Origin of the sequence: Streptomyces shaanxiensis (assembly GCF_039537145.1) — a bacterium.
Lineage (GTDB): Bacteria > Actinomycetota > Actinomycetes > Streptomycetales > Streptomycetaceae > Streptomyces > Streptomyces shaanxiensis.
The window spans coordinates 1-86,584 of sequence record NZ_BAAAZY010000004.1 but is presented as its reverse complement, the minus strand read 5'-3'; the positions used below and the strand labels follow the sequence as shown (position 1 = coordinate 86,584).

Genomic DNA, 86,584 nt, shown 5'->3' with positions numbered 1-86,584 from the left:
CCAGGTACAGAGCCGGGTGAACGCCTACCAGCGCTTCACACAGATCCTCGGCGTCTCCCCAGGCAGCAACCTCTACTGCTGATCTCCTCCCGGTGTCCGCGGCGTGTGCGACACTCCGCCGATGACCTCCGAAACGATCACCGCGGACGCCGCGGGCACCTGGAAACTCGGCGACCTGTCCGTGAGCCGCGTCGGCTTCGGCGCGATGCGGCTCACGGGCAGCGCCGCCTTCCACCACGGGACACCGAGCGACCGGAAGCGCTCGATCGCCGTACTGCGCAAGGCGGTCGAACTCGGCGTCAACCACATCGACACGGCCGCCTTCTACTTCTCGGCCCTCCGCTCGGCCAACGAACTCATCAACACCGCGCTGGCGCCGTACCCCGACAACCTGGTCATCGCCACGAAGGTCGGCCCCTTCCGCGACTACCACGGCGACTGGGGCACCTCGGCCCGCCCCGACCAACTGCGCGGCCACGTCGAGGAGAACCTGCGCCAGCTCGGGCGCGATCACCTGGACCTCGTCCACCTGCGCCGCATGCGCCAGGACTCCATCGCCGAGCACTTCGGCGCGCTGGCCGAACTGCGCGAGGCAGGCCTGATCCGGCACCTGGGCATCTCGGCCGTGCAGCCGCGCCACCTCGCCGAGGCCCAGGCCATCGCGCCCGTGGTGTCCGTGCAGAACCGGTACGCGCTCGACCGTCCCGACCCCGAGGCCGACGAACTCCTGCGCCTGTGCGGCGAGCAGGGCATCGCCTTCGTGCCGTTCTACGCCGTGGCCGGGGACGCGGGGGAGCAGGGCGCGACCACCGCCCACGACGACGAGGTGCTCGCCGTGGCACGGGCACACGGCGCGAGCCCGGCCCAGGTGCGCATCGCCTGGACCCTGCGCCAGGGACCGCACGTCCTGGCCATCCCCGGCACCGGCAACCCCGACCACCTGACCGAGAACGTGGCCGCGGGTGCCCTCCGCCTCACCGACGACGAACTGGCCCGGCTCAACTCGGCGCGTCAGCGAACCGGTTGAGCCGGACCGCCGGTATCGCTCAGCCCGCGTACCCGGTCACCGGATAGTGGTCGGACAGGTTCGTGTACGTGTAGTCCGTGCCCCAGCTCGTCACCGTCCAGGGCGCGCTCTGCTCCTTGACGACGTCGTTCTTCCACACCGTGGGCCGGGCGTGACCCGCGCGGTGCAGGACGTAGTCCAGGTCCTCGCGCGGGTCGTCCGGGTAGCGGTCGCGGGCTATGGAGTTCTCCAGCGTGTCGAAGGAGTACGGGTGCCCGGTGCGCGCGTCGGCCCCCACCAGCCCGCCGTCGGCGAGCATCGAGGCGTACTCGGACGTGCGCGAGTCGACGTTCAGGTCACCGGCGACCAGCACCTGCTCACCAGCCGGAATGTTCCTGGCGTCCAGGAACGCGTCGATCGCCTTGAACTGCCGGCTGCGCATCGCGGCCGCCTCACCGGCGGCACAGCCCGGGTCGGTCGACTGGGCGTGCGTGCCGACGACGTGCACCTTGGTCCCGTTCACGTCCAACACCACGTACGCGAAGCCCTTGTTGGACCACCAGTCCGCACCGCACGCGTCCTTGTAGACCCACTGCTCCTTGCGCACGATCGGCCACTTGCTGAGGATCGTGACCCCGCCGTCCTCGGGCGTGGTCGCCGAGTACGCGCCGCCGGTCGCGTCCCAGCCGCTCTTGGTACGCCCGACCACCGGGGTCTGGTACGGGTACTCGCCCGCCACCGAGGCCTTCAGCGCGTCCGACGACGCGTTGTCGAACGCCTCCTGGACCACCACTACGTCGTTCCCGCGGAAGAAGGACGCCTTGGCGATCTCGGCCGCCCGGTGGTCCTGGCCCCAGTTCGGGTACAGCGACTTGCTGAACAGGAACACGTTGTACGACAGGACCCGCAGCGGCGGTGCCTGCTCGGCGGCCGTGGCGGTCGGAGCGGCACCGGCGAGCCCGCTCGTGGCGAGCGCGAGGGCGAGTACGGCTGCGCCTGTTGTGCGGCGCGGGGCGTGGAGCGTCACTGGATCTCCCTGAGGGTGAGGAGGGCTGAGTGGCGCCGCACATCAAACCACCGGCGATTACTCCCAGGTAACTCCCGTGCATGGAAAGAATGTCGGGCAGCGATACGCCCGGATCAGACCATCCACACCCCGTCCCGCATGAGATGCCGACCGGGCATCTCGTGCTCCCCGTTCCGCGCCTGTATCGCGCGTGGGCGCACCCGGAACCAGACGTACGGCTTGCCGTCCGTCCGTGGATCCCAGCCCGTCTTCGCGAGGAACACCTCGGCGGCGGCCGACGGTGCCTCCTCGGCCGCGTACATCTGAACGTCGCCGTCGATGAGGACGACGTCCAGGGTGTCCCCGAGCGCCAGCCGGGTCCGTCCGCCGTCCCGCAGATTGCGGCCGGTCGGTGTGGTCGGCCGCGTCGCGAGCCACAGGGCTTCGCCGTCCCAGGCGAACCAGAGCGGGACCAGGCACGGCAGGCCGTCGGCGTCCGCCGTGGCCACCCAGATGTCCATCTCCGTCGCCAGCCGGGACAGGAGGTCGCGCTTGCGCCGCTCGGGGCTGCGGGGCGGCTCGGTGATCTTCATGGCCGGGACGGTACCGGGGGAGTCGGGCGGGGTGGATCGGGCCAGGGGCCCGCCTCTGTTCGGGCCTGAGTCCTAGGTCCACCGGGCCGAGGAGTGCTCGTCCCACGGGTGACTGGCGTCAGCGACGTTTTACGTATAACCTCTCCCGTCAATCGCACCTCCCGGGAAGGCCTCGATGAGACACATCGCCCTGGTCACCCTCGTCGTCGACGACTACGACGAGGCGATCCGCTTCTACATCGAAGCCCTCGGCTTCCGGCTCGTCGAGGACGCTCCTCGCCCGGACGGCTCCCGCTGGGTCGTCGTGGCGGCCGACGACCAGGGCAGTGCTCTGCTGCTGGCCCGGGCCAAGGGTGACGAGCAGAGCGCCCGGGTCGGTGACCAGACCGGTGGGCGCGTCGGGTTCTTCCTGCACACCGACGACTTCGCCCGCGACCACGCCCGCATGCTCGCCGCGGGAGTGACCTTCCTGGAGGAGCCCCGGCATGAGCCGTACGGCTCGGTCGCCGTCTTCCAGGACCTGTACGGCAACCGCTGGGACCTGCTCCAGCCCGCCGGCTGACCGGCCTTCCGAACCGCCCCGCCGCCTCCCGCCGCTTCCGAACCGCCCCGATCGAGGAAAGACCGCACACCATGACCGCTACGCGCGTAGACGCTGATGTGATCCGCCGCCTCCCCAAGGCCGTCCTGCACGACCACCTCGACGGCGGCCTGCGCCCCGCCACCGTGGTGGAGCTCGCGGAGGCGGTCGGCCACACCCTGCCCACCACCGACCCCGACGAGCTGGCCGCCTGGTACTTCGAGGCCGCGAACTCCGGCGACCTGGTCCGCTACATAGCCACCTTCGAGCACACCCTCGCCGTGATGCAGACCCGCGAGGGGCTGCTGCGCACCGCCGAGGAGTACGTCCTCGACCTTGCCGCGGACGGTGTCGTGTACGGCGAGGTGCGCTACGCCCCCGAGCTGAACACCAACGGCGGGCTGACCCTCGCCGAGGTCGTCGAGACCGTCCAGGAGGGCCTCGCCGCCGGTATGGCGAAGGCCGCGGCCGCCGGTACTCCGGTGCGTGTGGGCACCCTGCTGTGCGGGATGCGGATGTTCGACCGGGTGCGCGAGGCCGCCGACCTCGCCGTGGCGTTCCGGGACGCGGGCGTCGTGGGCTTCGACATCGCCGGTGCCGAGGACGGCTTCCCGCCCGCCGACCACCTCGACGCCTTCGAGCACCTGCGGCGCGAGAGCGTCCCGTTCACCATCCACGCCGGTGAGGCGCACGGCCTGCCCAGCATCCACCAGGCCCTGCAGGTCTGCGGCGCCCAGCGCATCGGGCACGGTGTGCGCATCACCGACGACATCGTGGACGGCAAGCTCGGCCGCCTCGCCGGCTGGGTGCGCGACCGCCGTGTCGCCCTGGAGATGTGCCCGACGTCCAACCTCCAGACCGGCGCCGCCACCTCGATCGCCGAGCACCCGATCACCGCGCTGAAGGACCTCGGCTTCCGCGTCACCCTCAACACCGACAACCGACTGGTGTCCGGTACGACGATGACGCGCGAGATGTCCCTGCTGGTCGAGGAGGCCGGCTGGACGGTCGAGGACCTGCGCACGGTCACGGTGAACGCCGTGAAGAGCGCGTTCATCCCGTTCGACGAGCGCAAGGCCCTCATCGAGGAGGTCGTGCTCCCGGGCTACGCGCTCTGAAGCAGCCCCGCGGGCCTATGAGCCGGCGAGCAGCCCGCGTACATAGGCGGCCTGTCCGACGTGCTGCAGATCGTCGGACAGAACGCTGACCAGCCGTACGCCCAGGCTGACCGGCGGATCCCAGCGCTCGTCCACGATGCGCTCCAGATCCTTGGCGGCCACCTCGCGCAGGGCCCCGAGGGTCTGGGCGTGCACGGCGTCGTAGTAGCCGGTCAGCAGGTCACCGGAGTCGACCCGCACCTTGGCGACCTTCGCCGGGGTGTGCCCGTAGCCGGTGTCGTGGCGCGGCAGGTCCAGCCCGAACGTCTTCTGGAAGTCCAGCGTCAGCCACACCTGGTCGAGGTCGAAGGCGTCGGCGATGTGGTCGTCCTGGACCCGGGTGAGATGCCAGACCAGCCAGGCGATGGAGTTGGTGTCGGCGGAGGGCCGGGCGTGCAGGGCGTCGAGGTCGAGGCCCTCGACGGTGGCGTGGACTTCTTCCTGGATGCGGTTGTAACCGTCGATGAGGATGTCCTTGGCATGCATGGCTCCACCATCGCGCACCCGTCCGTCACGCGCCTTCCGTCTCCAGCAGGGCCATCAGCGCCCGGGCCGCCGGGCTCGTGGCCTGGGCGGGCGGCAGCAGGGCGACCGTCTCGTAGACCGTGTCGCCGGTGCCCTTCACCGGCAGGGCGGTCAGGGACGGCCGCTTGTGCCGGAAGTGGCGCGGCACGACGGCGATGCCGAGGTCCTCGTCCACCAGATCCAGGAGGCTGTGCACGTCGTTGACCTCCAGGGAGACGGTGCGCCGTATGCCCGCGGCGGCGAACACGGCGTCGGTGGCGCGGCGCGGCCCCCAGTCCGGATGGAAGTCGACGAACACCTCCCCGCCCAGTTCCTCCGGAGCCACCGCGGCCCCGGCGGTCGCGAGCCGGTGGCTCGGATGGCACAGGACGGTCATCGGCTCGCTGGTCAGCGGTACGACCCGCAGCTGGTCGGTGTCCTCCTGCGCGGTCCGCACGGCGAAGGCCAGATCGAGGCGCCCGGCCGCGACCTCCTCCGCGAGCGCGCCCGAACCGGCCTGACGCAGACAGATCTCCACGTCCGGATGCTCCCGCCGGAAGGCCGCGAGCAGCCCCGCCACATGCACCCCGGCGATGCACTGCTCCGACCCGAGCGCCAGCATCCCGCGCAGCACGCCCTGCACCGCGGCCACCGCCTCATGGGCGGCCCGCACCTGCGCCAGGATCCGCTCCGCCTCGCACAGCAGGGCACGGCCGGCCGGGGTGAGCGTCACCCGGCGGGTGGTGCGCACGAACAGCGGGGTCTGCAACTCCCGTTCCAGCGCCCGGATCGACGCCGACAGGCCCGACTGGGACACCATCAGGCGCTCGGCCGCCCGGGTGAAGTGCTGGTCCTCGGCGACCGCCACGAAGTGCTGGAGATGGCGCAGTTCCATGATTGAGCAGAGTAGTCGCTCAATCCCATCTGATTTACCTGTTGGACCACTGCCCGCAGGTCACGACAGAGTGGAGGACGACTGGAGGACGGTTCTGCGGAGCCGTCCCTCGTGTGCCAACCCCTCTGGAGTCGCGTTGTACACCGCACACCCCGACCGCTACGCGGACATGCCCTACCGCCGCACCGGACGCAGCGGCCTCAAGCTCCCGGCGCTGTCCCTCGGACTGTGGCACAACTTCGGCCCGGCGGACCGCTCGGTCGAGCACCAGCGGGCCATCCTGCGCCGCGCCTTCGACCTCGGCGTCACCCACTTCGACCTGGCCAACAACTACGGTCCGCCGCCCGGGGCGGCCGAGTCGGCGTTCGGCGAGGCGCTGAAGACGGACTTCGCGCCGTACCGCGACGAGCTGATCATCTCCACCAAGGCCGGCTATCTGATGTGGCCCGGCCCGTACGGCGAGTGGGGGTCGCGCAAGTACCTGCTGTCCTCGCTCGACCAGAGCCTGAAGCGGATGGGCCTGGACTACGTCGACATCTTCTACTCGCACCGCCCCGACCCGGACACTCCGCTGGAGGAGACGATGGGCGCCCTGCACTCGGCCGTGCAGCAGGGCAAGGCGCTGTACGTCGGCGTCTCCAACTACTCGGCCGAGCAGACCCGCGAGGCTGCCCGTGTCCTCGCCGACCTGGGCACGCCGCTGCTCATCCACCAGCCGGCGTACTCGATGCTGAACCGCCGCCCCGAGGAGGAGGGCCTCCTCGACGCCCTGGACGAGCTGCAGGTCGGTTCGATCGTGTTCTCCCCGCTGGCACAGGGCCAGCTGACCTCCCGCTACCTCGACGGCATTCCGAAGGACTCGCGGGCCGCGAGCGGCAGCCCGTTCCTGAACGCCGACGCGATCACCGAGGAACTGCTGGGCAAGCTGCGCGCCCTAGACGAGATCGCCAAGTCCCGCGGCCAGACCCTGGCCCAGCTGGCCCTGGCCTGGGTGCTGCGCGGCGGCCGGGTGACCTCCGCGCTCGTCGGCGCGAGCAGCGCGCAGCAGATCGAGGACAGCGTCGCCGCGACCGGCAACCTGGACTTCGACACGGAGGAACTGGACCGGATCGAGGCGGTGCTCAAGGGCTGAGCCGCTCCGTCAGGTGAACGGTGACGGAGTCGCCCTCCTGCTTCCCGATGGCCTTGCGCACATCGGCCTTGACGGGGAGCTTGTGGGTGCCGTCTCCGAGGGCCATGAACGAACTCTGGAACGGATGTCCGTCCACGGTCCCGCGGATCCTGACCAGTCCGCGGGTACTGAAGAAGTCGACGGACTCCAGCCAGACGACATAGGTCCAGCCGCCCTTGCTCGGGCTCTTGCGCAGGACCGCGGTGAATTCCGCGTCCAGTAGGTGTCCGCTGGTGGTCATGGGGTGCTCCGTTCGCGGCGGTCTCTCGGCCTTCACAGGTCAAGACCGCCGCGCGTCCCGGAACTCATCGCTCCAGCGGTGACTCCTCCCTCACGCCTCGGCGGGCACCCGGTCCAGGAATCCCAGGACGGACTCGATCCGCCCGTCCGCGTCCAGCGTGATCACATCCGACCCGGCCACCGGCGCCGAACCGTCGGCCTCGCTCACCAGTTCCCAGGAGAAGCGCGCCGTGTCGTGGTGGCCGTCGACGGGACCGGTGAGGCGGAAGACGAAGCCGGGGAACCGTGCCTGCGCCGCCGCGACGACGGCGACGATCCCCTCGTGTCCGCGGACGTCGGCCAAGGGGTCGGTGTAGCCGCCGAGCGGGGTCCACGCGGTGGTGACCGCACAGGCCAGATTCTCGGGCTCGCGGGCGTTCCAGGCCTCGAAGTATCGGGCGACGGCGATCTCGTAGCGGTCGGTGGTCGCGGGCATGGTCGATCAGCCTCCAACGAGGTCGTCACTGCTGGTCGGAAGCCGGGTGCCGGTCGGGGCGACCCGGTACCGCCACGATGCCCGCACGCGTCGGGAAGCTCGATTACCCCGGGGGTAATGAAGGCGGCTGGCATGTACTCGACGTATTTCGGCCAACACCGACTGTGAATATGCCAGGAGACTGGCCGGAAAGTCGTGGTGACAGTGTTTCAGTAGTGAACATACTCACTACTGGGGTGCCTCACATGGGGCGACGGCACCCTTACACACCGCTCACGAGCCGCACGGAAAGCGAGGCCGCCGACAGGCGAACACGCAACACGGGGGAGGCTACGTGCACGACGAGTTCCTGTGCCATGTCACCGCATACGGAGTCTGCGGAGGTCGGCGCATCGGTGTACCCCTGGGCACCTACCGGGCACCCACCCTGGCCCTGGCCCTGTGGTGGTTACGCGACCGGGCGTCCTGGATCGCCGAGCGATTAGACCCGCGACCCGAGGCCGAGCACTTCCCGCCGAGCGCGCTCGTCCCGGTCGCCGACACCGTGCTCGACGTTCCGGCCGTGTTGCGCACCTGGTGCGGTGACGTAGCTCAACAGGAGCTGGTCGCCGAGGAGTTGGCGGCCGGACGGCTGGTGCGGATCGCCGTGAACGATGACACCACCGAGTACGAACTCCTCGCCGAGTCGGTGGACGCCCTGCGGATGCAGCGGACCATCCCGGCGCTGGTCGTGCCCGTCGCCTGAGTGCCGCTCCGGAGCGATTCCCACAGGGAACAGAAGCGGCGCACAACGGCATAGATCGATAGAATCCAGGCATGGTGGAGCGGCCGGTCGCACCGACGGCGCCTGTACTGGTCCTGGACACCGGCGAGGGGCCCGGCCGACGACGGCCGCACCGCCGTCGTCATCACCCGGAAGCCGGCGCGCGTCCATGACCTCCCCCGCCTTCCGGCCCACCCACGTCGTCCCCCGCAACGGCATGCCCGCCTGGGAGTCCCCGGACCCCGCCCGGCCCACCGTGCCGCTCGACGCGTTCTTGCCGGTCCAGCTCGTCGAACGGCGCGGCGACTGGGGGCACATCCTGTGCGCCAACGGCTGGTCGGCCTGGGTCGACGGCCGCTTCCTGGTCGCCGTGCCCCAGGACCCGCCCACCGGCGAGGCCGGCCCGCTCACCGCCACCGATCCGCGCCCGCTGCTGGGCCGTGCCGAGCGGGCGCTGGCCGACTACCGGTCGGCGGTGGAGGAGCTGGCGGCCGGCGCACTGGACGGCGAGACCTTCCGCGCCCGTACGTCGGGGCTGCGGATCGGCGTGGTCGTCGACGGGGAGTCCATGTGGCTGTACGACGCCGGGGACGCTCGGTGGGCGTACGCGGACGGCGCACGGCTGAGCACCTACGCCGCGGACGACGGACCCCGCGCCCCCGAGGACCCCGGCCGTGGCCCGACCCAGGTCGTGAGCCCCGATGGACCGTGACACGAGCCTCTTCTCGGGCCGGCCCTCCGAGCTGATCGGCCGGCAGGTCGCGGGATACCGCATCGAGCAGGAGATCGGCCGGGGCGGCATGGCCGTGGTCTACCGCGCGAGGGATGTGCGTCTGGACCGCACCGTGGCGCTGAAGCTCCTCGCCCCCGAGCTCGCCCGCAACGACACCTTCCGCCGCCGCTTCACCCACGAGTCCCGGACAGCGGCCGCCATCGACCACCCGCACATCGTGCCGGTCTACGAGGCGGACGAGACCGACGGCGTCCTGTACATCGCCATGCGCTACGTCTCCGGCAGCGACCTGCGCCATCTTCTCGATCTCCAGGGCCCGCTGCCGCCCCCGACGGCCCTGCGGATCGCCGTCCAGGTCGCCTCCGCCCTCGACGCGGCGCACGAGCACGGGCTGGTCCACCGGGACGTGAAACCGGGCAACATCCTCGTCGCGCGCGGCACCGACAGCGACCACCCCGAGCACGTCTACCTCACCGATTTCGGCCTGACGAAGAAGTCGCTGTCGCTGACCGGCTTCACGACCGTCGGCCAGTTCGTCGGCACGCTCGACTACGTGGCCCCCGAGCAGATCTCGGGCAAGCCGGTCGACGCGCGCTGCGACGTCTACGGGTTCGCCTGCGTGGTCTACGAGTGCCTGGCGGGCCACCCGCCGTTCCAGCGGGACGAGGACATGGCCCTGCTGTGGGCCCACCAGTACGACGAGCCGCCGCCCCTGACGGAGGAGCGCACTGACCTCGCCCCGACCGTGGACGCCGTCTTCGCCATGGCGCTGGCCAAGAGTCCCGACGACCGCCACGACTCCTGCCTCGGCTTCGTCGCCGACCTGCGCGCCGCCGTGGCCGGTGAAGCGGCGACCCGGCGCACGCCGACTCAGGCGGGCCTCAGAGCCGCAGGAGTCCCTAAGGAGCCCGCCAAGGGCGCGCCGAAACCGCCGCCCCGCTGGGCCGAGCCGGTCTTCCGACGGTGACCGCCGGACCGGTCATCCCTGCGCGCGCGCCGCGACCTCGCCCCGGCGGGGCACCCATCGGGCCAGCAGGCTGCCGAGGAACCCGGCGACCAGCCCCCACAGCAGCGCCAGGCCGACGGCGGTCCACACCTCGGGCCGCAGGAACAGCTCGCCGCCCAGATCCCCGCCAAGGTCGCCGATGCCGAGGACCGACAAGCCGTAGTGCGCCGAGACGCGACCGACGAGGCAGATCATCAGCACCGTGAGCGCGAGCGCGACCGCAAGGCGCACCGCGTGCTGCCAGGCGCGCATCCGGGCCGGCGACCGCCTTGCCATCACGAACGCGGCGGCCAGCAGAAGAAGCGCGTCGACGGCGACCAGCCACCACACCCTGCCGTCGTGCTCGGCGAGCGTGCCCAGATTGAGCTCGGCGACCTCCTGGCCGCGCAGCACCTCGTCGAGCACATGCGGCATGGGCAGCCCGAAAGACCCCTCCACCCGGCCGTTCCAGGTCGCGCCCAGCCCGAGCGTCAGGGCGAGCCACACCAGGTTCGGCATGCCGAGCAGGATCACCGCGAAGGTCTCGGCCGCCTGCCCTCGGGTCGCCGCGACGACCAGGCCGATGACGACCCCCAGGCCGACCGACGTCAGCAGCAGCGCCACCATGGCGTACGCGGCCGGCCGCACCGACTCCTGGAAGCGCAGCAGCGGGGCAGGCAGTGGAGTCCCGCCGGTGACCAGCAGGGCCAGTACGAGCACGCCCGCCAGCCACAGCAGGCCGAAGAACATCGTCGCGGGGACGTCCGTGGTGAAGCCGACCTCGGGGGAGATGCCGAACAGGTCACCGAGGTCACCGAGCACGTCGTCCCCGAGGTCGCCGAGCGAGAGGGAGAAGGTCTGGCGGGCGGTGAGGGACAGCCCCAGGAGGGCCGCCGGCCACACCACGGCGATGCGCGCGGCCCACCCGGCCAGTTCCCGGGTACTGGTGACCGCCCGGTGCCGCAGCGGCCGCAGGAAACCGGCGGCCAGGACCAGGGCGCCGGTGAGCGTGACCGACAGCGGGATCACGGTCAGCCCGGCGTCGGACTCGGCCAGTCCTCCGGCGTTGCCCGAGAGCTCGACCGTGCCGCCGACCGCCGCGACCACGGTCGCCGCGACGACCCGCGGGAAGGCGCCGTCCGGAAGGTCGGCGGCCCCGGCCGCCCACAGCCCCAGCGCGGCGACCACCCCCATCGCCACCAGCCCGGCCAGCACCACGGCGACGGCCCGCACCCAGCCCTGAAGGGCCACGGCCGCACGAGAGGGGGTCGGCGCACTCACCCTGCCCACGCTAAGCAGCACCCCCGGGGCACGCCTGTCGGGAGGCTCGTCCCGCGTCGGCTTGCGTGCGACGCGGGAGGCGCGCACAGAATGGAAACACCAAGGAAAGCCGCTAAAACGTCAAAAGACGCAAAAGGCGCCACGAAGCACTGACTGTCGCAGGAGTCCAGCGTCGGGAAGAAGGACTCGTGAGTGTCGAACCTCCGTCGTCCGGCCGCCCCACAGGGCCGCCCTCGGGCCCCCTGTCGGGCCCCTCCCAGCCGCCCGCCGGCCCGCCCTCGCAGCCCCCGTCCGACACCGGAGGGGGAGCACCCGGCCCCGAGCCCCACCACCCCTGGTGGAGGTCCGTCCCCCGCATCGCCGCGCTCACCGCGGTCGTGGTGGCCGCGGTGCTCGTCGCCGTCGTCCTGTCGCGCGGCGGCGGTGGCAACGGCACCGCCCAGAGCGGCGAGGTCTTCCTCCAGGCCGCGGGCAGCACGGGCCCCGACCCGTTCACCGAGTCCACCGCGAAGGACAGCACCGCCCCGCCCGTCAGCCCGTCCCCGGCCGCCGAGGCCCCGTCGAACGCGGTACGAGGTGTCGACGGCGGTGCACCCGGTCTGTACAGCGGCAGCCGCAACGTCGGCGCCTGCGACGTGGAGAAGCAGATCACGTACCTCCAGCAGGCCCCGGCCGAGAACAGGGCGTTCGCGTCGGTCTCCCGCATCGGCACGTCCGACGTCGCCTCCTACCTGCGCTCGCTCACCCCGGTTCAGCTGCGCATGGACACCCGCGTCACCAACCACGGCTACCGTGACGGTGCCGTCACCAGTTACCAGGCCGTCCTCCAGGCCGGCACGGCGGTCTTCGTCGACGACCGCGGGGTGCCCCGGCTGCGCTGCGCCTGCGGCAACCCGCTGACCACGCCGGTCGCCCAGCAGGGCACGCCCAAGCGGACCGGTGACTCCTGGCCGTCGTACCGCCCCTCCAACGTCGTGGTGGTCTCGGCCTCGACGATCGTCGTCAAGACCTTCGTGATCTACGACCCCGACCGCAAGGAGTGGCTCGCCCGTCCGCGCGGCGACGACGGCCGCAAGGACAAGAAGACCGAACCGCCGGCGCGGCCCTCCCCCTCGGTGAGCGTGTCGACGCCGACGTCGCCCACCTCCCCGTCCACCTCGATCTCCCCCACCTCGCCGTCGCCGAGCGACGAGACGACGAAGAAGGAGCCGACGACTAAGCCCCCCACGACTACGCCCCCCACAACGACGCCTCCCACGACGCCCCCCACGACGACGCCCCCCACGACGACGGCCCCCACGACCACGGAGCCGACGACGAAGTCGCCCTCCGAGTCGCCGCCCACCACGGGCACGACGACCACACAGTCGGCGTCACAATCGGAGTCGCAGTCGGCGTCCACCACGGGTGCGTCCCGGTCGCCGTCGCTGTGACGTACAGCGCCACCTGCGCGGTGACTGCGCGGCTCCGCTCTGGGTACGAGGACTGGTGCAGTAGTGTCCGGCCAGTTCCGGCTTCCGAGAGAGATACGCATGATCGAGCACGTGGACGGGGCAGTGATTCCGACTGGTTTCGACGTGCCCGTGGAACCGCTTCGGCGGGCGGCGCACTACAGCGGTGAACCCGGATGCATCGCCGAGGCGCGGTCCTTCGCCGCGCTGTTCCTCGGCCGGCTCAGGACCGAGTGGTGCGCCACGATCGCCGAGCCCGCCGAGGACAAGGTGCTCCTGGTGGTCAGCGAGCTGGTCACCAACGCCGACCGGCACAGCAACGGCCCGTACATCCTGGACCTGGAGGGCACGGACGACGCGATCACGGTCTCCGTGTACGACAGCAGCTCCGCCCTGCCGCGCCGCTTCCCCAAGGACCCGGAGCGGATCGGCCGGCACGGCCTGGAGATAGTGCACGCGCTGGCGGCGGAGGTCGGCGTCGAACGGGTCCCGGTCGGCAAGCGGGTGCGTGCGGTGCTGCGCCTGAGCGACGAGTGACTCGCGCGCCCGGCAGGCGGCAGGCGGTAGTTGCGATTTCCCCCAGGGCGGAATGCTGATCCCTTCCCCCGGCGGCCGGCGCTTCTAGGCTGGGCGGGTGAGCAAACAAGCGCCGAACGAAGCCCGCGTCATTCCCCTGCGCCCGCCGGCCGCACACCGGACCGCCGCACGCCCGGGAACGACCCGCCCCGCGTCCGAACGCCCTGCCACCGCGGCCCCCGCGAGCGCGCCCGCCGCCCGGCCCTCCGCCGCGCCGCCCGCCCCGGCGCCCTCCGTCCCCGCGCCCAAAGAGCCCCTGTGGCGCGACCTGGTCGGTGACGTCCTGCGCCGAGAGCGGCTCGCCCAGGAGCGCACGCTCAAGGACGTGGCCGACGCGGCCCGGATCTCCATGCCGTACCTGTCGGAGGTGGAGCGCGGCCGCAAGGAGGCCTCCTCGGAGGTCCTCGCGGCCGCCGCCCACGCCCTGGGACTCGGCCTCGGCGACCTGCTGTCGCTGGCGCAGGGCGAGCTGGTCCGGCTCACCAGTCGCCGCATGCCGGGCGGCAGCCGCGCCAGGGCCGGTTCGTCGTACGACGGGATGTGCCTGGCGGCGTGAGGCCGCGCCGGCGTCTCAGACCCGCACGAGGCGCCGGCTCACCACCTCGTCGGCCAGGCCGTACGCCACGGCCTCCTCGGCGGTGAACACCTTGTCCCGGTCCATGTCCGCGCGCAGGGTCGCGATGTCGTGGTGCGTGTGCCGGGCCAGGACCTCCTCGACCTGCGAGCGGATCCGGATCATCTCCTTGGCCTGGAGGGCGAGATCGGACACCATGCCCCGGCTGCCGCCGGTGGCGGGCTGGCCGAGCAGCACGCGCGCGTGCTCCAGCACGAACCGCCGCCCCGGATCCCCACCGGCCAGCAGCACGGCGGCCGTCGACGCCGCCTGACCCACGCAGAACGTGGAGATCGGTGCCTGCACGTACGTCATGGTGTCGTAGATCGCCATGAGCGAAGTGTTCGAGCCGCCGGGGGAGTTGATGTAGATCGCGATCTCGTTCTCCGGTGCCGCCGACTCCAGGTGCAGGAGTTGCGCGATGACGACGTTGGCCACACCGTCGTCGATCTCCGTGCCGAGGAAGATGATCCGCTCCGACAGCAGCCGGCTGAACACGTCGGAGGAGCGCTCGCCGTGCGCGGTCCGTTCGACGACGTACGGAATCGTGTAGTTCCCCATGTCACAGCCCCATCCGTCGCTTGGAGGAGGCAGGGCGGACGTCCGTGAGGGACTCCACGACCCGGTCCACCATGCCGTACTCCTTGGCCTCCTCGGCCGTGAACCAGCGGTCGCGGTCACCGTCCCGGGAGATGGTCTCCGGGGACTGGCCGGTGTGCTCGGCGGTGATCCGCTCGACGGTCTTCTTCGTGAACTCCAGGTTCTCCGCCTGGATCTCGATGTCCGCGGCGGTGCCGCCGATCCCGGCCGACGGCTGGTGCATCATGATCCGCGCGTTCGGCAGCGAGAACCGCTTGCCCGCGGTGCCGACGCTGAGCAGGAACTGGCCCATGCTGGCGGCGAAGCCCATCGCCAGCGTCGCGACGTCGTTCGGGATCAGCCGCATCGTGTCGTAGATCGCCAGCCCCGCGTGCACCGAACCGCCCGGGCTGTTGATGTACAGGCTGATGTCGGTGCGCGGATCCTCCGCCGACAGCAGCAGAAGCTGGGCGCAGACCCGGTTGGCGGAGGCCTCGGTGACCTCGGTGCCGAGCAACACGATGCGCTGGGCGAGCAGTTGGGCGGCGAGATGGTCGTCGAACCGCGTCGGCGGTGCGTCGCCCTCCTCGGCCCGGGGAGCGAGCGTGGTGAGTGGAGTCATCGGTTCTCCTCGTGCTGGCGGGATGCCGTCGACTCCACTGTTGACCTCGGACGGGGCCGGAATGCGGAATCTCTGCCCGCGGCAGATTCGCTGCGGGCAGAGCGGGTCGCTCAGCTCTTCTCGCGCAGCTGCCGGAAGAAGGCGCGTACGTCGTCCACGAGCAGATCGGGCTCCTCCATCGCCGCGAAGTGCCCGCCCCGGTCCAGCTCCGTCCAGCGGACGATGTTCTCCGTGCGCTCCGCCTTGTGCCGCAGCGGGATCTGCGGGTCCCCGGGGAAGCACGCCACCGCGGTCGGGGCGGTCGAGGGCTCGCGCGGGGCGGCGACCCCCTCCCCCTTGGCGTGGGCGCGCTCGTAGTAGATCCGGGCGGACGAACCCGCCGTGCCCGTCAGCCAGTACAGCATCACGTTCGTGAGCATCAGGTCCCGGTCGACGGCCTCCTCGGGCAGCCGCTCGGAGTCCGTCCACTCCTGGAACTTCTCGACGATCCAGGCGAGTTGGCCGACCGGCGAGTCCGTGAGCGCGTACGAGAGGGTCTGCGGCCGGGTGGACTGCAGGTGGAAGTAGCCGGTCCCGTCCCGGAACCACCTGGCCCACCGGCGCCATGAGGTGAGCGTCCGCTCACGCTCCTCGGGGCTCAGCGCCTGAAGTTCCTCCGGGGTCGGCTCGGTGGCCGCCTGCGCGCCGGGCAGCAGATTGAGGTGGATGCCGATCACCCGGTCGGGGTGGGCGCGGCCCAGCTCGCGGGAGATGGCCGCACCCCAGTCACCGCCCTGGGCGCCGAACCGCTCGTAGCCCAGGCGCGTCATCAGCTCGACCCACGCGTCGGCGATCCGGAGTGCCTCCCAGCCGGTCTCGCGGGTGGGCCCCGAGAACCCGAAGCCGGGAATGGTCGGCAGGACCACGTGGAAGGCGTCGGCGGGGTCGCCGCCGTGCGCGGCCGGGTCCGTCAACGGGCCGACGACGTCCAGGAATTCGACGATCGAGCCCGGCCAGCCGTGCGTGATGACCAACGGGGTGGCGTCGGGCTCGGGGGAGCGGATGTGCGCGAAATGCACATGCGCGCCGTCGATCTCGGTCGTGAACTGCGGCCACTCGTTCAGCCGCGCCTCCGCCGCCCGCCAGTCGTACGCGTGCCGCCAGTGGCTCACCAGCTCGCGCAGGTACTCCGAGGGCACGCCGTACGCCCATCCCACGCCGGGCAGCTCATCGGGCCACCGGGTCCGGTCGAGGCGGTCGTGCAGGTCGTCGAGGTCGCTCTGCGGAATGTCGATGCGGAACGGGTGCACGCTGTTGCCGTTGCCGGCGGGCGAAGACGTCATGGCCGCGATGCTAGTTCCGAACGGTGTAGCGGCCACCTGGATTAGTGGCCATGCGGCCGATGAGTTCCGGGCGGAGGATCGGTCGACACAGATGACAGCGGATCCACGCCCCAGGAGGTACCCATGGCAACCGACGGATTCACCACCTGTCTCTGGTACGACGGCCAGGCCGAGGAGGCCGCCCACTTCTACGTCTCGATCTTCAAGAACTCCAGCATCGGCGAGATCGCCCGCTACCCCGAGGGAGCGCTCCAGCCCGCCGGCAGCGTGATGACCGTCGAATTCACGGCCAACGGCCACAAGTTCCTCGGCCTCAACGGCGGCCCCGAGTTCAAGTTCACCGAGGCGACCTCCTTCATGATCTTCTGCGAGAACCAGGAGGAGATCGACTACTACTGGGCCAAGCTCACCGAGAACGGCGGCGAGCCCGGCCCCTGCGGCTGGCTCAAGGACAGGTTCGGCGTGTCCTGGCAGGTCGTCCCGGACCGGCTCCAGGGCATGATCACCGACCCGGACCCGGCGAAGGCGGCCCGCGTGACCGCCGCTTTCATGGCGATGAGCAAGTTCGACATCGCCGCCCTGGACAAGGCCTACGCGGGCGAGTGAGCCCCGCCCTAGCGGTTCTCGCGGATCACCCGTGTGATCTCCAGGGCGATCCGCAGGATCCCGGGGGAGCGGACCGGGCAGGGCTTCGGCGTCGAGGTCGTGGGCGCCAGACAGAAGTGCAGATAGTCGTCGTCGCGGTGCAGGGCGGTGCGGTCGCGGCCCGGCTGGGTGCAGTACTCGGCGTGCTCGCGCTCGTACGCCGTGCACGGCAGGTACTGGACCCAGGAGTAGCGGGCGCCGGCCGCACTCAACGCCTGGCCCGCGTCCGCGACCAGGTCGCCCGAGGCGGCGGCCTGCTTCTCGTAGAGGGCGTTGACGCGCCGGACCCGGTCGGGAGTGATCGGGTCCGGGCCCTGCAGCACCCAGACGATCCGTGCCTCCCCGGCCGCCGCGATCTGATCGACGAGCCGCTTCAGGTCGGCCTCGTACCGCTTGAAGTACTTCTCCGGCGAGGCGTCATGGGTGATGCCGTCCATGCACGGTGTGTAACCCCACGCGTTGCCCCAGAACTGCAGCACCACGAAGTCGGGACGCAGCTTGCGCACCAGGGCGGCCGCCTTGTCCGCGACCGGCACGAGGGACCGTTTGCCGGTGCCCTCCAGGTAGTCGCACAGGGTGGTCCCCGAGTAGGGGGCGCTCGTGTACGTCGCCCTCAGGTCCCGGCGCAGCTCCCGCCCCACCACCTCCTGGGCCTCCATCGCGAGCGAATCGCCCAGATACAGCACGTCCGGTGCCTCCGCGGTGGCGCTCGGAGCCGTTCCCGCGGCGCTCGGCGAGGCGGGCGCCCGCTGCTGCGTGGTGGCCGACGCCTCCGGCACGTCCGGAGGCGCGGCGTCCTCCGGCCCGGACGCCGGATCCCCGCACGCGCCGAGCAGCACGGCGGCCAGCAGCATTCCCACGACCCACGGCTTCCGCATACGGCAACTCCCGCCCCGGACACCGAAAACGGTTCCCCAGGCAAGCACAGCCGGGCCTCAGGGGGAAGACCCGGGTCGGCCACGGAACGCCCGCGGCCGACCCGGGCCCGACCTTCGCTCAGACGCGGTCCGCGGCGATCAGCAGGTACTGGAAACTGCCGTTGCGGTACGCGCTCAGGAACGTGTCCTCGATGCCCGTCACCAGGTGATCGGCCTCGCGGCGCAGCTCCCAGTAGGGGATGGTCGCCGCGGTCAGATCCTGCACATGGACCGGGACGAGCCGGTTGCGGGCCATCGCGCGGAAGTACGCCGAGCGCGGGTGGATGTCGCAGATGTAGTGGGCGTTGATGAGGGACACCTCGCGCGAGGCGCGCCCGTAGGTGTCGTTGTAGCAGCCGGTGATGGTCACGTAACGGCCGCCGCGGCGCAGCAGCCGGGCGTGCTCGGCGAACAGCAGGTCGAGCTCGACGTACATGGTCGACTCGTTGTTCCACGAGGCCGCGAACGCCCCGGACGGCAGTCCGGTGTCGAGCATGTTCCGGCAGTGGTAGCGCACCTGGTCGTCGATGCCCCGCTTGCGGGCCTGCTCGTTGGCGAACTCGGCCTGCTTCGCGGAGAGGGTGACGCCGTCGGCCTCGCAGCCGTGGCGCAGATGTGCCACGACACTGCCGCCCCCGCGTCCGCAGCCGGCGTCGAAGACCCGGTCGTCGGGCGTCAACGGGCCGAGCCGATCGGCGAGCAGCTCGGCCTGGGCGTGCTCCAGCCGGTGCAGTTCGGCGGTGATGCGCTCCCGGCGCCGGACGGGGTCGGGTTCGTCGAGCACGGAGCGGTCGGCGTCACCGATGCCGTAGTGATGGTGGTACAGGTCGTCGATCTTTCCGAGTTCGAGGTTGACCGGGTTCTCCTCGGCGTTCCAGTAGTCCGCGACGCGGGTCTGGTACGTGGACTGGGACGGCACCGGGACGGCGGTGGTGGTGCCGGCTTCGGGGGCGATGGTCAACGGTTACTCCTCGTGCTGGTTTTCTGTGACGCTCTGTCATTCGATGGCGCATTACCAGTAGTTGGGCAGGTGGTAGCGGTGGGTGTTGGTCGCGTGCCACTCGTGGTTGCCGGCCACCCAGTCGGACAGGCTCCGGGCGTAGCGCTCCACGAGGGGTGAGGTGGCGGACAGCAGGGCCGACTCCTCCTCGAAGGACTCCATGATCCGGTTGTGGATCTCGACGGCCTTCAGATAGGCGGCCTTCAGCCCGCACCGCTCGTTCGCGGCGATGACCTGCGGCAGATTGAGGTGCGTCGGGTCGCTGGCCAGCTCCTTGGTGAACGAGTACAGGTCGTTGACGATCGTGGTGGCGTTGCAGGCGAGCGCGGTGATCCGCTGGATCTCGGGCCGGGCGTAGACGGCCTCGGGCAGTTCGTAGCCGTCCACGGCGTCCACGATCGACAGACAGGGCCGGAAGTTGTTGAACTGGCGCATCACCAGGTACTCCCAGACCCGCGGCACGTACCGGGTCTCCGCCCACGCGGCCTCGGCCAGATAACCCAGGTGCAGCCGGGCGATGTCGTGCACGAAGCGGGCGGTCTGGCTGGGCGTGGCGAACGCGGCGTAGTCCTGCAGCGCGAAGTGGTAGGAGCGCAGCGGACCATCGGCCCGCACCCCCTCGCGCCACTCCTCCTCCAGCTCGGGAATCCCGTGGTAGGGGTCGATCGCCGACTGGGCCATGATCAGCCGGCCCCCGAGGCCCCGGCGCGCACCGCCCCGGCCCTCGTCCTCCTCGCAGTAGCAGGAGTCGACGACGTTCTCGGCGAGCAGCAGCTCGCCGGCCGCGGTCAGCCGTTCCAGATCGGCCGCCTCCGGGTGCTGGAGCACCACCGCCCGGCCGAACTGGAACCCCGAGAAGTCCCCCGACCATGCCGCGGGGAACAGATCGAGGCGTCGCGCCCAGGCCTCCAGCCTGTGGTCGACCTCCGCGGCCTTCTCGGGGTCGGCGGGTGCGACCTGCCGGTACCGCAGCCCCGGGATCGCCCCGCCGCGCCGGGCGCGCAGGCTGCTCGCCAGGTTCGGCGGGCCCGGCAGCGAGGTGGGGGACGACGTGCTCATGACGTGCTCCACGAGGTCACTCGGCCGTCCGGCCGACCTGGGCGTTCTCGAGGATCCCGACCGCGTCGGGGACGAGGATCGCCAGCGAGTAGTAGGCGGTGACGAGATAGCGGATGATCGAGTTGGCGTCGATGCCCATGAACCGAACGTTCAGACCGGGCTGGTGCTCCTCCGGGATCCCGGTCTGGTAGAGCCCGATGGCGCCCTGGTCGCCCTCACCGGTGCGCAGCGCGATGATGCTGCTGGTGTGCTGCGGGCTGATCGGGATCTTGTTGCACGGGAAGATCGGCACACCGCGCCAGGCGGGGATCTCGTGCCCCTCCACGCTCGCCGTGCCCGGCACCAGCCCGCGCCGGTTGCACTGCCGGAAGAACGCCGCGATCGCCTTCGGATGGGCGATGAACAGCTTCGTCTTACGGCGCATCGACAGCAGCTCGTCCATGTCGTCCGGGGTCGGCGGCCCGGTGAAGGTGCTGATGCGCTGCCCGTAGTCGACGTTGTGCAGCAGCCCGAACTCCCGGTTGTTGACCAGCTCCCACTCCTGACGTTCGCGGATCTCCTCGATCGTCAGCCTCAGTTGCTGCTCGGTCTGGTTCATCGGGTTGTTGTAGAGATCGGCGACCCTGGTGTGGACGCGCAGCACGGTCTGGGTGAGCGACAGCTCGTACTCGCGAGGGGCGAGGTCGTAGTCGACGTAGCCGCCGTCGATGGTCGGCTCGCCGACGTGGCCGGCCTGCACCGGTACGTCGGCCTCGCCCTTGCGGTTCATGGGCAGGTTCTGCTGGGCGGCGTAGGCCTCCAGGTGCGCCGCGAGGGACGGCACCCGGTCGGTGAACTCCTGGACGACGCTCCAGGGCAGCGTGAGCAGGACGCCGGCCGTCTCCGCCCGCACCGAGCTCAGCCACAGCGGGTCGGGCTGGCCGATGGCCTCGTCGCCGATCTGATCGCCGTCGGTGACGACGCCGACGATCTCCTCCTCGCCGTACTTGCCTTCCGTGAAGCGGGTGAACCGGCCGTGCACGACAAGGTAGGTCTCCGTGACGGGCTGCCCGGCCTCGATGAGCACCTGGCCGGCGCGCACCTCCCGGACCCGGAACCGGGTGGAGATCTCCCGGAGGACGTCGGTGTCGGTGTAGCCGCGCAGGACCGGCAGTTCGGTGAGGGTCTCGGGGATGACCTTGATGTCGTAGGCGCCGTTCTGGTCGAACTGCACCCGGCCGCGGCCCACGCGCAGTTGCAGACGCCGGTTGACCCGGTAGGTGCCGCCCTTGACGTCCACCCACGGCAGCATCCGCAGCAGCCAGCGCGAGCTGATGGCCTGCATCTGGGGTTCGGACTTGGTGGTGGTGGCGAGCTGCCGGGCCGCCTGGGTGCTGAGACTGGTGAGTGAGGCTTCGGAATTCGGTGCGGGATCGGGTTCGTCGATGGCGGGACCGGTGGCGCTGTCCGGTGTGGACAATTTCCCTCCCGGGAGGTGAGCGGGGCTGGCCGAGCGCGGGCACCAGCCAAACAGCCGTGGTGGCTTCGTGATCAGGGCGTGAAAGGGGCGGTTTCAGGCGCCGGAGGTGCAAACCTGCCGTATGAGGCAGAAGACGCACCGTGGGTGATCCCGCCCCCCTCCCGTGCCTCCGCACGCCGTGTGACAGCGCTCAGGACAGGTCGTTGACCAGCACCGCAGCCCCGTCGAACCGGCCCGCCTTCAGGTCCCGCAGCGCCTCGTCGGCCCGCGACAGGGGATAGGGGTGCGTGGTGGCGTGTACGGCGTGCGCGGCGGCGAGCGCCAGGAACTCGCGGCCGTCCTCGCGCGTGTTGGAGGTGACGCTGCGCAGCTGCTTCTCGTAGAAGAGGTCGGTCTCGTAGCGCAGCGCCGGGACGTCGCTGAGGTGGATCCCCGCGATCGCCAGCGTTCCGCCCCGGTCGAGGGCCCGCAGTGCCACCGGGACCAGATCGCCGACCGGTGCGAACAGGATCGCGCTGTCCAACGGCTCCGGCGGCAGCTCGGCGGCGTCACGTGCCGAGGCGGCCCCCAGCTCCAGCGCCAGCTTCCGCGCGGCCGCGCCCCGCGTCAGCACGTGCACCACGGCACCCTCCGCCATCGCCACCTGCGCGCACAGATGGGCGCTGCCCCCGAAGCCGTACAGCCCGAGCCGCCCGCCCGCCGGGAGTGCCGCCCGCCGCAGCGCGCGATAGCCGATGATCCCGGCGCACAGCAGCGGCGCGAGCGTCACGTCGTCGAGGTCGCCCGGCAACCGGTACGCGAACGCGGCCGGTACGGTCGTGTACGGCGCGTAACCGCCGTCGGCGTCCCAGCCCGTGTACCGCGAGGCAGGGCACAGGTTCTCGGCGCCGCGCGCGCAGTAGGCGCAGGTGCCGTCGGTGCGCCGCAGCCAGGCCACCCCCACCCGCTCCCCGACGTCGAATCCGCGCACCGCGGCCCCGAACCCGGCCACCACGCCGACGACCTCGTGCCCGGGCGTGACCCCCGGCCGGTGAACCGGCAGATCCCCCTCGGCGACATGCAGATCCGTTCGGCACACCCCGCAGGCCCGCACCCGCACCAGCAGCTCGTCGGCGTCCGGCACCGGCACCGGCTTCTCGACCAGGCGCAGGGACCCCGACTCGACGGGCCCCGGCTCGACCACCGACCACGCGTGCATCGTTCCGTCCGCCATACCGAGCCCCGTCCGTCGACCGCTCGCCGTCTGCCCCCAGTCTGGGACGGGAGCAGGCATTCGGCGCGCGGCCGGACTGCCGGATGACTAGCGTGAGAATCCGGACAACTCACCGATCCGGGAGAGGGCCGCAGTCATGGCCGTGAAACCTGAAGGAACCCCTGTCTGGGCCGACGCGATGTTCACCGACATCGAGGGAGCGAAGAGCTTCTACGGCGACGTCCTCGGCTGGACGTTCGGCGAGCAGTCGTCTGAGTACGGCAACTACACCCAGGCCTACGCGGACGGCAAGGCGGCCGCCGCGGTGGTCCCGCCCATGCCGGGCCAGGAGGGCATGTCGCAGTGGTGCCTCTACTTCGCCTCGCCCGACGTGGCCGCCACCGCGGCGAAGATCCGTGAGAACGGCGGCGAGATCCTGATGGAGCCCATGGCGGTCGGCGACTTCGGCAGCATGTGCCTGGCCCGCGACCCCGGTGGCGTCGTCTTCGGTGTGTGGCAGGCCGGCACCCACGAGGGCTTCGAGGCGGAGATGAGTGAGCCCGGGGCCTTCTGCTGGGCGGAGATCTTCACCCGCGAGCCGGAGAAGTCCGACACCTTCTTCCCCGCTGTCTTCGGCTACGGGCAGCAGCAGATGGAGGACGGGGAGATGGACTTCCGGCTCTACACCCTCGGCGGGGACACCATGGCCCTGGGCCGGATGAAGATGACGGACGACTTCCCCGACGACATCCCGCCGTGGATCAACGTCTACTTCAACGTCCCCGACTGCGACGACGCCGTCGCCAAGGCCACCAAGCTCGGCGGCGTGCTGCGCTTCGGCCCGATGAGCAGCCCGTTCGGCCGGTTCGCCGCGCTCAGCGACCCACAGGGCGCGAACTTCTCGGTGATCGACACCAGCACCACCGAGGGCGAGATGCCCAAGCTCAGCGACGTCTCCTGACCGACTCCGCGACCGGGCACCCGGCCCGCCCATGGCATGATCGGGCACATGCGTGAACGAGTTGTGGCCGCGTGCGACGGGGCTTCGAAGGGAAACCCCGGGCCGGCGGGCTGGGCCTGGGTCGTCGCCGACGAGAAGGAGACGCCGACCCGCTGGGAGGCGGGGCCGCTCGGCAGAGCCACGAACAACGTCGCGGAACTCACCGCGCTGGAACGCCTGCTCACGGCGACCGACCCCGGCGTACCGCTGGAGATCCGCATGGACTCGCAGTACGCCATGAAGGCCGTCACCACCTGGCTGCCGAACTGGAAGCGCAACGGCTGGAAGACGGCCGCCGGCAAGCCGGTCGCCAACCAGGACCTGGTCGTGCGCATCGACGAACTGCTCGACGGCCGCACGGTCGAGTTCCGCTACGTCCCCGCCCACCAGGTCGACGGCGACCCGCTGAACGACTTCGCCGACCGCGCCGCCAGCCAGGCGGCCAGCGTCCAGGAGCCCGCGGGCAGCGGCCTCGGCTCACCGGAGCCGCCGCCTTCCCCGGACACCCCGCCGGCCAAGTCCCCGCGCCGCAAGGCCGCGGCGCCCCGGAAGAACGGCAGTTCCTCGCGCACCATCAAGGCCAAGTTCCCCGGCCGCTGCATCTGCGGACGCGGCTACGCGGCGGGCGAGCCCATCGCCAAGAACGCCCAGGGCTGGGGCCACCCGGACTGCCGTACCGTCGAAGCCTGACGGATCGGCCTGCGGGGCTCAGGCCGCGTCGAAGGTGTAGTGCGCGGTGTGGTCCAGCAGATCGGCCGGGCGCACATCGTTCCACGGCTTCATCGTGTCGTTGAGATCGACCACGTTCGGTGTCCCGGCGGTCGGCACATAGCCGGAGCCGGGGTGCCGCCGCTGCCAGTCCGCCCACAGCTTGTCGATGTAGGCGTGGTGCAGCCAGAACACCGGGTCGTTGGGTGACATACCGGTGGCCATCTGCCCGCCGACCCAGACATGGACCCGGTTGTGCAGATTGACGCCGCGCCACCCTTCGAGGTGGTTGCGGAAGCCGTCCGAGGCGCTGTTCCAGGGCGCCATGTCGTACGTCGGCATCGCGAGCACGGACTCCACCTCGGCCCGGGTCGGCAGCTCCCGTACGGCCGTGCCCAGCGATCGGCGCAGGAACGTACGGCCGTCGACCCGCACGTTGACCGTCCAGTTGCCGCTCGACGCGGCGAACGGCCCGTCCATCACCCGCCCGTCGCGGCTGCGCCCTGTGCCGCCGAGGAAGTCCGGCGCCCACAGCGAGGACCGTATGGAGCGGTCGGTGGTCCAGTCCCAGTACGGCAGCGCGACCGAGGCGTCCACCTTCTGCAGCGCCTGCTCGAAATCGAGCAGGAATCTGCGGTGCCAGGGCAGGAAGGACGGTGAACGGTGGCCGGTGCGCTCCCCGTTGTCGGTGTCGCCGATGATGAACGCGTTGTGCGTCGTGACGAACTCGTCGTAACGGCCGCTGCGCTTCAACTCCAGCACGGCGGCGACGAACCGCCGCTTCTCGTCGGCGGTGAGCAGGGCCTGGTTCTTGCGGACGGTCATGTGTGCGGATGCTCCAAAGTGCGGGTACGGCAGGTCAGTTGGCGGGGAAGGGCAGGAGTGCCGCGCCCTGCAGCTCGTCGACGGCGGCGCGGGCGGCGGCGCGCGGGGTGGGCACCGGGTCGTAGTGACTGACGACGCTGATCCAGCTGCCGTCGGCGTTGCGCATCACATGCAGCTCCACGCCGTCGACGAACACGGCGTAGCCGGCGCCGTGATGCTCGTGGCCGCCGCCCGAGACCGGCCGGCCCTGTATCCGACGGCCGTGGTAGACCTCGTCGAAGGACGCCGGGGAGTGGTGGCCGTCGTGCCCGGCGGCGGGCGCGCTGCGGGTGGTGGATGCGCTGGGGGTGGTGGACGCGCTCGTGGCGGCGACCGTCTGGACACCTGCCGCGGTGGCGAGGGCGGCCGCGGCGGTGAGCGCACGGCGACGGTTGAGTTCCGGCATACGGACCTCCTGGTTTCGTTCGATGGACGACTCCGCATGCCTACCGGGCGGGACGAGAGAGGGAGAAATCGGTCGGTAGTGGTTGGCTCCGATCAGGACAAGTGCATAAATGTCGTGCAGGGTTGAACAAGGGTGATCTTGCTGTGTGAGGCGTCCGTGCATCACCGGAACGGGGAATTCCTTCTCCAGGTGATCGCGTTCCCGGCGGTCCTTCGCGGACGGCGACGGCGTCAGTGGTCTGTCTCACCCGCTGAAACTGGCGCGATCCGGAGCGCGGCGGTGCGGGGTGTCCGCCCTGCTACCCTGCGGAGCCGAAATGGCCGTTTTGGGTAACTTCTAGGGGTGTGTGTGAAGGTCGCCTGTGTCGGCGGCGGACCCGCCGGGCTGTACCTCTCGATCCTGCTGAAGCTGCGGGACCCGTCCCACGACATCACCGTCCACGAACGCAACCCGGAGGGCGCCACCTACGGCTGGGGCGTCACGTACTGGCGGGAACTGCTCGACAAGCTGCACGAGCACGACCCCGAGTCGGCCCGCGCCATCGACGCGAGCTCGGTCCGCTGGAGCGAGGGCGTCGCCCACGTACGGGACCTGACGACCCGCCGGCCCGGCGACGAGGGGCGCGGCATCGGCCGCCACCGACTGCTGGAGATCCTCGCCGCCCGCGCCCGCTCGCTCGGCGTCCGCCTGGAGTTCGAGCACCGGATCACACCGGACAACCTGCCCGACGCCGACCTGGTGGTGGCCTGCGACGGCGTCCACAGCGCCCTGCGCGGCCGCCACGCCGACCACTTCGGCACCGAGATCGGAACCGGCCGCAACCCCTACATCTGGCTCGGCACCAGCAAGGTCTTCGACGCCTTCACCTTCGCCTTCGCCGAGACCGAGCACGGCTGGATCTGGTGCTACGGGTACGGCTACGGTCCCGGGGCCGGCACCTGTGTCGTCGAATGCGCCCCCGAGACCTGGACCGGCCTCGGCCTCGACACCGCCAACGAGACCGGCGGACCGGCCCTGTTGGAGAAGCTCTTCGCCGGCATCCTCGACGGCCACCCCCTCGTCGGCCGCTCCGGCGTCGAGGGCGGCGCGCGCTGGCAGACCTTCCGCACCCTCACCAACCGCACCTGGCACCGCGACAACCTCGTCCTGCTCGGCGACGCCGCCCACTCCACCCACTACTCCATCGGCGCCGGCACCACCCTCGCGCTGGAGGACGCCATCGCCCTCGCCGGCGCGCTGCACGAGCTTCCCGCCCTCCCGCAGGCCCTCACCCGCTACGAACAGGAGCGTCGACAGGCCCTGTTGCCCCTCCAGAGCGCGGCCCGCCACAGCGCCCAGTGGTACGAGAACCTGCCCCGCTACATCGCCCTGCCCCCGCAGCAGATGTTCGCCCTGCTCGGCCAGCGCCACTCACCCCTGCTGCCCCACGTGCCGCCCCGGCTGTACTACGGGATCGACAGGGCGGCCGGGCGACTGGAGGTACTGCGCCGCCTCAAGCGCCGGCTGGGACCGAAGGTCGCGCGCACCCTGCAGGCCAGGGCGTCCCGGAAGTAGCCGGGTCTCACCTGAACAACCGGTCGAGGAAGGCGTTGCCGAACACGCCGTGGGGATCGAGCCGGTCCAGGACCGCCGAAGCCTCGCGCCAGGCGTCCTCCCCGAAGCTGCCCGGCACGGTCGAGCCCAGTACCTCGTCGTCGCTCCAGGCGGCCTCGTCCGTGTAGGCCCAGCCCTTCGACCACTCGACCCGGGTCATGGCGTACCCGCCGTCGAACGTGCCGAGCAGGAACTGCTCGATCTCGCGCAGGAACGCCTCCGCGAACGGCGTCCCGGGCAGCGTCAGGATGTTCAGCCACACGGCGGTGTCCCACTCGGGATGATCGCCGCGCGGCCGGAGCGCCGACAGCAGCGGCGTCCGCGCACCGTCCGCCCCGACGTCCGCCGGATCGTCGAGGCCCGTCACCCGGATCTCCACCGAGCCGTTGACCGGGAACCGCCCCCGCGCGGCGTACTCCGTGAGCCGCTCCCGGTAGAAGGACGTGAACTCGGCGACCACACGCTGCACTTGGGCCCGGCTCGTCAGCACCACGCACCCGTTCGTGGCGATCCTCAGCGTCGTGGGCCGCAGATACAGCAGTGTGTTCTTGGACGGCCCCCAGAGGTCCGCCGACAGCGTCGCCACCAGCCCGAGGGCGGCCGCGTCGTACTGCGCGTTGCCCAGTACGGGCGCCAGGTACCAGGCCCCGTCCGACACCATGCGCCCGACCAGCTCCGCGACCGGGCGCGGCACGTTGTCGGAGAACGGGTAGTTGTACGGCTGTCTCACCTGCCGCGAGGTCAGCGGCCGGGTGGGGGTGACGCTCCACACCTTCAGCCACGGGAACTCGGTGAAGGCGAACCAGATCGCCTCGACCCGCCCGGCCCGGTCCAGGAAGCTCTCGAAGGTACGTCCCTCGGTGCCGGGCGCGGCGAAGAGCTCGCCGGCCGGGATGTCCGTACGGCTCACGCACCGCAGGGCGGTGTTCTCGCCCACGCGCAGCACGACCTCGGTGACGAGGGAGCGGCCGAGATGGGTCAGCAGCGCGGCGCAGTCCGCCTCATCACGGTCGTAGGTGCGCAGCACGTACGCGCCACTGGCCTCGTCCCAGACGACCGCCGTCAGCGACAGCACGAGATTGCTGAGCGAGCCGTACGTGTGCCCGGGCAGCCGCCGTTCGCCGCGTGCCGGTACGGCGGTGCCGTGCGCGTCGATGGCCAGGGCGCCGCCCAGGGTGAGGTTGCCGGGCGCGGGCGCGGCGGTGACGCCGAGTCCGCGCTCCTCCAGGTAGGTGAGCAGGGCCTCCAGGGTGACGCCGGTGCCGGCGCGGACGGAGTCCGGCGACTCCCGGGACAGGCCGGTGAGGTGAGGGGCGGTGTCGACGAGCAGGACCTGCGTGTCCGACGGCGTGCCCTGGGTGATCGTCAGCGGTGACCAGCCGTGCGAGGCGCCCCGGGCTCGGACCCTCCAGCCGTGCCGCCGGGCCCAGTTGACGGCGGCGACCACCTGGTCCGGGGTGTCCGGTGCGCAGGCCCACAGCCCGTCGGCGGTGATCTCGCCGACCCAGTTGCGGTACGAGGAGCGGTACAGCGTCACCTCCGCCGGGAAGTCCGGTAACTCCTGTGCCGCGACGGCCGGATCGGCCGGGAGGAGAATCGGTACGGCGGCCAGGGCGGCGGTGCGCAGGAAGCCCCTGCGGCTGAAGTCGTCGATCATGAGCTCACGCTAGGGACCGGCTCGGCGGTCACCGTGCGTCCGTACGATCCATTCATCCGTGTGAGTGAATAATTCACAGGGAACGCGGCGGAGGGGCCCGTTCCGCGCATGCCCATGATGAATGACACACTGACGCCATGGACGAGCGTGTAATCGGCAGGTTGGGACGGCGGGCCTCCGTCGTCGGTCTCGGGACATGGCAGCTGGGCGCCGACTGGGGAGACGTCGACGACAAGGAAGCCCTCGCGGTGCTGGACGCGGCGGTCGAGTCGGGGGTGACCTTCTTCGACACTGCTGACGTGTACGGCGACGGACGCAGCGAGCAGACCATCGCCACGTTCCTGCGTGGCAGGCCCGAGCTGGACATCTTCGTGGCGACCAAGATGGGCCGCCGCGTCGACCAGATCCCCGAGAACTACGTTCTCGACAACTTCCGCGCCTGGAACGACCGTTCCCGGCGCGACCTCGGCGTGGACCGCCTCGACCTGGTCCAGCTGCACTGCCCGCCGACGCCGGTCTACTCGACGGACGAGGTGTTCGACGCCCTGGACACCCTGGTCGAGGAGGAGCGCATCGCGGCGTACGGCGTCAGCGTGGAGACGTGCGAGGAGGCGCTGACCGCGATCGCCCGGCCCGGCGTGGCCAGCGTGCAGATCATCCTGAACGCGTTCCGCATGAAGCCCCTGCGTGAGGTGCTGCCCGCCGCCCGGGAGGCCGGCGTCGGCATCATTGCGCGGGTTCCGCTGGCCTCCGGCCTGCTGTCGGGCAAGTACACCAAGGACACCGTCTTCCCCGCGAACGACCACCGCACCTACAACCGGCACGGCGAGTCGTTCGACCAGGGCGAGACCTTCTCCGGCGTCGACTACGAGTCCGGTGTGGAGGCGGCCGTCGAGTTCGCCGCCCTCGCTCCCGAGGGCTTCACCCCGGCCCAGCTGGCCCTGCGCTGGATCATCCAGCAGCCCGGCGTGACCACGGTGATCCCGGGCGCCCGCTCGCCCGAGCAGGCCCGCGCCAACGCGGCCGCCGCCGCGCTGCCGGACCTGTCCGACGAGACGCTCGCCGCGATCCAGAACCTCTACGACCGACGGATCAAGGACCAGGTGGAAAACCGCTGGTAACCGCGGTACGGCTCCGGGAGCGGCCACCGAGCCGCTCCCGGAGCCCCGCGGTTTGAGTGCTCGGCGTCGGGGTTACCCGTACCGCATGACCGAGCAGGAGAGACGGACGGGCCGCGACGAGAGTGAGGAGGAGCGCGCCGACCGTATGTGGGGCGAGCTCCTCCAAGAGGTCCGTGTGGCCCAGATGGGCGTGCAGATCCTGTTCGGCTTCCTGCTCACCGTCGTGTTCACGACGAAGTACGACACGCTCAACGACACGGACCAGACGATATACATCGTGACTGTGGTCTTCGGCGCCTGTGCCACCGGCGCCCTCATCGGTCCCGTGTCCCTGCACCGGCTGGTGTCCGGCCGGCGCATCAAACCGCAGGCGGTGACGTTGGCCTCCCGGCTGACGCTTGTCGGCCTGATCCTGCTCCTCGCCACGACGGCGTGCTCGCTCCTGCTGATCCTGAGGGTCGCCACCCACGACGACTATGTGCCCTGGCTGGTCTCGGGCGTGGTCGTCTGGTACCTGGTGTGCTGGTTCGCGCTGCCGATCTGGGCACGCCGCCACCACACGGAGTGAGCGGCGGCGCCCCGGAAGGGTGAGTTCGGCTACTCGGCCCGCTCCGGGCCCTGCCGCGTCCCGCGCAGTGCGGCGATGGCCGTCGCGATGGCCTGCTGGAGCTCCTCCAACTGCTGGACCATGTCGTCCTCGACGAACTCCTGCACATCGTCGAAGGTCAGCTCCTCGAAGACCTTCGTCGCCTTCTGCAGGCTGTTGTAGAACTTCGTCCGCCGCTCCTGCACCCGCAGCTCGGGGTCGGCCTCCACGGCCTCGACGACGAGCGACTTCATGGTGTCGTAGGCCTCGGTGGCCCACTCACCGGTGTCCTCGTCCTCCTCCAGCTCCTCGATGAGCGACAGGTGCCGCTCGGCCTCCTGGCGCAGGTCCACGGGCGCGTCGACGGTCTGCCCGGCCGGTGTCTTGATCTGGCCGGACTCGGCGATCTGACGGACGTAGCCGATCCGGTCGGCCGACCGGCTCTCCGTGGCGACGGCCTTCTTCAGGTCGTCGGTGCGTACGACGTCCCGCGCCAACTCGGCCTGCAGGTCCGGGTCTTCACGGACCCGGTCGAGGAGCGCCTGGCGGGCAGCGCGGGCGGTCGAGGGGTCGGCGAGGATCGCGGCGCGCAGCGCGGTGGGGTTCTCGGCGACCTCCAGGGCCTTCGTCGGGCGGATGCCCTCGGCCTCGGCGGCCTCGGCGATGGCGGTGCCGCGCTCGGAGGTGGCGCTGTTGCGGGAGACGTAGTAGCCGAGCCACACGTCGGCGTCCGGCAGCTCCACCTCCTGGCCCGGCGCGAGGGCCTCGAAGTGCGGGACGAGGCCGTCGTCGGCGGCCCGGTCCCACGCCTTGTAGTAGCGCATGACCCGCTCGGGGGAGCACCCGGCGAGTTCGGCGAACTCCTTCGCGGACACCTTCGGCGTCTCGTCCGCTCCCTGGCCACCGGGCCGCACGCTGCGGGCCACCATCAGACCGAAGGCCCACCCCCCGGTCCGCGCGTAGACCCCGAACTCGCGCGCGTCCCGCGCGACGAGGTCGGACAGCGGGGCCTGGGGCGCGGGGGACGTCTCGGGCGGGACGAACGCAAGGGTCACGGATGACTCTCCTGAGCAGTGCTGATCGGACCGCACATGTGAACAGAGGTGTCGGACCGCACATGTGCAGAGAGGCAGCCTATTGCACGCCCGGCGGCGCCCGTGCCCTCGATCGTCGCCGAGCCCTGGGAGAGGATGCCCGCATGACTGTTCGCCCGCTGCTCTCGAGTACCCCCGCCGCCCAGGGCGTCGACGCCGCCGGTGTCCTCGCCTTCCTCGACGCCCTCGACGCCGCCCCGGACATCGAGCCGCACAGCCTGATGATCCTGCGCCACGGCCGGCTCGTCGCGTCCGGCTGGTGGGCGCCGTACACCGCCGAACGCCCCCATCTCCTCTACTCGATCAGCAAGAGCTTCACCGCGGCTGCCGCCGGGATCGCCGCCGCCGAGGGGCTGATCCGCCTCGACGACCCGGTGATCTCGTACTTCCCCGAGTTCGAGGCCGACATCACCGACCCGCGCAGCCGCGCGATGCTCGTCCGGCACGTGGCGTCCATGGCCAGTGGCCACGAGAGCGACACCCTCTTCGCGGCGCGCGAGCTCGACCGGGAGAACCTCGTGCGCGGGTTCCTTCTGATACCGCCGGCCCGCGACCCGGGGACCGTGTTCGCGTACAACCAGCCGGCCACCTTCACGCTCTCCGCCATCGTGCAGAAGGCGAGCGGCCGGTCGCTGACCGAGTATCTCCGCCCGCGTCTGCTGGATCCGCTCGGCATCGGCGACGTCGGGTGGCTGCGCGACCGCAGCGGCCGGGAACTCGGCTTCAGCGGACTGCACGCCACCACCGACGCCGTCGCCCGGCTCGGCGAGCTGTATCTGCGGGGCGGGGTGTGGGAGGGCGAACGGCTGCTGCCCGAGTGGTGGGTGGCCGAGGCCACCCGTGCGCAGATCGAGACCGCCGGTGATAGGCCCGGGGAGGACTGGCAACGGGGCTATGGCTTCAAGTTCTGGATGTCCCGGCACGGTTATCGCGGTGACGGCGCGTTCGGTCAGTTCTGCCTGGTGCTGCCCGAACAGGACGCGGTCATCGCGACGACCGGGGACACCTGGAACATGCAGGCCGTGCTGAACCTGGTCTGGGAGCACTTGGTGCCCGCGTTCCGGCCCGCACCTCTGACCGGCGGTGAGGCGGCGGATGCTGCCCTGGCCGCACGGCTGGCGGGTCTCACGCTGTCGCCTGCGGCCGGCAAGCCCGCACCGCCCGAGCGTGCCCAGGCCTGGTCCGCCGCAGCGTTCACCCCGGACGGCGGGGTCTGCGCGCAACTGCCCAAGCTCACCGCGATCGACCTCGCGCCGGGCGCGGACGGCTGGACGCTGACGCTCACCGAGGACGGCCACCCGCTGCGCGTGCGGTTCGGGGAGGCCGGGTGGACCGTCACCGAGGAACCGGTGCCCACCGCGGTGAGCGGCGGCTGGAGCGACGCGGACACCCTCGTCGTGGACGTCGCGTTCCTGGAGACCCCGCACCACCTGGACGTGACGTGCTCGCTCAAGGACCGGACGTTCAAGGCGAGTTGGCGTACGGAACCGCTGCACGGGCTGCCCCTGCGGGCGATGCGGGCACCTCGCGCCTCGGCCTGACCCGCCGGGCCTTGGTGCTCAGTCCTCGGGCACCCGGAAGGTGTCCAGGGCGACGTCCAGGGCCTCCCGGTTGTCGGCGTCGTCCCAGTCGGCCGCCGAGGTCGTCCAGCGCAGCGAATAGCCGCGGTGTTCGCCGATGAGGAAGCCGCGGCCGAAGGTACGGACACGGGTGCCGTCGTCGTCGGCGAGCCACTGGATGTCGGCGGCCTCGTAGCCCCGGTATGTGGTCGCGTCGATGTCACCGACGCGCTCGTAGCCGACGCCGGCCCGCTTGAGCCCGGGCTCGACGTCGTCGCGCCAGACGGCGACGGGGTCCGGGCCCACGCGCTCGCTGTAGGTCACGGCGAGCGTGCGGGGATCGCCTTCCGCGCCGAACACCACCCGGTACGCCAGGTCGGAGGCGCGCGTCGTGCGCAGGGGCTTCCAATCCTGGGGGAGGGTGACGGAGAAGCCCTCCGGTGACTTGTACGTCCGGAAGCCGTCGGGCAGAGCGTTGCCCGAGGGGGACGCGGTGGGCGGCGGGTTCTTCGTCGCTTCCTTCGTGGGGGGCGGGGTGGGCTCTGCGGTGGGGGCCTGGTTTGTGGGGGCCTGGCTCGTGGGGGGCGGGCTCGTGGGTTGCTTCGCGGAAGTCGACGGGGTCGGTGCCGCGCCGGCCGCCGAAGAACCTCCGTCGTCCTCCCGGCCGTTGGTCACCACCAGGACCGCGGCCGCGACGGTGACCACCGCGAGGGCGGTGCCGGCGACCATGGCACGTCTGCCCCACCCCGGGCCCGCGGTGTACAGGCCACTCGGGCGGGGACGCGGCGTTGCCTGCAGGGGTGCCTCGGGGTCCTCGTTGAGGACGCGCATGAACGCGTCACGGATCACCGGTCTGCTCAGCCGCTCCCGGGAGTCCTTGCGCAGCAGTCCCTGCACGGCCTGGGTGAGCGGCCCGGCACGCACCGGGGCGCGCAGCGGAAGCCGGTCCACCCCCTTCAACGTGGCCTCGGGCCGGTCCCGTTCCCGGTACGGCGGGCGTCCCTCGACCATCGTGTAGAGGATCGCGCCGAGCGCCCACAGATCGGACGCCGGCCCGATGCGCTCGTCGCGGGCCTGTTCCGGCGACGCGTACGACGGCGCGGCGACCCGGGGTGCCAGGGTCGCGCCGGCCAGGCCGAAGCCGGTGACGACGACGGAGCCGTCCTCGTGCACGAAGACCTGGCCCGGGCTCAGTTCGCCGTGCGTGATGCCCGCGACGTGCGCCGCCTCCAGCACGTCGAGCAGCTCCAGGCCGATGCGGGCGGCCCGTACGTAGTTGAACGTGCCCTGCTGGGTGAGCAGCTCACCCAGCGGCGTGCCCTCGATCCACTCGGTGACGGTCCACAGGTTCCCGGACTCCTCGACGGCCTCCAGGACGGTGGCGACCCGGCCCGGACGCAGCAGCCCCATTCGTTCGGACGTCCGCAGGATCCGGGAGGTCGTCCGGCGCCTGTCGTCCGGGCAGGGGTCGTCGGGCAGCCCGATCTGGGTCAGCAGGCACGGGCGTTCGGTCTCGATGTCCTCGCCGTAGTAACTGACGCGATTCGTCTCGCGATGGACGACATCGACGAGCCGGTACCTTCCCGCGACCAACTCTGTTGTGGAGACGCGCGCCTTGACCATGGCCATCCCTCGTTGAACCCCTGGCTCTCATTTCTCACAGGAAGTACGAGAGACGTGACGGGAAGCGTTCAACGAAATCCTCAACTAAAGGCCGCCTCTTTTCATTTGTTTCTTACGCGTGAGTAAGCAGTGGAAAACACACGGGAATTGAGCCGGAGCGGTCAGCGAAGGCCGAAATCGGCCGCCCAGCGCAGCACGTCCGAGGTCGTCGCGTTGCCCCCGCACACGACCAGCCCGAGCCGTGCGCCCTCCCCGACCCGCTCCAGCACGAGCCGGGCCGCGGGCAGCAGGCAGCCGGTGGCCGGCTCGGTCCACAGCTTGGCGTGTTCGGCGAGGTCGAGCACACCCCGCACCGCCTCCCGGTCCGGGACCACGAGCACCTCGTCGACCAGGGCGGACACATGGTCGTACGTCAGCTGCGACACGCTCGGCGCGCTCAGGGTGGTCACGATCGACGACAGCCGCACCGGCACCGGCCCGCCCGTCGCCAGCGCCGCGGACATGGCCTCGGCGCCCTCGGTCTCCACACCCCAGATCCGCACGCCCGGCCGGCGGGCCCGCAGCGCCACCGCGACGCCCGCGATGAGCCCACCGCCGCCGACACTGACGAGTACGTCCGTGAGTTCACCGGCGTCCGCGGCGAGCTCCAGCCCGACGGTGCCCTGACCGGCGATCACCAACGGGTCGTCGAAGGGGTGGACGAGCGTCAGCCCTTCGTCCCGCAGCCTCGTGACGAGCGAGAACGCGCTGTCCATGTCGTCCGTCAGGCGCACGGACGCTCCGGCGTCCCGGGCGATCCCGACGGCGCGGGCGGGCGCGGAACGCGGCATCACCACGGTGGCCTTCACGTCGAGGACGGCGGCCGTCATCGCCAGGGCGATCCCGTGGTTGCCGCCGCTGACCGCCACGACCCCGGCGGCGCGCTGGGCGTCGCTCAGCGAGAGCAGCTTCGCCGTCGCCCCGCGGGCCTTGAACGAGCCCGTGCGCTGGAGCAGTTCGAGCTTCGCCGTGACCGGAACGCCGAGCAGGTCCGTGAGGCCCGGGCTGGGTACGGTCGGGGTGGGTACGACGTGTCCGGTGATGAGGTCGGCCGCGGCTTCGACGTCGGAGATCCCGATCAAGGCAGGCACCTTTCCGGCGCGGGGCAGGTCCTCCGTGCCGCTTCGCACCCTGACGCCGGAGGCGACCGCGGTCAACCCGGCCACGCGGCGGGCGCCATGGTGACCCGTCGCTCACCTCCGTACGGCGGTGGACCGAGCCCTCACAGATCGCGCCGCACGAGGAAGTCGATCAGCGACCTCAGCTCGCCGGCGGCCCTCGTCTCCAGCGGCACATCGGCGAGAGCCTCCTCCGCGGCGGTCACCTGGCGGCGCGCCTCGGCGAGCGCGGCCGAGCGGCCACCCAGCTCCTCGATCAGCGCGGCCGCGGCGGCGGGGTCGGCGGCCGACTCCAGCACCGAAGCCAGAGGGCCGGCAGCGGGGGAGTCGAGCGCGGCCAGTACGGGGAACGTCTTCTTCCGCTCCCGCAGATCGCCGTGCACGGGCTTGCCGGTGACGGTGGGGTCGCCCCAGATGCCCAGCAGATCGTCGACCACCTGGAAGGCGACGCCCAGATGCCGCCCCGCACGGTCGAGGGCGGCGACGGAAGAGGGTGGCGCACCGCCGAGCAGAGCGCCCAGCGCGGCCGCGCAGCCCAGCAGCGAGCCCGTCTTGTGCTCGGCCATCGCCCGGTACTCGTCCGGCCGTACCCGTTCCGGCCCCGTCCACGGACGGGTGGCGAACAGCAGGTCGTCGGCCTGCCCGCGCACCAGGTCCTGCAACGCCACGGACAGCAGTCGTACCGCCTGCGGGCCCGCCGGTGCCATGGCGAGCGTCTCGACGGCGAGCGCGAACAGCGCGTCCCCCGCGAGGACGGCGGGCCCGGTGCCGTATGCCTGCCACACGGTGGGGCGGCCACGCCGGGTCGTGTCGCCGTCCATGATGTCGTCGTGCAGCAGGGAGAAGGTGTGCACCAGCTCCACCGCGACGGCCCCGGGTACCCCGACATGCCCGGGAGCGCCGGCCGACTCGGCCCCGAGCACGGCCAGCGCCTGCCGTACGCCCTTCCCGCCGGAGGCGGCGGCCGGCGCTCCGCCCACCTCGCACCAGCCGAAGGAGTACGCGGCCATCTCGCCGACCCAGGGATGCATCCGCCGCACGGCGTCGCGCAGAGCGGGCCGCACCAAGGCGCGGCAGCGGTCCAGGACTTGGCGGGCGTCTGCCGGTGTGTGCGTCGACGGAGCGGGCTGGTGGCTGTCTGCCGGTGCGTGCGCCGGCAAGGCGACCTGGTGAGCGTCGAACGGAGTCCGAACCGCCGAAGGGAACGTCGTCACCGTGCGGTCACCGCCCCGGCGCCCGCCACGGCCATCCGCGCACCGTGCGGCTTCTCCGCGGCGCCCTCCCCGATACCGAACTCCTCCTGCGCCCGCGCCACCATCTCCCGCGCGTGCCGCAACCCGATCCGCTCCAACACCCCGGCCAGCTCGGTCAGTTCAGCGGCGGTCTCGGCACGATCGTGCCCCAGTCGGGCCCGTGACTTGACCAGCCCGAGCCGGGACAGTGCCTCTCCGCGGGGCTCGCTCATGGCACGGAACTCCGCGAGTGCCTGCTCGTACAGGGCGCGGGCCTCGGCGTAACGCCCGGCGCGGTAGAGGACGTTGCCGCGCATCTTGTGGTTGTAGGCCAGCGCGCTGGAGAGCTTCATGGCGCGGCACGTGGTCTCCGCCTCGGACAACAGGGCCAGCGCCCGCTCCGTGTCGCCGTCCCGGACGGAGACGATGTCGGCCAGCCCGCGCAGCGCCCAGGCGTGACCGCGCCGGTCCTCGGCGCGCGCGGCGATCTCGGCGGCCTCCTCGAACAGCGCGTACGCGGTGTCGTACGACCCGGTGTTGCGGTGGATCTGGGCGATGCCCTCCAGCGCCCACACCGTGTGCCGCGCCTCGCCGCGCCGCCGGGCCTCGGCCAGCAGCTGTTCGTGCAGTCGGTGGACGGCCTCGTAGTCGCCCTGGATCCGGCCGGTCTCCGCGAGCCCGGCCAGCGAGTAGCCGCGTACGACGATGTCGCCGCCGCGCTCTCCGAGGTCCGCCGCGAGCTGCAGCAGCCGCCGGGCCAGCGGGAACGCGCCGCGCTGCCGGGCCAGGGTGCCGCCGCTCCACAGCGCCCAGGCCATCGCCCCGGTGTCGCCGGCCTCCCGCGCCGCGCGGTAGCTCGCCTTCCACGCCCGGTCGGCGTCCCCGACCTGCCCCAGTCGGCGGTGCGCCTCGGCGACCGCGAGCCCCGAACGCGCCGCCTCGCCGTGCTGCCCGGCCCGCTCGGCAGCCTCCAACTGCTCGGTGCCGGCGGCCAGTACGTCGCTCAGCGAAGAGTTGACGGACAGGGTGGTCAGGGCGCCCTGGTACTCCGGGGCGAATGCCTTGCCGTACATGTATGCCTCTCGATCCGGTATACACGCCATCTATACGCACTGTGTATACATGGGCGGTATAGTGCCTCGAAAACCAGCCCTGGCCCAGAGGGCCAGGGCGTCATCCGCGGACGATCACCTGCTGTTGTTCATCTGTTGTCGATCAAGACGTCGGCGAGGCGGACGGGGTTGCTCGTGAGGCGCAGATCACCTCACGGAGGACGTCAGTGCTGCTGAGCCTTCTGCGGTGTCGCCTCACTCGGCCGTACGACGACATGGCCATGGCCCTGCAGCATCAGCTGCACGGCCTCACCGGAGCCGCCGCGCAGCATCGAGCCGAGGGACTGGGAGCGGTGCAGCGAGGTCTGCAGCCCGGCGGTCCAGCCGACCACCGCGTCCGTGTCGACGTACACCGGGTACTCGGGCGAGACCGGGATCACCAGCGGATTGCCGTCGCAGACCAGCCCCAGCCGGCCCTGGCCCGTGAAGACGCTGTTGAACAGGCCGCCACCGGCGATGCCCGAACCCTTCACGGTCGCGATCCGGTACGACAGCGAAGCGTCGAAGCAGAGCACGTTGCGGCCGTTGACCGTGAACTCGTCACCGGGCTCGACGTCGACGATGAAGCAGTTCTGCGCCTCGTGCGCGAACCAGGCCTCGCCCTGCCCGCGCACCGCCATCAGCGGCAGCCCCTCACCGGTCACCGCGCGCTTGAGCATGCCGCCCACGCCTTGGCCCTTGCGCTCGAACTGGAGGTTGCCGCGGTAGGCGATCATCGCGCCCTGGCGGGCGTGCATCTCGCCGTTCACCGCGTACTTGACGCACTTGGGGTTCTCGATCGTCATGCCCGGCGCCGCGGCCGGCTGGACCATGTGCTCGCTGGAAAAGAGGTCACCCTTCATAGGGGCATCCTGTCCCGGACGGTCCCGCTCCGGCCAGATCGCGGTGTGCCGCCGTCGCCGCCCTCGCGGCGTCACGCGCCGAAGAGTTGTGTCCAGTACGTGCCCGCCGGGCCGCCGCCGGCGAAGCCGATCCCTATGTGTGTGAAGTCCCGCTTGAGGATGTTGGCGCGGTGGCCCGGGCTGTTCATCCAGCCCTCCACGACCTCGGCGGGGGAGCGCTGACCGCACGCGATGTTCTCGCCGATCATGCGCATGCGGGAACCCGCGGCGGCCGCCCGGTCCCAGGGCTGGGTGCCCTCGGGCGAGGTGTGGGAGTAGAAGGCGCGCGCGGCCATGTCGGTGCTGTAGGCCTGCGCGGCGGCGCCGAGCGCGGGATCGCCGGTCAGGGGACGCAACCCCGCCCGGGCCCGCTCCCGGTTGGTGAGGTCGACGACCTCCGCCGCGGCGCGGGACAGGTCGCCCGGCGTGAGGGGCCTGGCCCACAGGGCCGTCCAGTACGTGTCGCCCGAGCGGCCGCCCCTGACGTACGCCAGGGCGGCGTGGGTGAACGCCGGGTCGTGCAGGGTGCGGCGGGGCTGCTCGGTGCGCAGACAGTACGCGACGAATTCGGCGGGCGTGCGGGGGCCGGAGACCAGATGCTCGCCGACGGTGAGATACGCGTACCCGGTCGCGGTGATGCGCTGGTACACCGAGACGCCGTCGCGGCCCTCGACACCGAGCCGTCCTGCCGCGGCCATGGCGGCGGCGTGGGCCTGAGCGGCACCGGCGAGCCGGCCGTCCAGGGCGACGGGCGGTGAACCGGCACCGGCACGGGCGGAGTTGACCAGGCCGAGGAAGCCGTCGGAATCAGGGGAGGCGAGCGGTGCGGTGGTGAGGGCGGACAGTGTGTGCATCGTGGGCCGTGCGCCGGGGACGGGCGGAGCACCCGCCATGGGCGGAGTACTGGCTGCGGGCGGCGCGGGTGTCGACGGGACCGGCGTGGGGGTGGCGTCCTCGACGACGTCCACCCCGAAATCGCGCGCGATCCCCGCCAGCCCGTCCGCGTACCCCTGCCCCAGGGCCCGCAGTTTCCAGCCGTCGCCGCGCCGGTAGATCTCCGCGAGCAGCAGCACGGTCTCCTGCCGCGGGCGAGGCGGGGCGAACCGGGCGATCGCGCGGCCGCCCGGGCCCGTGACGTGAAGCGTGGGGGCGGGCAGGCGGCCCAGGGGAGTGCCGGGGTCGGCGGGGCTGACGACCACGGTGACCCGGGTGGCGCCGTGCCGCAGCCGCGGCGGGTCGACGGTCAGGGTGTCGCCGTGCAGCCGGGCGCCCGGCGCGGACGGCTGGTTGTAGAACACGAAGTCGGCGTCGCCCCGGACCTTGCCGCTGTCGTCGGTGACGAGCGCGGACACGTCGAAGGGGCCGGGCACCCGGACGGCCACGCTGCCGCCCGGGAGGGGCAGATTGCCCCCGGGGACCAACTCGTTCATCGTGCCGTCCTGGTGGGTGGTTCGGGAGCCGGCTTCGAGATCCGGTGGGGATGTCCGGAAAACGTTCACCGGATCCCGCGGGTTCCCACCCGCCGCGCGGGCTCAGTTCGCGCGGCGCGTCTTCGCCTGCTTGCCGCAGAACGCGGACTCCAGGGTGCCCAGCATGGAGTTGAGAACCGTGCCGTTGTTGGAGGTGTTGGCGAGCGCGGCGAGGCTGCGCCTGCCGTCCTTGGACGCGAACGCGTAGGTGTAGTAACCCTGGACGGCGCCCGTGTGGCCGTACACGGAGACTCCGCACGACAGATGGCGGCGCCGCAACCCGAGCCCGTACTGCTGGTTGGTCCCCGACGGCACCCAGCGCTGCATCTGGTCCAGCTGCGCCCGGGAGGTGAGCCGACCGCCGAGCAGCGCGGACAGGAAGGTGTTGAGGTCGCGCGTGCTGGAGATGACCGCACCCGCGCTCTGTGCCCAGGACACGGTCTGCTCGGTGGAGTCGACGAGCGCCGCGCCGGCCGTGTCCGGCGTGAGATAGCCGCGGGCGTGGCGGCCGGGGATCTTGGTGGCGGGGTGCAGGTAGAAGGTGTCGCGCAGCTCCAGCGGGTCGATGATCCGGTTCTTGTACTCGGTGCGCACGGCGTGGCCGGTCAGCTTCTCGATGAGCATCCCGGCGACGACGAAGTTGGTGTTGGAGTAGGAGTACGCGCCGCCGGGCCGGGTGGTCCGTGGCTTGCTGAGCGACCGTTCCACCAGTTGCCGGTAGGTGAAGACCTTCGTGCGGACCGCCTCGAAGCCGGGAACCGTCCGCGCGAACATCTCGTTGGTGTAGTCGTGCAGCCCACTGCGGTGGCTGAGCACATGCCGCACCGTGATGCGGTCGTCGGGCAGCAGGCCCGGCAGATAGCGGTTGACCGGGGCGTCGAGCTGCAGCTTCTTCTCGTCGGCCAGTTGCAGCAGCACGACGGCCGAGAAGATCTTGGTGACGCTGCCGATGCGGAACCGGTCGGTGTTGCTGATGGTCCGTCCGGTCCTGCGGTCGGCGATGCCCGTGGCCGCCCAGTGGACCGCGCCGTGGTCGTCGAGCCGTGCCATCGCGCCGGGCGCGCCCTGTCGCCGCACCGTGCGCAGAACGGTCCACAAGCCCGTGACATCGGGCTTCGGCAGGGCCCGCGCCGAGGTGTCGCCACTGGTGGCGCCGGCCTCCAGGGGTGCGGCGTGTGCGGCGTGTGCGGGAACCGCCAGGAGCGACACCAGGGTCGCCGCCACCGCCGTACCCCTGACCACCGTTGCTGAGACCATCCGGCTTTCTCCCGTTCCTGTCGATGTGCTGCCGATACGAGAACGATCACCTTCGCGCGGGGCAACCTTCTCGCATCCCGTCACATCGCCACGGACGACGCACAGTTGGACAGTCCCGGATCACCGGGTGGGAGTCCTTCGACGTTCCCTCGGCGAATCCTGCTTCTTTTATTGACGGCGGAAAATAAGGGCTCTAGGTTCCGGGCATGTCCTCGATCCGCCGCGCCGAGACGTTCCCGGCGAACACGCCGGCCGCCTCGCAGATCTTCACCACGGTTCTGTCCCACGGGCCGCTCACCCGCCTGGAGGTGGCCCGGCGGGCGGGACTGTCCCCGGCCGCCGTCACCAAGGCTGTACGGCCCCTCATCGAGGCCGGCTACCTGGTGGAGGACGCGGACGAACAGGCCCGCCCCGCGCTCGGCCGTCCCGCCAACCCGGTACGGGTCGACGGGGGACGGGCGCTGTTCATCGGCTTCAAGGTCACCGGCGACGAGATCATCGGGGTGCTCACCGACCTGTGCTGCCGCGTCCGGGTCGCAAGCCACACCCCGCTTCCCGACCGGGAACCCAAGAGCGTGCTGGCCTCGGTCACCGAGCTGGTGGGTGAACTGCTCGCAGAGGCAGGCGACTTGGGAGTCCCCGTCCTCGGACTCGGCATCGCCGTCTCCGGCGACGTGGACCGCGGCGCGGGCGTGGTGCGCTACTCGCCGTTCCTGGAGTGGCGGGACATGCCCCTCGCCGAACTCGCCGGTGCGACCACCGGGTTGCCGGTCACCCTGGACAACGACGTACGGGCCCTGACCGTCGCCGAGCAGTGGTTCGGCGCGGGTGTGGGCCTGTCCGACTTCGCCGTGGTGACGGTCGGCGCGGGCATCGGCTGCGGCCTCGTCGTGCACGGGCGAGTGGTCTCCGGTGCGCACGGCGTGGCCGGAGAGATCGGGCACGTCACCGTCGACCCGTCCGGCCCGCCCTGCCACTGCGGCAACAACGGCTGCGTGGAGGCGATCGCGGGGGACGCCGCGATCGTCCGGCGGATCCGGGAGACCACGGGTGTCGAGGTCCGCGACACCGCCGAGGCCGTGGAGCTGGCCCGCCGAGGCGTCGCGGGGGCGCGCGAGGCCTACGCCCGGGCCGGCGAGGCCATCGGCCGTGGCATCGCCACCGTGGCCAACCTGCTCGGCCCCGAGCGGGTGATCATCTCCGGCGAGGGCCTCGCCGCCCACGACCTGTTCGCCGAACAGATCCGCGACGCGTTCGCCGCGGCCGCGTTCGGCTCCGCCGACCGGTGCGACGTACAGACCCGCCCGCTGCCCTTCGAGGAGTGGGCACGCGGGGCCGCGGCCACCGCGATCCAGTCCTTCATCAGAGCCGACGACCAGCGGTAGAGCCGCTGAACGACCCCCAGGAGGTACGACCCATGCGGTCATCCTCGTACTCCGTCATGCCCGCACGCGCCTTGAGAGCCGTGGTGGTCCTGGCCCTCACCGCGGCTGTCACCGCCGCCGTCCCCGCCGCACAGGCCGAGACCAGCACACCCCCGGCCGCCCCGGCCACCACCGCCGTGGCCGCCAAGCCCTACATGGGCTGGACCAGCTGGACCATGCAGTCGTCGAAGTACCCGGGCCTCAACCCGAAGGGCGACTACAGCTACCTGTCCGAGGCGAACGTCGTCAAGCAGACCGACGCCATGGCCGCCAAGCTGAAGAAGTACGGCTACGAATACGTCAACATAGACGCCGGCTGGTGGATGGACTGGTCCTGGAAGTCGCAGTTCGACGAGTACGGCCGGCAGAAGGCCGACCCGGTGCGCTTCCCGAGCGGCATGAAAGCCGTCGCCGACCGCATCCACTCCAAGGGCCTCAAGGCCGGTATCTACCTCCCGGTCGGCCTGGAGAAGGGGGCCTACAACGACGGCAAGAACCCGATCTGGAACGCCGACGGCTGCACGACCGGCGACATCGTCCACGACGACCTGCGCACCACCAACGGCTGGGACAGCGCCTACAAGATCGACTTCTCCGACCCCTGCGCGCAGAAGTACATCGACTCCCAGGCGCGGATGTTCGCCGACTGGGGCTACGACTTCCTCAAGCTCGACGGCGTCGGCCCCGGCTCGTTCAAGAGCGGCGACAACTACAACAACGTCGCCGACGTCGCCGCCTGGAAGAAGGCCATCGAGACCGCCGGCCGTCCGATCCACCTGGAGCTGTCCTGGTCCCTCGACTACGGGCATGTCGAGGACTGGAAGAAGTACTCCAACGGCTGGCGCATCGACACCGACGTCGAGTGCTACTGCAACACCCTGGTCACCTGGGAGAACTCGGTCGACGACCGCTGGGACGACGCCCCGGCCTGGACGGACCACGCAGGCCCCGGCGGCTGGAACGACCTCGACTCCCTCAACGTCGGCAACGGAGAGATGGACGGCCTCACCAAGGCCGAGCGGCAGAGCTACGCCACCCTGTGGGCCATCGCCAAGTCCCCGCTGTTCACCGGCGACGACCTCACCAGGCTCGACTCCTACGGACTGAAGCTGCTCACCGACCGCGAGGTCATCGCGATCAACCAGAGCAGCGCCCCGCCCGCCGAACCCGTCACCGCATCCGACCCGCAGCAGGTGTGGGCCGCCAAGAACCCCGACGGCACCTACACCGTGGCCCTGTTCAACCTCTCCGACGCCCCCGCCTCGGTGACCGCCAACTGGTCGGCCCTCGGCTTCAAGGGCAAGGCCTCCGTGCGTGACGTGTGGAACAAGGAGAACCTCGGCAGCCACACCGACAGGATCACCCAGGCGCTTCCGGCGCACGGCTCCCGCCTGTTCACCGTCACCCCGCGCGGCACGAACCTGGCCTGGACCGCCTACGAGGCCGAGGCGGGCACCAACACCCTCAGCGGCAATGCCTCCGTGGCCGACTGCTCCGCCTGCTCCGACGGCCGCAAGGTCGGCAACCTCTACGTCGGCGGCAAGGTCGCCGTCAACGACGTCGTGGTGGCCACGGCCGGCACCTACCAGATCAAGGTCGCCTACATCAGCGGTGACTCCCGTTCGGTCCTGGTCTCGGCCAACGGAGGGGGCGCCACCTCCCACAAGTTCGCCTCCACGGGCGACTGGGGGACGGTGAACAGCGTCTACGTGCCGGTGAAGCTGAAGGCCGGGGCCAACGCGATCACGTTCGACAGCGGGACCGGCTATGCGCCGGACATCGACCGGATCGACGTACAGAAGACCTCCTGATCCCTCTGCAGTCCTCCTGATCCGCCCGCCACCCCCACGGGGGTCCGGCCCCGCGCCGGCCCCCTCGCCCCAGACGCATCCGGAGCCGCACATGGACACCAGCCCGAACGAGCCGAGCCGAAGAACCCTCCTCTCCCTCGCCACCACCGCGGGCCTCACCGCCACCCTCGGCACGCTGCCCGCCTTCACCGCCTCCGCCGCACCCGCCCGCCCCGCCGAGGTCCCGCTGCCCGCCGACGCCTCCCGCCACCGGCTGTGGTGGCAGGCCCCCGGTGACGAGGGCTCCCTGATCGAACAGGGCCTGCCCCTCGGCAACGGCCGCATCGGCGCCCTCGCGAGCAACGACCCCGGCCGCGAACTCCTGCTGATCACCGACGCCACCATGTGGACCGGCGGCCTCAACGACACCCTCGACAAGGACGGCCAGTTCCCCTACGGCCGCTCGGACTTCGGCTCGTTCACGCTGCTGGCCAGGCTCATCGTCGACATCCCCGACCACGACCTCGGCGCGGTCTTCGGCTACCGCCGCACCCTCGACCTCGCCCAGGGCCTCGTCACCAGCTCCTACGTCCGCTCCGGCGTCACCTACCGGCGCGAGATGTACGCCAGCCACCCCGACGACGTCATCGTCCTGCACCTCACGCAGAGCGGCGGCGGCCGCTACACCGGCACCATCCAGCTGACCGGCACCCACGGCGAGAACCCCACCAGCGCCGAGTCCTTCGGCGCGGCCCTCCCCAACGGCCTGCGCTACGGCGCCGCCGTCAAAGCCCGCGGCAGGGGCGGCAAGGTCACCGTGCACGGCACCCGGATCGACTTCTCCGGCTGCAAGGACCTCACGGTGGTGGTCAGCGCCGGTACCAACTACGCGCCCGACGCCGAGGCCGGCTTCCGCGACGCCTCCCTCGACCCCGAGCGGCTGGCCCGTACGAAGGTCCGCGCCGCCGCCACGGAATCGGCCGACACCCTGCGGCGTACCCACGTCGCCGACTACCGCGCCCTGTACGGACGGTTCGACCTCTCCCTCGGCACCTCCACGGACGCCCAGCGCGAACTGGACACCTGGGAGCGCCTGCACGCCCGCACCCGCGATCCCGAACCCGACCCCGAACTGGAAGCCGCCTACCTCCAGTTCGGCCGCTACCTCATGATCTCCGGCTCACGCGACAGCCTGCCCCTCAACCTCCAGGGGCTGTGGCTCGACGGCAACGACCCGGACTGGATGGGCGACTACCACACCGACATCAACATCCAGATGAACTACTGGATGGCCGACCGCACGGGCCTCGGGTCCTGCTTCGACGCCCTCACCGACTACTGCCTCGCCCAGCTCCCGTCCTGGACCGACACCACCCGGCGCCTCTTCAACGACCCGCGCAACCGCTACCGCAACTCCAGCGGAGAGAACGCCGGCTGGACCGTCGCCATCTCCACCAACCCCTACGGCGGAGGCGGCTGGTGGTGGCATCCGGCGGGCAACGCCTGGCTGTGCACCACCCTGTGGGAGCACTACGAGTACACCGGGTCGCGCGAACACCTGAAGAAGATCTACCCGCTGCTGAAGGGCGCGTGCGAGTTCTGGGCGGCGCGGCTGCTCACCACCACCCTCCCCGGCACCTCGAAGGAGGTCCTCGTCGCGGACAGCGACTGGTCTCCGGAGCACGGCCCGCTCGACGCCAAGGGCATCACCTATGCTCAGGAACTGGTGTGGGCGCTGTTCGGGAACTACTGCACCGCGGCTGCCGAGCTGCGGAGGGACACCGGCTACGCGGACACGATCGCCTCACTGCGCAGGAGGCTGTACCTGCCGCGGGTCAGCCCGACCACCGGCTGGCTGGAGGAGTGGATGTCCCCCGACAACCTGGGTGAGACCACGCACCGCCACCTGTCCCCGCTCGTCGGCCTGTTCCCCGGCGACCGCATCCGCCCCGACGGCTCCACCCCGTCCGACATCGTGGCCGGCGCCACCGCCCTGCTCACCGCGCGCGGCATGGAGAGCTTCGGCTGGGCCAACGCCTGGCGCAGCCTGTGCTGGGCACGCCTGAAGGACGCGGACAACGCCTACCAACTGTTCGTCAACAACCTCCGCCCCTCGACGGACGGCAGCAACGGCACGGCGTTCAACCTCTTCGACATCTACGAGGTGGAACGCGGCCGGGGCATCTTCCAGATCGACGCCAATTTCGGTACACCGGCCGCGATGGTGGAGATGCTGCTGTACTCCCGGCCGGGACACATCGAACTCCTCCCCGCGCTCCCCGAGGCCTGGGCCGCCTCGGGGTCCATCAGGGGCGTGGCAGCACGCGGCGGCTTCCAGGTCGACCTGAGCTGGCGCGACGGCAGACCGACCGAGGCCCGCATCCACAGCGTCGGGGGCCGCACCACGACGGTCGCGTACGGCGATGCGTCCCGCACGGTCACCCTGAAGCCCGGTGCGGCCGTCACGCTGAAGGACTTCGCCCGGTGAGGGCCCGACTCCCGCTGGCCGCCGTCCTGTTGACGCTCGTCGCCTGCCAGTCCCCGCCCGCCGGGGCCACCGCCGACGCGAGCGGCGTCGTCACCTGGGCGGCGAGCGCCGACCGCATGGGCGACGGCATCGCCGGCCGCAGCTACCGCCTCGTCGTGCACACCAGCACGGGTGGCAGCGACCTGCGGATCCGGCTCTCCAACGCCTTCGGGGACCGGCCGCTGACCTTCGACAGCGTCTACGCCGGTGTCCAGAAGCAGGGCGCCGAGCTGCGGCCGGGAAGCAACCGGCGCCTGGCCTTCGGCGGTGCGCGTACGGTCACCGTGCCGGCGGGCGGCACCGTGTGGAGCGACCCGCTGCCCGGCAGGCTGCCCGCCGCGACCAACCTCGTCGTCAGCCTGCACAGCCCGGACGCCGGTGGCCCGGCGAGCGGCCACTGGATGGCCATGCAGACGTCGTACGCCACCCAGGGCGACCACACCGCCGAGGAGAGCGGCGCCGCCTGGACGATCCCGACCGGCTCCTGGTTCTACCTCGACGCCGTCTCCGTACGCGCCCCCGCCGGCACCGGAGCCGTCGTCGCCCTCGGCGACTCCATCACCGACGGCTGGGAGTCCACCTCCGACCTGAACCGCCGCTGGCCCGACTACCTGGCTCGCCGCCTGCGAAAGGCGGACACGGCGGTGAAAGGCGTGGCCAACGAGGGCATCTCCGGGAACAAGGTCCTCGCGGACGGCCCCGGCCAGAGCGCGCTGAACCGGCTGGAGCGCGACGCCCTGTCCCTGCCGGGTGTGCGGACCGTGTTCCTCTTCCAGGGCGTGAACGACATCAAGGCCCACACGGGCGTCACCGCCGAGGACCTGATCGAGGGCTACCGCGAACTCGCCGACCGGGCGCACGCGGCCGGCAAGTGCGTCGCGGTCGCGACCGTCGGCCCCTTCAAGGGCTGGCACGAATGGGACCCGGCCTCCGAGGCCGTACGCCAGGAGGTCAACGCCTTCCTCCGCACCAGCGGCGAGTTCGACACCGTCACCGACTTCGACCGCATCCTGCGCAGCCCCTACGACCAGGAGAGGATGCTTCCCGCCCTCGACGGCGGCGACCACATACACCCCAACGACAAGGGCATGCAGGCGATGGCCGACGCCGTCGACCTGAGCGCCCTGGACTGCGACGCCACCGGCTGATCGGCGGTCCGTGTCATCGGCCCACCGTCTCCTCACGCGTGATCAGGCCCTCCCGATAGGCCACCGCCACCGCCTCCGTGCGGCTCGCGGCGCTCAGCTTGGCGAGGATGTTGGAGACGTGGACGCTCGCCGTCTTGCCGGTGATGTACAGCTCCTCGCCGATCTGCCGGTTGCTGCGGCCGAGGGCGAGGAGGCGCAGGACGTCCTGCTCGCGGGCCGTGAGCGGGGAGGAGCGGTCGGGCGAGGCCTCCGCGAGGCGCCCGCGGCGGATGAGGGTGTCCAGTCGCTCCAGCAGGGGAGTGGCGCCGAGCCGGGCCGCCGTCTCCCGGGCGGCCCGGGCCTCGGTGGCCGCCGCCTCGCGGTCGCCCGTGGCCAACAGGGCCTCGGCGTGGCGCAGTCGGCACCGCGCCCGCTCGTAGTCGTCGCCGTAGTCGAACGCGGCCACCGCCTTCGCCCACGCGGCCGTGTCCGGCCCGCCCACCGCCCGCGCCCACTCCGCCTCCGCACGGGCCAGCCACGCCATGCCCTCCGGGCCCTGCGGCGTGCCGACCCGGCCGCGTGCGGCCGTCGTCCGGGCCAGTTCGACCAGCTCGGTCGCCGTGTCCGCCCAGCTGCGCACCCCCGCCTCGTCTCCGTTCTGGCGCAGCTCGGCGGCCCGGTCGGCGACGGCGGAGAGCGCGAGGGCGGCGAGCCGGACCGTGACGTCGGGCAGTATCCCCGTGTCGTCGGTGAGGGCCGAGACGGTCGAACGCATCCGCTGCACCGCCTCCTCCGCGTCACCGCGCTGCGCGGCGGCATCGGTGAGCGTGATGGCGGCGACGAGCGTGCTCATCCAGTCGAAGGGTCCCTCCAGCAGGGCGCGAGCCTGCTCGGCGGCCGCGGAGTCGCCGCGCGCGAGGGCGACGTACATTGCCGGACCGGTCGTGAAGGCGCCCGCCGCGGGCAGCATCTCGGCGTCGGCCGCCGCGGCGCGCACGCACTCGTCCCAGCGGCCCAGCGTGTACAGCACCAGCAGCTGCAGAAACCGCATCTCCAGCGGATACGGCGAGGACAGCAACCCCGCACGCCGGGCCCGGTCCAGCCCCTCCGCCAGCCACGGCAGAGACTCCTCCAGATCACCGGACTCGTGGCAGCCGGCGGCGAGATGGAACAGGGCGCGCATCTCCACCGGCGCGTTGCCCGACTGCCGCGCCAACTCCCGTGCCTCACGGAGTCGTTCACGGCCCTCCGGCGTACGCCGGCCACCGCCCTCGAGCGTGGCCAGCGAGATGAGCAGGTCCGCTCGGGCATCCGTCACCTGGAGCTTCTCCGCGGTGCGCAGGGCCTCGCGGGCGACCCGGAGCGCGGTCTCGTCCTCTCCGACCGTGCGCGCCGCCATGACATGCGTGGCCGCCGCCCACACCCAGGTCCGCGACGGGGGCTCGGCCGGGATCAGGGCGAGCGCCTCACTGCTGTAGGCGAACGCCGCCGTCAGGCTGTCGACGCCGAGCAGATTGCCGGCGAGGGTGTAGCGGACCCGGGCCGCGAGCTCGGTGTCCGTGTCCTGGCCGACGCCCGCGAGTGCGGCGCGCGTGAGGGCGACCGCGCGGTGGGCCTCCCCGGCGTGCGCGGCCGCCGCCGACGCGCGCAGGGTGAGCGTCACCCGGTCGTTGCCCTCACCCGAGGGCCGCGCCGACTGGTCCACCGACGACCACAGGTCCAGCGCGGCCTCCAGATGCCGCAGCTCCTCGGCGGGCGCGCCCACCCCCTGCGCGTGGTCGGCGGCCTCCAGCGAGGCGACCAGTGCCTCGGCCAGGTCATGGCTCGCGCGGTAGTGATGGGCGCGCTCCGCCGCCGTCTCGGCCGTGCGGCCGCGTCCGGCGAGCAGGCGGGCGAACGTGCCGTGCAGCCGGGCCCGTTCACCCGGCAGCAGATCGGCGTACACCGCCTCACGCGCCAGCGCGTGCCGGAAGGCATACGTGTCGCGGTCGCCCGGCACGAGGAGCTGCCGCCCGAGGGCCTCACGCAGCGCGGACTCCAGCTCCTCCTCCGGAATCCCCACGGCACCCCGCAGCAGGTCGTGCTCGACACGACGTCCCGCTACGGCTGCCGTGCGCAGCACCTGCTGCGCGGTGTCCGTCAGCTGCTCGAACCGGATGAGGAGAGCGTCGGCCAGTCCGCCGGGCATCCCGCCGGCCTCCGCGTCCGTGGCCGCGACCAGCTCCTCCGCGTAGAAGGCGTTCCCCTCGGCCCGCTCGACGATCCGTCGCACCGTGGCGTCCGACAGCGGCCGCTCCTGCACGGCCCGCACCAGCCGGGCCACCTCGGCGTCGGCCATCGGCCGCAGCTCCAGCCGCTCCACGGCGGGCAGCCGCACCAGCTCGGCGAGCAACGGGCGCAGCGGATGACGCCGATGCAGATCATCCGCGCGGTACGACGCGAACACGGCCAGCCGGTGCGAGGGCGCCCCACTCGCGGCCCGCTGCAGGATCCCCCGGCTCAGCAGGAACCGCAGCAGGTCCCGCGACGACTGGTCGGCCCAGTGCAGGTCCTCCAGCACGAGCAGCACCGGCGCGACATCCGCCAGATCACCCAGCAGCCCTGCGATGCCCTCGAACAGCCGTAGCCTGTCGCCCACTGCGTCCGTCCCGCCGCCCAGCAGCCGGTCGACCACCGGGTGCGCGGCCAGGACATCCGCGAACCGCTCGTCACCGGCGACCGTCCCCAGTACCTCGGTGAACGGCAGATACGGCAGCCCGACATCACCGAGATCGACACAGTGGCCGGTCAGCACGATCATGCCGCGCTCCACAGCCCGCCCCGCGACCTCGTCCAGCACCCGGGTCTTGCCGACCCCGGCATCGCCGGCGATGAGCACGGCCCGGGCCTCCCCGCCCCGGGCACGCTCCAACACCCCGGAGAGCCGGTCCAGTTCGACGTCCCGCCCGATCAACGGCGTGCTGAATGAGGTCTGCGACACGGATACATCCTGTCACTCACGACCGACAGCACTCGGGCCGACCTGCTCCTCGGGGCCGCCGGGAACCGCGCGATCAGGCACGCAGCGTCTTCGCCCAGTCATCCGGCACCCGCCCCGCGGGCCCCGGCGCCGGCTGATCGGCCGGGTGGCTCACCGGCGGAGCCAGCTCGGGTCCCGACTCGTACATCTCATTCTTGGCGTAGTCCCAGAACCACTCCTCACCCGGCTCGAAACTCTGCACGAACGGATGCCCGGTGTCCCGGAAGTGCGCGGTCGCGTGCTTCGCGGGCGAACTGTCGCAACACCCCACATGACCGCATGTCGCACATCGCCGCAGATGGAACCACCACCCGCCGACCGCATCGCATTCGGCGCACCCGCTCCCGCTCGGCGGGACGCTCGGATCGATTCCGTTGTCGCTGGTCATTCCGACTCCTCCTCGACCGCTGTCAGCGGAAGCAGCACCTGGAACCGTGTGTCACCCGGCACCGACTCCACCTGGATGTTGCCGTGATGCTTGTTGACCACGATCCGCCAGGAGATGTCGAGGCCGAGGCCGGTGCCCTCACCCACGGGCTTCGTCGTGAAGAAGGGATCGAAGATCCGCCCCCGGTTCTCCGGCGGGATACCCACCCCCGTGTCACGGAACTCCACCAGCAGCCGGTCGTGATCCAAGGCCGTCCGCACGGTCAACGTCCCGTCGCCGCCCGCGCTGTTGATCGCGGCGACGGCGTTGTCGATGAGGTTCGTCCACACCTGGTTGAGCTCCGCCGGGTACGCGGGGATCTTCGGCAGCGTACGGTCGTACTCCTTGACGACCTTGATCTGCCGGCCGATCTTGCCCGACAGCATCAGCAGGGTGCTGTCGAGGAGTTCGTGCACATCGGCGTTCTGGAAGGGCGCGCGGTCGAGCTGGGAGTACTGCTTGGCGGCGTCGACGAGATGCGAGATGCGCGTGGTGGAGTCCGCGATCTCGTCCATGAGCAGCTCGGTCTCGACGGTGTAGTTGAGCCAGCCGATCGCACTCGGCAGCATGTCCTCGTCCACGGTCGACGCGACCTGGTCCAGCCAGTCGGCGTCCAGGCCCGCCTGGACGAAGGTGGGGGCGATGCGCCACCCCTCCGGGATGTCGTGATCGTCGAGCCAGTCGGTGAGCGCGTCCTCCCGGTCCGAGGCCTCCAGCGGACTCAACGCGGGCGCCTTGGCGACGCGTTCGGCGGTGCGCTCCTGGATGTCGACGAGGTTCGCGAGGGTCTCGGGGGAGTAGGAGCCGCCGGCGATGATGGCGAGCTTGTGCCGCATCTTCGCCACCCGCTCCCGCAGCGTCGCGGTGGCCCGTACGGCCGCCGCCGCGGGGTTGTTGAGCTCATGCGTGAGACCGGCGGACAACGACCCCAGCGCCAGCAGCCGTTCGCGCTGCCCGATGGCCCGCTGGGTGTTCTTCGAACCGAAGAAGAGCCCCTCCAGCAGGTGGACCGCCATCGGGAACCACTCCTGCATGATGCTCGAGAACGAGTCGGCGGGCAGCACGAAGAACCGTGTCGGCTCCGTGACCCGCATGGAACCGTTGTAGACCTGCCGCACCCGGTCCCCGAGGTAGCCCTGCATGGCCCCCGCGTACACCCCGCGCTGGGAGGTACGGCTCACCTCGACGTCGTCGCCGCCCACCCGGCGCGACAGGACGACCGTGCCCTCGATCATCACGTAGAAACAGGTGGCCGGTTCGCCCTCGGTGTAGACGGGGCCGGGCTCGAACCTCTCCATCCGCCCTTCGCTGCACAACCGTCCGAGCTGCTCCGGTGTCAGCTTCTCGAACAGGAACAGCGAGCCGATCTCCTCGGGGCTGCACGGCAGCGGCTGTCCGCTCATGACTGCTCCAGATAACGGTGGACGAGCATGACGGCCATGGCTCCCTCGCCGACCGCGGACGCGACCCGCTTCGCGGACTCGGCGCGCGCGTCGCCGGCCACGAACACGCCGGGAACGTTGGTCTCCAGGTGGTACGGCGGCCGGTCCAGCTCCCAGCCCGCCGGCAGCCGCCCGTCGGACGTCAGGTCGGGCCCGGCCAGGATGAACCCGCGCTCGTCCCGCAGCACCGTCTCGCCCAGCCAGTCGGTGAGCGGGGCCGCGCCGATGAACACGAACATCCACTGGGCGTCGACGAGTTCGCTCCGCCCGCTCTCCACCTCCCGCAGCGTCAGCTGCTCCAGGTGGCCGGAGCCGTGCGCGGACTCGACGACCGTGCCCGTGCGCACCGAGATGTTCGGCGCCTCCTCGATCTGCTGGATCAGATAGTGCGACATGGACGCCGACAGCGACCCGCCGCGCACCAGCAGCGTCACCGACTTCGCGCCCCGCGACAGATACATCGCCGCCTGCCCCGCGGAGTTGGCGCCGCCGACGATGTACACGTCCTGGCCCTGGCATGCGGGCGCCTCCGTCAGCGCCGACCCGTAGTACACCCCGCAGCCGGTCAGGTCGTCGCAGCCGGGTGCCTGCAGCTGCCGGTACGACACCCCGGTCGCCAGGATCACGCTGTGCGCGGCGACCGCCGAGCCGTCCGAGAACCGTACGATCCGGGCGGCGCCGCTGACCTCCAGTCCCGTCACCTCGCGCGCGGTGAGGATCTCGGCGCCGAACTTCGTCGCCTGCCGCCGGGCGCGGTCGGTGAGCTGTGCCCCGGACACGCCGTCCGGGAAGCCGAGGTAGTTCTCGATCCGGGAGCTCTGCCCGGCCTGCCCGCCGGTCGCCGACCGCTCCACCAGCACGGTCCGCAGCCCCTCCGACGCCCCGTACACGGCCGCGCCGAGCCCGGCGGGCCCGCCGCCGATGACGACGAGGTCGTAGAACTCGGACGTCGGCGTCGTGGCCAGCCCCACCTGCGCGGCCAGCTCGGGTGCCTCCGGCGCCACGAGGGGCGTCCCCTCCGGCGTGATCACCAGCGGCAGCCGCTGCCCGTCCTGCCCGGCGGCGGCCAGCAGCCGCTGCCCCTCGGGCTCGTCCGCCGAGTACCAGCGATACGGCACCTGGTTGCGGGCGAGGAACTCCCGCACCTCCGACGATCGCGCCGACCAGCGGTGCCCGACGACCTTGGTGCTCGGCACCGGCCGGTAGTCGCTGCGCCGCCACGCCTCCAGCAGGTCGTCCAGGACCGGGTAGAGCTTCTCCTCGGGCGGATCCCACGGCTTGAGCAGGTAGTGGTCGAGGTCGACGACATTGATCGCGTCGATCGCCGCGTTGGTGTCCGCGTACGCGGTCAGCAGCACACGGCGGGCGCCCGGGTACACGTCCAGGGCCTGTTCCAGGAACTCGATGCCGTTCATCTGCGGCATGCGGTAGTCGGCCAGGATCACGGCGACGAGATCACCGCGCAGCTTCAGCTCGCGCAGCGCCTGCAACGCGGACTCGCCGGACTCCGCGCGCACGATGCGGTGCGACTCGCCGTAGCGCCGCCGCAGATCACGGGCGACCGCCCGGGACACTCCCGGGTCGTCGTCCACGGTCAGGATGACGGTCCGCGCTGCGTCGGCGGCCTGTGCCATACGTCTCCCACCCCGAGGGTTCGCGTTCTCGGTACGGCGAAGGCGTCCGGATGGCGCAGCCGCCGCGCCGACTCGGCCCCATCGTATGTTCGATGCGCCCGCTTCGCTCGGGTATGACGTTCAACCGCGACGCGGGGCGAGCACGCAGAACTCGTTGCCCTCCGGATCGGCAAGGGTGACCCAGCTCTCCTCGCCGGTCTGGCCGACGTCCACGTGGCGGGCGCCGAGCGCGAGGAGGCGGCTGACCTCCGCGTCCTGGTCCTCGGGGCGGAAGTCGAGGTGGAGGCGGTTCTTGACGGTCTTGCCCTCCGGGACCGGCGCGAAGATCAGCCCCGGCAGGCGGTCCCTCTCGGCCACTCCAGTGCCATGGGCACAGCGTAGGGAAAACTGGGTACCACGGACGGTGACCACGACACGAGGGAGGCAGCCGGAATGACGCGCCCGATCACGGCAGGGGTGGACGGATCGGAGGAGAGCCTGGCCGGGCTGGCCTGGGCCGCCCGCGAGGCGGTCCGACGGGGGCTCGCCCTGCGGGTGGTGCACGCCTGGCGGTTCCAGCCGCACGAGGCGATCGACGCGGGATACGCCAAGGACGCCGACACCCAGGCCCAGTGGGTACGGGAGGGGCTGACCGAGGCCGCCCGTTCCGTCACCGAGCGGCACCCGGGCCTCGAGGTCACCACCGACGTCCTCGACGGCCGGCCGGCCGAGACGCTGGTCGCCGCGGCGGCGGACGCCGACATGCTCGTGCTGGGGTCACGGGGCCACGGCGTGGTCGTCGGGTTCCTGCTGGGCTCCGTCGGACAGGAGGTGATCGCCGGGGCGACACGGCCCGTCGTCCTCGTACGAGCCGGGGACCAGGCATCCGCCGAGGCCGCCGGACGCGAGATCGTCGTCGGTCAGCACGGGAACGCGGACGACAGCGCCGGCGCGCTGCGCTTCGCCTTCGAGACGGCCGCCGCGCGCGGCGCGACCGTGCGTGCCGTGCGGGCCTGGACCCTGCCGCCGCTGTTCGCTTACAGCCCGGGCTCCCTGAAGCTCCTCGACGAGGCCGGCGGCCTGGAGCCGTACGAGAAGAAGGCCCTGGGCGAGGCACTGCAGCCGTGGCGGGAACGCTTCCCGGACGTCCAGGTCGTCGAGCACGTCGAGATGGGCAGCGCCGGGCAGGTGCTGCTGTCCGTGGCCGGACGGGCCCAGCTGATGGTCGTCGGGCGCCGCGCCCGTCGTACGGCCGTGGGCGCCCGGATCGGCTCGGTGGCGCACGGCGTCCTGCACCACGCGGACTGCCCGGTGGCCGTGGTGCCGCACGCCTGAGTCAGTCGGACGTCGTCGGCTGCAGCGTCTCCCGGGCCTTGGGCAGGATGTTGGTGATGTAGTCCTCGACCACCGCGTCCAGGCCGATGTCGTGCTGTACCCGCTCGGACAGGTACCAGCGGTGTTCGAGCAGCTCGTGGTAGATCTCGGCCGGGTCCATCGAACCGCGCAGTTCCAGCGGTACGGCCCGCACCGTGGGGCGGAAGACGTCGCGCACCCAGCGGTGCGCGAGCACCTCGGGGCGGGCGCCGAGGGGGTCGCCCGGGGCGTAGTCGTCCTGGGTGGCCATCCAGCTCTCCAGGTCGTTCAGGAGCCGCCGGGCCTGGTTCTCCTCGGTGTCCAGGCCCGTGAGGCGCAGCAGTTGACGCTGGTGGTGGCCGGCGTCGACGACCTTCGGTACGAAGGTGACCGTGTCGCCGTTGGTGGCGTGCTCGATCTGCATCTCGGCCACGTCGAAACCGAGGTCGTTCAGGCGGCGTATCCGGCGCTCTATGTAGTGGTACTTGCCCGCCGGGTAGACGGAGGTGCGGGTCAGTTCCTGCCACAGGCTCCGGTAGCGGGCGCAGATCTCGGTGCCGAACTCGATCGGGTCCACGGAGGGGTGCAGCGCCCCGGACGCCTCCAGGTCCAGCAGCTCGCCGCTGATGTTGACCCGGGCGAGGTCGAGGTCGTAGTCGCGTTGTCCTTCGCTGAGCCGGGGGTGCAGGTCGCCCGTCTCGGCGTCCACGAGATACGCCGCGTAGGCGCCGGCGTCGCGCCGGAACAGCGTGTTGGACAGCGAGCAGTCGCCCCAGGCGAATCCGGCGAGGTGGAGGCGGACCAGCAGCACGGCCAGCGCGTCCATGAGGCGATGCATGGTCGCCGGGCGCATCGTCGTCTCGAACATCGAGCGGTACGGCTGCGAGCCGCCCAGGTGCCGGGTGACCAGGACCGACTCCAGCGGACCGCCGTCGGTGTCGGTGCGCCCGGTGACCACGGCCAGCGGGTCCACCGCCGGGATGCCGAGCCGGTCCAGGTCGCGCAGCAGCTCGTACTCGCGCAGCGCCGGGCGCTCGGCGAGTTCCTTGACGGCGATCACCTCGTCGCCGGCCCGGGCGTAGCGCACGACGTGCCGGGATATACCGCGCGGCAGCGGGACGAGGACGTCCTCCGGCCACTCCTCCAGCGGCAGATGCCAGGGCAGCTCCAGCAGGAGCGCGGGATGCTCCGGGTTCGTCGCGCTGATCTGCAGTGCCATGGGCCGTTCGTCCTCGCCTCGCCGGTGATCGTCACCTCACCTTAGAGCGCGCGTTCCCGGGCCTGAAGAGCAGCGTCGCGTACTGCGCCCCGGTGCACCGGCCCGTGCCCGGGCAGCAGCACATCGCCCTTGAGCCCTTCCAGCACGTCCAGCGAGGCCACCGCACGGGAGCGCTCGCGGTGGAACATGTCGGGCAGCAGCTGCGGTCCCTTGATCCGCGAGGTCGGGTGCCCGCTCACCAGGGCGTCGCCCGCGACCACCACACCGGCGTCCGGCAGATGGAAGGCGCAGTGCCCGTCGGTGTGGCCGGGCGTGTGCACCGGCACGGGACGGCCGGGCAGGTCCAGCGGACCGGCCGACGGGAACGCCTCGGGGGCGATGACCGGCACGTGCGCGGTGCCGCCCGAGCGGATCGCGTGGATCGCCCAGGGCAGGACGCCGGGCCGCCAGCCGTTCTTCAGGACCGTCCCCACGTTCACCTGGTGCAGGAACTCCCGGCGGGCGTGCGGCACTTCGGCCTCGTGGAGGTATATGGGGGTGCCGTACGTGTCGCGCAGGTACTCGGCGTTGCCCAGGTGGTCCGTGTGCGCGTGTGTGATCAGTACGGCCTTGACCGCCTCCGGTGTACTGCCCACCTCGGACAGCGAGGCGAGGAGCTTGGCCCGGTCCCCGGGGTAGCCGGTGTCGATCAGCGTGACCGCGTCGCCCTCGGTCAGGATCACCCAGTTCGTGTTGCTGCCGTGTACCAGGTAGGTGCCGTCGGCGACTTGCTGTGGGTCTGCCCGCATGATCGTCCCAGGTGGTGAGGTCCGTGCCCGACGGACACAGGAAAGCAGATCAAGATGAAAGCGCGTTCGGCGGGGCCGGACGCATCCCGAACAGGAACCGCGTCAGCCGCGTTCTGCGCACCAGGCACTCGTGGAGCACGAGGATCACCGCCAGCGAACCGGTCACGATCACCGCGTACTCGACCACGATCGGCGCCGACCAGCCCACCACGCCGTACGCGAGGGCCACGACGACCGGCTGGTGCAGCACGTACAGCGGCAGGGCGGCGAGCCCGAGATACATCATCGCGCGCGAGGGCGGCCCGGCCTCGCGCGGCCGGTCCAGCAGCCCGAGCATCGCCACCACCCAGCACCAGCCCGCCGCCCCGAACACCGCCCGGGTCACCAGCGCGAACGGGCCCCACTCGGTGAACGGGTCGTCCAGGGCCAGGAATCCGGGCGCGGTCCCCGCGAACAGCACCAGCCCGGCCACTCCCACCGGCACGGCGAGCCGGCGCAGTGCGGCACGGACGCGTGCGTCGCCGGCCAGGGCGTAGCCGAAGAGGAAGAACACCAGGTACGCCCAGCGGTTCCAGCCCGCGAAGCCCTCCTCCATGTCCAAGAACGCGTTGATCGCTGCGAGCGGCAGGGCGGGCAGCAGGAGCAGCGCCGGGCGCCGCTCCACCGCCTGCCCCATGGGCTCGGTCCAGGCGGCCAGCGGCGCCGCGACCGGGGCCAGGAGCAGGCTGAAGGCGAGGAGCAGCACGACGAACCACAAATGCCCGGTCTCGAAGTGCTCCCCGTCGAGGACGAAGGGGAAATCGGCCGCGTCCAGGTGGACGGTGAGGAAGCGGGGCCAGAAACGCCAGTACGACTCGTCGTAGCCGGCGTCGGCGGCCCGCAGCCGCAGCCACTGGGGGAGCGGGCACAGGACGACCGTCGCGAAGACCAGCGGAACGCCCAGGCGCAACAGGCGTTCACGGGTGAAGCGGGCCGGCCCGCGGCGGCGGATCGAGTAGCGGGAGCCGAGCCCGGCGACGAGGAACAGCATGGGCATCGCCCACACGACCCCGAACCCGGCCAGCACGGTGACGGCGTCGGTCGTCTCCGCGTTCTTGACGTAGAAGTCGTCGTCCGGCGAGAAGACGAGGCCGGAGTGGAAGAAGACCAAGCCGAGGACGACGAAGACCCGCAGCGCGTCCAACTCGCCGCGCCGGGGAGCCGTGGCCGCTGCCTGCGTCTGAGCGCTCACCCGCCTCAGTGTGGAGGCGCGGCGGGGCTTCGCCCAGAGGAAGGGCTGCCTCCGGCACCGTCCGCCGGAGGCAGCCCCCCGCGTGCAACCGAAGCGGCCGCCTCTGAAGCCTCAGTGCACGCCGTGCGGGCGGAACTGGACGCTGATGCGCGGTCCCGTGGCGCGCGTGGTCTTCGGTACGGAGTGTTCCCAGGTCCGCTGGCAGGAGCCGCCCATCACGATGAGGTCTCCGTGCCCCAGCGGGCGGCGCACCGTCTCGCCGCCGCCCCGCATCGGACGCAGCAGCAGATCCCGGGGCGCGCCCACGGAGAGGATGGCGACCATCGTGTCCTCGCGCGCACCCCGCCCGATCCGGTCCCCGTGCCAGGCCACGCTGTCCCGGCCGTCGCGGTAGTAGCAGAGCCCTGCCGTGGTGAACGGTTCGCCCAGTTCCTCGGCGTAGTGCGCGGACAGTGAGTCCCGGGCCTGCGCGAGCGCAGGGTGCGGGAGTGCGTCGTCCACGCCGTAGAAGGCGAGCAGGCGCGGTACGTCGACCACGTGGTCGTACATCGTGCGCCGTTCGGCACGCCAGGGCACCTCGGCTGCGAGCTGTTCGAACAACGCGTCGGCCCCGCTGAGCCAGCCGGGCAGCACGTCGATCCAGGCGCCATGGGCGAGCCGCGTGCGACGGATCCCGGTCAGGGAGCCGAGCCGCAGCTCGTCGGTCTGGTCGAACAGGGAGCCCTGGAGGTGCGTGGCCATGCTTCCAGCGTACCCCCGAATCGAAAGTCTGTTCCCATCGAATGTCCGGCGGATCGCCGACGGACGCCCGACGGATGCCCTCCCGCCTCTTTGGATACATCTGTGTATCGGATACATTCACGTATCGAACGGAGGTCCCGAGATGGCGGTGGAGGAAACGGCCAGGCGCGTCACCAAGCGCCGCGTCCGCACGCGGGCCAACCTCCTCGACGCCGCCTTCGCGGTGTTCGCCGCCAAGGGGTTCGGCCGGGTCTCCATCGAGGAGGTCTGCGAGGCCGCCGGCTACAGCAGGGGCGCCTTCTACTCCAACTTCGACAGCCTGGACGAGCTGTTCTTCGCGCTCTACCGGCAGCGCGCGGACCTGATCGCGGAGCAGGTGTCCGGGGCGCTCGCCGTCGACGGCCCGGACCTGGACGTGCCGGCCGCCGTGGACCGGGTGACCGAGGTGCTGCTCCTGGACCGCGACTGGCTGCTGGTGAAAACGGACTTCCTGGTGCACGCCGCACGCGACCCGGCCGTCGCCCAGAGCCTGCTGGAGCACCGCGCGCGACTGCGCGGGGCGATCGCCGACCGGCTCGCCCGTGCGCGGGGACACACCGAACTGCCCGCCGCGCTCGGCGACATCGACGGCGCCGCCCACGCCGTGGTCGCCGCGTACGACGGCGTCACCACCCAACTGCTGCTGGACCGGGACATCGAGCACGCCCGCGTCTGGCTCGGACAACTGCTCACCGCGCTGCTCACCGACGGCAGCGACACCACCGCATGAGCGCACATGAGGACATGAGGAAGGGACGGTCGCCATGGATGCCGACGTCATCGTCGTCGGAGCGGGACTCGCGGGCCTGGTTGCCGCGAGCGAACTGACCAGCCGGGGCCGCAGGGTCGCGCTGGTGGACCAGGAGAACGCCGCCAACCTCGGCGGACAGGCGTTCTGGTCCTTCGGCGGGCTGTTCCTCGTCGACTCCCCGGAGCAGCGACGCCTGGGCATCAAGGACTCCCTCGACCTGGCCTGGAACGACTGGCAGGGCAGCGCCGGGTTCGACCGGGTGGAGGACGAGGACTCCTGGGCGGTGCGCTGGGCGCGCGCGTACGTCGAGTTCGCGGCCGGTGACAAGCGGGCCTGGCTGGACGGGCACGGCATCAAGTTCCTGCCCACGGTGGGCTGGGCCGAGCGCGGCGACCTGCGCGCCCACGGCCACGGCAACTCCGTGCCCCGGTTCCACATCGCCTGGGGCACCGGCACGGGCGTCGTGGAGCCGTTCGTGCGGTACGCCAAGCAGGCCGCGCGCGACGGGCTGCTCACCTTCTACCACCGGCACCAGGTCGACGAGCTGGTCATCGAGGAGGGCGCGGCACGCGGCGTGCGCGGCACGGTCCTGGCCGACGACCACTCACCCCGGGGTGTCGCCTCCAACCGTGACCGCGTCGGCGAGTTCGAGCTGACCGCGCAGGCCGTCGTCGTCACGACCGGCGGCATCGGCGCCAACCACGACATCGTCCGCCGCTACTGGCCCGAGCGGCTCGGCACCCCGCCCACCGAGATGGTCACCGGCGTCCCCGCCTACGTCGACGGGCGGATGCTGGACATCAGCGCGGAGGCGGGCGTACGGCTCGTCAACCGCGACCGCATGTGGCACTACACCGAGGGCCTGCAGAACTGGGACCCGATCTGGCCCGGCCACGGCATCCGCATCCTGCCCGGCCCGTCCTCCCTGTGGTTCGACGCCCTCGGCCGCCGGCTGCCCGACCCGTGCCTGCCGGGCTACGACACCCTCGGCACCCTCAAGCACCTGCGCACCGACGCGGACATCGCCGGGTACGACCACTCCTGGTTCATCCTCAGCCAGAAGATCATCGAGAAGGAGTTCGCACTGTCGGGCTCCGAGCAGAACCCCGACATCACCGCCAAGGACCGCGCCGGGTTCCTGAAGGAGCGGGTGCTCGGCAAGGGCGCCCCGGGGCCGGTGGCGGCCTTCCTGCGCAACGGCGCGGACTTCGTGACCGCGCCGAACCTGGAGCAACTGGTCGAGAAGATGAACCAGTTGACCGAGAAGCCGCTCCTCGACGTGGAGGGCATCCGGCGCCAGATCGAGGCCCGCGACCTGCAGATCGCCAACCCGTACAGCAAGGACGCCCAGGTGCAGGGCATCCGCAACGCCCGCCGCTACATCGGCGACCGCCTCGGCCGCGTCGCCACCCCGCACCGCATCCTCGACCCGGCAGCCGGCCCTCTGATCGGCGTCAAGCTGCACATCCTGACCCGCAAGACCCTCGGCGGCATCCAGACCGACCTCGACTCCCGCGCCCTCGGATCCGACGGCACCCCCATCGACGGCCTGTACGCGGCCGGTGAGGTCGCCGGCTTCGGCGGCGGCGGCGTCCACGGCTACAACGCCTTGGAGGGCACCTTCCTCGGCGGCTGCCTCTTCTCGGGCCGGGCGGCGGGCCGGGCCGCGGCGCGGCAGACGGGCTGAGGGTGGCGTACGGCCCGTCTCCTCAGGCGTCGAGGAGGCGGGCCAGCACGGCGGCGTGGCTCTGCTCGGGCGACTTGGACGCGGTGAGCAGCGTCACATCGCCCTTGCGTGCCAACTCCCGTACATGGTCGACGAGTTCGGCCGCCTCCGGCGCGGCGAGCTCCGCCTCGTACCGCTCGGCGAACTCCTCGTACGACCTGTCGTCCGCGTGGTACCAGCGCCGCAGCTCCGTGGACGGGGTGAGCCCCTTGGGCCACTCGTCCACCCGCGCGGCGTCCTTCGACAGACCGCGCGGCCACAGCCGGTCGACCAGGATGCGCACGCCGTCCTGTGGTTCGGGCGATTCGTAGACGCGGCGCACGCGAACGCTCACGGCGGTGCCTTTCTGGTGGGGGGGGCGGGCTGCCGGGAGCGTACTGCGAGGTGCGGTGCTTCTTGACCTGATGCAGGGCGAGTTCCGCGGAGATCACCCTTACTGTGAAGCCGTCTTGCACCCCCCACCGCAGGAGCGCATGTGTCACAGGCCGTCAGACGCACCTTCGTCCTCGGAACCGTCCCCCTCGCCGTCGTGGCGCTGCTCGCCGCCGCCGCGCCCCCCTCACCCGGCTCGCCCGGCGCCGGCGACCCCTATTTCCCGCTCGCCGGAAACGGCGGCTATCACGTCGGGCACTACGACCTGACCCTCCGTTACGACCCGGTCAGCCGCCATCTCGACGGCAAGGCGGTTCTCTACGCCCGTGCCACGCAGAAGCTCAGCCGCTTCAACCTCGACCTCAACGGGCTGAAGATCACGGGCCTCACCGTCGACCGCGACAAGGCGGGGTTCAGCCGCGACGGGCAGGAACTCACCGTCACCCCGCGCCGGACCCTGCACAAGGGGCAATGGTTCCGTGTCACCGTCGCCTACAACGGCAAGCCGAGCCCGGTCACCGACCCGGACGGCTCGCTCGACGGCTGGATCCCCACCGACGACGGCGCCTTCGTCGCGGGCGAGCCACAGGGCGCGATGACCTGGTTCCCGGCGAACAACCACCCCACGGACAAGGCGTCGTACGACTTCACGATCACCGTTCCCAAGGGCCGTACCGCGGTCGCCAACGGCGTCTTCCTGGGGCGGACGACCGCGCACGGACAGACCACGTTCCGCTGGCGCCAGTCCGAGCCGATGGCCGCCTACCTGGCCACGGCGACGGTCGGGAAGTTCAAGGTGGAGCGGTACACCACCCGCGACGGCATCCAGGTCTACAACGCCGTCGACCCGCGCGAGGCCGACGCCGCCGCGCCCGTCCTGAAGAAGCTGCCGTCCGTCCTGGAGTGGGAGAGCAAGCTCTTCGGGCCCTACCCGTTCCGTGCCGCCGGCTCGATCGTCGACCGGGCCCCGAACGTCGGCTACGCCCTGGAGACCCAGACGCGGCCCGTGTACGACGCGGCCCCCGACCTGAGCACCCTCGTCCACGAGAGCGCCCACCAGTGGTTCGGCGACTCGGTCACCCTGACCTCGTGGAAGGACATCTGGCTCAACGAGGGCTTCGCGACCTACGCCGAGTGGCTCTACGCCGAACAACACGGCGGCGACAGAGCGCAGAAGACCTTCGACGACCTGTACTCCCGGCCGGCGAGCGACGGACTGTGGGAGTTTCCGCCGGGCGACCCGGGCAGTGGTGCGAACATCTTCGGCACGCCCGTCTATGCCCGTGGGGCGATGGCTCTGCACCAGCTCCGCAAGGCCGTCGGGGACCCGGTGTTCTTCCGGATCCTGCGGGCCTGGGCCGCCGAGCACCGCGCCGGGCACGGTACGGCCGCCCAGCTCGTGCGCCTCTCGGAGCGGGTGTCGGGCAAGGACCTCGACGGCCTTTTCCAGACATGGGTGTACCAGCAGGGCAAGCCGGACGCACCCTAGAACCTGACGAGTTCCAAACAAGTGTCGGCGAAGGTCGACGCATGATCACACGCAGACCGCAGGTCGCCCTGCTCGCCGCCGCCCTCTTCCTCACCGGATGCGGGGGCGGCGCGGCGGCCACGCCGGAACGCCCGGCCGCCGCGTCCTCGACGAGCCCCGCGCCCCGGATCTCCCTGGAGGTGGCCCCGCAGCAGGTGCCGGGGCTGGGGCCCAAGACGTGGGCCGAGGTGCCGTCCCGGACGCGGCAGGTCGTCGTCGTCACCGGGCGTGGCAAGAACTCCCCGCTGTCCACGGTCGTCCTGTACGAGCGGACGGAGGCGGGCTGGCAGGCCGGTGAGAGTCGGCCCGCCCACAACGCGCTGCGCGGCTGGACCGACCACCATCGCGCCGGCGACCTGCGCTCACCTGTCGGGGTCTTCACCCTCACCGACGCCGGGGGCCTGCTCGCCGACCCCGGGACCAGGCTGCCGTACGACCACGGCGTCGGATTCACCGCCACCGGCACCGGCTTCGAGGGCGAGCCCCTCGCGGGCTCCTTCGACTACGTGATCGCCATCAACTACAACCGCGAGCCCGGCACTTCGCCCCTCGACTGGACCCGCCCGCTCGGGGCGGGCCGGGGCGGCGGCATATGGCTGCACGTCGACCACGACGGGCCCACACAGGGCTGTGTCAGCATCGCGCGCGAGCACATGAAGGAGCTGCTGCTGGCGCTCGACCCCGACCGGCATCCCGTCGTCGTCATGGGCGACGCCAGGTCACTCGCCCGCTGAACATTCCCCGAGCGCTTAGGATCCGCCGCGTGTGCGCACATGTGCTGGTCGCCGAGGACGACGAGATGCAGGCCGAACTCATACGCCGCTCCCTGCTGGCGGAGGGTCACACCGCCACCGTCGTCCACGACGGGTCGGCCGCCCTCGACGCGGTCCGGCGGCGACGGCCCGACCTCGTCGTGCTGGACCTCATGCTCCCGGTGATCGACGGCTTCGGGGTGTGCCGGGTGCTGCGCCGGAACCCCGAGAATCCAGACATCCCCGTGCTGATGCTGACGGCCCGGTCGGCCGAGGACGACGTCCTGCTCGGCCTCGAACTCGGCGCCGACGACTACATGACCAAGCCTTACAGTCCGCGTGAGCTGATGGCCCGCGTCCGCACGGTGCTGCGGCGCAGCGGACGCGGCGACGACCGGCGGGAGGAGGCCGTCCTGCGCGCCGCCGGGATCGCCGTCGACCCCGTACGGCACGAGGTGCGGTGCGACGGGGCGGCGGTGGAGTGCACGCCGGCCGAGTTCGAGATCCTGCTGGCCATGGCCGCCGAACCCGAACGGGTCTTCTCCCGGCGGCAGTTGCTGGAGTACACCCGGGGCACCGACAGGGCGTCCACCGAACGTGCCGTCGACGTCCACATCATGAACCTGCGCAGGAAGATCGAGGCCGACCCGCGCAGGCCCGTGCGGCTGCTGACCGTCTTCGGCGTCGGCTACAAGCTCAGCGGCGGCCGCGGATGACCGGGCCCGTCCCGCTGCGCAAACGCCTCCTGGTGCGGCTGCTGATCGCCACGGTGTTGATCGCCGTGTGCTCGGTGGCCGCGACGGCCTGGCTTGCCGTGGAGACCACCACCCGGGCACTGCGGGAGGAACAGGGGCAGGTCCTCGCGGAGGACATGGACGTCCTCGCCCGGCTCAGCGGCCATGCCGCGACCCACTCCGGGTGGGAGGGCGTCGAGGAGACGGTGCGTGCCCTGTCCGCGCAGACCGGGCGTCGTATCGCCCTGACCACCCCCGAGCGCCGGATCATCGCCGACTCGGCCCCGCCCGGCACCTCCCTGCCGCCGCGCGCCGCCGCCACCGTCGACCCGTTGCGCATCGACACCTACACGGCGCGGGGAGCACAGCGCAGCGGCATCGATCCGCGGGTGGTGGGGCCGTACCGGGTGACGGGTGAGGAGAGGGCCCGGCTGGAGAAGCTCGCCAAGGTCCGGCAGATGTGCTTCGCGCGCCACGGCTACGAGGCCGACGTCGTGCAGACGCCGAGCGGCCGTCCGGTCGTCACCGATCACGACGGACCCGTCGCGGGCGGCCAGGTGCCCGACGCGTGCGCCGACGGGCTGCTCAACACCCCGACGCCCACCGAGGAGAAGGCCCTGGCCGACCTGGCCGAGCGCTCCCGCGCCTGTCTGGAACAGCACGGTCTGAGCCCCGGCACGCACGTCTTCGGCGCGGTCGACGTGACCGACCGACGCCTGGGCACCCGGTACCTCATGGGCAAGGTCGCCGGGCCCGGAGACCGCGAGGCCCTGCGCGAGGCGGAGGAGTGTGCCGACGCCGCGCGCCGCGCCCAGCTCGACCCCTACGTCGCCCCCGTCGCCGAACTGTTCCTCGGCGGCGGGGACACCACCGCCGTCCGGTTCGACATGTCCCCGGCGAACAAGGCCAAGGTCGTCGGCGCCGCCGGACTGGTGCTGGCCGTCACCGTGGCCGTGACCGCCGTGGTCGCCACCCGGCTCGTCCGGCCCCTGCGGGCGCTGACGGAGGCGGCCCAGCAGCCGCCCGAGCTGCATGTACGGGTCCCGGTCACCACCCGGGACGAGACCGGCATCCTCGCCGCGGCCTTCAACGAACTCGCCGAGCGGCGCGAGCGGTTGGAAGCCCAGCGCAAGGCGATGGTCAGCGACATCGCCCATGAACTGCGCAGCCCGCTCACCAACATCCGCGGCTGGCTGGAAGTCACCCGCGACGGCGTCGTCGACCCCGCCCCCGCCCTGCTCGACTCCCTGCACGAGGAGGCCCTCGTCCTCCAGCGCGTCATCGACGACCTCCAGGACCTCGCCGCCGCCGACGCCGGCACCCTGCGCCTGCACCGCGAGCCGGTCCGCGCCGACGAACTCCTCCACCAGGTCGCCGCCGCCCACCGCGTCGCCGCCGACACGGCCGGCGTCACCCTGCGCACCACGGCGTACGGGACCCCGTGGCTGGACGCCGACCCGGTCCGCATGCGTCAGGTGCTCGGCAACCTCGTCTCCAACGCCCTGCGGCACACACCGGCCGACGGCACCGTGACGCTCGCCGCCCGGCGTGACGGCGACGACGTCGTCCTCTCAGTCACCGACACGGGGGCCGGTATCGCCCCCGCGGACCTGCCGTACGTCTTCGACCGGTTCTGGCGCGCGGAGAAGTCCCGCAGCCGACGGACCGGAGGCAGCGGGCTCGGCCTGCCGATCGTCCGGCACCTGGTCGCCGCGCACCAGGGGACGGTCACGGCGGCGAGCGAGCCCGGCGCCGGGTCCGTGTTCACGATGCGGTTGCCGGCCGCCGCCGAGCCCGACGGCACGGCTCCGTGACCCATGGGTCATCCGGCCTGTTGTCGCAGCGCCCTTCGCTCGGCCTCGCTCTTGCCACCCCAGATCCCGATGAACTGGTCCATGTCGAGCGCCCAGCGCAGACACTGCTCGCGGACCGAGCAGCGCCGGCAGACGGCCTTCGCCTGCTGCGTCTGCAACACGGTCGGCCCGGAGGTGCCGATCGGATAGAAGAGGTCGGGGTCCTCATGGCGGCAGGCGGCGTGGTCTCGCCAGTCGTCCATCAAAGTCACCTGCGATCGTGGAACGTGCCCTCGGTGGATGCATTACTCGTTTTCGAGTCGCCTGTCGATGCGCAAGTGAAACCCCGTTGGGACCCGGCGGATTCGGTCACTGTTCGCGCATGCCCCACGGAGAGCCGTACGCGGTCAGCAGATCCAGGAACGGCCGGGCCGGGAAGGCCTCCGGGCCCAGCACCCCCGCACCGGACCAGGCGCCGGTGGCCAGGAGTTCGAGGGCGACGACCGGGTTGACGGCGGTCTGCCACACCACGGCCTGGCTGCCGTACTCCGCCATGGACCACTGGTTGTCGACCACGTGGTACAGGTACACCTCGCGCGGCTTCCCGTCCTTGACGCCCCGCACCCAGGTGCCCGCACAGGTCTTGCCGTGCATGCGCTCACCCAGCGTCGCCGGGTCCGGCAGACACGCGGCGACGACGTCCCGGGGCGAGACCCGCACCGGCCCGTCGGCGCCCGGCACGGTCACCGGCTCGGTGCGGTCCAGGCCCAGCAGGTGCAGCGTCTTCAGCGTGTTGACGAACTCCTCGCCCAGGCCGTACTTGAAGGTCACCCGGCGCGCGTCGACCCAGCGCGGCATCAGCAGCACCTCCTCGTGCTCCACGTTCACGCACTCGACCGGCCCGATTCCCTCGGGGAAGTCGAACACCTCCGGCTCGCTGAAGGGTTCCGTGGTGAACCAGCCGCGCCCGGCCTCGTAGACCACCGGCGGGTTGAGGCACTCCTCGATCGTGGTCCAGATACTGAAGGACGGCGCGAAGTCGTAGCCGTCGACAGTGAGGTTCGCGCCGTCGCGGACGCCGATCTCCTCGATCTCGTCGAAGAGCTCGTCGGCCGCGTACCGGGCGAACACGTCCGACATCCCCGGCTCCACACCCATGCCGACGACGGCCAGCGCACCCGCCTTCTCCCAGTCGGCCGCCTGCTCGAACTGGGCGTCGCCCAGCTTGACCCCGCACTCCTCGTAGGGCCGCTCCGGATGCGGCCGCGACAGCGACATCGCCATGTCGACGTACGTGGCCCCGGCCGTGCGCGCGGCCTGGAACAGCGGCATCACGAAGCGCGGGTCGGTGGCGTTGAGGAGCACGTCGCAGGCGTGCCGTTCCAGCAGCGCGGCCACCGCCGCCTCGTCGCCCGCGTCCACGCGCTCGGCCCGGAACCGGGCGTCGCCGCCCAGCGCCGCCACGGCCGCCTCGGCGCGCGCGAGGTCGTAGTCGGCGACCACCATCGCCTCGAAGAACGGACGCCGGGCCGCGATCCGGGTGACGGCGGTGCCCACACCGCCGGCGCCCACGAGCAGTACACGCATGACATGACTCCCTCGACTGAAGGTCACTGAAGGTCTACGACGTGGTGGGGCCCCGCCGGAGATACAACGCCGCTCGGTCACGTAAGGTCAATGGCGTTGGCATAAGGCGAAGAGTGCGGCGTACGGACGGAGTGCATCGTGCCGAAACCGGTCGTTCCCGAGGAGAAGCGGCGCCGACGCCGTCCCACGAAGAGCGGCACCGTGCTGTCCGAGCGGCTCATCGTCGAGACGGCGCTGCGCATGCTGCGCGAACACGGCAGCGCCGGTCTCACCGCGCGCCGCCTCGGCCTGGCCCTCGACGCCGACCCGAGCACGCTGTACCGGTACTTCCGCGGCATGGACGACCTGACGCTCGCCATCGGTGACGCCCTCATCGGCCGGGCGCTGGACGGCTGGCAGCCGACGGGGGAGTGGCGGGAGGACCTGCGCACCGTCGGGCTGCGCATCCACGCGGCGTACGTGGCCCATCCGCAGGCCGCCGTGCTGACCACGAACCGGGTCACCGGGCGCGCCAACGAACTCGCCGCGGACGAGGCCGTGTTGGACATTCTGCGCAGGGCCGGCCTCCCGCTGCCGGACACCGTGCGCATCTACCACGCCTTCATCGACCAGACCCTGGCCTTCGCCGCGCTGGACGCCGCGTCCCTGACCCTGCCGAGCGACTCGCTGCGCGCCGACGAGGACATGTGGCGCTCGACCTACGCGCGGCTGCCGCGCACCACGCATCCCCGGATCGCCGAGGCGGCGCCCCTGCTGGCGACGCGGATGGTGACCAGCGCCTATCCGACGGCGCTGGAGATGCTGCTGGACAGCGTGGCCGCGCAGTTGGAGGCGTTGCGGTAGGGCTCCGCCTGAGGTGCCGTGGTGCACCGTCCTGCTCGTCGCGGACGCCTGGCGTGTCCGCAGTCTGAGAAAATTCATCCCACATGCTCGACGTCCGGTGCCATAGTGATCCCTGGTTCCCGATAGGTGTAACGAGCAACCAGGAAGCCCGTGGACACGAGCGAGAGCAGCACCGAAGAGCAGCCGGCGTCTACCGCCAAGGCGCCCGCACCCGCCCGGCGCGGCTGGCGCCGCTGGGCCATGGACACCCGGCCCTTGCGCCGCCCGGCCTACCGCCGCCTGTGGTCCTCGACCATCGTCACGGCCGTCGGCAGCCAGCTCACCGCGGTCGCGGTGCCCAAGCAGATCTACGACATCACCGGCTCCTCGGCGTGGGTCGGCGCCGCGAGCCTCGCCGGACTCCTGCCGCTCGTGGTGTTCGCGCTGTGGGGCGGTGCCGTCGCCGACAGCATGGACCGGCGCAGGCTGCTGCTGATCACCAACATCGGCATCGCCGTCACGTCGGTGCTGTTCTGGCTCCAGGCCGTCACCGGTCTCGACTCGGTGGCCGCGCTGATGGTGCTGCTGGCCGTGCAGCAGGCGTTCTGGGGGCTCAACGCCCCGGCCCGCAACGCCTCCATCGCCCGCCTGGTCCCGGCCGACGAACTGCCCGCCGCGAGCGCCCTCGGCTCGACCGTCATGCAGACCGGCCAGGTGGTCGGGCCACTGCTGGCCGGTGTGCTCATACCGGTCATCGGCCTGGCCGAGCTGTACCTCATCGACGCGCTCGCCCTGTGCGTCACCGTCTGGGCGGTCGTACGGCTGCCCGCCCTGCCGCCACCGGCGGGCGCGGAGGGCACGACGAAGCGGCGCGCGGGCGTGCGCGAGATAGCGGAGGGCTTCCGCTACATCGCCCTGCACAAGGTGCTGTTGCTGTCCTTCCTGGCCGACGTCATCGCGATGGTCTTCGGCATGCCCCGCGCCCTGTTCCCCCAACTGTCGAGCCAGACCTACGCGTCGTACGGCGAAGGGCTGGCCCTCGGTCTGCTGTTCGCGGCGATCCCCATCGGCGCGGTGGCCGGCGGGCTGTTCTCCGGCACGTTCTCCCGGGCCCGCCGGCACGGCTGGATGGTGATCGGCGCGGTCGTCGTCTGGGGCGCCGCCATCACCGGGTTCGGGCTGAGCGGCAGCCTGTGGCTCGCGGTGGCGTTCCTGGCCCTGGCCGGGGTCGCCGACATGGTCTCCATGGTCTTCCGCGGGGCGATCCTGCTCTCCGCCGCCAGCGACGAGATGCGCGGCCGGATGCAGGGCGTGTTCACGGTCGTCGTCGCCGGCGGACCGCGACTCGCCGACGTTCTGCACGGCACGGCGGGCTCGGCCTTCGGCCCCCGTACCGCGACCGTGGGCGGCGGCCTGCTGGTCGTCGTCCTCATGCTGGGCCTGGCCGCCGCGGTGCCTGCCCTGCGCCGCTACCGCGTCTGACACGCACACGGCATCCGACGTCGCAGAGCACACACGGCATGCGCGACGCGGCTGAGCGCACCACCTCCGAAGCTCAGAGCACGCTGCGCCGGTGCTGCCCGTAGTGCTCCATCAGCTTGCCGCGGGTCATTTCCAGCCGGTGCGCGAGGATTTCGGCGACGTGCCGCACCAGCGACATCCCGAGCCCCGGATCCTCCTCGCACAGCCGCAGCACCGCCGCCGCCTCGAACTCGTAGGCCCGTACGGGGCTGAAGGCCTCCGCGCCGAAGTCCCACTGGTACGGAGGGAACAGCCAGGACCAGCCGAGCAGGTCGCCGGCGCCGAGGCTCGCGACGGTGACCCGCTGCAGGGACGTCACGCGCTGGTCGAGGGAGACGGCGCCCGAGCGGATGACCCAGAAGCGGTCGGCCGTGCCGCCCGCCTCGAAGATCCGGGCGTCCTCCGGAAAGGAGACCTCCCGTGCGAGGGACATGAGGCGCTCGCGCTGAGGCGGTGGAAGTGCGGTCAGCAGTTTGATCGCTTTGGTCATGACACAGGGCTCCTCGCCGATGAGTGAGGTTCCGGTGCTTCCCTGCGTCCATTTCAGCCGCTGCCGGCCCGCTGAGCACCTCGGCGGAGGACGGTTTCGGCCGGGAATCTCGCGCGGCAGGTCGTCGAGGGCATGAAAAAGCCCTGGCTGGACGGGGGAAGCCAGCCAGGGCCGTAGGTGGTGGTGCACGGGGGACGGTTGCGGTCCACCCCGTGACCACGTATGGATGAACCGTAAACCATCTCGGGGGATTCTGCGTACCTGAGACCGGGTCACGTGACCGGTTTCACTCGATTTCGGGTTTCGGGCCCGCTCGGATGCCTGTCAGGTCCCTTCGGATCCCGGTCAGGTCCGCTCGGAGTGCCTGCCCGGGGTGAGGACCTCGTCCAGCACCGTGATCACGGTCTCGTAGGCCAGTGTCCGTACGGCGGCGTCGCGGGCGGCCTCCGGATCGGTCGACCTCAGTGTCTCGCTCCGTGCCCGCCACGTCCGCTCCTCCTGCCGGGCGCAGGTCCTGGCGCGCTGCATCCGCCGCAGCAGTTCGTCTGAGTCCACGACATCGGTCATGCCCTACGCGTACCCCGTATCGCCCCGATGACCGGTCATCCCTCCGGTGCCTTCACGGCCACGCCCAAGGGACGGGCCAGACCGGCCACGCCCTCGTCGAGGCGTTGCAGATGCCGCAGGACGCGGTCGGTGACCCGGCCGTAGCGCGCCGCGCCGGGGACGTCCGGTCCCAGGAGGGAGGCGATGCTCGGGCCCGTCTCGATCCCGTCCGGGGCGTGGTCGCCGCTGACGTGCGCGGAGATCACCTCGATGTTGTGCGCGACACGGCCCGCGGCCCCGCGCAGCCGGGGATCCGCCGCGATGGAGGGGTGGGTCGGCAGCAGCTCGGCCGTCGCGGCCAGGGAGCGCGCGTGGTACGCGCACGTCTCCAGCAGCGCGACGACATAGCGGGCGGTCTCCCGCCGTGCCCGCAGGGGCGTCACCGGATGCGTGAGGGGCTGCGTGGCGGCCCGCAGGTCGGCCAGCGCCTGGTCCAGGTCGCGCGCCTGGTCGAGCAACTCGACGGGCGGTCCGCCGCTGAGCTGGTCGACGGCGCTGCGGGTGACGTCGCCGAGCCGTTCCAGCACGGTGGCGAGGAGTTCGTTCGTACGGCGGTCGGTCTGCACCGGCAGGACGAACGCGGCCGCGATCACCCCGCAGGCCGCGCCGAGCGCCGTCTCCTCGATGCGCAGCACGAGCACCGAGAGGCTGTAGGTGTGCAGCAGGGTGTAGAGCAGCCCCAGCGCCGCGGTGACGAAGAAGGACACCAGCGTGTAGGACAGCGGTGCCGAGTAGAACATCGCGAAGACGAACAACAGCACCAGCGCGAACGCCGTCCAGGTGTGGTGACCGACGGCCCCCGCCAGCACGATGCCGGCCAGGACACCGAGGACGGTGCCCAGCAGGCGGCGGTAGCCCTTGACCAGGATCTCGCCGGTGGACGCGGTGTTCAGGAACACGATCCAGCAGGTCAGCACCGCCCAGTACCAGCGGTCCCGCGACAGCAGCTCGCCGCCCACGATGGCCAGCGTCGACCCCACGGCGACCTGTACGGCGGCCCGCGTGGTCGGACGCCGCAGGCCTCCGGGCTGCTCCGGCGGCTCCTCCTCGTCGGCGTCGAGCACGGCGTCCTCCGCGTCCAGCTCTTCGCGCGAACGGGCCGTGGCCGGGGTGTCGTCCGCCTCGTCCTGGGCCCCGCCGAGGGCGATCCGCAGCCCCAGGACCGCGCGGGCGGCCTCGCCGATGCGCCGGAAGACGTCCTGCACGGCGGGGGAGGCGGCGGGCAGGTTCTCCTCGTCGCGATAGCCGAGGAGCCGGTTGCGCAGGTGGGACACCGAGGTACCGAAGGCCTGGTCGACGGGGCGCAGGACGAGCAGGCGCAGCGCCTCCAGGTCACGTCGGAGCGTCGCGGTCGCCATGTCCCGTACGGGCTGCCGCCCGCCCGAGGGGACGGGCGCGTCCGGCAGATGCAGGGTCAGCGTGTCCACCCGCTCGGCGCCGCGTGCGCGCAGCAGCGACAGCCCCAGACGCTCGGCGGTGATCTCGGCGTCCGCGACGCGCCGCTGGATCAGCCGGGCGCCGCTCTCGTCGGTGGTTCCCTCCTCCAGCCGGCCCTGGATCAGCAGCGCCGTCTCGTGCAGACGCGCGGTGCCCTCGCGCACGCGCTCCAAGGCCCGGTCCGCCTCTTCCGGGCCGGCGTCGAGCAGATCGAGCTGCGCCGCCAGCAGCTGAGCCAGCCGGGCGCGGAAGGCCTCGCGCAGCCGCTGGAGCACTCCCGTCGGCGTCTCGGGGACGAGGACGAAACGCACCAGCGCGCTGCATCCGAAGGCCACCGCGACCGCTGCGTACAGCTCGGGCAGGTCGTCCACGGTGGCGCCGACGAAGAGGGACATGAAGTAGATCTGGAAGCCGATCAGGCCCAGTGCGGTCCCTCGGTCGCCGAACCTGCGGCCGTACACGGCACAGAAGATGAGCGCGACGAAGACCAGGTCGCCGACCAGGACGTGGCGGTGCAGAACCGCCGCCAGCGTCATGGACGCCAGCGCCACCGGGAGGCCCAGGGCGAGGGTGGCGGCCTGCGGCCCGCGCTGCTTCTCCCGGATGGCGAAGGTGGCGACCATCGCGGCCAGGGCCCCCGCCACCAGGTGCGGTACGTCGGTGCCCAGCAGGGCGAGCACGGCGATCGCGAGGGCGATCGCGCCGGCCGTCCGCAGCCCCGCGGCCAGTCGCAGCAGCCCCGGGTCCGAGGCCGCGACACGGTCCCGCAGGCGCGCCCGGACCGGCCGAACAGCTGCCTTCACGTCGCCGTACTCTCGCCCGCGCTCTCGCGTCTCCCGCCTCTCTCCCGTCTCCCGCTCGTTCCCGTTCACGCCGCGTGCCACGAGCCGCGATTCAGCGAGGCAGTCACCTCGTTCAGCCGGACGCCCCTTCCGCGCCGCCCTTCCCGCCGACCTGCGCCCGCACCTGCTCCGGCGTCAGATAGGCATGGACGAACTCGAAGTCCTTCAGCTTGGCCGGGCTGCGGGACAGGAACCCGGTGCGCACGAAGTCGTCCCCGGCGACGGCGTTGAGCAGCCAGTTCGTCATGACACGGGTCTTGGCCACGTTGGTGCGCAGAGCCGACCAGTGGTAGCCGCGGGCGACGGCCATCGCCGGCAGACCCTTCAGCTCGATGCCGATGGGCTTGGAGACGGCGTCGCGGCCGCCGAGGTCGACGACCAGGCCGAGGTCCTTGTGCTTGTACGGCCGCAGCGGCTGGTCGCGCAGAGCGGCGATGACGTTGTCGGCCACGACCTTGCCCTGGCGCATGGCGTGCTGGGCGGTCGGCGGGCAGACGGCGCCCTCCTCGTCCTTGGCCACATCGGGCACGGCCGCGGCGTCGCCGAGCGCGAACACACCGTCGTGCCCGGGCAGGTTCATCTCGGCGGTGACCGCGAGCCGTCCCCGGACCGTCTCCGCGCCCAGCGTGCCGATCAGCGGGCTGGCGACGACACCGGCGGTCCAGATCAGCGTGCGGGTGGGGATCACCCGGCCGTCGGTGAAGGTGACCTCCTCGGGGCCCGCCTTCGCGATGGACACGCCCAGGGAGATCTCGATGCCGCGCTTGCGCAGGATCTTCTGCGCGTCGTCGCCGAGCTTCTCGCCCAGCTCGGGCATCAGCCTCGGCGCGATGTCGATCAGATGCCACCTGATGAGGCTCGGATCGAGCCGCGGATAGCGCTTGACCGCGTTGTGCGTCAGCATCTGCAGGCACGCGGCGGTCTCGGTGCCCGCGTATCCGCCGCCGACCACCACGAACTGCAGCCGTGCCGCGCGCTCGTCGGGGTCCTGGCTGGCGTCGGCGAGGTCGAGCTGGGAGATGACGTGGTCGCGCAGGTAGGCGGCCTCCGCGAGCGTCTTCATGCCGTACGCGTGGTCCGTCAGCCCGGGGATGTCGAAGGTGCGGGTGACGCTGCCGGGGGCCAGCACGATGTAGTCGTACGGCTCGTTGACGATCTTGTCGGTGATGGTGCGCACGACGCAGACCTTGGCCGCGAGGTCCACGCCGATGGCGCCGCCCGGGATGATCCGGGTGCGGTACTTGCGGCTGCGGCGCAGCGAGACGGCGATCGACTGGGGCGTCAGGACGCCGGAGGCGACCTGGGGCAGAAGTGGCAGATAGAGCTGGTAGGAGGACGGCGTCACCAAGGTGATCTCGGCCTCGTCGGGGGAGAGTTTGCGTTCCAGCCGGCGTACGCAGCCGACTCCGGCGAAGCCGGCGCCAACCACCAGGATCCTGGGTCGTGTCACGGTGATCATCCCTTCTGCGGCTCCAGGCGGTCTGCCTCGACGACGTTCGCCTTCCCCTGGATCGCGGCTTCGCACGCCTCGATCCCACCGCGCCACCGGTCGTTCCGCCAGCCGGGAGCAGCAGGCAGACGAATACGTCGTCAGCCACCTTGCCCCAACCCACGCGGGGGCACACCGGTTCGGTGGTGAAAGACGTGTACGCGTGATCTCTTGACGGTTTGTTGGTCTGGACCTAACGTCCGACTCGCCCGTCCAAATCAGGGACTGTAGTTCATGTGTATGAACAGGAGGCAATATGCTCGCACGCCTGCGCGCCCTCACCGTCACCTCGGCGCTGTGCGCCACCTCCTTGCTCGCCGCCCCGCACGCCTTCGCCGAAGTCGAGCCCGGCGGCTGGCAGTCGGTGTCCCCCGGCTTCTCCGTGCAGGAGCGGGGCTGTGGCCAGGTCGACGGCCTGACGTTCCGGCTCACCTGCTCCACCGCGAGCGGCGACCAACGGGCTGAACGCCGCTATGCCACCTACACCGGCGGAACGCGCCAGTTCGAGGGCTACTTCCGCATCACCAGCCTCAGCGGCACCCGGATCAGCCTCAAGCAGACCTTCCACGAGTCCGGATCCGGCCCGTACTTCATGCTTGCCGTCGAGCGCGGCGGCAGGCTGTACGCGGTGCACGGCGGCACCACGCTCTCCAACGCCGGGACCGTCGGAGCCACGGTCCGCGTCAACACCGTCCACCAGGTCGGCGCCGAGCACCGCACCTACATCAACGGCTCGCTAAAGCACAGCTACGCGAGCCCCGGCGGCAGCTTCTACGACAAGTTCGGCGCCTACCGCACCAACAGCGGCAGCGGGCCGGCCACCGTGGAGTGGAGCGGCATCCGCTTCTGGCGCAAGTAGCGGCCGTCGTATGCGAGGAACGGCGCGCATCGCAGCGTCGGCAGCGCTGGTCCTGGCGCTGTCGGCCTGCTCGGCCTCCCCGGCCGGCACGGAACAGCCCTTGCGGGGCGTCCTCGCGACGCCCACCGACATCGACCTCGACTGGACGGACGGCCGGCCAGGAGTCGCCGGCCACATGCTGGAGTTCGCGACCGAGGAAACGGGCCCCTACACCGTCCTGGACTATCTGCCCTTGCACGTGACGAACTACCGCCACCCCGACCTCATGCCGAACACCACGTTCCGCTACCGCCTGCGGACCTACCGAGGCCCCGTGTCCCGGCCGGTCCGCGCCGAACTGCCGGACGGCATCCGCTTCACCTGGACCGACACCTCCCCGGACGAGGACGGATTCCTCCTGGAGATGCGCGAGGAGAACAGCGGCAGATACGACCCCGTCGCCGTCGTCGATCCGGACGTCACCGCAACGACGCTGGTCACCCTGCCCGGCGAGAAGCGCGCCTCCTTCCGGATCCGCGCCTTCGTCCTCGCGGAGCGGTCCAACGTCGTACGGCTCACCACGGGCGGGTAGCCGCGCTCAGCGGAAGACGTTGTCCGCGTCGTCCCAGAGCGCGAGCTCGTCCGACAGCTGCTCCCGGGGCGCGCGCGAGCGGGCCTGGTACATCGCGTCGATCTGCAGGGCGTAGTGCCGCACGATCGCGTCCCGGCGCAGCTTCATCGACGGCGTCAGCAGACCGCTGGCCACGTCGAACGGTTCCGGCAGCACCCGGAACACACGGATCGACTCCGGGCGCGAGACCGCGCTGTTGGCGGCGGCCACGGCCCGGGCGATCTCCTCCCGCAGCGTGTTCTCCTCCCGTGCCTCCCGGATCCGCGCGTCGCTGCGCACCGCGAGGTTCTCGCGCCAGTACGCCAGGAAGTCCGGGTCCAGCGTGATCAGGGCCCCGACACAAGGCCGGTTGTCGCCCACCACCACCGCCTGATGCACCAGCGGATGCATTCTGAGCCGCTGCTCCAGGAGCGCCGGGGAGACGCTCTTGCCGCTGCTCGTGACGATGACGTCCTTCTTGCGCCCGGTGATCGTGAGATAGCCGTCGGAGTCCAGCCGCCCGAGGTCCCCGGTGGCCAGCCAGCCGCCACGCAGCGCCGCCCGCGTCGAGGCCTCGTCGTGGACGTAGCCCTGGAACACCGAAGGACCCCGCACCAGGATCTCCCCGTCGTCGGCCACCCGGATGTCCATGCCGGGCAGTGCCTGCCCGACCGTCCCGGACATCTCCCGGCCCACCGGCTGGGCCGTGACACCGCCGCTGGTCTCCGTGAGCCCGTACCCGTCGTTCACGTAGATGCCGACGCCCTCGTAGAAGAGGGACAGTTCACGGTTCAGGGACGAGCCGCCGGACGTCCCGAGCATCACCCTGCCGCCCAGCGCGGCACGGAACTTGCGGTACACCGTCCGCTCGTACAGGGCGTGTTGCAGCCGCAGATCGAAGCCGGGCCCCGGCCCTCCGCCCAGCCGCTGCCGTTCCAGGGCCGCCGCGAAGTCCCGCGCGGTGTCGGCGGCCCGCTCGAACAGCGCGCCCCGGCCCGCCTGTTGGGCCGTGCGCAGGGCGTTCTTGTAGATCTTCTCGAAGATCGACGGCACGGCGCAGAAATAGGTGGGCCTGAAGGTGCGCAGGGCAGCCGACAGCGACTCCTCGCGCAGGTCGGGTTCGTGGCCCATCATCATGCCGCCGCGGATGCACAGGGTCTGCAGCAACAGCCCGTACACATGGGAGAAGGGCAGGAAGGCGAGAACGGACGCCTGCCCTCCCGGCGGCACCACCTTGTGGCCCCAGCCCGCGAGCAGCGTGTCGCAGGGGCTCGCCAGATTCCGGTGACTCAGCGCGCAGCCCAAGGGCCGGCCCGTCGTGCCGGAGGTGTAGGCGACGACCGCGGTGGAGTCCGGCAGCACGATACGGCGCAGCGACTCGACCGTGGTGAGCGGAATGAACTCACCCCGCTCCACGAGCTGTTGCAGCCCTCCCGCGTCCAACTGCCAGACATGGCGCAACTGCGGCAGCGATCCGCACACCGAGCCCACCGTCATGATCGCCTGCTCGTCCTCGACCACGACGGCCACGCACTCGGCGTCCCGCAGGATCCACTCGACCTGGTCGCGCGACGCCGTCGGATAGATCGGGACCACCTCGGCGCCCACCACCCACAGCGCGTAGCTGAACACCGTCCACTCGTACCGGGTGCGCGCCATGATGGCCACGCGGTGGCCCGGCGAGACACCGGACGCGATCAGCCCCTTGGCCAGATCGGCCACCTCGTCGCGCATCTCGACGGCCGTCACCTCCTCCCAGGTGGTGGAGGAGGGGTCGGGGCGGCGCGCCAGCAACGGCAGCATGGGATTGTGGGCCGCCGTCTCGAAGACGCTGTCGGCGAGCCCGCCGGTCAGGGACGTGACGGTGGGGGGAGCGAGGCCGAGATCGCGCATGCGCTGCTCCTGTTGCGTACCGGGTGTGACGTCACCGATGAGTTCCGTTATCGGCGGTGCCCGAATCTAGCCCAGCCGCGAGCGGACGGTGCCCGGAACTGACAATTGACCCCCGTTCGGTGATCTCGGCCTCAGGGGCGGGGCGAGAGCCACACCGTGGCCAGCGGTGGCAGCGTCAGCCGGATGTGCCCGTCCTGCGGCTTCACCGGGTCGGGGTTGGTGACATCGCTCCCGCCGTAGCGCGCGGCATCGGTGTTGAGGGTCTCCTGCCAGGCGACGACGTGGTCCGGCGCCCAGAGGCGGTAGTCGTGGCGCACCACGGGGGAGAAGTTGCTGACCGCGAGCAGCGCGGTGCCGTCGGCACCGAAGCGCAGAAAGGCGAAGACGTTGTCGTCGGCCGCGTCCCCCAGCACCCACTGGAACCCGCCCGGGTCGGTGTCCCGCTCCCAGAGGGCCGGAGTCGCCCGGTAGAACGCGTTGAGGTCACGGACCAGATCCTGCACGCCCCGATGGTCACCCGCCCACGCGTACCCGGGATCGAGCAGCCACCACTCGGGGCCGTGCGCCTCGGACCATTCCGCGCCCTGCGCGAACTCCTGCCCCATGAACAGGAGTTGCTTGCCGGGGTGGGCCCACATGAAGCCCAGGTACGCGCGGTGGTTGGCACGGCGCTGCCACCAGTCCCCGGGCATCTTGGAGACCAGCGCCTGCTTGCCGTGCACGACCTCGTCGTGGGAGATGGGCAGGACGTAGTTCTCGCTGTAGGCGTACACCATCGAGAACGTCATCTCGTTGTGGTGGTACTTGCGGTGCACCGGCTCCTTGGCGACGTACTCCAGCGAGTCGTGCATCCAGCCCATGTTCCACTTCAGCCCGAACCCCAGCCCGCCGCTGTCGGTCGGCCGGGTCACCCCGCCCCAGGCGGTCGACTCCTCCGCGATCGTCACGACCCCGGGGTTGCGCCGGTACACGGTCGCGTTCATCTCCTGCAGGAACGCCATCGCGTCCAGGTCCTCCCGCCCGCCGTAGGCGTTCGGCGCCCACTGCCCGGAGTCCCGCGAGTAGTCGAGGTAGAGCATCGAGGCGACGGCGTCCACCCGCAGCCCGTCGATGTGGAACTCCTCGCACCAGTACGTGGCGTTGGCGACCAGGAAGTTGCGGACCTCGGTACGCCCGTAGTCGAACTCGAACGTCCCCCAGTCCGGGTGCTCGGCCCGCCGCGCGTCCCCGGGTTCGTACAGCGGGTCCCCGTCGAAGCGGCTCAGCGCCCAGTCGTCCTTGGGGAAGTGGGCGGGCACCCAGTCCACGATCACCCCGATGCCGGCCTGGTGCAGGGCGTCGACCAGGTACTTGAAGTCGTCGGGGGTGCCGAGGCGGGCCGTGGGCGCGTAGAAGCTGGTGACCTGGTAGCCCCAGGAACCGGCGAAGGGGTGCTGCGCGACGGGCATGAACTCGACGTGGGTGAAGCCGAGGTCGTTGACGTACGCGGGCAGTTGCTCGGCGAGTTCGCGGTACGTCAGGCCCGGACGCCAGGACGGGAGATGCACCTCGTAGACCGAGAACGGCGCCTGGTGCACCGGGACGTCACCCCGGTGCGCCATCCACCGCTCGTCGCCCCACTCGTAGTGCGAGGCGTGCACGATCGACGCCGTGTCCGGCGGGACCTCCGCACGGCGCGCCATCGGATCGGCCTTGAGGAACCGGCCGCCGTACCGGGAGGTGATCTCGAACTTGTACCGGGCGCCCTCGCCGATGCCCGGCAGGAACAGCTCCCACACCCCGGACGCCCCGAGGGACCGCATCGGGAACGCCGTACCGTCCCAGCAGGTGAAGTCCCCGGCGACCCGCACGCCCTGGGCGTTCGGCGCCCACACCGTGAAACGGGTGCCGGTCACGCCCTGGTGGGTCATCGGCTCGGCGCCCAGCGCCTTCCACAGCTCCTCGTGCCGACCCTCGCGGACGAGGTGCAGGTCGAGCTCGCCGAGGGCGGGCAGGAAACGGTACGGGTCGTGGACCTCGCGCTCGTCGGACCCGTCCTCCGCGTACGACACGAGCAGGGTGTACGCGGGGATCGCGTCCAGCGGCAGTACGCCGGAGAAGAGGCCGCCGCCCTCCGAGACCAGCCCGGTGCGCTCGCCGTCGACCACCACGCTCACCGCACGCGCGAACGGGCGCAGCGCCCGGAAGGCGATCCCGCCGGGCACCGGATGGGCGCCGAGCAGCGCGTGCGGATCGTGGTGGGCGCCCGACAGCAGGCGATCACGGTCGGCCTGGTCGAGTGCGGGCGCGGCGGCACTCCGGCCCGGTCCGGCCGGCTCGGGGCGCGAGGTCTCGTGCAGGGCCATGGGGTCAGGCTCCTCTCACGGCGAGGCGTTCGATCGCCGCCATCGGTACGGGCAACCAGTCGGGTCGGTGCCGGGCCTCGTACAGGACCTCATACACGGCGCGGTCGGTCTCGTAAGCACGCAGCAAGCCGTGCTTCTTGCGCGGGTCCCATCCGGCGCGGGCGGCATAGCCCGCGCAGTAGGCCTCCCGGCAGCGGCGCGCCCACTCCGGACGCCACGGTCGGCGCTGCCGGGCGGCGTAGTCGAAGGAGCGCAGCATGCCGGCGATGTCCCGCACCGGCGAGTGGACGGCACGCCGCTCGGCGAGCGGACGGGACGGCTCGCCCTCGAAGTCGATGACGAACCACTCACGTCCGGCCCGCAGCACCTGACCCAGATGCAGGTCACCGTGGATGCGCTGGGCCGGCGGCCCGGGATCGCAGGCGGCGAGGGCACCGAAGGCGGTGCGCAGGCCGGGGACATAGGGCTGGAGCGCGGGGACGAAGTGCGCGGCGTTCTCCAGGCGCTCGGTCATCGCCGCCGCCGTACGGCCGTTCTCGCCGAGGCCCAGCGAAGGGAAGGCCGACGCCAGCGCCAGATGCACCTCCGCCGTCGCCCGCCCCAGCTGACGGGCCTCCGCCGTGAAGTCGCCGCCCGAGGCCAGCGCGTCCAGCGCCAGGGTCCAGCCGTCGGAGGCGTCCCGCAGGAACGGCTGTAGCACCCCGAGCGTCGCCTCGCGCGGATGCGTCGTGCGGAACCAGGCCACGGGGGCCGGCACCCGGCGGCAGCCCTGCTCGGCCAGCGCGCCCGGCACCTCCAGGTCGGGGTTGACGCCCGGCTGGATGCGCCGGAAGAGCTTCAGGATGAACGCGTCGCCGTACACCAGTGAGGAGTTGGACTGCTCGGCGTCCAGCACCCGTGGCACCAGCCCGGCGGGCACGGTCACCGACGGGTCCGCCTCGAACCGCAGCGGTCCCGACGCACCGGGGTGCCGCAGCCGCTCCAGGAGCAACTGGGCCGACCGGGGGTCCTGCAACGCGTCGAACACCGTCAGACCGGCCAGCGGCCCCTCCTCGGCCCGCCCGATGAGCGCCCGGCCGAGGCGCGGCGAGAGGTGCTGCCGTACGCCGATCAGCAGCTGGTAGCAGTCACCGGCCGGGGGTGTGCCGCCCGGCGCGGGCACCGCCGAGTGACCGGCGTGCACCAGCAGATGCAGACAGCCCGGGAACAGCTCCGTCATCGACAGCAGCGACAGATCGGTGACGGGCCGGTCCTTGCCCGCGAACCAGCGCTGCCGTGGCAGCCACTCGCGCAGCAACCCGGCGAGCGAGGCCATCGGGCCGGCGTCGACCGTACGGGTCGGTCGGGGAGATGCGGTCTTCTGCATGGTGACGCGTCCTTTCCTCGGCAGGCTCAGAGCTCAGGCTGAAAGCCGTCGGCCGATGCGGGATGCGACTCGGGAGAGCCGGAACCAGTAGAAGCCGTGGCCCCCGAGGGTCAGCAGATACGGCAGTTCGCCGATCGCCGGGAAGCGGACCCCGCCGAACAGCTCCACCGGGTGGCGCCCGCTGAACTCGCGCAGGTCGAGCTCGGTGGGCTGCGCGAAGCGCGCGAAGTTGTTCACGCACAGCACGAGGTCGTCCTCGTACTCGCGGAGGAAGGCGAGGACCGCCGGGTTGGAGGACTGCAGTTCCGTGTAGGTGCCGAGTCCGAAGGCGGGGTTCTGCTTGCGGATCTCGATCATCCGGCGGGTCCAGTGCAGCAGGGAGGACGGGGAGGCCATCGACGCCTCGACGTTGGTCACCTGGTAGCCGTAGACCGGGTCCATGATCGTGGGGAGGTAGAGCTTGCCCGGGTCACAGGTGGAGAAGCCGGCGTTGCGGTCCGGGGTCCACTGCATGGGGGTGCGGACGGCGTCGCGGTCGCCGAGCCAGATGTTGTCGCCCATGCCGATCTCGTCGCCGTAGTAGAGGATCGGGCTGCCCGGCAGGGCGAGCAGCAGGGCGGTGAACAGCTCGATCGAATGACGGTCGTTGTCGAGGAGCGGGGCCAGCCTGCGCCGGATGCCGATGTTGGCGCGCATGCGGGGGTCCTTGGCGTATTCCGCCCACATGTAGTCGCGTTCCTCGTCGGTGACCATTTCGAGGGTCAGCTCGTCGTGGTTGCGCAGGAAGATGCCCCACTGGCAGCCGGAGGGGATGGCCGGGGTCTTGGCGAGGATTTCCGAGACCGGGTAGCGGGATTCCCGCCGTACGGCCATGAAGATCCGCGGCATCACCGGGAAGTGGAAGGCCATGTGGCACTCGTCGCCGCCGCTGCGGAAGTCGCCGAAATAGTCCACCACGTCTTCAGGCCACTGGTTGGCCTCGGCCAGCAGCACCGTGTCCGGATACATCGCGTCGATCTCGCGGCGGACGCGCCTGAGGAACTCGTGCGTGGCTGGCAGGTTCTCGCAGTTGGTGCCCTCCTCCGCATACAGGTAGGGCACGGCATCGAGCCGGAAGCCGTCGATGCCGAGGTCCAGCCAGAATCGCAGGGCGGCGAGGATCTCCTCCTGTACTGCCGGGTTCTCGTAGTTGAGGTCGGGCTGGTGGGAGAAGAAGCGGTGGAAGAAGTACTGCTTGCGGACCGGGTCGAAGGTCCAGTTGGAGGCCTCGGTGTCGACGAAGATGATGCGGGCGTCGCCGTATGCCTTGTCGTCGTCGGCCCATACGTAGTAGTCGCCGTAGGGGCCGTCGGGGTCTTTCCTGGATTCCTGGAACCACGGGTGCTGGTCGCTGGTGTGGTTCATGACGAAGTCGATGATGACCCGCATGCCGCGCTGGTGGGCGGAGTCCACGAATTCCACGAAGTCGGCGAGGTCGCCGAATTCGGGGAGTACGGAGGTGTAGTCGGAGACGTCGTAGCCGCCGTCCCTCAGCGGTGACTTGAAGAAGGGTGGCAGCCACAGGCAGTCGACGCCGAGCCATTGCAGGTAGTCGAGTTTGGAGGTCAGGCCTTTGAGGTCGCCGACGCCGTCGCCGTTGCTGTCCTGGAAGGAGCGGACCAGGACCTCGTAGAAGACGGCGCGTTTGAACCAGTCCGGGTCACGATCCTTGGCAGGAGTGTCCTCGAAGGTGTCCAGCACGGGCTCGTTGACGGTCATGACGCTCAAGACCCTCCGATCTGCGGTGGCGATGCCTGGACGTGGAGCACGTGCGCGGGCGCCCTTCCGGGCTCCAGGCGTACGTAGTTGGTCCGGCCCCAGCGGTAGGTCTCACCCGTCAGTTCGTCGTGCACGGACAGGGAGGCATCCCAGTCCAGGCCGAGGTGCGGCATGTCCAACGAGACCGTGGCCTCCTGGGTGTGGTGGGGGTCGAGGTTGGCGACCACCAGAACCGTGTCCGGGCCCGTGCGCTTGCTGTAGGCGATGAGCGCGTCGTTGTCGGTGTGGTGGAAGCGGAGGTTCCTGAGCCGGTGCAGTGCGGGGTGGCTTCTGCGGATGGCGTTGAGCCGCGTGATCAGGGGAGTGATGGTGCGGCCTTCGCGTTCGGCGGTTTCCCAGTCGCGGGGGCGGAGCTGGTACTTCTCCGAGTGGAGGTATTCC

Annotated in this window: 78 protein-coding genes and 2 pseudogenes; 33 read left to right on the top strand and 47 right to left on the bottom strand. The window is 71.3% G+C overall.

Features of this window, described 5'->3' with window-relative positions; all coding sequences use genetic code 11:
- Together ABD932_RS04840 and ABD932_RS04835 are read left to right on the top strand one after the other, a co-directional pair.
- Nucleotides 1-82 (top strand): annotated as a pseudogene (locus tag ABD932_RS04840) (chitinase); the annotation flags it as partial.
- Between the two features lie 39 nt (nt 83-121).
- The gene (locus ABD932_RS04835; RefSeq protein ID WP_345008893.1) at nt 122-1,027 is read left to right on the top strand and encodes an aldo/keto reductase; all 906 of its coding nucleotides are present in this window, start codon (nt 122-124) and stop codon (nt 1,025-1,027) included.
- A gap of 19 nt (nt 1,028-1,046) precedes the next feature.
- On the opposite strand, the gene sph is transcribed toward ABD932_RS04835, so the two are convergent.
- Nucleotides 1,047-2,033 carry a sphingomyelin phosphodiesterase gene (gene sph, locus ABD932_RS04830; RefSeq protein WP_345008891.1) on the bottom strand — a complete coding sequence of 329 codons (987 nt, stop codon included), beginning with the start codon at nt 2,031-2,033 and terminating at the stop codon, nt 1,047-1,049.
- A gap of 113 nt (nt 2,034-2,146) precedes the next feature.
- The gene (locus ABD932_RS04825; RefSeq protein ID WP_345008889.1) at nt 2,147-2,605 is read right to left on the bottom strand and encodes a pyridoxamine 5'-phosphate oxidase family protein; all 459 of its coding nucleotides are present in this window, start codon (nt 2,603-2,605) and stop codon (nt 2,147-2,149) included.
- Between the two features lie 175 nt (nt 2,606-2,780).
- Between ABD932_RS04825 and ABD932_RS04820 the strand changes: the two genes are divergently transcribed.
- On the top strand, nt 2,781-3,167 hold the full coding sequence (locus ABD932_RS04820) for a VOC family protein (RefSeq protein WP_345008887.1): 387 nt from the start codon (nt 2,781-2,783) through the stop codon (nt 3,165-3,167).
- A 71-nt stretch (nt 3,168-3,238) separates the two neighbouring features.
- Complete coding sequence (locus ABD932_RS04815; protein WP_250092162.1) at nt 3,239-4,303, top strand: adenosine deaminase; 1,065 nt, start codon at nt 3,239-3,241, stop codon at nt 4,301-4,303.
- A gap of 15 nt (nt 4,304-4,318) precedes the next feature.
- Here ABD932_RS04815 and ABD932_RS04810 read toward each other — a convergent pair whose 3' ends face one another.
- Together ABD932_RS04810 and ABD932_RS04805 are read right to left on the bottom strand one after the other, a co-directional pair.
- Nucleotides 4,319-4,828 (bottom strand): mycothiol transferase, encoded by a 510-nt coding sequence (locus ABD932_RS04810; protein WP_345008884.1) that lies wholly within the window; start codon nt 4,826-4,828, stop codon nt 4,319-4,321.
- Between the two features lie 25 nt (nt 4,829-4,853).
- On the bottom strand, nt 4,854-5,741 hold the full coding sequence (locus ABD932_RS04805; RefSeq protein WP_345008882.1) for a LysR family transcriptional regulator: 888 nt from the start codon (nt 5,739-5,741) through the stop codon (nt 4,854-4,856).
- A 136-nt stretch (nt 5,742-5,877) separates the two neighbouring features.
- Between ABD932_RS04805 and mgrA the strand changes: the two genes are divergently transcribed.
- Nucleotides 5,878-6,873 (top strand): L-glyceraldehyde 3-phosphate reductase, encoded by a 996-nt coding sequence (gene mgrA, locus ABD932_RS04800; RefSeq protein WP_345008881.1) that lies wholly within the window; start codon nt 5,878-5,880, stop codon nt 6,871-6,873.
- Here the strand turns inward: mgrA and ABD932_RS04795 are convergent.
- Both ABD932_RS04795 and ABD932_RS04790 read right to left on the bottom strand, forming a co-directional pair.
- Nucleotides 6,863-7,153: a DUF1905 domain-containing protein gene (locus ABD932_RS04795; protein WP_345008879.1), complete on the bottom strand. Its 291-nt coding sequence runs from the start codon at nt 7,151-7,153 to the stop codon at nt 6,863-6,865. The genes mgrA and ABD932_RS04795 overlap by 11 nt on opposite strands.
- Before the next feature lie 90 nt (nt 7,154-7,243).
- Nucleotides 7,244-7,627 (bottom strand): nuclear transport factor 2 family protein, encoded by a 384-nt coding sequence (locus ABD932_RS04790; RefSeq protein WP_345008877.1) that lies wholly within the window; start codon nt 7,625-7,627, stop codon nt 7,244-7,246.
- A gap of 334 nt (nt 7,628-7,961) precedes the next feature.
- Here ABD932_RS04790 and ABD932_RS04785 point away from each other — a divergent pair, with 334 nt between their 5' ends.
- The 3 genes from ABD932_RS04785 (at nt 7,962) to ABD932_RS04775 (ending at nt 10,090) form a co-directional block, all read left to right on the top strand.
- Nucleotides 7,962-8,372: a hypothetical protein gene (locus ABD932_RS04785; RefSeq protein ID WP_345008875.1), complete on the top strand. Its 411-nt coding sequence runs from the start codon at nt 7,962-7,964 to the stop codon at nt 8,370-8,372.
- A 187-nt stretch (nt 8,373-8,559) separates the two neighbouring features.
- On the top strand, nt 8,560-9,102 hold the full coding sequence (locus ABD932_RS04780; RefSeq protein WP_345008873.1) for an SH3 domain-containing protein: 543 nt from the start codon (nt 8,560-8,562) through the stop codon (nt 9,100-9,102).
- A complete protein-coding gene (locus ABD932_RS04775; RefSeq protein ID WP_345008871.1) occupies nt 9,092-10,090 on the top strand; it encodes a serine/threonine-protein kinase in 999 nt (332 codons plus the stop codon). The genes ABD932_RS04780 and ABD932_RS04775 overlap by 11 nt, the downstream gene beginning before the upstream one ends.
- Nucleotides 10,091-10,102: 12 nt before the next feature.
- On the opposite strand, the gene ABD932_RS04770 is transcribed toward ABD932_RS04775, so the two are convergent.
- Nucleotides 10,103-11,389 (bottom strand): streptophobe family protein, encoded by a 1,287-nt coding sequence (locus ABD932_RS04770; protein ID WP_345008869.1) that lies wholly within the window; start codon nt 11,387-11,389, stop codon nt 10,103-10,105.
- Between the two features lie 188 nt (nt 11,390-11,577).
- Between ABD932_RS04770 and ABD932_RS04765 the strand changes: the two genes are divergently transcribed.
- The 3 genes from ABD932_RS04765 (at nt 11,578) to ABD932_RS04755 (ending at nt 13,972) form a co-directional block, all read left to right on the top strand.
- Nucleotides 11,578-12,822, top strand: a complete 1,245-nt coding sequence (locus ABD932_RS04765) for a DUF6777 domain-containing protein (protein ID WP_345008868.1) — start codon at nt 11,578-11,580, stop codon at nt 12,820-12,822.
- A gap of 99 nt (nt 12,823-12,921) precedes the next feature.
- Nucleotides 12,922-13,377: an ATP-binding protein gene (locus tag ABD932_RS04760; protein WP_345008866.1), complete on the top strand. Its 456-nt coding sequence runs from the start codon at nt 12,922-12,924 to the stop codon at nt 13,375-13,377.
- A 97-nt stretch (nt 13,378-13,474) separates the two neighbouring features.
- Nucleotides 13,475-13,972: a helix-turn-helix domain-containing protein gene (locus tag ABD932_RS04755; RefSeq protein ID WP_345008864.1), complete on the top strand. Its 498-nt coding sequence runs from the start codon at nt 13,475-13,477 to the stop codon at nt 13,970-13,972.
- Nucleotides 13,973-13,987: 15 nt separating this feature from the next.
- On the opposite strand, the gene ABD932_RS04750 is transcribed toward ABD932_RS04755, so the two are convergent.
- The 3 genes from ABD932_RS04750 to ABD932_RS04740 all read right to left on the bottom strand — a co-directional run bounded on the left by ABD932_RS04750 (nt 13,988) and on the right by ABD932_RS04740 (nt 16,552).
- On the bottom strand, nt 13,988-14,590 hold the full coding sequence (locus ABD932_RS04750; protein ID WP_126398051.1) for a ClpP family protease: 603 nt from the start codon (nt 14,588-14,590) through the stop codon (nt 13,988-13,990).
- A gap of 1 nt (nt 14,591) precedes the next feature.
- A complete protein-coding gene (locus ABD932_RS04745) occupies nt 14,592-15,230 on the bottom strand; it encodes a ClpP family protease (protein ID WP_345008859.1) in 639 nt (212 codons plus the stop codon).
- A gap of 110 nt (nt 15,231-15,340) precedes the next feature.
- A complete protein-coding gene (locus tag ABD932_RS04740) occupies nt 15,341-16,552 on the bottom strand; it encodes an epoxide hydrolase family protein (RefSeq protein WP_345008857.1) in 1,212 nt (403 codons plus the stop codon).
- A 123-nt stretch (nt 16,553-16,675) separates the two neighbouring features.
- On the opposite strand from ABD932_RS04740, the gene ABD932_RS04735 reads away from it, so the two are divergent.
- Entirely contained in the window at nt 16,676-17,158 is a 483-nt protein-coding gene (locus ABD932_RS04735) for a VOC family protein (protein ID WP_345008855.1), read from the top strand.
- An 8-nt stretch (nt 17,159-17,166) separates the two neighbouring features.
- Here ABD932_RS04735 and ABD932_RS04730 read toward each other — a convergent pair whose 3' ends face one another.
- From ABD932_RS04730 to ABD932_RS04710, 5 genes are all read right to left on the bottom strand, one after another.
- Nucleotides 17,167-18,075, bottom strand: a complete 909-nt coding sequence (locus ABD932_RS04730; protein WP_345008853.1) for an SGNH/GDSL hydrolase family protein — start codon at nt 18,073-18,075, stop codon at nt 17,167-17,169.
- Nucleotides 18,076-18,193: 118 nt separating this feature from the next.
- Nucleotides 18,194-19,075 carry a geranyl diphosphate 2-C-methyltransferase gene (locus tag ABD932_RS04725; protein ID WP_345008851.1) on the bottom strand — a complete coding sequence of 294 codons (882 nt, stop codon included), beginning with the start codon at nt 19,073-19,075 and terminating at the stop codon, nt 18,194-18,196.
- A 51-nt stretch (nt 19,076-19,126) separates the two neighbouring features.
- A complete protein-coding gene (locus tag ABD932_RS04720) occupies nt 19,127-20,173 on the bottom strand; it encodes a family 2 encapsulin nanocompartment cargo protein terpene cyclase (protein WP_345008848.1) in 1,047 nt (348 codons plus the stop codon).
- 16 nt (nt 20,174-20,189) lie between these two features.
- Nucleotides 20,190-21,632, bottom strand: a complete 1,443-nt coding sequence (locus tag ABD932_RS04715) for a family 2B encapsulin nanocompartment shell protein (RefSeq protein ID WP_345008846.1) — start codon at nt 21,630-21,632, stop codon at nt 20,190-20,192.
- 190 nt (nt 21,633-21,822) lie between these two features.
- Nucleotides 21,823-22,830: a zinc-binding alcohol dehydrogenase family protein gene (locus tag ABD932_RS04710; protein WP_345008898.1), complete on the bottom strand. Its 1,008-nt coding sequence runs from the start codon at nt 22,828-22,830 to the stop codon at nt 21,823-21,825.
- A 151-nt stretch (nt 22,831-22,981) separates the two neighbouring features.
- Here ABD932_RS04710 and ABD932_RS04705 point away from each other — a divergent pair, with 151 nt between their 5' ends.
- Both ABD932_RS04705 and ABD932_RS04700 read left to right on the top strand, forming a co-directional pair.
- The gene (locus ABD932_RS04705) at nt 22,982-23,785 is read left to right on the top strand and encodes a VOC family protein (RefSeq protein ID WP_345008844.1); all 804 of its coding nucleotides are present in this window, start codon (nt 22,982-22,984) and stop codon (nt 23,783-23,785) included.
- Nucleotides 23,786-23,821: 36 nt separating this feature from the next.
- Nucleotides 23,822-24,514 (top strand): ribonuclease H family protein, encoded by a 693-nt coding sequence (locus ABD932_RS04700; RefSeq protein ID WP_345008842.1) that lies wholly within the window; start codon nt 23,822-23,824, stop codon nt 24,512-24,514.
- Between the two features lie 18 nt (nt 24,515-24,532).
- On the opposite strand, the gene melC2 is transcribed toward ABD932_RS04700, so the two are convergent.
- Both melC2 and melC1 read right to left on the bottom strand, forming a co-directional pair.
- Complete coding sequence (melC2, locus tag ABD932_RS04695; RefSeq protein WP_345008840.1) at nt 24,533-25,357, bottom strand: tyrosinase MelC2; 825 nt, start codon at nt 25,355-25,357, stop codon at nt 24,533-24,535.
- A 34-nt stretch (nt 25,358-25,391) separates the two neighbouring features.
- Nucleotides 25,392-25,802 carry an apotyrosinase chaperone MelC1 gene (melC1, locus tag ABD932_RS04690; protein WP_345008838.1) on the bottom strand — a complete coding sequence of 137 codons (411 nt, stop codon included), beginning with the start codon at nt 25,800-25,802 and terminating at the stop codon, nt 25,392-25,394.
- Nucleotides 25,803-26,144: 342 nt separating this feature from the next.
- On the opposite strand from melC1, the gene ABD932_RS04685 reads away from it, so the two are divergent.
- Nucleotides 26,145-27,356 (top strand): FAD-dependent monooxygenase, encoded by a 1,212-nt coding sequence (locus ABD932_RS04685; protein WP_345008837.1) that lies wholly within the window; start codon nt 26,145-26,147, stop codon nt 27,354-27,356.
- A 7-nt stretch (nt 27,357-27,363) separates the two neighbouring features.
- On the opposite strand, the gene ABD932_RS04680 is transcribed toward ABD932_RS04685, so the two are convergent.
- Entirely contained in the window at nt 27,364-29,052 is a 1,689-nt protein-coding gene (locus ABD932_RS04680; protein ID WP_345008835.1) for a cholesterol oxidase substrate-binding domain-containing protein, read from the bottom strand.
- 137 nt (nt 29,053-29,189) lie between these two features.
- Between ABD932_RS04680 and ABD932_RS04675 the strand changes: the two genes are divergently transcribed.
- Nucleotides 29,190-30,173, top strand: coding sequence for an aldo/keto reductase (locus ABD932_RS04675; protein WP_345008833.1), 984 nt, complete (start codon nt 29,190-29,192; stop codon nt 30,171-30,173).
- An 85-nt stretch (nt 30,174-30,258) separates the two neighbouring features.
- A complete protein-coding gene (locus tag ABD932_RS04670; protein ID WP_345008831.1) occupies nt 30,259-30,741 on the top strand; it encodes a DUF6328 family protein in 483 nt (160 codons plus the stop codon).
- Between the two features lie 29 nt (nt 30,742-30,770).
- On the opposite strand, the gene ABD932_RS04665 is transcribed toward ABD932_RS04670, so the two are convergent.
- Nucleotides 30,771-31,814 (bottom strand): hypothetical protein, encoded by a 1,044-nt coding sequence (locus tag ABD932_RS04665; RefSeq protein ID WP_345008829.1) that lies wholly within the window; start codon nt 31,812-31,814, stop codon nt 30,771-30,773.
- Between the two features lie 143 nt (nt 31,815-31,957).
- On the opposite strand from ABD932_RS04665, the gene ABD932_RS04660 reads away from it, so the two are divergent.
- Nucleotides 31,958-33,394 carry a serine hydrolase domain-containing protein gene (locus ABD932_RS04660; RefSeq protein WP_345008827.1) on the top strand — a complete coding sequence of 479 codons (1,437 nt, stop codon included), beginning with the start codon at nt 31,958-31,960 and terminating at the stop codon, nt 33,392-33,394.
- Nucleotides 33,395-33,412: 18 nt separating this feature from the next.
- On the opposite strand, the gene ABD932_RS04655 is transcribed toward ABD932_RS04660, so the two are convergent.
- From ABD932_RS04655 to ABD932_RS04625, 7 genes are all read right to left on the bottom strand, one after another.
- The gene (locus tag ABD932_RS04655; RefSeq protein WP_345008825.1) at nt 33,413-35,041 is read right to left on the bottom strand and encodes a serine/threonine protein kinase; all 1,629 of its coding nucleotides are present in this window, start codon (nt 35,039-35,041) and stop codon (nt 33,413-33,415) included.
- Nucleotides 35,042-35,196: 155 nt separating this feature from the next.
- On the bottom strand, nt 35,197-36,156 hold the full coding sequence (locus tag ABD932_RS04650) for a threonine/serine dehydratase family protein (RefSeq protein WP_345008823.1): 960 nt from the start codon (nt 36,154-36,156) through the stop codon (nt 35,197-35,199).
- 140 nt (nt 36,157-36,296) lie between these two features.
- Nucleotides 36,297-37,406 carry a polyprenyl synthetase family protein gene (locus ABD932_RS04645; protein WP_425587404.1) on the bottom strand — a complete coding sequence of 370 codons (1,110 nt, stop codon included), beginning with the start codon at nt 37,404-37,406 and terminating at the stop codon, nt 36,297-36,299.
- A complete protein-coding gene (locus ABD932_RS04640; protein ID WP_345008821.1) occupies nt 37,403-38,497 on the bottom strand; it encodes a tetratricopeptide repeat protein in 1,095 nt (364 codons plus the stop codon). The genes ABD932_RS04645 and ABD932_RS04640 overlap by 4 nt, the downstream gene beginning before the upstream one ends.
- A gap of 203 nt (nt 38,498-38,700) precedes the next feature.
- Nucleotides 38,701-39,378 (bottom strand): AIM24 family protein, encoded by a 678-nt coding sequence (locus tag ABD932_RS04635; protein WP_345008819.1) that lies wholly within the window; start codon nt 39,376-39,378, stop codon nt 38,701-38,703.
- 71 nt (nt 39,379-39,449) lie between these two features.
- On the bottom strand, nt 39,450-40,847 hold the full coding sequence (locus tag ABD932_RS04630) for a CAP domain-containing protein (RefSeq protein ID WP_345008817.1): 1,398 nt from the start codon (nt 40,845-40,847) through the stop codon (nt 39,450-39,452).
- Between the two features lie 102 nt (nt 40,848-40,949).
- The gene (locus ABD932_RS04625; protein WP_345008815.1) at nt 40,950-42,143 is read right to left on the bottom strand and encodes a serine hydrolase domain-containing protein; all 1,194 of its coding nucleotides are present in this window, start codon (nt 42,141-42,143) and stop codon (nt 40,950-40,952) included.
- Between the two features lie 206 nt (nt 42,144-42,349).
- On the opposite strand from ABD932_RS04625, the gene ABD932_RS04620 reads away from it, so the two are divergent.
- The 4 genes from ABD932_RS04620 (at nt 42,350) to ABD932_RS04605 (ending at nt 49,032) form a co-directional block, all read left to right on the top strand.
- A complete protein-coding gene (locus tag ABD932_RS04620; RefSeq protein WP_345008813.1) occupies nt 42,350-43,528 on the top strand; it encodes an ROK family transcriptional regulator in 1,179 nt (392 codons plus the stop codon).
- A 32-nt stretch (nt 43,529-43,560) separates the two neighbouring features.
- Nucleotides 43,561-45,378, top strand: a complete 1,818-nt coding sequence (locus ABD932_RS04615; RefSeq protein ID WP_345008811.1) for an alpha-galactosidase D — start codon at nt 43,561-43,563, stop codon at nt 45,376-45,378.
- A gap of 91 nt (nt 45,379-45,469) precedes the next feature.
- Nucleotides 45,470-47,845: a glycosyl hydrolase family 95 catalytic domain-containing protein gene (locus ABD932_RS04610; protein WP_345008810.1), complete on the top strand. Its 2,376-nt coding sequence runs from the start codon at nt 45,470-45,472 to the stop codon at nt 47,843-47,845.
- Nucleotides 47,842-49,032 (top strand): SGNH/GDSL hydrolase family protein, encoded by a 1,191-nt coding sequence (locus ABD932_RS04605; RefSeq protein ID WP_425587403.1) that lies wholly within the window; start codon nt 47,842-47,844, stop codon nt 49,030-49,032. Before ABD932_RS04610 ends, ABD932_RS04605 begins: the two co-directional genes overlap by 4 nt.
- Before the next feature lie 13 nt (nt 49,033-49,045).
- Here the strand turns inward: ABD932_RS04605 and ABD932_RS04600 are convergent, their stop codons facing one another.
- The 5 genes from ABD932_RS04600 to ABD932_RS04580 all read right to left on the bottom strand — a co-directional run bounded on the left by ABD932_RS04600 (nt 49,046) and on the right by ABD932_RS04580 (nt 55,944).
- Nucleotides 49,046-51,991: a helix-turn-helix transcriptional regulator gene (locus ABD932_RS04600; protein ID WP_345008808.1), complete on the bottom strand. Its 2,946-nt coding sequence runs from the start codon at nt 51,989-51,991 to the stop codon at nt 49,046-49,048.
- A gap of 73 nt (nt 51,992-52,064) precedes the next feature.
- Nucleotides 52,065-52,418, bottom strand: coding sequence for a UBP-type zinc finger domain-containing protein (locus ABD932_RS04595; RefSeq protein ID WP_345008806.1), 354 nt, complete (start codon nt 52,416-52,418; stop codon nt 52,065-52,067).
- The gene (locus tag ABD932_RS04590) at nt 52,415-53,860 is read right to left on the bottom strand and encodes an ATP-binding protein (protein WP_345008804.1); all 1,446 of its coding nucleotides are present in this window, start codon (nt 53,858-53,860) and stop codon (nt 52,415-52,417) included. The genes ABD932_RS04595 and ABD932_RS04590 overlap by 4 nt, the downstream gene beginning before the upstream one ends.
- Nucleotides 53,857-55,533: an NAD(P)/FAD-dependent oxidoreductase gene (locus ABD932_RS04585; protein ID WP_345008802.1), complete on the bottom strand. Its 1,677-nt coding sequence runs from the start codon at nt 55,531-55,533 to the stop codon at nt 53,857-53,859. Before ABD932_RS04585 ends, ABD932_RS04590 begins: the two co-directional genes overlap by 4 nt.
- 120 nt (nt 55,534-55,653) lie before the next feature.
- Entirely contained in the window at nt 55,654-55,944 is a 291-nt protein-coding gene (locus tag ABD932_RS04580) for a VOC family protein (RefSeq protein ID WP_425587402.1), read from the bottom strand.
- A gap of 21 nt (nt 55,945-55,965) precedes the next feature.
- Between ABD932_RS04580 and ABD932_RS04575 the strand changes: the two genes are divergently transcribed.
- Entirely contained in the window at nt 55,966-56,847 is an 882-nt protein-coding gene (locus ABD932_RS04575; RefSeq protein WP_345008800.1) for a universal stress protein, read from the top strand.
- 1 nt (nt 56,848) lies between these two features.
- On the opposite strand, the gene ABD932_RS04570 is transcribed toward ABD932_RS04575, so the two are convergent.
- The 4 genes from ABD932_RS04570 to ABD932_RS04555 form a co-directional block, all read right to left on the bottom strand.
- Nucleotides 56,849-58,084, bottom strand: coding sequence for a DUF4032 domain-containing protein (locus ABD932_RS04570; RefSeq protein ID WP_345008798.1), 1,236 nt, complete (start codon nt 58,082-58,084; stop codon nt 56,849-56,851).
- A gap of 41 nt (nt 58,085-58,125) precedes the next feature.
- On the bottom strand, nt 58,126-58,872 hold the full coding sequence (locus tag ABD932_RS04565; protein WP_345008796.1) for an MBL fold metallo-hydrolase: 747 nt from the start codon (nt 58,870-58,872) through the stop codon (nt 58,126-58,128).
- 49 nt (nt 58,873-58,921) lie between these two features.
- A complete protein-coding gene (locus ABD932_RS04560) occupies nt 58,922-60,103 on the bottom strand; it encodes an acyltransferase family protein (RefSeq protein WP_345008794.1) in 1,182 nt (393 codons plus the stop codon).
- A 111-nt stretch (nt 60,104-60,214) separates the two neighbouring features.
- A complete protein-coding gene (locus tag ABD932_RS04555) occupies nt 60,215-60,844 on the bottom strand; it encodes an alpha-ketoglutarate-dependent dioxygenase AlkB family protein (RefSeq protein ID WP_345008792.1) in 630 nt (209 codons plus the stop codon).
- A 142-nt stretch (nt 60,845-60,986) separates the two neighbouring features.
- Between ABD932_RS04555 and ABD932_RS04550 the strand changes: the two genes are divergently transcribed.
- Both ABD932_RS04550 and ABD932_RS04545 read left to right on the top strand, forming a co-directional pair.
- Nucleotides 60,987-61,613: a TetR/AcrR family transcriptional regulator gene (locus tag ABD932_RS04550; protein ID WP_345008790.1), complete on the top strand. Its 627-nt coding sequence runs from the start codon at nt 60,987-60,989 to the stop codon at nt 61,611-61,613.
- A 34-nt stretch (nt 61,614-61,647) separates the two neighbouring features.
- The gene (locus ABD932_RS04545) at nt 61,648-63,321 is read left to right on the top strand and encodes an FAD-binding dehydrogenase (protein WP_345008788.1); all 1,674 of its coding nucleotides are present in this window, start codon (nt 61,648-61,650) and stop codon (nt 63,319-63,321) included.
- Between the two features lie 22 nt (nt 63,322-63,343).
- Here ABD932_RS04545 and ABD932_RS04540 read toward each other — a convergent pair whose 3' ends face one another.
- Nucleotides 63,344-63,694, bottom strand: a complete 351-nt coding sequence (locus ABD932_RS04540) for a DUF488 domain-containing protein (protein WP_345008787.1) — start codon at nt 63,692-63,694, stop codon at nt 63,344-63,346.
- A 141-nt stretch (nt 63,695-63,835) separates the two neighbouring features.
- Here ABD932_RS04540 and ABD932_RS04535 point away from each other — a divergent pair, with 141 nt between their 5' ends.
- Genes ABD932_RS04535 through ABD932_RS04520 form a run of 4 tightly spaced genes read left to right on the top strand, consistent with a single transcriptional unit; the run spans nt 63,836 to nt 68,560 of the window.
- Nucleotides 63,836-65,221, top strand: coding sequence for a M1 family metallopeptidase (locus ABD932_RS04535; protein WP_345008785.1), 1,386 nt, complete (start codon nt 63,836-63,838; stop codon nt 65,219-65,221).
- Between the two features lie 41 nt (nt 65,222-65,262).
- The gene (locus tag ABD932_RS04530) at nt 65,263-65,994 is read left to right on the top strand and encodes a hypothetical protein (protein WP_345008783.1); all 732 of its coding nucleotides are present in this window, start codon (nt 65,263-65,265) and stop codon (nt 65,992-65,994) included.
- A gap of 29 nt (nt 65,995-66,023) precedes the next feature.
- Entirely contained in the window at nt 66,024-66,728 is a 705-nt protein-coding gene (locus ABD932_RS04525) for a response regulator transcription factor (RefSeq protein ID WP_345008781.1), read from the top strand.
- Nucleotides 66,725-68,560 (top strand): sensor histidine kinase, encoded by a 1,836-nt coding sequence (locus tag ABD932_RS04520; RefSeq protein WP_345008780.1) that lies wholly within the window; start codon nt 66,725-66,727, stop codon nt 68,558-68,560. The genes ABD932_RS04525 and ABD932_RS04520 overlap by 4 nt, the downstream gene beginning before the upstream one ends.
- 8 nt (nt 68,561-68,568) lie before the next feature.
- Here ABD932_RS04520 and ABD932_RS04515 read toward each other — a convergent pair whose 3' ends face one another.
- Together ABD932_RS04515 and ABD932_RS04510 are read right to left on the bottom strand one after the other, a co-directional pair.
- Entirely contained in the window at nt 68,569-68,802 is a 234-nt protein-coding gene (locus ABD932_RS04515; protein ID WP_345008778.1) for a WhiB family transcriptional regulator, read from the bottom strand.
- Nucleotides 68,803-68,908: 106 nt separating this feature from the next.
- Nucleotides 68,909-70,126 carry a saccharopine dehydrogenase family protein gene (locus ABD932_RS04510; RefSeq protein WP_345008776.1) on the bottom strand — a complete coding sequence of 406 codons (1,218 nt, stop codon included), beginning with the start codon at nt 70,124-70,126 and terminating at the stop codon, nt 68,909-68,911.
- 138 nt (nt 70,127-70,264) lie between these two features.
- On the opposite strand from ABD932_RS04510, the gene ABD932_RS04505 reads away from it, so the two are divergent.
- Together ABD932_RS04505 and ABD932_RS04500 are read left to right on the top strand one after the other, a co-directional pair.
- On the top strand, nt 70,265-70,969 hold the full coding sequence (locus tag ABD932_RS04505) for a TetR/AcrR family transcriptional regulator (RefSeq protein ID WP_345008774.1): 705 nt from the start codon (nt 70,265-70,267) through the stop codon (nt 70,967-70,969).
- Between the two features lie 150 nt (nt 70,970-71,119).
- A complete protein-coding gene (locus ABD932_RS04500; RefSeq protein WP_345008772.1) occupies nt 71,120-72,430 on the top strand; it encodes an MFS transporter in 1,311 nt (436 codons plus the stop codon).
- Between the two features lie 73 nt (nt 72,431-72,503).
- On the opposite strand, the gene ABD932_RS04495 is transcribed toward ABD932_RS04500, so the two are convergent.
- The 4 genes from ABD932_RS04495 to ABD932_RS04480 form a co-directional block, all read right to left on the bottom strand.
- Nucleotides 72,504-72,959: a cyclic nucleotide-binding domain-containing protein gene (locus ABD932_RS04495; protein WP_345008771.1), complete on the bottom strand. Its 456-nt coding sequence runs from the start codon at nt 72,957-72,959 to the stop codon at nt 72,504-72,506.
- Between the two features lie 345 nt (nt 72,960-73,304).
- Nucleotides 73,305-73,526, bottom strand: a complete 222-nt coding sequence (locus tag ABD932_RS04490) for a hypothetical protein (RefSeq protein WP_345008770.1) — start codon at nt 73,524-73,526, stop codon at nt 73,305-73,307.
- A 35-nt stretch (nt 73,527-73,561) separates the two neighbouring features.
- The gene (locus ABD932_RS04485; RefSeq protein ID WP_345008769.1) at nt 73,562-75,805 is read right to left on the bottom strand and encodes an FUSC family protein; all 2,244 of its coding nucleotides are present in this window, start codon (nt 75,803-75,805) and stop codon (nt 73,562-73,564) included.
- Between the two features lie 112 nt (nt 75,806-75,917).
- Nucleotides 75,918-77,303, bottom strand: coding sequence for an NAD(P)/FAD-dependent oxidoreductase (locus ABD932_RS04480; RefSeq protein WP_345008768.1), 1,386 nt, complete (start codon nt 77,301-77,303; stop codon nt 75,918-75,920).
- 286 nt (nt 77,304-77,589) lie between these two features.
- Between ABD932_RS04480 and ABD932_RS04475 the strand changes: the two genes are divergently transcribed.
- Entirely contained in the window at nt 77,590-78,192 is a 603-nt protein-coding gene (locus ABD932_RS04475; RefSeq protein WP_345008767.1) for a hypothetical protein, read from the top strand.
- A gap of 10 nt (nt 78,193-78,202) precedes the next feature.
- Nucleotides 78,203-78,763, top strand: a complete 561-nt coding sequence (locus ABD932_RS04470) for a fibronectin type III domain-containing protein (protein ID WP_345008766.1) — start codon at nt 78,203-78,205, stop codon at nt 78,761-78,763.
- A gap of 6 nt (nt 78,764-78,769) precedes the next feature.
- Here the strand turns inward: ABD932_RS04470 and ABD932_RS04465 are convergent, their stop codons facing one another.
- The 5 genes and pseudogenes from ABD932_RS04465 to ABD932_RS04445 form a co-directional block, all read right to left on the bottom strand.
- A complete protein-coding gene (locus ABD932_RS04465) occupies nt 78,770-80,674 on the bottom strand; it encodes an AMP-dependent synthetase/ligase (protein WP_345008765.1) in 1,905 nt (634 codons plus the stop codon).
- A 131-nt stretch (nt 80,675-80,805) separates the two neighbouring features.
- Complete coding sequence (glgB, locus tag ABD932_RS04460) at nt 80,806-83,019, bottom strand: 1,4-alpha-glucan branching enzyme (RefSeq protein WP_345008764.1); 2,214 nt, start codon at nt 83,017-83,019, stop codon at nt 80,806-80,808.
- A 4-nt stretch (nt 83,020-83,023) separates the two neighbouring features.
- Nucleotides 83,024-84,385: a maltokinase N-terminal cap-like domain-containing protein gene (locus tag ABD932_RS04455; protein ID WP_345008763.1), complete on the bottom strand. Its 1,362-nt coding sequence runs from the start codon at nt 84,383-84,385 to the stop codon at nt 83,024-83,026.
- A 33-nt stretch (nt 84,386-84,418) separates the two neighbouring features.
- The gene (gene treS, locus ABD932_RS04450; protein WP_345008762.1) at nt 84,419-86,143 is read right to left on the bottom strand and encodes a maltose alpha-D-glucosyltransferase; all 1,725 of its coding nucleotides are present in this window, start codon (nt 86,141-86,143) and stop codon (nt 84,419-84,421) included.
- A gap of 5 nt (nt 86,144-86,148) precedes the next feature.
- Nucleotides 86,149-86,584: pseudogene (locus tag ABD932_RS04445) on the bottom strand (DUF3459 domain-containing protein); the annotation flags it as partial.

Bases quoted from the DNA above. Each gene is read 5' to 3' on its own strand.
- ABD932_RS04490 (WP_345008770.1), bottom strand. From the start codon at position 73,526: ATGACCGATGTCGTGGACTCAGACGAACTGCTGCGGCGGATGCAGCGC.
- ABD932_RS04470 (WP_345008766.1), top strand. From the start codon at position 78,203: ATGCGAGGAACGGCGCGCATCGCAGCGTCGGCAGCGCTGGTCCTGGCG.
- ABD932_RS04790 (WP_345008877.1), bottom strand. From the start codon at position 7,627: ATGCCCGCGACCACCGACCGCTACGAGATCGCCGTCGCCCGATACTTC.
- ABD932_RS04750 (WP_126398051.1), bottom strand. From the start codon at position 14,590: ATGGGGAACTACACGATTCCGTACGTCGTCGAACGGACCGCGCACGGC.
- ABD932_RS04680 (WP_345008835.1), bottom strand. From the start codon at position 29,052: ATGATCGACGACTTCAGCCGCAGGGGCTTCCTGCGCACCGCCGCCCTG.
- ABD932_RS04815 (WP_250092162.1), top strand. From the start codon at position 3,239: ATGACCGCTACGCGCGTAGACGCTGATGTGATCCGCCGCCTCCCCAAG.
- ABD932_RS04615 (WP_345008811.1), top strand. From the start codon at position 43,561: ATGCGGTCATCCTCGTACTCCGTCATGCCCGCACGCGCCTTGAGAGCC.
- ABD932_RS04795 (WP_345008879.1), bottom strand. From the start codon at position 7,153: ATGACCACCAGCGGACACCTACTGGACGCGGAATTCACCGCGGTCCTG.
- ABD932_RS04700 (WP_345008842.1), top strand. From the start codon at position 23,822: ATGATCGGGCACATGCGTGAACGAGTTGTGGCCGCGTGCGACGGGGCT.
- ABD932_RS04745 (WP_345008859.1), bottom strand. From the start codon at position 15,230: ATGACTCCACTCACCACGCTCGCTCCCCGGGCCGAGGAGGGCGACGCA.
- ABD932_RS04585 (WP_345008802.1), bottom strand. From the start codon at position 55,533: ATGGCACAGGCCGCCGACGCAGCGCGGACCGTCATCCTGACCGTGGAC.
- ABD932_RS04610 (WP_345008810.1), top strand. From the start codon at position 45,470: ATGGACACCAGCCCGAACGAGCCGAGCCGAAGAACCCTCCTCTCCCTC.
- ABD932_RS04565 (WP_345008796.1), bottom strand. From the start codon at position 58,872: ATGCGGGCAGACCCACAGCAAGTCGCCGACGGCACCTACCTGGTACAC.
- ABD932_RS04590 (WP_345008804.1), bottom strand. From the start codon at position 53,860: ATGAGCGGACAGCCGCTGCCGTGCAGCCCCGAGGAGATCGGCTCGCTG.
- ABD932_RS04530 (WP_345008783.1), top strand. From the start codon at position 65,263: ATGATCACACGCAGACCGCAGGTCGCCCTGCTCGCCGCCGCCCTCTTC.
- ABD932_RS04760 (WP_345008866.1), top strand. From the start codon at position 12,922: ATGATCGAGCACGTGGACGGGGCAGTGATTCCGACTGGTTTCGACGTG.
- ABD932_RS04465 (WP_345008765.1), bottom strand. From the start codon at position 80,674: ATGCGCGATCTCGGCCTCGCTCCCCCCACCGTCACGTCCCTGACCGGC.
- ABD932_RS04655 (WP_345008825.1), bottom strand. From the start codon at position 35,041: ATGGCCATGGTCAAGGCGCGCGTCTCCACAACAGAGTTGGTCGCGGGA.
- treS (WP_345008762.1), bottom strand. From the start codon at position 86,143: ATGACCGTCAACGAGCCCGTGCTGGACACCTTCGAGGACACTCCTGCC.
- ABD932_RS04480 (WP_345008768.1), bottom strand. From the start codon at position 77,303: ATGATCACCGTGACACGACCCAGGATCCTGGTGGTTGGCGCCGGCTTC.
- glgB (WP_345008764.1), bottom strand. From the start codon at position 83,019: ATGGCCCTGCACGAGACCTCGCGCCCCGAGCCGGCCGGACCGGGCCGG.
- ABD932_RS04730 (WP_345008853.1), bottom strand. From the start codon at position 18,075: ATGCGGAAGCCGTGGGTCGTGGGAATGCTGCTGGCCGCCGTGCTGCTC.
- melC1 (WP_345008838.1), bottom strand. From the start codon at position 25,802: ATGCCGGAACTCAACCGTCGCCGTGCGCTCACCGCCGCGGCCGCCCTC.
- ABD932_RS04455 (WP_345008763.1), bottom strand. From the start codon at position 84,385: ATGCAGAAGACCGCATCTCCCCGACCGACCCGTACGGTCGACGCCGGC.
- ABD932_RS04705 (WP_345008844.1), top strand. From the start codon at position 22,982: ATGGCCGTGAAACCTGAAGGAACCCCTGTCTGGGCCGACGCGATGTTC.
- ABD932_RS04625 (WP_345008815.1), bottom strand. From the start codon at position 42,143: ATGGTCTCAGCAACGGTGGTCAGGGGTACGGCGGTGGCGGCGACCCTG.
- ABD932_RS04670 (WP_345008831.1), top strand. From the start codon at position 30,259: ATGACCGAGCAGGAGAGACGGACGGGCCGCGACGAGAGTGAGGAGGAG.
- ABD932_RS04820 (WP_345008887.1), top strand. From the start codon at position 2,781: ATGAGACACATCGCCCTGGTCACCCTCGTCGTCGACGACTACGACGAG.
- ABD932_RS04825 (WP_345008889.1), bottom strand. From the start codon at position 2,605: ATGAAGATCACCGAGCCGCCCCGCAGCCCCGAGCGGCGCAAGCGCGAC.
- ABD932_RS04475 (WP_345008767.1), top strand. From the start codon at position 77,590: ATGCTCGCACGCCTGCGCGCCCTCACCGTCACCTCGGCGCTGTGCGCC.
- ABD932_RS04835 (WP_345008893.1), top strand. From the start codon at position 122: ATGACCTCCGAAACGATCACCGCGGACGCCGCGGGCACCTGGAAACTC.
- ABD932_RS04660 (WP_345008827.1), top strand. From the start codon at position 31,958: ATGACTGTTCGCCCGCTGCTCTCGAGTACCCCCGCCGCCCAGGGCGTC.
- ABD932_RS04780 (WP_345008873.1), top strand. From the start codon at position 8,560: ATGACCTCCCCCGCCTTCCGGCCCACCCACGTCGTCCCCCGCAACGGC.
- ABD932_RS04595 (WP_345008806.1), bottom strand. From the start codon at position 52,418: ATGACCAGCGACAACGGAATCGATCCGAGCGTCCCGCCGAGCGGGAGC.
- ABD932_RS04710 (WP_345008898.1), bottom strand. From the start codon at position 22,830: ATGCACGCGTGGTCGGTGGTCGAGCCGGGGCCCGTCGAGTCGGGGTCC.
- ABD932_RS04550 (WP_345008790.1), top strand. From the start codon at position 60,987: ATGGCGGTGGAGGAAACGGCCAGGCGCGTCACCAAGCGCCGCGTCCGC.
- ABD932_RS04740 (WP_345008857.1), bottom strand. From the start codon at position 16,552: ATGACGTCTTCGCCCGCCGGCAACGGCAACAGCGTGCACCCGTTCCGC.
- ABD932_RS04495 (WP_345008771.1), bottom strand. From the start codon at position 72,959: ATGACCAAAGCGATCAAACTGCTGACCGCACTTCCACCGCCTCAGCGC.
- ABD932_RS04545 (WP_345008788.1), top strand. From the start codon at position 61,648: ATGGATGCCGACGTCATCGTCGTCGGAGCGGGACTCGCGGGCCTGGTT.
- melC2 (WP_345008840.1), bottom strand. From the start codon at position 25,357: ATGACCGTCCGCAAGAACCAGGCCCTGCTCACCGCCGACGAGAAGCGG.
- ABD932_RS04575 (WP_345008800.1), top strand. From the start codon at position 55,966: ATGACGCGCCCGATCACGGCAGGGGTGGACGGATCGGAGGAGAGCCTG.
- ABD932_RS04555 (WP_345008792.1), bottom strand. From the start codon at position 60,844: ATGGCCACGCACCTCCAGGGCTCCCTGTTCGACCAGACCGACGAGCTG.
- ABD932_RS04635 (WP_345008819.1), bottom strand. From the start codon at position 39,378: ATGAAGGGTGACCTCTTTTCCAGCGAGCACATGGTCCAGCCGGCCGCG.
- ABD932_RS04640 (WP_345008821.1), bottom strand. From the start codon at position 38,497: ATGTACGGCAAGGCATTCGCCCCGGAGTACCAGGGCGCCCTGACCACC.
- ABD932_RS04720 (WP_345008848.1), bottom strand. From the start codon at position 20,173: ATGAGCACGTCGTCCCCCACCTCGCTGCCGGGCCCGCCGAACCTGGCG.
- ABD932_RS04810 (WP_345008884.1), bottom strand. From the start codon at position 4,828: ATGCATGCCAAGGACATCCTCATCGACGGTTACAACCGCATCCAGGAA.
- ABD932_RS04630 (WP_345008817.1), bottom strand. From the start codon at position 40,847: ATGAACGAGTTGGTCCCCGGGGGCAATCTGCCCCTCCCGGGCGGCAGC.
- ABD932_RS04515 (WP_345008778.1), bottom strand. From the start codon at position 68,802: ATGGACGACTGGCGAGACCACGCCGCCTGCCGCCATGAGGACCCCGAC.
- ABD932_RS04805 (WP_345008882.1), bottom strand. From the start codon at position 5,741: ATGGAACTGCGCCATCTCCAGCACTTCGTGGCGGTCGCCGAGGACCAG.
- ABD932_RS04775 (WP_345008871.1), top strand. From the start codon at position 9,092: ATGGACCGTGACACGAGCCTCTTCTCGGGCCGGCCCTCCGAGCTGATC.
- ABD932_RS04735 (WP_345008855.1), top strand. From the start codon at position 16,676: ATGGCAACCGACGGATTCACCACCTGTCTCTGGTACGACGGCCAGGCC.
- ABD932_RS04510 (WP_345008776.1), bottom strand. From the start codon at position 70,126: ATGCGTGTACTGCTCGTGGGCGCCGGCGGTGTGGGCACCGCCGTCACC.
- ABD932_RS04520 (WP_345008780.1), top strand. From the start codon at position 66,725: ATGACCGGGCCCGTCCCGCTGCGCAAACGCCTCCTGGTGCGGCTGCTG.
- ABD932_RS04675 (WP_345008833.1), top strand. From the start codon at position 29,190: ATGGACGAGCGTGTAATCGGCAGGTTGGGACGGCGGGCCTCCGTCGTC.
- ABD932_RS04570 (WP_345008798.1), bottom strand. From the start codon at position 58,084: ATGGCACTGCAGATCAGCGCGACGAACCCGGAGCATCCCGCGCTCCTG.
- ABD932_RS04620 (WP_345008813.1), top strand. From the start codon at position 42,350: ATGTCCTCGATCCGCCGCGCCGAGACGTTCCCGGCGAACACGCCGGCC.